A 112,656-nucleotide genomic window follows, 5' to 3' on the forward strand; every position below is an offset into this window, starting at 1 on the left:
GCTCATGAGGGAGAGGATGCTCGAGGCGTCCATGGCCTCCTCCGCGGGTTCGCCGTCCATGGCGATGGTGACCTCGAGGGGCAGCTCACCCGCGGCCTCGGCGAAGATCGACGCGGGCCGAGCGTGCAGCCCTACGCGGCTGGCCACTGTTGCCTTGCGTTCTGCCATGGTGATGCTCCTTCTCTAGGTGGTATCCCGTACAGCCAACCGGACGTGGGGTCAGGCTGCAACCGGTTCCGCGACGGGCGCGTTCGTCTTCTTGGTCGCGAAGCGCTTGAGAGCGATGACGGCGAGGGCGGAGATGACGGTACCGACGATGATCGCGACGATGAACAGCGGTAGGTTGCCGATGGCGAAGAAGACGAAGAACCCGCCGTGCGGAGCCTGCGATGTGACGCCGGTGCCCATGATGATGGCGCCCGTGGCCGCGGAACCGAGGAGCGATGCAGGGATCACGCGGAGCGGGTCCGCGGCGGCGAACGGAATCGCACCCTCGGAGATGAATGCCGCTCCGAGCAGCCATGCGGCCTTACCGTTCTCCCGCTCGGCCAGCGTGAACCTGCGCTTGTCGAGCAGGGTCGCGAGGGCCATCGCGAGGGGCGGCACCATGCCGGCGCCCATGACCGCGGCCATGATCTGCAGGGGAGCGGGGTTGTCCACCACCGATCCGGTGCTCAGCCCGGCGACCGCGAAGGAATAAGCCACCTTGTTGATGGGCCCACCGAGATCGATGGCCATCATGAGGCCCAGGATCACGCCGAGGCCGAGTGCTGCAGTGCCGGTCAGGCCGGAGAGCCAGGAGTTCAGCCCCGTGGTGATCGCGGCGATGGGGCCACCGAGGACGAGGAACATGAGCCCGGAGGCGACGATCGAGGCCACGAGCGGGATGATGACGACCGGCATGAGACTGCGGAGCCACTTCGGAACGGCGATCCGCCCGATCATCAGGGCCACGTAGCCGGCGAGCAGGCCGCCGACGATCCCGCCGAGGAACCCGGCACCCATGAAGCCGGCGACGGCACCCGCGACGAAGCCCGGTGCGATACCGGGCCGGTCCGCCAGCGCGTACGCGATGTAGCCGGCGAGTGCTGGGATCAGGAACCCGAGGGAGAGCTGCCCGATCTTGAAGGCGACCGCCCCGAGGTACGTGGCGAGCCCGCCCTCCGGGAGGTTGGTGAGGCTGTTCTCGAGCGTGATCGCATCGGCGGTCTCGGTGATGAGGTAGCCGCCGAGCAGGAAGCCCAGCGCGATCAGCAGACCGCCGCCGGCGACGAAGGGGATCATGTAGCTGACGCCGGTGAGGAGTGCCCGCTTGAGGGTGCTGCCGATGCTGTCCCTGCCGCCGTCGTCGTCCGACTGCTGCTCACCGGCGGTGCCGGCGACGCGACGCGCATTCGGGTTGTCCGCTGCCGCGAGGGCCTCCTCGACCATCTCGCCCGGCTCGTCGATGCCGCGCTTGACGGGCGAGGAGATCACGGGAAGCCCGGCGAAGCGCTGCTTGTCCCGCACGTCGACGTCCACGGCGAAGATGACGGCGTCCGCTGCGGCGATCACGGCGGGGTCGAGCGGCGTGGCACCGGAGGAGCCCTGCGTCTCGACCTGCAGGTCGATGCCGCGCTCCTTCGCCGCGGCGACGAGGGAGTCGGCCGCCATGTAGGTGTGGGCGATGCCCGTGGGGCACGCGGTGACGGCGACGAGGCGACGGACCTTCGTGCCGGTGCCCGCACTGCCACCAGCGCCATGGTCGACGGCGGGACCGGTGGTGTCCGTGCCCGCCGGAGAGGTGCCCAGGGTCGCTGCGGCTTCCGAGGCGTGGTCGCCGTGCTGCGAGGCGTGCTGTCCGGAGGCCTGCGACGACGCAGCGTGCGCGCCTGCGCCGGCGGTTCCTGCCGCCGTCGTCCCGGTGGCCGCGTCGCCGATGCCGAGGGCACCGTTGACGAGCGCGACGACGTCATCGGGAGTGCGCGCGGCGCGGAGCGAGGCCGTGAAGTCCTTCTTGATCAGCGAGCGGGCGAGCTTGGAGAGCAGCTTCAGGTGCTCCTGGTCGGCGCCGTCCGGGGCCGCGATGAAGAACACGAGGTCGGCGGGGCCGTCCTTGGCACCGAAATCGACGCCGGGGGAGAGGCGGGCCATGGCGAGAGTCGCCTCCGAGACGGCCTTCGAGCGGCAGTGCGGGATGGCGATGCCACCCGGAACGCCGGTGGAGGTCTTCTCCTCACGGGCGAGGGCGTCCGCGTACAGGCCGTCCACCTCGGTGGAGCGGCCCTGCGCCGCGACCTGCTCCGCGAGGAACCGGATCACCGAGGAGCGCTCGGCCCCCAGGTCGACGTCCAGAGCAACGAGCTCCGGGGTGATGAGTTGGGACATCAGCTTTCCTCCTGTGCGGTTGGTCCCGCGACGGACCCGGTTTCGCGTGGTTCGATCACGGGCATCGTGACCTCGAGGGGTGTGACGACGACGGCGGCCGGCGTGGTCTGGTCGAGCGACGGAACGGTGGAGCCCGGAAGCCCTGCGGCTGCCGATCCGTGCGCCACGGCCTGACGCAGGCAGTTCTCCGGCAGTTCGCCGGCACTGTGCGCCAGGAGGTACCCGGCCAGCGCGGAGTCTCCCGCGCCGACCGTGGAGCGTGTGGTGATGGGTGGGTGCACGGCGTGCCAGGCACCCGCGCTCGTGACGAGCAGGGCGCCCTTGGACCCGAGGGTCGCGAGCACGGCACCGACGCCCGCGGTGATCAGCACGGCGCAGGCCCTCGCCGCAGCCTCGTGGTCGTGCTCGAGCTCGTCCCCCGAGCCGATGCCGGTGAGTTCGCTCAGCTCCTCGGCATTTGGTTTGAGCAGATCGGGAGCGGGCACTCCCGCCGCGGCCTCGATCAGCGGCGAACCGCTCGAATCAATGGCGATGAGCGGGGCATCGAGGCCGTAGGCATCCCGGACGGCTGCGGTGACCCTCGTGTAGAAGGTCACCGGTACGCCGGGCGGGAGGGATCCGGCGAGCACCAGCCAGTCGGCGCCGTCCGCCTCGGTGACGACGGCGTCGAGCAGGGCGTCGAGCTGGGCGCCCGTGAGTTCGGGGCCGGGTTCGTTGATCTTCGTGGTGGTGCCGTCCGGCTCGGTGATCGCCGTGTTGATGCGCAGGCCTGCTCCGATGGGCAGGTTCCGGAAGGGCACCGACGTGCTGCGGAGGCCCGCGACGACGGCGTCGTCGTCGGCGCCGGGCAGGATGGCGAGGGTCCGGGTGCCGGAGGCGGTGAGCGCCCGGCTCACATTGACGCCCTTGCCGCCGGCCTCCTGACTGACGTGGGTGGCGCGCTGGACGGCACCACGGGCGAGCGGCGCGGCGATCGCGACGGTGCGGTCCATGCTCGGATTGAGGGTCAGGGTCAGGATCACGCGACGATCACCTCCACATCGGCGTCGGCGAGGGCGTACGCGAGGGGCGGGGCGGGTGCGCGGTCGGTGATGAGCACATCGAGGTCCTCCAGGTGAGCGAAAGCGACGAGCGACTCCTCGTCGAACTTGGACGAGTCGGCGAGCAGGACGACGCGGCGCACGCTGCGGATGATGGCGGTCTTCACGGCGGCCTCGTCGGTGTCCGGCGTGCTCAGGCCGAAGCCCGCCGAGATGCCATTCGTGCCGATGAACGCGAGATCCGCGCGGAGCCGCCCGAGGTGCGCCACGGTGCTGCTGCCGACGGCGGCACTCGTCAGGGCCCGCACGCGGCCTCCCACCAACTCCACGCTGAGCCCGGCGCCGGAGAGGGCGGCGGCGACCGGGACGGAGTGCGTGACGACGGTGAGGCCGGCGCCGGCCTCCTCGACCAGTTCGTCCGCGAGGGCTCCGATGGTGCTGCCGGCGTCCAGCAGGACGGCGCCGGTTGCGGGCACGAGGGCAAGTGCGGCGAGGGCGATGCGTTTCTTCTCGGGCGAGTGCTGCGAGGCACGGCTGGAGAGGCTGGGCTCGTTGGTGGTGGCACCGCTGCCGGAGATCGCGCCGCCGTGGACCCGGCGCAGCACGCCGTCGCTCTCCAGAAGGGCGAGATCGCGGCGCACGGTCTCCTTGGTGATACCGAACCGCGAGGAGAGGCCCGCGACGGTGACGCGGCCTTCCGCGGAGACCAGACCGCTGATCTGGCGGTAGCGCTCTTCGGCGAACATGGGACTCCATCGTTGTGCCGTCATCGTCGTCGTGTACGAGGATCATCGCAGAACGGATGTTTGCTTATCTGCGTTTGAGTGACTCTATCTTCGCTTCAGATGTGACGTCAAGCACTTTCTCTCCCGACCAAAAGCAAGCGGACATGACGAAGGCCGGGGCATGATGCCCCGGCCTTCGTTCGTGGCCCGATGAACCTGCTCGTGTGTTCACATGCTGTCGTTCCGGGGCCGCCTGCTCAGAGGCCGGTGTCGCGGGACTCGCGCCGCGTGATCGTCTCGCCGGTGTTCGGGTCGACGACGGAGCGGGACTCCGAGACGCGCGCCTGCCTCCGGGGCGCGGCCAGGACGAGGGACGCAATGAGACCGACGACGCCCACGGCCATCAGGATGTAGCCCACCAGGGCGAGGTTCACGAAGGAAACCTGGACCTGGACGGCGAACGCGAGAATTGCACCGAGTGCAATAAGAAAGATTGATGATCCGATTCGCATGATGAGAATCCCTTCGGGTTGGCGACACTGACTGTTCTCGAGAAATACCCCAGCGGTTTCACTCACCTTGCCGCGTGCTGCCGACGTGGCCCGCATGCCGTCATCCTACGGCCCGACTGCCTGCTGTATGGCCTCGGCGGGCATCGATCCGGTATCGGCCTCCGCCGGAGGACGTGAACCTCGATTTCAGTGGCCAATTCTTGCTAAGCAGGATTAGCATGATCTCAGGATCACACGCTAAGCAGGCTGATGAAGTACAGTAGGAGCAAGTTGCACTCCGGTGCATCACATTTATTGGAGAGCCGGCCGTGTCACAGCGGCGGCTCACATCACTCAAGGAGCACCTCATGAGTTTCATCGGATTCCTCATCCTCGGCCTTATCGCCGGCGCCCTCGCCAAGCTGATCATGCCCGGCAAGCAGGGCGGCGGCATCTTCATCACGATGCTGCTCGGCGTCATCGGAGCCTTCCTCGGCGGCTTCATCGGCGGAAGCATCCTCGGCGTCGACCTCGGCGGGACGTTCTCGCTGATGTCCATCCTGTTCGCCGTCATCGGCGCGCTGATCGTTCTCTTCATCTACGGCCTCATCACCGGTCGCAAGCGCTCGCGCGTCTAGCCTGACCAGGCACCGACCGGGCCGGGGGGCCGGTCATTCGAAGGGCGTCACCGTAGCGGTGGCGCCCTTCGCGCGTCCCGGCGCGGACGCTCCCCGCGGACGCAGGATGTACCCCCGGCCCCGGGCTCCAGGCGTGCGCCGGAAGCGGAACCCCGTGCGACGCCGAAAACTCCCCACCTACACTCGAATCACGTGGCTTCTGCCCGTGCCCCAGGATCTGCGAGAGGACCACCATGTTCGGCCGTCACAAGGAGAATCCGGCAGTCAAGGCCGCGAACGGAACGTTGTTCGACAGGGACGGCAACCCGAAGCCGGCCATCCTGCGGGGGATCGAGCGCGCCCTTGACGTGCAGCGGCCCTTCATCCTCTCCAACCTCGCCCGCCTGCGGCGCCGCAACCCGAAGGCGTCCCCGGCGGAGCTCGCCCGTCTCCTCGAGCGTGACTACCTGCGGGCGACGACGGCAGCAGGTGCCGCCGTCGGTGCCACCGCGGCCGTGCCGGCGGTCGGGACGGTCGCGTCGCTGGGGCTCTCCGCCGCAGCGACGGTGGGCTTCCTCGAGGCGACCGCACTGTACGCCGAGTCCATCGCGGAACTGCACGGCATCAACACCTCGGAGCCGGAGCGTTCGCGGGCCATGGTGATGGCGATCCTCATGGGTGAGGAGGGCACGGCGCTCATGCGGTCCATCCTCGGTGCGTCCGCAGGCCAGGGAGCCCCGCAGTACTGGGGCCAGCTGGTGAACAAGGCGGCGCCGGCATCCCTCGTGAAGAGCATCTCCGGCTCCATCCAGCGCCGCTTCCTGAAGAGGTTCCTCGCGAAGCAGGGAGGCTTCATGCTCGGGCGTGCGCTGCCGTTCGGCGCGGGCGCCGTGATCGGCGGGACCGGCAACCACCTCATGGGCAAGGCCGTCATCCGGGCCACCCGCGAGGCCTTCGGACCCCTGCCGCAGACCATCCCGGGTCAGCTCGCGGAGGCGCTGCAGCTGCCGGGGAAGACGACCGGGCAGCACGGCTCCTGACTCCGGTAGGGAGCGGCCGGCATGACGCCGGTACTTGCCTACCCGAAGACGGCGTTCGCGACCGTGAAGATCACGAGGCCCGCGAGCGAGCCCACCACGGTGCCGTTGATGCGGATGAACTGCAGGTCCTTGCCCACCTGCAGCTCGATCTTGCGGGAGGTCTCCTCGGCGTCCCACCGCTCCACCGTCTCGGAGATGACCCCGGCGATCTCACTGCGGTAGGTGCGGACGGCGTAGGACGCGGCGTCGGCGATCCAGCGGTTCACCTTCCCGGCCAGTTCGACGTCGGTGGTGAGGCGTGAGCCGATGTCCCGGACGGCGGCCTTGAAGTTCGACGTCAGCTCGCTGTCGGGGTCGTTGACGGCATCGAGCAGGGCCGCCTTGATCGTGGCCCAGGTGCGCGCGGTCAGGTCGATGACCCGCGGATCATCGAGGAGCTGGCCCTTGATCTCCTCCGCCTTCGCGATGGTCTCGGGCTTGTGCTGCAGGTCCTGGGCGAGGTCGCGGAGGTAGGTGTCGATCGCGATGCGGACGTCGTGCCGGGGATCGTCCTGCACGGCCCGGATGAACTTCGAGAGTTCCGCGTGGACGCGGTCGCCCACCACGCCGTCGACCAGCCGCGGCACCCAGGTGGGGGAGCGCTGCGCGACGACCCGCGTCACCACCGAGTAGTTGGCGTCCACCCAGTCGCCGGCCCGGTCCACGAGGAGGTCCACGAGGCGGTGGTGGTGCCCGTCGGCGAACACGCGCTCGGCGATGCTGCCGATCGGTGGTCCCCACGGCGGCTCGAGGAGGTACTTGCGCACCATCGATTCGATGACCCCCTGCACGGCGTCGTCGTCGAGCACCGTGAACAGGCCGCGGATCACCGCCGCGCCCTCGGCTGCCACGCGGTCTGCGCTCTCCGGCTTCTCCAGCCAGGCACCCACCTTCTGGGCTATCCGGGCGGAGTCGAGCTTGGCTCGCACCACGTCCTCGGACAGGAAGTTCTCCTCGACGAACTGGCCGAGGGACTCGCCGATCTGGTCCTTCTTCCGCGGGATGATCGCGGTGTGGGGGATCTTCAGCCCCATGGGGTGCTTGAAGAGGGCCGTGACCGCGAACCAGTCCGCGAGCGCGCCGACCATGCCGCCCTCGGCGGCCGCGCGGACGTACTCGAGCCACGGGTAGGTGTCCTGCAGGGCGAAGGCCACCACGAAGATCACCGCCATGAGCACCAGCAGCCCGGTGGCGAGACCCTTCATGCGGCGGAGGGCGGCCGCCCGTTCCACGTCCGGGTCTGTCATCTGAGCGTCCACCGTCCGAGTCTAGCGAGGCACGCGGGGAGTCCTGCCGCCGTCGTCGGGCTGATGTGGCCGCACCGGACGCTCGCGTACGGTGATAACCGGGCCCTCGCCCCGACCATCCCCCGAAGGCCACTCGTGAAGGGAAACGCCATGACGCCGGTCATCTTCGCCCACCGCGGCAGCAGCGGAACCTACGCGGAGCACACCCGCGCCGCCTACCTGCAGGCGCTCGCCGACGGCGCCGACGGTGTGGAGTGCGACGTCCACCTGACGCGGGACGGCGAGCTCGTGTGCATCCACGACACCACGCTGGACCGCACCACGAGCGGCACGGGCGACGTCGCGGACAGGATGCTCTCCGAGCTACGTGCGCTCGACGTCTGCTCGTGGAAGGGAGCCACCATCCCGGCGGAGTACGGCAGCCCCTCCGAGCAGCTCCTGACACTCGGCGATCTGCTGGTCCTGATCCGCGGTGCCGGACGCCCCGTCAAGCTCGCGATCGAGCTCAAGCACCCCAGCCCGTTCGGCCTCCGGCTCGAGGACGCCCTGATCGCCTTCCTGCTCGACGAGGGGTGGGACCCGGAGTCCTCGATGCTCGGCCGGGTGGAGATCAGCTTCATGAGCTTCAACCCCGACTCGATGCGGCATCTCGGGGAGATCGCGCCGCACCACGTCCTCTGCCAACTCGTGGCCGACGTCGAGCCGCAGGAGGTGCGCGATGCGCTCAGCTTCGGGTCCATCGCCGAGGGCGCGCTGATCAACGTGCTCCGCAGGGCGCTGAGGGAGGGCGAGGAGCTGATCGACCGGCAGCAGGTGGGCATGGCGGGCCCGGGCATCCAGTACGCCCGCGCGCATCCGGACCGGTTACGGCGGTGGCTGCACGACGGCGCCCGGCTCCGTGTCTGGACGGTGAACACGGTCGAGGACGCCCGCTTCCTCGCGGATCTCGGGGTGCAGGAGCTGACCACGGACTACCCAGCGCGCATCCGCCTGGCCTTCGCCGAGGAGGAGCACGCCGGGTAGAGCCGGGCTGAGCCCCGGTGGCGCCCGGATGCACTCGGCGCGCGCGGGGCCGCTGTGGTTGAGTGGAACGATGCAATCCCCCATCGAGGACTACGCGCTCGTCTCCGACCTCCACACCGGCGCCCTGATCTCCCGTGAGGGCAGCGTGGACTGGCTCTGCTTCCCGCGGTTCGACTCCGAATCGGTGTTCGCCGCGCTGCTCGGCACGGAGGAGCACGGGCGCTGGCTCCTGACGCCGTCGTCCGCCGGCGCGGAGGTGGTGGAGCGCAGCTACATCCGCTCCACCTTCGTGCTGCAGACGCGCTGGCGCACGGCCGACGGCGAGGTGCTGGTCACCGACTTCATGCCCGTGACGGACCGCCGGGCGAACGTGGTGCGGCGCATCCAGGGCCTCAGCGGCACCGTGACCATGCGGCAGGAGTTGGAGATCAGGTTCGGGTACGGGGAGATCGTCCCGTGGGTCAGCCAGGACACGTCCGACGGCGTCCCGGCCCTCCTGGCCATCGCGGGTCCCAACGCGCTGGTGCTCCGCGGGCCACGCCTGCGGCCCACCGACCACCGCCACGAGGGAGTGTTCACGGTGTCCGCCGGGGACGTCGTCGACCTCGAGATGGTGTGGTTCCCCTCGCACAGGGAGGCCCCGGAGCCCCTCGACATCGACGAGGCCCTGGATACGACCATCAGTTACTGGCGCGCCTGGGCCGCGAGCTGCCTGAACGACGGCGAGTACGCGGAGGCCGTGGAGCGCTCGCTGCTGGTCCTGAGGGCGCTGACGCACGAGGACACAGGCGGGATCGTCGCGGCGCCCACCACCTCGCTCCCCGAGCAGTTCGGCGGAGGACGGAACTGGGACTACCGCTTCGTGTGGCTGCGCGACGCCGCGCTGACGCTCGAGGCCATGATGACCCACGGCTTCGCGGACGAGGCCCTGAACTGGCGTAGCTGGCTCCTGCGCGCGGTGGCCGGCGACCCCGAGGACCTGCAGATCATGTACGGGCTGGCGGGCGAGCGCCAGCTGCCCGAACGCGAGCTGCCGCACCTGCCCGGCTATGCGGACTCCGTACCCGTCCGCGTGGGCAACGGTGCGGTGGACCAGTACCAGGCCGACGTGGTGGGCGAGGTGATGGTGGCGCTCGAGAAACTGCGCGGGCACGGCGTCACCGAGGACAACTTCTCCTGGCCGCTCCAGCGCGCACTGCTCGGGTTCGCGGAGAACCACCTGGACGACCGCGACCACGGGATCTGGGAGATGCGCGGCGAGCAGCAGTACTTCACCCACTCGCGCGTCATGATGTGGGCGGCCTTCGACTGCGCCGTGCGTGCCGTACGGGACCACGGCCTGAGCGGACCGCTCGAGCACTGGACCGCCATCCGCGACCGCCTGCGGGAGGAGATCCTGGAGCGTGGCTACAACCACGAGTTGCGGGCCTTCACCCAGACCTACGGCGGCACTGAGATGGACGCCTCCCTCCTGCAACTCCCGCAGGTCGGTTTCCTGGCCTTCGACGACCCCATGATGCTCGGCACCGTGGCGCGGATCGAGCACGACCTCCTGGACCCTCAGGGGCTGCTGCTGCGCTACCGGACCGGGAACTCCGACGACGGCCTCGAGCCGGGCGAGCACCCGTTCCTCGCCTGCTCCTTCTGGCTCGTGGGACAGTACGCCGAGACCGGCCGGGTGGAGGACGCGAGGCGCCTCATGGACCAGCTGGTGGGCTACAGCAACGAGCTGGGCCTGCTCTCGGAGGAGTACGACGCCGCCGAGGGCAGGATGGCAGGCAACTACCCGCAGGCGTTCTCCCACCTCTCACTCGTCCGCGCGGCGGACGCCCTGCAGATGGCGCAGGGCAGAACCGACGCCCACGCATCGATCGGGCGCGACTGACCGCAGCCGTCCGCGACCCGCGCCGACGACGACGGGAGCCCGACCGGCGTGGCCGGGCTCCCGCCGTCGTTCCGCGGTGTCCGGGGGCCTGCCGGGCTCCCGTGCTGTCCGCAGGCGTCCTAGGCGGTGACGCCCTGGGGCTTCAGGACCACCTTGATGGTGCCGTCCGTCTTCTTCTGGAAGTTCTTGTACGCGGCCGGCGCCTCGTCGATCGAGACCTCGTGGGTCATGAGGTCCGTGACGCCCAGCGGATCCGAGGGCTCCTCGACGATCGGGAGGAGCTCGTCCGTCCAGCGCCGCACGTTGCACTGGCCCATGCGGAACTGGAGCTGCTTGTCGAACATGTTCAGCAGCGGCATGGGGCTGGCGGTGCCGCCGTAGACACCGCTCAGCGAGACCGTGCCGCCGCGGCGGACGGCGTCGATCGCGGAGTGCAGCGCCGAGAGGCGGTCCGTGCCACCGGTCTCCATGACCTTCTGGGCCAGCTTGTCCGGCAGGATCCCCACGGCGTGCTGCGCGAACGCGCCGACGGGGGAGCCGTGCGCCTCCATGCCGGCGGCGTCCACGATCGAGTCCGGGCCGCGCCCGTTGGTCATGCTCCTGAGCTCCTCGGCGGTGTCCTTCGTGAAGTCGACGGTCTCGATGCCGTGGCGCTTGGCCATGTCACGGCGCTCGGCGACCGGTTCGACGCCGATGACGCGGTGGCCGAGGTACTTCCCGATGCGGGCGGCGAACTGGCCGACCGGCCCGAGACCGTAGACCGCGAGCACGCCGTCCTTCGGCACGTCCGCGTACTGCACGCCCTGCCAGGCCGTCGGGAGGATGTCGGAGAGGTAGAGGTACCGCTCGTCCGGCAGGTCGGAGCCGACCTTCACCGGACCGTAGTCGGCGAAGGGCACGCGCAGGAACTCGGCCTGGCCGCCCGGCACCGAGCCGTACAGCTCCGAGTACCCGTAGATGGCGCAGCCGGAGCCCGCCGAGTGGACCTGCGTCGTCTCGCACTGGGACTGCAGGCCGCGCTTGCACATGTAGCAGTGGCCGCAGGAGATGTTGAAGGGGACGACGACGCGGTCGCCGACCTTGAGGTTCGTCACTCCCGCCCCGACCTCCTCGACGATCCCCATGGGCTCGTGCCCGAGGATGTCGCCCTTGTGCATGTAGGGGCCGAGGACCTCGTAGAGATGGAGGTCGGAGCCGCAGATGGCCGTCGAGGTGATGCGGACGATCGCATCGGTGGGCTCCTGGATGGTGGGATCAGGGACGGTCTCGACGCTGACGTTGCGCTTGCCTTGCCATGTCACTGCCTTCATGGGTGCTCCTCGCGGTAGTAAGTAGGCTTTCCTTTCCTACTCTGCACCTCCGGCGCAGGAATAGGAAGCCGGTGCGCCGGGGTCGCCTAGCCTTGTCGGGTGCGCTTGCTCCAGTCCCCGGCCGTCCGCGTGGCCCTCTCGGTCGCCGTCGCCACCGGTCTCTACGGGCTGTCCTTCGGCGCTCTGTCGGTGGCCGCGGGCCTCGACCTCCTCCAGACCATGGCGCTCAGCCTCCTGCTCTTCAGCGGTGGTTCCCAGTTCGCGTTCATCGGGGTTGTGGCCGGTGGCGGGAGTGGTTTCTCGGCGATATCGGCCGCTGCCCTGCTCGGCATCCGCAACGGTGTCTACGGGATGCAGATCAACGTGCTGCTCCGGCCGTCGCGGCGGTTGACGCTGCCCATGGCGCACCTCACCATCGACGAGTCCGTGGCGACGGCGACCGGCCAGGCCGACCCTGACGAGCAACGCCGTGGGTTCTGGGCCGCCGGCATCGGCGTCTTCGTCCTGTGGAACCTCTTCACGCTCGTGGGAGCGCTCGCGGGCAACGCGCTGGGCGATCCGGCCCGGTTCGGGCTGGACGGCGCCGCCGTCGCGGCCTTCCTCGGCCTGCTGTGGCCACGCATCCGCGCACGGGAGCCGGCGGCGATCGCCGTCGTCTGCGCGGTGGTCACGCTCATCGCCGTTCCGTTCGTGCCACCCGGCGTCCCGATCCTCGTGGCCGCGGTGGTCGCCGCCGGTCTCGGGCTGTCCGGCCTGGGGCCGGCGACCGAAGGGCTCGAGCCCGACGTCGAGCCGTACCCGCCGGGGTCCTCCTACGGTGCTGGACGTGGCTCCGAGGAGTCCGGGCCCGGCGGCGGTGCTCGTCCGGTGAATTCGTACGACCGTCCCGACGACGGTCACGGGCGTGGCCCTGGCGAGAGGGCGGGGAACGCATGAACCTCTGGGGCTGGATCCTGCTGGCGTGCGCCCTCTCGATCGCGACGAAGTTCCTCGGCTTCCTGGTCCCCGCGAAGCTGTTGGACAACCCGCGGATGCTGCGGGTGGCCGGGTCGCTCACCATCGGGCTCCTGGCCGCGCTGACGGCGACGAACACGTTCGCCTCGGGTCAGGCGCTGGTCGTGGACGCGAGGGTCGTGGCCCTGCTGGCGGCCGCCGTCGCGCTCTGGCTGCGGGCGCCGTTCCTCGTGGTGGTCGCGGTCGGGGCGATCGCGGCCGGTGTGGCGAGATTGCTCGGGGCCGCGTAGGGCCGAGCCCTGTTCCCCCACTGCTCCTCCCGTTCGACCGGTCCATCGCATGGGGGGACGGTGCATTTCGGGGGGACGGGCTGATCACGTGGGAGGACGCCTCGGTGGGGACATCAGGACAGGCCGGCAGGAGAATGTCATGGGCACGTGATGCAGTACCCCTCATCATCAGGACGACGAGCGGGCACCGTGCAGACGACCGACGAGAACGCAGCATCGGAGAAGATCCGGATGCTGGCGCTGGCGAGCAACGCTGCATGGGCCGAACAGGTCGCCGAGGCGGAGAACGAGCGCCGCTGTCTGGAGAATCACCCGTCGATTTTGGTGGCGCTGGAGCGAACCCTCGATCTGGTGGTCGCCTGCGCACGTGGCGAGGACGTGCTCCACGCCGTGGTGACCAGCCCCGCACGATCCGAGCTCGGCACCCAGCTCCTCGTCGTGACGCCTGCTCTCGTCCTTCGTGCGCGGCTCGCGGGATACATCGAGGACGATCCGGAGGTCACCGTCCTTCCGCGACGCGCGCTGCACCGGCTGACGGTGACGAGTCACTACGAGGACCGTGATGAGAGGGACCCGGTCTCCTACCCCGAGACCCGGGGTTTCGAAGCGGTCTACGACGGGAACGAGCGGATCCACTGTGATGAGGATTCGTCATGTGACTTCTTCGGGGCGATCCTCAGTGAGTTCACCCGGGATCTGACGCGATAGGCGGTCCGCTGCGACCGCTCAGGCGGCCGGGCGGGGGACGAACATGATCAGCGCGACGCCGACCAGGCAGACCGCCGAGCCGATGACGTCCCAGCGGTCCGGGCGGAAGCCGTCGACGAGCATGCCCCAGGCCAGAGATCCGGCCACGAAGACGCCGCCGTACGCCGCCAGGATGCGGCCGAAGTTGGCGTCCGGCTGCAGCGTCGCCACGAAGCCGTAGGCGCCGAGGGCCATGATGCCGAGCCCGGCCCACCACCACGGCCTGCCCTCACGGACCGCTTGCCATATGAGCCACGCACCGCCGATCTCGGCACCCGCGGCCAGGACGAACAGGAGGGCCATGCGCACGATCGTCATGGAACCAGTGTGCCGGGCGGCGGCTCCGCAGCCGTGTCAGCCGCGGAGCCGCCTACTGTGCGGAGGGATCAGCAGGCGCTGACCAGTGACCAGGTGCCGGGCGCGGTCTCGCGGAGGGACACGACGTTGAAGCGGCTGGTGTAGCCGAGGGAGTCGCGCGAGCCGACGGCGTAGGCGCGGTTGAAGATGTCGCGGGCCCGGCCGGCATCGACGTGGTCTGCGGTGTCGTCACGCACGCAGGTGCCGGTGGGTGTGGTGGGCGGGGTCGTCGGTGGGGTCGTCGGGGGCGTACCGGTGCGGACCAGGTTGGCGGCGAACTGGGCCGCCGTCGCGATGGAGCCGTTGCTCGGGTAGCTGGTGTGGCCACCGCTGACGTTCTTCGGCTGGCTGCCGCACACGGTGTCCGAGGTGCCGCAGTAATCGGCCGAGCGGGCGCCGTAGGTGGTGCTGGACGAGGCGATCGTCGCGCCGCCCTGCAGGCCCAGCGGATTACCGAAGACCGTGATCGCCGAGATGCGGTCCGCGAGGGCGGCGGGGATCACCGATCCGGTGCCGCCGGTGGAGGTGCGGATACCGAGCGCCTTGTCCACGACGGTGGCGCCCTGGGAGTACCCGCCGAGCACGAAGCGGGTGTTGGGGCACGCCGCGGCGACGCTGGTGATGTGGTTGACGAGGTCGGTGGAGCCGGCGCCCGCGCTCGTCTGGGAGAGGTTCGCGCCGTAGACCACGGCGTAGCTGCTGACCGTGTAGCCCGAGAGCTGGCTGGTCAGTTCGCTCACGAGGGGCCGTCCGACGATGCCGAGGCCCTGGGGCTCACCGGATCCGCGCGCGAAGGAGATGTCGATGTCGGTGCAGGCGGCCTGTGCCGGCTGCTCCGTGGCGACCACCGTGCCGGTGGCCAGGGCGGCTGTCAGACCGAGGGCCGCGACGACGCGGCCGAGGAGGGAATTCTTCATGGAGATGTCCTGGGGGTCGAGGGGGAAGGGTCGATGGCCCGGGCGGGCCCTTGGACGTGCTTGTGGCACCAGCACGGGACAACCCTAGGAAGGCGTTCCTCCCGGACGCAAGGTAGGACGAATGAACATTCGTGGACCTCTTGCGGCCCGTCCTTGGTGGTGCTAAACGTCCCGGACGACGGCGGCTGTCGCCTCCGCGATCGCCGCCTCCTCGTTCGTCGGCACCACGAGGACGGGGAAGGCCGAGGCGGACGTGCTGATCACGCGAGCCTGCTTGCTGCGCTCCGCGTTGAAGGTCTCGTCGAGCTCGAGTCCCAGGGCACCGAGCTTCGAGACGACCGCGGTGCGGAAGTCCGGTGCGTTCTCGCCGATGCCCGCGGTGAACACCAGTGCCTGCGCTCCGCCCACCGCCACGTGGTAGCCGCCGACGTACTTCGCCAGCCGGTAGGAGGCCACTTCGAAGGCGAGCGTCGCGCGCTCGTCCCCGGCCTCCGCGGCCTCGGAGACCGACCGCATGTCATTGGTCCCGGTGAGGCCCTTCAGCCCGCTGTTCCGGTTCAGGAGCGTGTCCAGATCCTTCTCCGTGTACCCCTCGCGGAGCAGGAACAGGAGGATCGACGGGTCGATGTCCCCCGAGCGCGTTCCCATGACCAGTCCCTCGAGAGGCGTGAACCCCATGGAGGTGTCGATGCTCGCGCCGTCGCGCACCGCCGTCACGGAGGCACCGTTACCGAGGTGCGCGATGACCCCGGTGAAGCTGTCCGTGCCGAGGAATTCGGCGGCGCCCCGGGCCACGTAGGCGTGGGACGTGCCGTGGAAACCGTAGCGGCGGATGCCGTGCTTCCGGTACAGCTCGTCCGGAACGGCGTAGCGCCAGGCATGCTCGGGCAGGGTGCGGTGGAACGCGGTGTCGAAGACGGCGACCTGCGGCATCCGGGGCCACTTCGCGGAGATGGCCCGGATCCCCGTGACCGCCGCGGGGTTGTGCAGGGGCGCGAGCGGGTTGAGCCCCTCGATGGCGCCCGTGATCTCGTCGTCGATCAGCACGGGTTCGCTGAAGCGCTCCCCGCCGTGCACCACGCGGTGCCCGACGGCGTCGATGCCGCGGTCGCCGAGCGCGGCGGCGACGTCGCGGTCCACGCGGTCCAGGGCGGCGGTGTGGTCGGGGACCTCGGCCTCGCCGATGCGTTCCACGAGGCCGTCCGCCAGGACGTCGTGGCCCTCGCGCACCTGGTACTTGAGCGAGGACGAGCCGGAGTTGATGACGAGGATGATCATGGGGTCCTGTCCGGTAGAGGGATGGGAGGTGGGGCGTCAGGAGGCGGCGGGCTGCTGCGCCTGCACGGCGGTGATGGCCACCGTGTTCACGATGTCCTCCACGGTGCAGCCGCGCGAGAGGTCGTTGACGGGCTTACGGAGGCCCTGGAGGACGGGCCCGACGGCGACCGCCCCGGCCGATTGCTGGACCGCTTTGTACGTGTTGTTGCCGGTGTTGAGGTCGGGGAAGATGAAGACCGTCGCCTGGCCCGCCACGGTAGACCCGGGCAGCTTGGAGGCCGCGACCGAGGCGTCGACGGCGGCGTCGTACTGGATGGGCCCCTCGACCGCGAGGTCCGGCCGCTGCTGCCGCACGAGCTCCGTGGCCCGCCGCACCTCGTCCACCGCTCCGCCGTAGCCGGATTCGCCGGTGGAGTAGGAGAGCATGGCGACGCGGGGCTGCACGCCGAACTGCGCCGCGGTCTCCGCGGACGCCACCGCGATGTCCGCGAGCTGCTCCTCGTTGGGCTCGGGATTCACCGCGCAGTCGCCGTACACCAGTACGCGGTCCTGCAGCAGCATGAGGAACACCGAGGAGACGATCTTCACGCCGTCCTTGGTCTTCACGAACTCCAGCGCCGGCCGGATGGTGTTCGCCGTGGTGTGGGCGGCCCCGGACACCATGCCGTCGACCTTCCCGAGCTGCACCATCATGGTGCCGAAGTATGCTCCTTCGAGCATCCTTTCGCGGGCCTGGTCGAGCGAGACGTTCTTGTGGGCGCGCAGCCGCGCGTACTCCTCCGCGAACTCGTCGCGGAGCTCGGACGTAGAGGGGTCCACGAGCGTGATGCCGGTGAGATCGATGCCCTGACCCGACGCCAGTTCACGGACCTTCGACTCGGGACCGAGGATCGTCAGGTCACAGACGTCGCGCCGGCGAAGGATCTCCGCGGCCTTCAGCACGCGGACGTCCTCACCCTCCGGCAGCACGATGTGCTTGCGCTCCGCCCGGGCCCGCTGGATCAGTTCGTGGAGGAAGCGCAGCGGCGTCATGCTCACCGGCCGGGGGAGTTCGAGGCGCTCGAGCAGTTCCTTCTCGTCGACCTGCCGCGACCAGGCGCCGAGTGCGGCGGCGGCCTTGCGACGCAGTCCACTGGCGATCTCCCCGCGCACCTCGCTGACGCGCCGGGCCACGGTGTAGGTGTCGTCGTCGAGCGCGAACACGGGGAAGGGCGCCTGGGCGAGCAGGGCGAGGATGTTCGGGTCGGGTGCGAGACCGCCGGTCAGGACCATGGCGGACGGCACGGGGAACTCGGGCGAGAACGACGACGCCAGCGTGGCCACCAGCACGTCCGCGCGGTCACCGGGTACGATCACCAGCGCGCCGTCCGTGAGCAGGTGCAGGAAATTGCCGACGTTCATCGCGGCGACGCGCACGCTCGTGACGTCCCGCTCCAGGTTCGAGTTGCCGGCGATCTGCCGGGCGCCGAGCTCGGCGGACACCTCGGACACGGTGGGCTGCGAGATCTCGCTGAGCTCGGGGATCACGTACACGGGGCGGCCCGAACGGCCCGGCCGCACGTGCTCGCTGATGGCGGTGACGGCGTCGTCCGCGGCCCGGTTCACCATCATGGCGAGCAGCGAGACCTTCGCGGCGTCCAGTTCCCGGCGGGCCACGTCCACGGCGTCGGCGGCCTCGTCCACGGACATGTCCTTCGCGCTGACGACGGCGAGCACCATGGCGCCCAGGTTGTTGGCGAGGCGGGCGTTGAGATCGAACTCGACGGCGGCGTCGTTCCCGGAGAGGTCCGTACCCTCGACGATCACGACGTCGCACTCGGCCGCGATCTCGCTGTAGATGGCGACGCAACGGGCGTCGATCTCGGCGCGGTCACCCGTGACGAGCAGGGCGCGGGCCTCGGCCCGGGTGAGGCCGCCGCGCGCACGGCTCCCGGGGAGGTCGAAGGCGCGCTGCATGAGGCGCACCATGGGATCCGCCGTGGGGTCGCTGCCCTCGACGATGGGCCGGAAGAACCCCACGCGGTCCGCGTGCCGGTGCAGCATGTCGGCCAGCCCCAGGGAGATCAGGGACTTGCCGGAGCCGTTGGTCATGGCGCTCACATAGATTCCACGGGTCATGGCGCCAGTCTTGCAGGCTCCCCGGATGCGTGCCATAACCGGTGTCACGTCCGCGGGCTGATCGATCCGTGCGTCGACGGCACGGCGGGGAAGGTCTTGACGGACGCCCCGCGAATACGTAACGTACAACCATATGGTTGTAGATCAGCGGAGCGACGACGAGGTGGACCGCCTGTTCCAGGCGCTCGCCGACGCGACGCGGAGGGACATCGTGACCCGCGTGCTGGTGGCCGAGTACTCGGTCTCCCGGCTGGCCGAGCAGTACGAGATGAGTTTCGCCGCGGTGCAGAAACACGTGGCCGTCCTCGAACGGGCGTCGCTCGTCACCAAGGAGAAGCGGGGACGGGAGCAGATCGTGCGGGGACGGGTGGACGGCGTGCAGCGGGCCCGACGCCTGCTCGACGACTACGAGACGATCTGGCGGCAACGGGTCGACCGGATCGGGGACATCCTCGCCGAGGATGCGGAGCAGGACGACTAGGAAGGCATCATCATGGCTGTCATCAGGACGGAGAAGGACGTCGAGTCCCTCCACTTCAGGCTCGTCGCGGAGTTCGACGCCGGCGTGGACCGCGTCTGGCAGATCTGGGCGGACAGGGCGCAACTGCAGCGCTGGTGGGGGCCGCCCACCTGGCCGGCGACCTTCGAGACCTACGAGTTCCAGGAGGGCGGCCGCGCCGCCTATGTCATGACCGGGCCGGACGGCGAGAAGGCACGGGGCTGGTGGCGGATCACCGCCGTCGAGCCTCCCCGGCTGCTGACCTTCGTGGACGGCTTCGCGGACGAGAACGGCGATCCCGTGCCGGACATGGGGGAGACGACGGCGACCGTGACGCTCGAGGACCTCGGAGGCCGCACGCGGATGACCATGACCACGGCGTTCCAGTCCCTGGAGCAACTCGAGCAGATGGGCGCGATGGGCATGGAGGAGGGCGTCCGCGAGGCCCTCGGGCAGGTCGACGCGCTCCTCGCGGAGGACGCCCCCGCCTGAGGGGCGGCCGCCCCCCTTGGGGGTCCGGCGGGAATGGAAGAAGCGCCGCCGCTCCCGGAGAGGGTGCAGCGGCGCTCCGTCCGAAGGCCTAGGCCGTGGCGGTCTTGGCCTTGCGCGGCGGCAGGGCCAGCTTGAAGATCTTCGCCCACGTGGAGCCGACCTGCTTCGGCAGGGGGCCCGTGGTGTAGGGGAGCTTGTAGCGCGTGCAGATCTCGCGAACCTTCACCGCGACCTCGGCGTACCGGTTGGACGGCAGGTCCGGGAAGCAGTGGTGCTCGATCTGGTGGGACAGGTTCCCGGACATCAGGTGCATGAACTTGGAGCCCGAGATGTTCGCCGAACCGATCATCTGGCGCACGTACCAGTCGCCGCGCGTCTCGCCGTCCACCTCCTCCTCGGTGAACGTGTCCGTGCCGTCGGGGAAGTGGCCGCAGAAGATGATGGCGTGCGCCCAGAAGTTACGGATGGCGTTCGCGAGGAGCGTGCCGTAAAGCGCCTGCTTGCCGGAGCCCGTGAGCATCGCGACGGCGGGGGTGGCGGCATAGTCCTTCGAGAACTGCTTGACCACCTTGACGCCCACGGCCTTGAGGTCGCGGTTCATGGCCTCCTTGGACTTGAGGCCCTCCTTGTACTCGGGGATCTCGAGGTCGTACAGGGCGATACCCCACTCGAAGACCGGCGCGAGGATCGCGTTGTACACCGGGTTGCCGAGGTTGAACGGCTTCCACGGCTGGTCCGGGTCCATGCGCAGCAGGTTGTACCCGATGTCGCGGTCCTTGCCGATGACGTTGGTCCAGCGGTGGTGCAGATCGTTGTGCGTGTGCTGCCAGGAGCGCGCCGGGGTCACGAAGTCCCACTCCCAGGTGGTGGAGTGGATGTCCGGATCGCGCATCCAGTCCCACTGCCCGTGCAGGACGTTGTGGCCGATCTCCATGTTCTCGAGGATCTTGGCGACGCTCAGCATGGCCGTACCCGCGAAGAAGGCGGGCTTGTGCTTGGCGAACAGGAGCGTGCCGCGGCCCGCGAACTCGAGCGAGCGCTGGATGCGGATGATGCGGCGGATGTACGCCGCGTCCGTGGCGCCGCGCTTCGCGAGGATCTCGTCGCGGACGGCGTCGAGCTCGCGTCCGAGCTCCTCGACCTGCTCATCGGTGAGGTGCTTGGCGGCGTCGGGCCGGACCAGCGGGTGGCCCGAGGCCGCAAGGGCGCCCGGGCGGGTCAGCGTGGTAGTCATGGGGACTCCTCCGATAGTGGTTAAAGGTCGAGGTTCACGGGCCCGGCGGCTGCCGAGACGCAGGTCTGGATGAGCTGGCCGGGATTGTTGTGCAACTCGCCGCTGCGCAGATCCCGGACTTGTCCGGCGCGGAGCGGCACGAGGCAGCTGTGACAGATACCCATGCGGCACCCGCTCGGCATGAGGACCCCGGCGTCCTCGCCGATGTCGAGGAGCGGGGTGTCGCCGTCAGCCTGGACCTCGCGGTCCGACTGCTCGAAGGTGACGAGTCCGCCGTCGTGCCCCGCGCCGGCCGTGAGGTCGGTGCTGAAGCGCTCGATGGTCAGGGTTCCCGTGCCGCTGGCGTCGGCCCCGGCCGAGACGCTCGGGACGGTCCGGGACTGTTCGAGGGCGGCTTCACGCTGCCACAACTCCTCGGCGTCGTTGAGGAAGCCCTCCGGCCCACAGGCGTAGGCCGCGCGGGAGCGCCAGTCGGGGCAGAGATCCGCGATGGTCTTCGCCGTGAACTCCAGGCGTCCGCGCGCGGCGGTGAACCAGTGGCGCACCTTCAGATTGGGGAACTGGTCCGCGAGCTCGTCGAGCTCCTCGCGGAAGAGGCTGCTCTCTGGGGTGCTGTTCGAGTTGATGAGCACCACGTTGGCATCAGGCCGACGCGGGATCAGCGTGCGGATCATGGACATCACGGGAGTGATGCCGCTGCCGGCGGTGAGCATGAGCAGGGAGCGCGGGTGCTCGGGAAGCACGAAGTCGCCCTGCGGGGGCGCGAGGAACAGGACGTCGCCGGGCTTGGTGTCGCGGACCAGGACGTGGGACACCGACCCGGCATCCTTCACGGTGATCGCAGGATCGTGCCCGGCGGCGTTGCTCAGCGAGTAGGAGCGCCACTGGCGCACGCCGTTCAGCTCGACGCCGATGCGGGCCCACTGGCCGGCCTTGTGGGCGTGCCAGCCGTTGCCGGGGCGGAAGTAGATGGTGGCGGAGTCCTCGGTCTCGCGCACCACGCGGGTCACGACGCCGCGGAGCTGGCGTGAGGAGTACACCGGGTTGAACAGGGCGAGGAAGTCCTCGGGCGTCAGCGGGGTGGTCAGCGCGGATGCCGCGCGAGCCAACTGTCGAAACCGGATCATTACATTAACGATATAGTCCTCGCCGCTAAAATTCTTCGCGTCGGACATACAGTTGACGCGAGCGAATTATCTTGACGGCACAGACAGGGTGAGCGATATGAGCGCAGACGCGATGGCCGTGGCTCCCCCGGATCCGCCGTGGCTGGCCCTGCCCCCGTCCGTGAGCGACAAGCTGAGGCCGCTCACCGGCGATCTCGTGGAGGCCATCATCCAGGCCGTGCCGCAGCTCGTCCCCGCGTACGCCCGGCCCATCGAGGGAAGTTTCGGGCGTGGCCTGCGCATGGGTGTGGCCGCGGCGTTGGAACGGTTCTTCGAGCTCCCGGGCACCCGCCTCCCGGCACTCTCCGACGAGAGCCGCCAGCTCGTGGCGGGCCTCGGACGCGGCGAGTTCCGGCAGGGGCGCAGCATGGACGCGCTGCTGGGTGCGTACCGGATGGGCGCCCGCGTGACGTTCCGGGAGGTCTCGCGGCGGTCCATGGGCGAGGGGTACGGGCCCACCGTCGTGGTGGATCTCGGGGAATCGATCATGGCGTACATCGACGAGCTCTCCGCCGTCAGCGCCGAGGCGTACGCGTTCGAGCAGTCGGAGCGCGCAGGCGCCGTGGACCGGCGCCGGGCGGAGCTCCTCGAGCTCCTGCTGCTGGGCCGAGCCGACGAGACGGCGCTCCGCCAGGCGGCGTCGCTCGCGGACTGGGCCGTACCCGCCCAGCTCGCCGTGGTCACCCTGCCGCTGGAGCGGGCCCAGGGCGTACGGCAGCGGCTGGGTCAGGGCGCCATCGTGATCGAACGCGAGACCGACGCCGTGGGGCTGGTCCCGGACCGCCCGAGCCTCCGCGCGGACCTCGAACGGGCGCTCGCCGGCCGGAGCGCGTCGATCGGCCCGACGGGCGCCCTGGAGCAGGTGGCGCAGTCGCTGCGCCTCGCCGTGCTCGCCGCCACGATGCTGCCGCCGCGGGAGGGTGCAGACCAGCCGCCCGTATGGGCGGACGAGCACCTCACCGAGGTGGTCCTCGCGGCGGAACCCACGGCGGTGGAGGAGCTGGCGCGACGCCGGCTGGCCCCGCTCGCGGACCTCGCCGACGGCCAGCGGGAGAAACTCGAGGAGACGCTCCTCGCGTGGCTGCGGCACTGGGGTCAGCGGGCACCGATCGCGGAGGAGCTCGGCATCCACGCGCAGACGGTCGGCTACCGGATGCTGCAGCTCCGGGAGGTCTTCGGCGAGGACCTGAAGAATCCCCAGGTGCGGTTCGAGCTGGAGATCGCCCTCCGCGCCGCCCGGCGGAACGACGGCTACCCGGAGTAGGTCGCGGACGTCCAGAGGTGGAACAGCGCGTAGGCACGGAACGGGCGCCACGCCTCCGAGAGCCGCTCGGCGTCCCGGATGCTCGGGTTGCCCATGGCCCGGCGCGCCACGAGGTCGCCCGGCGTGAACGCGTCGGGGTCCCGCAGCACGCGCACGGCGAGGTAGTCGGCGGACCACGGGCCGATCCCCGGGATGGCCAGCAGGTCCTTACGCAGCATCGCGTGGTCACCGGCGGCGTCGAGTGACAGGCCGCCGGCGACGGCGCGGGCCACGTTCTGCACCGTCGCGGCGCGTGAGCGGGTCACGCCGATGGCGGCGCGCAACTCCTCGTGCGGCGCGTCGGCGATGACCGACGGCGCCGGGAAGACCGTCAGCCCGCCCGGCCCGGGTGTGCCGTACGCCGCGGCGAGACGTCCGCCGAACGTGCCTCCCGCCGCGACGGACACCTGCTGCCCGAGGACGGTCATGATCGCTGCCTCGAAGGGTTCGGGGTAGCCGACGGCGCGCAGGCCCGGGCGGGCGCGCACCAGCGGTCCCAGCAGGGGGTCGGCGTCGAACGCGCGGGCGACGGCGGCGACGTCCGTGTCGAGGTCCAGCCAGCTCCGGACGGTCCGGGTAAGGTGCGCCCACTCGCCGTCGTCGTCCGTGTCCGCGGTGAGTTCGACGTCGCCCGCGTGCACCGTCAGGGTGACGCGCCGCGGTCCGCCGTCCGTGGTGAGCAGCCGCGTGTGCGAGCGCCCGGACCTGTCGCTGATCTCGCACCCGGCGATCGCGTGGTTGGCGAGGATCGCGGCCATGGGACCGGCCTCGAGGGCGCCGTTCGGTGGGAGCCGCGCGGAGCGGCTCACGGGAGGATGGAGTCCACGTATCCGCCGTCCACCCGCACCGCGGCGCCGGTCGTCGCCGAGGCGAGCGGGGAGGCCAGGTAGGTGACCATGGTCGCGATCTCCTCCGGTTCGATCAGGCGTTCGAGCAGCGACTGCGGCCGGTGCTCGCGCATGAACTGCCGCTGCGCGTCCTCCCACTCGAGGTCCTTGTCCACCAGCTGGTACACGAAGTCCTCCACGCCACCGGTGTGGGTGGGGCCCGCGATCACCGAGTTCACGGTGACGCCCGAGCCCTTCGCCTCCTTGGCGAAGCCGCGTGAGACGCCGAGCAGTGCCGTCTTGGACACGCCGTAGTGGATCATCTCGGCGGGGATCACCACGGCGGAGTCACTCGCGATGTACTGGATGCGGCCCCAGCCCCGAGCCATCATGCCGGGTAGGTACGCGCGCGTCAGCCGCACGGCGGTGAGGACGTTGACCTCGAAGTAGCGCCGCCACTCGGCGTCGTCGATCTCGAGGGCGGGCTGCGCGTCGAAGATGCCCAGGTTGTTGATCAGGACGTCGACGGCGGGTAACGCGCCGAGCGCCCGGGCCACGCCCTCGTCCGTGGTGACGTCCGCAGGGATGGCGACGAGCTCGGCGTCGGGCACGTCCGCACGGATGGCCTCCATGGCCCGGGCCACACCGCGGTTGCTGCGGCCGTTGACGCCCACGCGCGCACCCGCCCTCGCGAGGCCCGCAGCGATCGCCCGGCCGATCCCCTGGGTGGAACCGGTCACGAGAGCGGTCCTGCCGCTGAGGTCGAGTGCAACTGCCATGGGGAGCTCCTGGGACACGTGTGCGGTGGGGTTTCCCGACAACCCTACGACGGCGGGACCCGCCCTTCGGGAGGCCCCGTTCCCTCTAGCACGGACGGGCTGCGACGTCACATTGTGGGGCGGATCACGGTCGGTGTGATCGATGGAGAAAAGTACCAGCCCCAGCGGGTATATTGCAGCCGGTATACGGAATACTTCCCCCTCTCCCGAGGTTGAGGATGGCATCTGGGCGTCATTCCCGCCCATAAGAAGGAGATACACCCCCATGGCAACCGACTACGACGAGCCACGCGTTCGGCCGGAGGATCAGCCGGCCAACGAATCGCTCGAGGCGATCCAGGCACAGCGCAGCGCGACAACGCAGACGGCGCTCATCGATGTCGAGGACGGCGAGACCGCCGAAGGCATCGACCTCCCCGGGGCTGACCTCTCCCACGAGGAACTCCTCATCCAGGTCATCCCGCAGCAGGAGGACGAGTTCACCTGCATGTCCTGCTTCCTGGTCCACCACCGCAGCCAGCTCGCGCGTGAGAAGAACGGCGAGAAGTACTGCACGGAGTGCGAGGGCTGACACCAGCCCTGCAGCATGAGAGCTCCTGACCGGACGGTCGGGGGCTCTTGTCGTCTGGCCCCGCCGCGTCAGCGGCGGGGCCCGGGCATCTCAGTCGCGTCAGCGGCGGGGTCCGGGTTCTGCCGCAACCACCGTCAGCGGCAGGCCGGCGGCCGCGCAGGACGCCCGCACCATGGCGTTCTGCTCATCCGCCCGCGTCAGCCTGTTGTTCACGCCCGTGTCGTCGCACCAGTCCACGGCGTAGGGGAAGGCCGAGACGAGATACTCGCCGGGTTCCGCATCCAGTGGCACCACGACGTCGGCTGCGAAGGCGCCGGCATCGCCCATCGGTTCCAGGGCGCGGAGAAGGACGGTCCCGTCGGCGGTGGTCAGGAGTACCTCCACCCGCGCGTCATCTCCGTAGCTGGGATCGCAGTCGGCGTCGGCAGCGGACACCCGCACCGATCCGCCGGCCTCGATCCGCTCCGGTGTCAACGCGGAGGGTGGGGGCATGCATGCGGGCGGGAGGAGGGACCCGCCGACGCCGTTGCCGCAGCCGGAGAGTACGAGCGCCACCACTCCGGCGGCTGCAAGCGCGCCACGACTCCCGACCATGGCCTGATCCTGCCCCGCGCTTCACCCTCGGTACACCTCCCGGCGGCAACAGCAACCGCATCGTGACGCACGGCCGGCCCCCAGTACGGTGAAGGCATGACTTCATCCCAGGTGATCGTGCTCCCCGGCGGCGGCTACGGCATGCTGTCCGACAACGAGAGCGAGGTCGTCGCTGAGCGGCTGCGCTCGCTCGGCCTCTCGGCGAGCGTGTTCGAGTATCCCGTGCAGACCCGCCATCCCGGCCCGCTCGACGCCGTCCGCGCCGAGATCCGGCGGGTCCGCGCCGAGGGGGCGGAGAAGGTGGCCCTCCTCGGGTTCTCCGCGGGCGGTCACCTGGCCGGCCATGCCGCCCTCGCGGCAGGCGCCGCAGAGGACGAACGTGTGGACGCCGCCGTGCTCGCCTACCCCGTGGTGTCCATGGAGCTCGCGACGCACCGCGGCTCGCAGGACGAACTGATCGGGCCCGACGCCGGTGCGCGGCTCCGCGCCGAGACCTCGCTGGACCGCCTGGTCACACCCGACGCGCCGCCCTTCTTCATCTGGCACACGGCGGAGGACGAAGCCGTACCCGTCACGCACGCCTATCTGCTCGCGCAGGCGCTGACGGCCCACGCCGTTCCCCACGCGCTGCACGTCTTCACCGAGGGCGAGCACGGGCTGGGCCTGGCCGAGGGGCAGGGCGCCGCCGGCCAGTGGATGCGGCTCGCGGCGGAGTGGCTGCAGGCTCGGGGCTGGTGAGGGCGGCGGTCCCGCCCGCCGTGTCGTCGAGGAGCCCGGTGCGCGCTCGGACCGCCCGATGATCCTCCAGACCGTGGTGGCGCTGGGACCCGTGATCGGCCTGATCGCCCTCGGGTACGGCATCAGGGCGCGGGGGTTCCTCGCGCCGTCGTTCTGGCCGCCTGCCGAGCGCCTCTGCTATTTCGTGCTGCTACCGGCCCTGTTCGTCAACGGCACGGCGACGGCGGACCTGGCGGGCCTGCCGATCGCCCTGATGGCCCCGGTGCTCGCCGGCCCCGTGATCCTCACGGCGGTGGGGCTCGTGGTCGCCCAACGCTGGCTGGACCTCGACGGTCCGGCGTTCACTTCGGTGATGCAGGGCAGTATCCGCTTCAACAACTACCTCGGACTCTCCATCGCCCTCGCTCTCTTCGGGGCCGACGGCGTGGCTCTCGCGGCGATCGCCAACACCATCCTCGTACCCCTCGTGAACGTGCTGTGCACGCTCGCGTTCGCCCGGTACGGCTCGGAGAGACTGACGCTCGGCGGTACGGTGCGGAGCATCGCCACCAATCCGCTGATCCTCGGCTGCGTGATCGGCATACTCCTCAACGTGACGGGCATCGGCCTGCCGCCGGGCATCGCGGAGTTCGTGCGGACCCTCGGGGCGGCATCCCTGCCACTCGGGCTGCTCTGCGTCGGGGCTGCGCTCGAACTGCGGAGCATGGGCCGCAACCTCGGCGCCGTGGGCCTCGCCACCGTGGTGAAGTTCGTGGTGCTGCCGGGGCTCGGGATCGCGGGGTGCCTGCTCGTCGGCCTGACCGGGCAGCCGGCCGCGACCGTGATCCTGTTCCTCTCCCTGCCCACGGCATCTTCCGCGTACGTCATGGCACGGGCCCTGGGTGGCGACTCCCGGCTCATGGCCTCGACCATCACGCTGCAGACGGTTGCCGGCGTCCTCTACCTGCCGCTGGTCTTCGTCGTCATCCGCGCGCTCACGGGCTGACCTCGCGCCGGCGGGACGGCCTCCGCGCTCACGTGCAGGGCCCCACCCCAACGGAGATCCGGGTACTAAGCATGCTTGCTATCAGCGGTGGCGCGACCTACGGTGAGGAGGAGTCAACCTCTTCGAAAGGGTCATCATGATCACGCTCGACCAGATGAAGGAATCCATGAACGCCGGCGCCAACGTGCTGAGCGAGGACGGCGCGGTGCTCGGTCCCATGGGTCAGCTCTACGTGGACGACGCGACCGGCGAGCCGAGCTGGGTCACCGTCTCGACCCACACGGTGGGGAACCCCGAATCCTTCGCGCCGCTGCAGGGTGCCACGCTGCAGGGCAAGGACGTCCGCCTGCCCTACACGCATGCGAAGGTCTACGACTCCCCGAAGATGTCCCAGGACGGCCACCTCAGCCCGGAGGAGGAGCAGCACCTGCTCAGGTACTACGGGCTGATGGCGGGGAAGGACGACGCCGTCGACGCCCTTGATACCTCGGCTACCGCGGGCACCGGCACGCCTGCCCGCCCGCGTACCTCCCGTCCCGAAGGCGACGACTACGCGATGACGCGCTCCGAGGAGCAGCTCCGCGTCGGTACTGAACTCCGCGAGACCGAGCGCGTGCGCCTGGTCAAGCGCGTGGTCACCGAGGACGTCACCATGACGGTGCAGATCCGGCGTGAGGAGCTCGTGGTGGAGCGCGTGCCGGTGAAGGACGGCGCACCCCTGTACGACGACGGTGCAGGCACCTTCAGCAGGGCCGAGCGCGACCGCCTCTACTCGGCGGTGGAGACCGCCTTCAGCGGCGACGTCGTGGAGATGGTGCTGTACGAGGAGAAGCCCCGCGTGGAGATCGACGTGGTGCCGATCGAGCGCGTGCGACTCTCCCGCGAGGCCCACACGCAGGACGAGGTGGTCCGCGGGCAGGTGCGCAAGGAAGTCATCGAGACGGAGCGCTTCGACGCCTAGGAGGCCCGCGGTCAGGCGTCGCGGGAGGACAGCACGCAGAACTCGTTGCCGTCGGGATCGGCGAACACGTCCCAGCTGACCTCCCGGCCCTGACCGACGTCCGCCCGCGTGGCGCCGAGCTCCAGGAGCCGCTCGATCTCCGCCTCGCGGTCCTGGCTCGTGTGGGGCGCGAAATCGAGATGGATCCGGTTCTTCGACTGCTTCTCGTGCTCCACCCGCACGAAGACGAGGCCAGGCGGTGTCTGCTCGAACGTCAGCGTGGCGCCCACCTCGCGAGCCCAGGTGGGGATCACCACGGCCTCGTCGTCGTCCTCGAAGATCACCTCCCACCCGAGCGCCTCACGCCACCAGTGGGCGAGGGCCCGGTGGTCGGTGGATTCGATGACGGCGGAGTACCAGCGGAGTGTCATGCCCACGATTGTGCCTCCGGCCCGCCACCTGCGGAAGGTGGTGTCGGACAGGATCTGTCCGCGATGTCGGCGCACCTTGCGGTGCATCTCCCCGCGGGGCAGGTTCGCCTCATGATGTTTCTCGTCTCGGGCGCCAGCGGCGTCGGCAAGTCCACCGTCGGCGCCCACCTCGCGGAGGTTCTGCCCCTGGCGACCTTCCGGTGCATCACGCTCGACGACGTCCTGCCGGCCCCGCCCCATCCCGACACGGCGTACCGGCAGCGCGCCGCTCGCGCCGCCGTCGTCCGCGCCCTCGACGAGCAGGCGCACGGGCGGCACACCATGCTCGCGAGTGATCCGGTTGCGGCAGGCGAGCTCCTGGCTGTTCCCGAGGCGGAGGGGCTCGACGGCGTGGCGGTGTGCTTGCTCCATGCCTCGCCGGAGGCGCAACGGGAGCGCCTCGCGGAGCGGGGCGAGAGCGAGGAGGCGCTCGGTCACCACGCGGCGTTCGCGCGGTGGATGCACAGCCATGCGACCGACGCGCAGCACATGCAACACGTTCTACTCAACGGCGGTGCGGATGCGATGCAGTGGGACCGGTGGACGGCGCTTCCCAGCGGCGATCCTGGCTGGGCCATGCACGTCATCGACACCTCCGCCCTGGACAGGGCGGCCGTCGGGGCTGCCGTACGGCACTGGATCGACGACGCACTGGCGGGCCGCGCCCCGGTGTTCGCCGGCGAGTGGTTCACCGCCTGAGTATTCCGCCCGGCGCCGTGGGCATCAGTTCGTTTTGGACCGGACCGAGGCCGTTCGTGGCCACAGTCCCGCGGAGCGTCCCGTCAGGTCACGAGCGATTGGACCATCGAGAGCCCGCGCGGGCCGAAGGTCGGGAGAGGCGGCAGCACAAGCGTGGTGATGCCGCACTCCGCCGCGGCGCCGTCGTGCGTGGATCTGTCGCCGACCATCAGGGTGCGCGCTCTGGCGCACCCCGAGAGCTGCAGGGCGAGCTCGAACATGCGCGGGTCGGGCTTCTGGACGCCGTGCTCGAAGGAGAGCACGTAGTCGTCGATGAATCGGCCCGCGCCCTGACGGGTGAGCATCGGACGGATGTCGACGTGGATGTCGCTCAGCACGATCACACGGCAACCCTGCGCCTGGAGGTCCTCGAGCACGGCGAGAACGTCGGGGAACAGCGGGCGGAAGTGCTCGTCCTCATCGACGTGTAGGAGTGCGTGAGCGAGGTCGAGGTCGAGGCCGGCACGCTCGAACAGCAATCCTTCGGCTGCCAGGTACGAGGCAAGGCTGGTGTCCGCCGTCCGGAGCGCCGCCTCCACCTCCGGGTCGGTTTCGGCGCGTAGAACCCTGGCACAGATCTCGTCCACGGCTGCATCGTCGACGGTACCCAGCGAGCGCATCGCCGCACGTACGCGCTCTCGGAGTGGCGGGTCGTGAACGAGAGTTCCACTCCAGTCGAAGATCACGGCGTCGAATCGGGGCATGGCTGCACCGTACCGTCGGTCAGGGCCGCGTGCGTCACACGGCGCATCGGCGCCCGGCCTCAGCGCGCCAGTCTGCTCCTGAACAGCAGGTACACGAAGTACGGCGTGCCGAGCAGAGCCGTCAGGAGCCCTGCCGGGAGTTGGGCCGGGGCGATCGCCGTGCGGCCGATGACGTCACCGAGGCACACGAGCACCGCGCCGAGCAGCATGGCGGTCGGCAGGGCCAGGCGGTGCTGCGGACCGACCAATGCTCGCGCAGCATGCGGCGCCACCAGCCCCACGAAGGCGATCACGCCGATCCCGGCGACCGAGGACGCGGTGAGCAGGACCGCGAGGCAGAGCAGCAGGAGTCGCGCTCGCGGGACGCGCACACCGAGCAGGCGGGGTGTGTCCTCGTCGAGGGCGAGGAGGTCCTGGGTGCGGTGCAGGGCCGAGATGATCGGCGCCGCGAGGATCAGGGCCGCGGTCATGGGCACGAGGTGCTGCAGCGACCGCCCGTAGGTGGAGCCTGACAGCCACGTCAGTGCCTTCGCCTCGTTCCACGGATCGGTCAGCACGATCAGGAGCGTGATGACGGCGGTTGCCGCGGCCGAGACCCCGATGCCGACCAGCACCAGACGGTCCGTCTGCATGCCGCCGCGGAAGGACAGGCCGAAGACGACGACGGACACGACGGCGGCGCCGATCCCCGCCGCCCCGCTGATGAGCCAGAAGCCGGCCAGGGGCACGAATGTGATGACGATGATCGCTCCCACGCCCGCTCCGCCGGAGACGCCGATGATCGCGGGTTCCGCGAGCGGATTGCGGGTCACGGCCTGGATCGCGGTGCCGGCGAGGGCCAGGGAGGCGCCCGCGAGCAGGGATGCCCCGATGCGTGGCGCGCGCGTGTCCATGATGCTCGAGACCACGGGACCGGCCTGGCCGGTGGCCCAGTTGGCGATATCGCCGAGCAGCAGTTTGGCGTCGCCGAGGAGCGCCCCGGCCACCGCGACGGCGATCAGCAGCACCCCGAGGACCACGATCACGGCCGTACTGCGCGCCGCGGTGATGGGCCGCAGGGCCACGTTCTTCGGCTCGCGGGAGGGTCCGTCGGATCTCATGCGGTGCGCGAGCGCCACGAGGAAGACGGCGCCGAAGAGGGTGGTGACCACGCCGGTGGGAACCTCGACGGCGCTCTCGGCGCCGATGGCCGCGCGGAGCGCCACGTCCGCGGCGAGAACGAGGAAGACGCCGAGGAGTGCCGATGCCGGGATGAGCGCGAGGTGACGGTGGAGCCCGGGGATGCGGGGGGCGGCGAGGCGCACGACGGCGGGCGCGGCGAGCCCCACGAACCCGATGGGGCCGGCGACCGTGACGGCAGCGGCGGAGAGCAGCACCGCCAGGACGATCGCGAGCACCTGCGTGCCACGGACGTTGATGCCGAGCACGCGCGCCTGGTCCTCACCGAGGGTGAGGAGGTCGAGGGAGCGGGAGCGCAGCAGCAGCACGAGGAGGGCGGCGCCCGCGAGAGGCGCGAGCAGCGTGACGCGCTCCAGGCCGCTCTGCCCGAGCGACCCCGACCCCCAGGCGAAGAGGCCTTGGGTCTCCTCGGTGAACAGCAGCAGGAACATGTTCGTGAGCGCGCTGAAGGCCAGTGCGAGGGCGGACCCCGCGAGCACGAGGCGGACGCTCGAGGACTGCCCGGCCCCGGCCAGTGCGAGGACCAGGGCCGCCGCCGCGAGGCCGCCGAGGAAGGCGACGCCCACCGCCCCGAGCAGGGGCACCTGCAGGCCGAGTGCTGCGACGGCGACGACGGCGAGGTGCGCGCCCGCGTTCACCGCGAGGGTGTCCGGGGAGGCCAGGGAGTTCCGCGAGACGGACTGCATGACGGCCCCTGCGGCTCCGAGCGCGACGCCCACGAGGACACCCGCGGCGAGGCGCGGCACCCGGCTGTCGAGGACGACGGCGGCCGACAGGGCGTCGTCGTTCCCCGTCAGGAGCGAGAGGATGTCCGCGGCACCGACGCTCGCGGTGCCCTGGGTGAGGTGGACGAGCGCGAGGAACGCGGTGGCGACCGCGAGCAGTGCGCCGGCAACGACCAGCCGCACCCCGACCCGGTCCGGCGGGGTGCCGGTCGGGGCGGGAGGGGCTTCGGCGAGCGTTGCCGGCGGCATCGGGAGCTACTGCGCGGACTGCGCGGCATCCACCGCGGCGTCGATGATCTGGTTCATGGAGCTCGGCCCGCCGAAGACCCACAGCGAATCCGGGAACCGCGTGACGTCGCCGGACTCGACGAAGGGCAGGGCGGTCCAGACCGCGTTGTCGGCGAGCTCGTTCTGGTACGGATCCCCGTAGGAGTCGTTCGCGATGTACCAGAAGCGGGTGTCCGTGGGCAGAGCCGTGAGGCCTTCGACGTCGGTCTGCGCGAGACCGTAGGCGGCGTCGCCCTCGAGGTCCCACGCGTTGGCGAGACCGAGTTGCTCGAAGACGTTGCCCACCAGCGACCCCTCGGTGAACGGCCGGATGGACACGCTGCCGGCGTCGGCGTAGGCATCGGAGAACGCGACGCTCGCCCCGGCCGCACCGGCTTCCTCGATGGCGGCCTTGCCGTCGGCGAGCTTCGCCTCGAACTCGGTCCGCAACTCGGCGGCGGCGTCCTCGGTGCCGGTGATCGTCGCGATCAGGTCGATGTTCTCGAACATCTGACCGAGGTTGTCCGTCGCGTCACCGCCGGGGATGACGACGACGGGCACGGTCTCCTCGATCTGCTCGATGGCCCCCTCGGTGAGCTGATCGGTGACGATCACGACGTCGGGGGTGAGGGACACGAGGGTGTCGATGCTCGGCTCGCCGCGCAGCCCGACGTCCGTCACGGAATCGTCCAGCGGCTCGGCGCTGACCCAGGTGGCATAGCCTTCGACGTCGGCGGCGCCCACCGGCATGACGCCGAGCGAGACCAGATTCTCGATGGCGTTCCACTCGGTGGCGACCACGCGCTCCGCAGGGCCGTCCAGCGTGACCTCCTGGCCGCGGGCATCGGTGACGGTGATGGATTCACCTGCCGCCGCGGTCTCGGCCGGGGCGTCCCCTGCGGCCTCCTCGGTGGTCCCGCACGCGGTGAGGGCGAGCAGTGCCGTTGCTGCGAGGGCAGCGAGCATCTTCTGGTGGGTCATCGATGTCATTCCTGTTCGGTGCGCCCGCAGTCGGTGCGCGGTGGGTGGAGCCGTCCGTCGGGTGCGCGGACGGCCGGGGGGTCGGTGCCGGGATCGGTTCGGTGGCTCTCGAGCGTGAGCGGGTCAGGAGGCCGTGAGGACCGCCGCGGGGTGCGCCGGGCTGTTGTGGCGCCCGACGGCGCGGGTACGGACGGTGCCGCCCGAGACCGTGACGTCCACGCGCACGCCGTACGCGCGGGAGAGGTTCTCGGCCGTGAGCACGTGCTCCGGTGTACCCTGCGCCGCCACCACGCCGTCCTCGAGGAGCACCACGTGGTCCGCGATGGCGGCGGCCTGGTCGAGATCGTGCAGCACCACCCCGACGGTCACCCCGTGCTCGGTGGCGAGGTCCCGGACGACGTCGAGGATCTCTACTTGGTACCGGAGGTCGAGGTGATTGGTGGGCTCGTCGAGGAGCAGCACGCCGGTGTCCTGGGCGAGGCAGCTCGCCAGCCACACTCGCTGGGTCTGGCCGCCGGAGAGGGCTGCGACGGGACGGTCGGCGAGGTCCGCGGTGCGCGTGAGGCTGAGGGCGCGGTCGATCGCGGCGCTGCCGCGCGGGTCCGCTCCAGTCCACCGGCTGCGGTGCGGGTGCCGACCGAAGGTGACCACCTCGCGCACGGTGAGTCCTCCCGGCACGGGCCTGCTCTGGGCGAGCAGCGTGATGGTCCGGGCGAAATCCCGGGCCGAGAGGGCGCGCACATCCGCGCCGTCCTCGAGCCGCACTGCACCGGAATCCGGTGCGTGCAGCCGGGCGATGGTCCTGAGCACTGTCGATTTCCCGCTGCCGTTCGGGCCGATCAGGGCGGTCACGCTCCCCGGCCGGAGATCGAAGGAGACGGGCCCGACGACGCGCCGGCTGCCGTAGGAGATGTCGAGCTCCGCGACGGACAGCGACGGGTCTGCGGAAGCGTGATGGGTGGACACAGTCCAAAGGTTAGGCTGTCCTAACCCTGAGCGCAAGAAATTAGGGCACGATCGCGTGACTTAATCGTGGCGCCACAGAATCAGGAGATCAGGCGGGCGAGGCGGTGACGACGACGTTCTTGCCCCAGGGATCTTCCGTGAAGCAGCTGATGATCACCAGGCGGCTCGGGGTGATGTTCCAGATGTCGCTGTTCTTCAGCGAGTCCTTGTCGTAGGTCGTCACGGCGTCCACCACGTAGTTCATCGGGCCGGCCATCGTGTCGAGCACGATCGCGTCGCCGGCCTCTACGTCCGTGCTGAACAGGTCGAAGGGCGCGTCCCGTCCTTCCCAGCTGTGTCCGGCGATGTAGGTGGTGTCGGTGGAGCCTCGGCCCGGGGCCCCGTAGGCGGTGAGCCAGTATCCGTCGTCGCTGATCGGCGGCACGATCGATTGCGCGGCGAGCTCCTCGGCCGTGGGGATGAGTGGAAGGACTGCCACGTCAATGCCCGCGGCCGGCACCGTGATGCGGGTGGGGGCGACACCGTTCGGAGAGGCCGGCGGTGCGGGCGCGGGTGCACCTGCCGCCTCCCCGGGTCCGCTTGGAGTCGGCGTGGGGGAGACGACAGGGGCTGGAGGGGTGGGGCTCGGTGCGGCAGGCGGGACCTGCGCGGCGGGTGACGTCGGGCCCGGGTCCGCAGGAGCGGGCGGCGCCGTCAGAATGGGTGCGTCGAGGGCCAGGTCCTGAGCCTGGGTGTCCTGTGCGGCTTGGGACGAGTCACCAAGCGTCGGGATGAAGACGATCATCGCGGCCACGAGGGCCGCGGCGGCAAGGGGGAGCAGCGCCAGACGCGACACCGTCATGATGCGCTCGGCCGTGGTGGGAGCGCTCTGCTCGACCAACCCGTCAGTCTCCGTTGTGGCGTCGTCGGGTGCGGGGTCTTTCATCGCGTCCTCAGTGTGTTCGGTGTACCTGACCTGCTGGGTGTTCTCGATGAACCGGAATGCTCTGCGATTCCGGTTCTGTAGTGGAACTGGCCGGGGGTGCCGGCCTGATGGACCGGCACCCCCGACATTCCTACCTTCCGGGGTCACCCCCGGTCAGTGTCAGTTGCTGCGCTGTGCCTTCTTGCGGAGGCCGAAGGCAGCTGCCGTGACGCCGAGACCGGCGGTCATGAGGCCGAGGAGGCCCAGGCCCGCTGCCGGGGACTCTTCGGTAGCCGCTGCGGTCTGGACGTTCACGCCGCGGTTGTTGCCCGTGGTGCCGGCGCCGCCGGTGCCCGTGCCGCCACCCGAGCCGCCACCGACGACGACGCCGGTCCCGGTACCCGTGCCGCCGCCGACGACGACTCCGGTGCTGCCGTCATCGTCACCGTCGCCACTACCGCCGTTGTTCACGTCGACGACGATGTCGATGTCCACGATGACCTGGACAACGCCCGGGCCGCCGACGGTGCCATCGACGCCACAGGCTGCGATGGAGGCATCGAACAGGGCCTGGAGGGCCAGGATATCGAGCGCCTCTCCATTGAGCTGGAGCTGGAGGGCTGCCAGGATGTCCAGCGCGGCCTGCAGCTCGAGGGCGGCGGCGTTGATCGCTTCCAGGTCGCCGGCGAGGATCAGATCTGCTTCGAGGCCCGCCACGATGGCTGCCTGTGCCTCGACCGCGGCTTCGGCCACAGCGGCGGCTTCAACGAGGGCGTCGACGTCGAGCTCGGCGAGGAGCGTGGTCCGAGCGTCGAGGGCCGCCGTGACAGCAGCCGTCGCCTCCGTGACGGCTTCCAGCTGAGCATCCTGGGCAATGCCGAGGTTGGTAGTGGCCTCAAGGAAGTCCGCATCAGCGTCGAGGCCAGCCTGCACTGCGGCGTTGAACAGCACCAACGCTGCAGCGTCGTCGGCTGGGTCGAGCGGAGTCAGGAGAGCGTCCGCGACCGCTTGATTCGCTATGACGAGGTCGGCGGCGGCATCGACCTGAGCCTGGATGGCGAGATTGACAATGCCTTCTGCGTCGGCGACCAGAAGGGCCTGCGCGTCGACGACGGCGGCCAGATCGCCTTCGGCGATGCCGACAAGGGCATCAGCTTCGGCGACGAGGCCCAGGGCCACCTCGAGCTCGTCAACAGCGAAACCGAGCTCGAGGATCAGTTCATCGAGGATGTCGGTCTGCGCGTCAAGCTCGAGCTGGAGCGCGACCTGTGCGTCCGTCGACCCGTCGATCAGCAAGTCGAGTGCTGCCTGCGCATCGACGACGTCGTCGAGGGCGACATCCAGGTCGATGAGCAGGTCGGCGTCCAGGCCTGCATTGCCGAGGGCCGTGAGGAAGGCGGCCTGCGCGGAGAGGCACTCGGGGGAGTCGAGGTCCGCTGATGCGGGAGCTGCGGAAAAGAAGAGGCCTCCTGCGGCCAGAGCGACGGTGGAGCCGGTCGCCAGCATGCGATTGCGAGTGAGCATTTCGTGATCTCCAAGTACTTCGAAGGTGACTCCCGAGAGAGCAGGGGAGGGAACCGCGAGGCTCCCTTTCCGCCCCGATTCGTTCTGCTTCTCATGCCACACCAGGGGCCCGGCCCGCGCTACGGCCGCTCGGCCACTTTTTCTTTGGCCGGGAGGTTTGTAAGTACCCTGAGAAATATCTGCGAATTCGCCGGATGGTTATGGAACTAGCCACATGGCCAGACCGTATGGACGGCGGGAGACGAGGAGTTGCGGGCAGCGGCGCGGAGAACAACCGGTCGCTGCTGTGCCGACCTTCGCCGTCAGCTCCCGCGCAGCGCCACCACGGGCTCGATGCGCGTGGCCTTTCGAGCCGGGAAGCTGCCGGCCACGAGTCCCACGACCGCTCCCAGTACGGCCCCTCCGACGGCGACGAGCGGGCTCGTGACGGGCGTCCACTGCTGGGACACGGAGATGGCGATGACGGCGAAGACCCCGAGCGTGGCGCCGAGGAGGCCGCCGAGCAAACCGATGATCACCGATTCGAGGATGAACTGCCGGGCGATCTGCCGCCGGGTGGCGCCGATGGCGCGGCGGAGGCCGATCTCCCCGGTGCGTTCCATGACCGAGAGCATGGTGACGTTGGCGATCCCCACGCCGCCGGCGAGGAGCACGACGACGGACAGCACCACGAACACGAGGTTGATGTCCGCCTGGACGTCCACCGCGAGATCGGAACGGCCCTCCGGGGCCACCACGTCCACGGTGTCCGGGGTGTCAGGTGCGAGGGCCAGGGCGGCCTGCTCGGCGACCTGCGGCCCGGCGCCGAGCATGATGCGCGCCTGCACGTCACCCGGCGCGGCCAGCCCGAAGTCGGAGCGCGCCGCACCGGTGGTGATGACCACGCTCTCGAGGAGTTCGGGGCGCTGCTGCACATCGCCGAACACCCCGACGACGGCGTAGGGGAGGCCGTCGATGAAGATGGAGGGCTGCGAGTCCACCCGGGTGATCCCGAACCGCTCGGCCAGCCGCTCGCCGAGGACGGCCACGCGGTCCTGGCGTTCGTCGTGACCGGCGTCGAAGATCCGGCCGAAGCGGATGGACCCCTCGAGGGCGTCGACCAGCCCCGGTGAGGTGGCGAAGACGCGGGGCGGGGAGGTGATCGGGGCGGAGGGGTCGTTGACGGGTACGGCCGTCACGGTGCCCTCGCCGAGCTGCACCTCGGTGATGAGGGCGGCCTGCTCCACCCCCGCGATGCGTTCCAGGCGCTGCACGGAGTCCCAGGGAAGGGTGCTCGTGGCGACGCTGTCCCCGCCGGCGGTCTGCGCCTGCACGGGGGAGGCGATGACCTGCGTGGCCGCGAAGGCGTCGAACCGCTTGGCGAGCTGGCCCGCCGTCGTCTGTGCGAAGCCGATGGTCGCGACGAGCGCGCCGATCCCGAGGATGGTGCCGGCGAGGGTCATGAGGAGCCGGCCGGGCCGGGTCCCGAGGTCCGAGGTCGCCTCGATGAGCAGATCGATGAACCCGAACCTGTCACCCGGGGGCACGGCCTGGACGAGGTCCAGGTACTCGGGGACGTCCTCGAACGGCACGGTGTCCCCCGAACCGTCACCGAGGCCGTCGTCGGACCGCGCGGGGATGTCCGCTTCAGGACGACGTCGTCTCATGCGCTGGTGCTTACTCGTCCGTCGGAGATCCGCACGCAGTGTGGCGCACGACGGGCCACGGCCTGGTCGTGCGTGATGATCACGAGCGCCAGCCCGTCGGTGACGAGTTCCTCGAACAGTTCCATGACGTCCGTGGTAGTCACGCCGTCGAGGTTGCCGGTGGGTTCGTCCGCGAGGAGCAGGCTGGGCCGCGTGACGACGGCGCGTGCCACGGCCACGCGCTGGCGCTCGCCACCGGAGAGGGTGCCGGGCAGGAAGTCCACGCGGTGGCTGAGGCCTACGCGCTCCAGAGCCTCCCGGGCGCGGTCCTCACGCTCGGCGCGCGGGGTGCCGCTGTAGAGCATGGGCAGCATGACGTTCTCGAGCACGGAGCGCCGCGGCATGAGGTGGAACGCCTGGAACACGAAGCCGATGCGCTGGGCCCGCACGGCCGCCCGGGTGTTCTCGTCCAGCGCGCCGGTCAGATGCCCGGCGAGGCGGTACTCGCCGACGCTCGGCCGGTCGAGGAGGCCCAGGATGTTGAGCATCGTCGACTTCCCGGAGCCGCTCGGGCCCACGATCGAGACGTAGTCGCCGTCGTGCACCGTGAGGTTGATGCCCTTCAGGGCCTGCACCTCCGGCGGGCCGGGGAAGGAACGCGTGACGTCGCGGAGATCGACGAGCGGGGTGCTCACCGCCCCACCACCACGAGATCGCCCTCGGCGAGGTCGCCCTCGATCGGCGTGATCTCAACAGCCCCGGGGGTTGCGAGGCCGCTCCGGACGACGACGAGGCGCGTGCGCGCTTCCTCCCCCTCCCGGGGGTCGCCCTCGGCGACCTCCACGCGGGTCTCGCCGCCCGGCCCGGCGCTCAGGGCCGCGTAGGGCACCGAGAGCACCTCGCCGTCGGTGGCCCCGACGGCGATGGAGACGCGCACGTTGGAACCCTGGAGTTCGAGGATCTGTTCGGGTGTCAGGGGATCGGGCAGCAGATCGATGGTCCACCGCTGGGAATCGCCCTCGCCGGGTGCCAGCGCCTTGATGGTCGCCTGGTGCTGTGTGCCGTCGGGCAGTTCGAAGGAGGCACGGTCCTCGACCTTCAGCAACCGGGCGTCGGCCTCGGCCGCGGAGCCGGTCAACCCGAGGGTGGCCCCGGAGACGGTCATGGCCGCGCCCTCGAGCACGGACCCGCGCTGGGCAGCGACCGCGTCCACGCGCCGGGGGAGTTCGGAGAGGTACAGCACCTCTCCCGCGGGGAGCGCCGGCAGGGCGGCCTGTTCGGCGCGCACCAACTCCTCCTGGGCCTGGGTGAGCTGCGTGAACGCGGCGTCGACGGCGGCTCGCTGGGGTGCGTTGGTGCGGTCGGCACCGATCTCCTGGCGGCGCAGCTGCGCGAGCTCGAGGGCGTCCACGAGGTTGCCGATCAGCAGCTGGTCCTGTGGGTCGGCGTCCTGTGCGGCAGCGAGTTCGCGCCCCGCGCTCGCCACCGCGTTGTCCGCCTCGCGTACTTCGACGGCCGTGGCACCCACGGGAGTGGTCGCCAGCTCGTTCTGCGCGGTGAGCAGTGACTGCTCGGCGGCCCGGAGCTGCTCCTGGGCTCCGCGCAGGGCTTCCGCCCCGCCCTCCTCCGGCTCGGGAGCGGAGTATCCGGCGTTGGCGTAGAGCGTGGTGAGTGCGGCGGCCGAGTCCACGCCGAAGGTCGCGTCCGCGGGATCCCCGGCGTCGATGCCCACGGCCCTCATGGCCGTCTTGAACTGCACCACGTCCGGGCCCGTCACGCCGACCTGCAGCGTCCGGTAGGCGGGCAGCTCGCCGGGCAGCACGATCACGGGGCGGCCGGCCACCTCGAGGGCGACCGACATCGCGTCGAGGTCCGTTCCGACCTCGGGGACCTGGCCCGTGACGACGGCGGGGCCGTCCACGGTCGCGGTGTCGATTCGCACCTCCACCGGGTTGGCGAAGGCCACCTCACCGCGGATGGTGACGTCGTTGCTCAGCTGCCCGAACTCCACCGGTGCGGTGACCAGGCCGGGAGCGGGAGGGTCGGCGTCGCCCGCGGCATCAGCCGGTGACACCAGGAACCGACCCAGGAGCAGGCCCGCCACGAGGCTCAGCACGGCGGCGACGGCCACGAGCCACAGCGTGCGGTTGCGCCGGAACACCGCGGCCATCCCGCCCGACGACGGCGCGGTGGCCGGTTCCTCCCCCGGGTACTCGTCCTCGAGAAGATCCAGGCCTTCCGTCGGTGCCGTTCCGTCGGGGTCGTTCATCGGTTCGTCGCGTCGAACGTGGTCCACTCAGGAATCCTGCTCGAGATCGGCCTTCAGGGCGTCGATCTCCGCCTGATGGTCCTCGATGAACTGCTGCTCCTGCGCGAAGCGCACCTCGTTGGACTTCTGCTTGTAGTCGGTCTTCTCGCGGCAGTCGAAATCGATGAGGGCGAGTTCTATCTCCTTTTCCCCCAATTCCTCCATTCCTGCTTCGTCGGGCATGGGAGGCGCCGTCATGTCCTCGGCGCCTTCTTCGATGGTCGGCATCGGCATGTTCTCGTAAAACTCGTTCATTTCCTCATTGATGCTGTTCTGGGCATCCATCTGCTTGTTGAATCCGGGCCGGCCGGCATCTGTCATGCAGGACGCCCATTCGGCGTCGATGTCCGCGAGGTCGGGGGAATTCATGCTTCCCTCGTAGAACTCGTTCATCGCGTCCATGAGGGGCTTGTGCTCGTCCGTCGCCATGGGATCCGTCACGCCGCGCTCGTTCTCGGCCCAGCCGTAGCACCCGGCGGTCGTCCAGTCGTACTCCATGGCCTCGCCCTCCTCAGGCATGTCCTCGGGGTCGGGTGCGGGGCCGTACAGGGCTTCGTTGAAGGCCTGTGCCTCCGACTCGGAGAGGCTCGCGACGTAGTCGGCGTTCGCATCGACGTATTCGCCCACGTCCCCGCTCTGCATCTCCTCCTTGCCGGGGTAGTTGACCATCCCGTAGCCGTACTGGGCCACCCACTCGCGGGAGTCGAAGTCGTACTCCTCGCCGGAGGAGAAGCTCATGGTGGCGCTCTGGGTGTTCGGCGTGTACTCGAAACCCTCCTCGGTCATGCACTGCGCCACGAGGTCCTCGCGTTCCCGCTCGTCCTCCGCGTACTTGGCCTGCTGCTCCTCGGGGCTGAGGTCCGCTCCGTAGGCCGAGGCGAAGATCTCCGAGATCGGGGATTGCTCCTCCTCCTCGGCAGCGGGAGTCTCGGACGAGGACGCACAGCCCGCCAGAAAGGCGGAAGCACAAAGTGTCAGGGACAGGGCGGTCATTGTTCTGCGTGAAGGGCGCACGGCTTCTCTTCCTCGAGAGGGGTGTTTCTGTGGATGCTATTCCCGATGTGCCCGTGACCGATTCATACTCAGGGAGGATATTGCGCCGAAGATGGTAACGATTCCGAACTCTTCCCTTTTCGGGTCGGTAATGGTAAGGCGCTGTGAATACTCGATCGTGGAAGAGTGGCACGGTGATCAACCAGCAGCCGGGAAATTCAGCAGCGCCTTTTCACGCGCGGCAGCCGCTCACGCTGAAGCAGGCGGTGAGGGCGCTCGTCTTCGTCGTCCTGTACGTGGCGGCGGTGGTGGGCCTCTTCCTCCTGGTGGCCTTCGCGGATCCGTTCGAGCTCACGTTGGCGGGTTTCCTCCCGGCGTTCCTCGGTCTCGTCACCGCCGCGGCGATGCTCTCGCTGTACGTCCATCTCGTTCGACGCAATGGGCTGTCCTTCGCCGACCTCGGCTTCCGGCGACCGGGACCTCGCATGGCCCATCTGCTGTGGCAGGTGCCGACGACGATTCTCACAGCCGCCGTCATCCAGGGTTTGTTCTTCGCCGTCCTGCTCGCCTTCGGTCTCGACCCGGCCGCCGCGCAATCGACCAACGATCCGCTGCAGGACCTCCGCGGGCTCCCCTGGCCAACGGTGGCCGTCGTCGTGATTGCGGTCGCCGTGGCCACACCCCTCTGGGAGGAGGTCCTGTTCAGGGGCGCTTTTCTCGACGGCTTCTCGCGGCGGTTTCGACCGTGGGCGGCCATCACACTGTCAGCGGCCCTGTTCGCCGCCGTCCACCTGGTCCTCGTCGGCTTCGTGTACCTCTTCTCGCTCGGCGTCGCACTGGCGCTCCTGCGCCGCTTTCACGACAACCTGTGGGCTCCGGTCATCCTCCACGCAGTGAACAACGGTCTCGTGGTGCTGTTCATTCTGACCGCTGCATGATGCGCGGACCCGTTAACCGCGGGGCGCGTCCCCACGAATAGCAAGCCAGCTTAGGATCGGCGTAGGGTGGCAGGACGACGTCGGGCGCATTGCGCGACGTCCGACCGATCCGGCTTGCATTGGAAGGACCATCCATGAGCACCCAGAACGAGCAGCCCACGCACGACGCCTCCGCCGACCAGGCGCTGTCCGAATCACTCTCGGCTCACGCCGACCTTCCCGAGGCCAGCGACCCGGTGGACGAGAACCTGTCGGAATCTCTCTCCGGCCACGCCGACCTTCCCGAGGGTGACGTCCCCGAGGGCGGTGTCCCCGAAGCCGACGAGCCGCTCGAGGAGATCGACGGCAGCCCGGTCCGCACCGAGAACAGCTGACCGCCGAAGCACCAACGGCGCCAACGACGACGGGACCTCCGCACCAGCGGGGGTCCCGTCGTCGTTCTGCGAGCGGAGGGTCTACTTCATGGGGCCGAAGGTGGCGTCGATGTCGGCCATCTCCATGTCGGCCGTGGCCTGGATCAGCTGGAGCAGCTCGGGGTCCAGCCCCGGCGCGAACTCCTCCAGACGCTCCGGTGCGATCTCCGACGGCACGCCTGCGGGTGCCTGCTCACTGGCGTCGAGGGTGGTGCCGTCGTTCGAGGGTGACATCCCCTGGTAGATCTTCCCGGCCTCCGACTGCCCTTTGAGGTCGAAGGTGTACTGCTTGCTCTGCAGCCCGAGGTCGAGGAGCTTCTTGACCTCGGGGAACTGCTCGGCGTTGGTCTTCGGGATCGGCAGCAGCGACTTCCAGTTCACGCCGAGCGTCTCGAGGGCCTTCGCGTACCCGTTCTCGTGCGCCTGGTCGCGGACGATCAGGTAGGAGATGGTGGAGCGCGCCGTCTTGTTGTCCGTCATCTCGTACATGCGGCACTTCTGCAGACGCCCGGTGGCCTCGAGCATCAAGTTGTACAGCAGGTCCAGGGGCAGGTTGCCCGAGTTGTAGACGTAGCTGCCGCTCCACGGGTTGCCCGCGGAGTCGACGGGCAGGGCTCCCTGCGCACCCACGAGGTAGTGGTGGATGTTGCCCTGGGACAGGGCGAGGTTCAAGGGGATTGCCCCGCCGGCGCCGGGGGTGTCCAGCGGGTCGTCGAGCTTGCCCTGATAGCGGGGTGAACCGTCCAGGAGGCGGGAGATGGTGGTGCCGATCAGCTCCACGTGGCTGATCTCCTCGGTGCCGATGCCCTGGATCAGGTCGCGGTAGGGCTTCGCCGCCGCGCCGCGGAAGTTCATGCTCTGGAACAGGTACTGCATCATGGTGCGCATCTCGCCGAACTGCCCGCCGAGACCCTCTTGCAGGGCGTTGGCTGCGGCGGGATCCGGCTCGTCGGGGATGATCTCGTTGATGAGCTGCTGGACGTGGAAGAACATGGAGCCTCCTTGAGGGAGCGGCGGTATGCCGCTCCTGACCACACTCGTCCGGCGAAGTCGACCCCACAACCGACCTTGATTGTCCGCGCCGGGGGTTGCCAGAACCGCGTTGATCGGCGGTGCGCTGCCCACCTGCGAACACGAGAACGACGACGGGACGCCCGCTGCGCGCGGATGTCCCGTCGTCGTTCTGTGTCAGGCAGGCGTTACTGCCGGTTGAGGTTCAGCCGGTACGTGGTGGTGGCCGTGCCGTCCTCGCTCGTGACCTCGATGACCGCGGTGCGGCTCTCCTGCGTGGGCTGCGTGACCGTCACCGTGGCGTAGGGGTCGGTCGCGGTGGCCGCGATGGTGGGCAGCTTGCCCCGCCACCGCTCGGAGTACGTGGTGACGTCCGAGGCGAAGCCGGCGATCGGCGTGCCGTTGATGCTGATGCCCGAGAGCGAGGAGTCGAAGGACGTCGACGGGACCGAGCCGAGCACCTCGATCTCGCTGACCACCATGTGCGTGTTCGGCCGGGCGGTCATGACCACGCGGACGGACTGCGCGCTCACGCTGCTCATCGGCAGGGTCACGACGGGCGCCGGGGCACCTGCGGGGACGCTGACGGGTGCGCCGGAGTCGGCCCACTGGCCGTCAGCGCCCTGCACCTGCAGTTGCACGGTTTGCGCGTAGCTGTCCGTGGTGCCGTCGCGGAAGAAGTGCACCTTCACGCCGCTCAGCGGCTGTGTCTGGCGGAGGTTCACCGTGAGGGTGTCGGCAAGGTTCTTGTTGCTCGAGCGCCAGTTGGACCAGGCCTTGTCACGGAGGTTCCCGTTGAAGAGGCCCGCCGTTCCGTAGCCCGGTTCGGTGAACGTCGCGGTGGCCGTCGTGCCGCCGTCGTCCGCGATGTTGTCCGGCGTGCCCGCGGTGACCTGGATCAGGACGCTGGCGGGGATGGTGGCGCCGTTCCCGGCGTCGGCCCTGCCCTGCAGGGTGTAGACGCCCGTCGCCGGGTAGCTGACGGGAGTGTTCCAGGTGACCGAGCGCTCGAACGTTCCACCGAGGCTGCCGACGGCGGTGACCGTGGCGGGCAGCGACGGCAGGCCGTTGACCACGGCCTTGGCGCGTGCGGGCTGCGTGGAGACGAGGGTGTCCACCGTGACCACGGCTTCCACCGGGAACGCGTTCCCGAAGAGGTCCGTCGCGGTGCCCTTGACCGTCACGGTCCCGGGCTTCTTCCAGCGGTTCTCGTTGGGGAGCTTCCACGTCACGGGCAGCGAGCCGCGCGCGCCGTCGCGGTGCACGGGGGTGACCGTCGTGGGGAGCGTCGGGGCCATGCCCGGGCTCGTCAGCGCGGTGACGTCCTGCACCGACTGCACGGTCTCGTCCAAGAGGGTCCAGCGCTGGTTGGCGCCGGAGTTCGCGAGGTAGAGCGTCACGGGGGCGCCCTCGGCCGTGGAGCCGCCGCCCACCTCGAGCAGCAGATCGGTCTCGGCGTTCACGAAGGTGTAGGTGCCGTCGCCGGTGGTGGAGGCGATCCACTCGGCGCGCGGGTTGGTCCCCACGGGAACGACGGCGGCAGCGCCGCCCTGGTCCGCGAGCTGGAACGCACCGTTCAGCGTGGTGATGGAGTAGCGCTCCTGGTTGGTGTTGTCCTCACCCAGGCTCGTGAAGCGGAACAGCTGCTTCGTGTCAGCGTTGTCGCCGGTGCTGATGACCGCGCTGCTGCCGGCGGTCTCGATCGACTTCCCGGACTGCACGCCCTCGATCCGGTACACGTGGTCCGTATCGATGGCCGCGGCGTCCTCCGCGATCCCGGCGACGCCGTCCACCACGAAGGTGGTCACGGATTCGGCGGGCGCGGTGACGACGGCGGAGGTGCCCTCGATCGCGACCGGCGTGCCCTCGACGAGCGCACCGTTCACGTCACTGACCACGGGGGTCACGGTGGCGCCCTGGGCAATGGCACCGAACTTCGAGAAGTCGAGGACCACGGGCTTGTCCTCGGTGTCCTCGTTGATGTGCACGAGCGCCGCGCCGTCGGCCGTGAGGGCCGCCGTCGTGTTCTCGTCGTTCGTGCCGACCAGGCGGTCGCCGGGCTGGATGTAGTGCGTGTAGTTCCGCACGGTGTTGTACTTCGTGTTCGTGTAGATGGGGCACGTCTCGAGGGTGTCCGCGCTGGTGCAGTCGAACGGCATCTGGATGCTGCCCCAGTTGGCTCCGGCTGCGCTCTCGCCGCCGGGCGCCATGTTGTCGTAGTCCTCGACGGGCTGCCAGAACACCCACGCGGTGGGCTCGAGCTCGCGGAGATCGTCGGTGATGCGCTTGGCCATCCCGAGGCCCGGCTCCATGCTGGTGAAGCTCTGGCCGTCACCCCAGGAACCCTCCACCTCGCTCATCCACAGCGGCTTCTCCTCCGCCTTCGCGATGTCCCTCACCGTGGTGCGCTGGTTGGTGCCGTACGTGTGGACGTTGAGCTGGTCCACGAGGGCGCGGACGTCCTCGGGGTAGGTGTTCCAGTTGGTGGCGAAGAGGCCGGGGTTGGTCTCGTCCATCGCGGAGATGGTGGCGTCGGAGCTGGAGGTCTCGAGCTTCGTGGCGAGGTCGCGGAGCACCGTCTGCTGCAGCTGCGGACCGATGTGCGCGCCCTCCTGGCGGCCGCCGGTCGGGTTGCCATCGGCTCCGAGGCGCGTGCCCCAGTAGTTGGTGTTCGGCTCGTTGAACGGGTCGAGCGTGTCCACCTCGATGCCGTGTGCCTTCTCGAGCTCCTCGGTCACCCGTACCAGGTAGGCGTTGAAGTCGGAGATGCTCTCGGTGCGCAGCTGGTCCTGGTTGGAGTCGAAGCCACCGGAGACGTAGCCGCTCACGGTCTGGAAGTAGGGAGGCGAGTTGCTGAAGGTCTCCCAGTGCGTGACGTCGTTCTTCACGCGGTCGATCCACCAGCGCTGCGTGGCGTCGGCCTGGAGGTTCCAGTCGTTCTCGTCCTCGGGGTCCCACCAGTCCTTGTCGGCACGCGTGGTGCCCTCGGGGGCGTTCCACCAGCCTTCGACGGCACCGCCCGGGCGCAGGTAGTCCGGCACGTCCGGGGCGTTGCCGCCGCCGATGTTGTAGCGGGCGATGTTGAGGTTCAGGCCCTCGGGCCCGAACACCATGTCGGCCAGCTGGTTGCGGATCTCGTCCGGGTAGCCGCCGGTGGCGTTGGCGAACCAGACGAGGCTGGTGCCCCAGCCCTCGAACTCGTCGCCCTGGTAGGAGGGATCCGGTGTAAGGGTCAGGGCGTTCGCGGGGAGCTCCGGGGCGGCCGGGGGAGCGGCCTGCGCCGAGGCCGCTCCTCCGATCAGGGACGCGGCTGCCAGGACGGCGGCCACTCCTGTGGCGGCGGCTTTCTGGGCGCGCCGGGGTCGATTCATCATTGAATATGTGCTCCTTGATCAGTGGTGCTGGTTCCGTGAGGGGGCGTTACTGAGTGGTGCATTACTAGGTGGTGCGGAGGACCTTCCGGACGGCGACCGAACGGGGAGCCAGTTTGGACTCCTCGCCCGAGAGCGTGGTGCCGTCCACCCCGGTGATGTCCACCGGCGCATCGGTGCGGTTGATGAGGAAGGCGTAGTCGGCGTCGTCGCCGGTGCGCAGGACGTGCTCGACGGCGCCGCGGAGTTCCGCGGGTAGCGCGCTGACCACGCCGGCGCGGGCGGCGAGGTCCGTGAGGACGGTCTCGAGGCCTTGCGCGCCGAGGCGCGCTCCCACGTAGGAGGCACTGCCGGAGCCGACGACGCGGCGTGTCACGGCGGCGTCGCCCGCGTGGTCGTGGGTGGTGTAGCGGGAGAGCACTTCCACGCCGTCGACGCGCGGGTGCACGCGGTCCGCCCAGAGGGTGGCGGTGCTGCCGTTGTCCAAGGAGACGCACTCGCCGTCGAGCAGCGGGCCGAACTCGTCGATCCGCACGCCGAGCAGGTCCGCGAGGGCGCCGGGGTAGCCGCCGAGCCAGATGTGGTCGTTCTCGTCGGTGATGCCGCTGAAGTAGCTCGCCACGAGGTGGCCGCCGCCGTGCACGTAGGCCTCGAGGCGCTCCTTCAGTGCGGCGGGGACGGTGTGGAGGACGGGCGCGACGACGAGCCCGTAGCCCGTGAGGTCAGCGGCGGAGGGGACGACGTCGGCGCGGATCCCGAGGGCGAGGAACGCCGAGTACCAGTCCAGGGCCTCCTGCTTGTAGCGCAGGCGGTCGGTCGGGTGGGAATCCTGCTCGGAGGCCCACCAGGAGTCCCAGTCGAACACGATCGCGGCCGGCGCAGCCGAGCGGCGGGTACCGACGACGTCGGACAGGGCGGCGAGTTCGTGGCCGAGGTCCACGACGCCCCGGAAGATGGGGCTGTCCTCACCGGCGTGGGGCACCATCGCGGAGTGGAACTTCTCGGCGCCGGCCTTGGACTGCCGCCACTGGAAGAAGCAGACGGCGTCCGCGCCGTGAGCCACGTGCGTGAGGGAGTCCCGGCGCAACGCACCGGGCTTCTTCGGGGTGTTGATGGGCTGCCAGTTCACGGCGCTCGTGGAGTGCTCCATGAGGAACCAGGGCTTGCCGCCGGCGATGTTGCCGGTCAGGTTCGCGGAGAAGGAGAGCTCGTCCTGGGCCTGCGGTCCGGGCACGAAGTAGTGGTCGTTCGCGACGAAGTCCACCTCGGTGGCCCAGTCGGCGTAGTCCATGCCCTTGGTCTCACCCATGACCATGAAGTTGGTGGTGATGGGGATGTCCGGCGTGATGCGCTGCAGGATGTCCCGTTCCTCGCGGAGGTAGCCCTTGAGGGCGTCCGAGGAGAAGCGCTTGAAGTCGAGCTGCTGTGTGGGGTTCGGGTGCGAGGCGGCCTGGCGCGGGGGCAGGATCTGCTCGAATCGCGTGTAGCGCTGGGACCAGAAGTCGGTGCCCCAGGCCTCGTTCAGGGCGTCGATGCTGCCGTAGCGGTCGGTGAGCCACACGCGGAAGGCGCGGGCGGCGTCGTCGGAGTAGTCGTAGATGTTGTGGCAGCCGAGCTCGTTGGAGATGTGCCAGGCGCAGACGGCCGGGTGGTCCTTGTACCGCTCGGCCATGGCCGTCACGAGGTTCAGGGCGTGCTCGCGGAACACGGGGCTGGTGGGGCGCCAGTGCTGGCGCGCGCCGGGGGAGAGGATGCTGCCGTCGGCGGTGACGGGGAGGATCTCCGGGTGCTCGGTGGCCAGCCACGGCGGCGGGGAGGCGGTGGCGGTCGCGAGATCCACGGCGATGCCGTTGGCGTGGAGGAGGTCGATGACCTCGTCGAGCCACGCGAAGTTCCACTGGTCGCGCTCGGGCTGCAGGCGGGCCCAGGAGAAGATCGCGAGGGAGACCACGTTGACGCCGGCCTCACGCATGAGCCGGACGTCCTCGTCCCAGGTCTCGCGGGGCCACTGCTCCGGGTTGTAGTCGGCGCCGTATCCCATGCGCTTGCGGTTCGGTTCGGTGGGCCAGCGGAGCCAGCGGTGAGTGGTGGGGGTAGGCACGGTACAGCTCCTCGAGGCGGGTTCATACAGGTGGTACAGACAGATGATCGAGCTGCTGCCGCCGTCGTTCCCCGGCTCGTAAACGCGGGGTACGACGGCGGTGCAGCGGGTGGTGCGTTTACTGCGGGTGGTACGGACCGGGCGGGTGCGCGCGAGCTCCCGCCCGGCCCGGGCTTGCGGGTGCTACTCGGAGACGGTGAAGCCCTGCTCCGAGCCGTACTGGATGCTGGCGTCCTGCCAGGCCTTCAGGCCCTCGGTGAGCGGGGCATCCGAGACGTAGGACTGCCCCACGGTGTCGTTGAAGATGCTGTTCGCGTACACCTGGAAGGGCAGGTAGGACCAGCCCTCGGGCACGTTCCGCGCGGACTCCGCGAAGATCTCGTTGGCCTTCTGGCCGCCGAAGTACTCGAACTCGGTGGCGAGGAACTCCTCGGACTCCAGCTGCGCCGCCGTCGCCGGGAAGGCGCCGCCGTCGATCCTGGTCTCCACGCCCTCGCCCACGTTGGCGTAGTCGAGGAAGGCGTACGCGAGTGCGCCCTGCTCGCTGGCCGCGGGGATGGTCAGCGAGCTGCCGCCGTTCTCGGCGCTCGCGGTGCCGCCCTCTTCCCACTGGGGAAGGGGAGCTGCGCGCCACTTGCCCGAGGCCTGCGGCACGCCCGAGGTGAAGTTGCCGGGCATCCAGGCGCCGGTGGCGAGGGTGGCGATGGTGCCGCTGCCGAGGCCCTGGTACCACTCGTCGCTCCAGGAGCTGACGGGTGCCAGGAGGTCCTCGTCGAGCAGCTGCTGCCAGGTCTCCGCGAACTTGGTGGAGCCCTCGTCGGAGAAGTTCACGGTGACGTCCGTGCCGTCGACCTGGTAGGGCTGGCCGCCGGCCTGCCAGATGAGGCTGGTGGTGAAGCCGGCGTCGCCCGTGTCATTGGCGATGTAGACGTCCGGGTTCGCGGCCTGCAGCGCACGCGCCGCCTCGACGTACTCGTCCCAGGTGGTGGGCACCTCGACGCCGTACTGGTCGAACACCTCGGTGTTGTAGAACAGGGCCATGGGTCCGGAGTCCATCGGGAGGCCGTAGATGCCCTCGTTGGCCTGGACGGAGCTCCACGGGCCGGGGCTGAAGGTCTCCTCGAGGTCACCGGCGCCGTAGCCGGTGAGGTCCTTGACGGAGTCCGCCAGCGCGAACTGCGGCAGCGCGAAGTACTCGATCTGTGCCACGTCGGGGACGCCGTCGCCCGCTGCGATGGCGTTCTGCAGCGCTGTGTACTGGTCATTGCCGGTACCGGCGTTGACGAGCTCGATGTTGACGTTCGGGTACTCGGCCTCGAAGTCCTCGACCACGGCTTCGAGGGTGGGCTCCCAGGCCCAGACCAGGAGGTCGCCGCCCTCCTCGAGGGCTGCCTGGACGTCGTCGGCGCTGACCTCTTCGGGGGCCGCACCGGCGTCATTGCCGCCGCCTCCGCCGCCGCAGGCGGTGAGCGCGAGGGCCGCGGCGAGGGCGAGTGCCGAACCGCGCAGCACTGCCGGGGAGATTCTGCTCTTCATGGATTTCCTTTTCACTTCATCGTTTCGGAAGGGGTATGGAACGGGGAACTACTCTTTGACCGCGCCTGCACTCAGGCCGGACTGCCAGTACCGCTGCAGCAGCAGGAAGGCCGCGATCAACGGGATGATGGTCAGGAGGGAGCCGGTGATCACGAGGTTGAAGATGGCGTCGCCACCGGCCGTGGCGGCCTGGTTGTTCCAGGCGTTCAGGCCCACGGTCAGCGGGTACCAGTCGGGGTTCCGCAGCATGATCAGGGGCAGGAAGTAGTTGTTCCAGGTGGCCACCATGGTGAACAGCAGCACCGTGACGATTCCCGGGCCCAAGAGCGGCAGGCAGATCTGGAAGAAGGTGCGGAACTCGCCGGCGCCGTCCATGCGGGCGGATTCGAGGAGCTCGGTGGGGATGGCCTCGGTGGCGAACGTCCACATCAGGTACAGGCCGAACGGCGAGATCAGCGACGGGATGATCACCGACCACGGGGTGTTGGTGATGCCCATCTGGCTGAACATGAGGAACGTGGGCACCGCCAGGGCGGTGCCGGGAACGGCCACCGCGCCGATGACGACGGCGAACACGGCCTTCTTACCCGGGAAGCTGAACTTCGCCAGCGCGTACCCGCCGAGGACGGCGAGGAACGTCGCCCCGCCCGCGCCGAGGGCCACGTAGAGCACCGTGTTGAGGAACCAGCGGCCGAAGATGCCGTCGTCGTACGTGAGGGTGTCGCTGATGTTGGTGAACAGGGAGAACTCCCCGCTGAACCAGAGGCCGAAGGAGCTGAACAGGTTCTCCTGCGTCTTCGAGGAGTTGATGACCAGCCACACCAGCGGAATGAGGCTGTAGACCAGCACGATCCCCGTGAGGAGCGTCAGCAGGACGCTGCGCTTCGGCTTGTCCACGCTGTGGCGGTTGCTGCGCATGCGGATGTTCGCGGGCTTGGGCCTCGCGCCCTGGGCGCGTGCGGGTTCGACGGCGACAGCCATGTCAGGCCTCCTTCCGCATGCCGCGCAGCTGCACGGCGTAGGCGATGATCATGGTCAGGATCCCCATGACGATCGCCACGGTTGCGGAGTAGTTGTACTGCTGGCCGGAGAAGCTCAGCGAGTAGGCGTAGTAGTTGGGCGTGAAGAACGTGGAAATGGCGTTCGGCGCGAGGCTCTGGAGGATCGCGGGCTCGTTGAACAGCTGGAAGCTCCCGATGATCGAGAAGATGGTCGCCACGACGATCGCCCCGCGGATGGCGGGCAGCTTGATGGCCGTGATGAGGCGGAACTGGTTGGCGCCGTCGATCTCCGCGGCCTCGTACAGCGACTTCGGGATCACGCTGAGTGCCGAGTAGAAGATCAGCATGTTGTAGCCGATGAACTCCCACGTGACGATGTTGCCGATCGAGGCGAGGATCAGCTCCGGATTCAGCGGGTTGGGGATGTTGGTGCCGAGCGCATCGTTGATGTTGCCCACCAGGCCGAAGCGCGTGCCGTACATGAAGCCCCACATGAGGCTCGCCACCACGGCGGGCACGGCGTAGGGCAGGAAGATCGAGATCCGGAAGAAGGACTTCCCGTAGAGCCGGCCGCTGTCTATGGCGAGGGCCACGAGCATGGCGATCAGGAGCATTACCGGCACCTGCACGGCGAGGAACAGCACCACGCGGATCAGGGAGGACCAGAACTGGTTGTCCTGCAGCACCTGCGCGTAGTTGGCGAGGCCCACGAAGCCGTTGCCGCCCACGAGCTGGTTGCGGAAGAAGCTGAGGTAGATCGAGTAGGCGATCGGCGCCAGGAACACGAGCGCGAACACCGCCATGAAGGGGCCGATGAACAACCAGCCGGACCACGAACGCTTCTGGGCGCGAGCCTGGGACCGCTTCGCGGGCTTCGGCCGGGTGCCGAGCGTGGCCGGAGGGGGTGACGCCGTCGTCATGAGTGATCCTTCTGGGTCTTCGGCAATGTTTGCGCAAACACCTTGCGGCTCGCGCATCCGATGTTTACGTAAACATCGTTGTTACGATGGTCACATGGAGCCCCCCGCGCGTCAACACCTCGTTCGTGAGGAACGCCGGGTCTCCATGACGGACGTCGCCCGGCTGGCCGGCGTCTCGGCCCAGACCGTCTCCCGTGTGACCAACGGCAGCCCCGGGGTGGTGGAGGCGACGCGGCAGCAGGTCATCCGCGCCATGAACGAGCTGGGGTACCGGCCCAACAGTGCGGCGCGTGCACTGAAGCGGGGGAGCTTCAGGACCATCGGCGTCATCCTGTTCACGCTCTCCACCACCGGGAACGTCCGCACCCTCGAGGCCATCGCAGCCCGGGCCGCGGAGGAGGACTACGCCATCACGCTGATCCCCGTGGCCGCGCCCACCCAAGCCGGCGTGCGCGGAGCGTTCTCACGGCTGAACGAACTGGCGGTGGACGCCATCATCGTGATCATGGAGGTTCACCTGCTCGACGCCGCCACGGTGTCCCTGCCGCCGGGCGTGCACGCGGTGGTCGTGGACTCCAACGCGAGTGACGGCTACAGCGTGATCGACACGGACCAGGCCGACGGCGCCAAGAAGGCCGTGGAGCACCTGCTGGATCTGGGGCATCAGACGGTGTGGCACGTGGCGGGTCCGGAAGAGAGCTTCGCGTCGGAGCGGCGAGTGAACGCGTGGCGGTCAACTCTTGCTGCGCGCGGGTGCCCGGAGCCTCGGCTGCTACGGGGGGATTGGTCGGCCGACTCGGGCCACCTCGCCGGGCTCTCGCTCGCATCGACCGACTGCACCGCGGTGTTCGTTGCGAATGACCAGATGGCGCTGGGGGTGCAGCGGGCCTTTCACGAGAAGGGCATCCGGGTGCCGCAGGACGTTTCGATGGTGGGCTTCGACGACATCCCGGACAGCACCTCGTTCAGCCCACCCCTCACCACGGTGCACCAGGACTTCGCGGAGGTGGGCCGGCGCTGCGTGGACAAGGTGCTGAAGCAGATGAGAGAGAACTCGACGGAACCGGGGCTGGACCTCGTGCCGACGCGGCTAGTGGTGCGGGAGAGCACTGCCATGCATGTCTGATGTGTGAGGGGACTTGTTGGTTGGATGAGCGGTTGGCTGCCCCAGGCTGGACTACCGCAACCAGCTACCCATAACAGTGCTTATGACACTTTTCGGCCATACTGCAAACTCTTTCGCGTGAGTAAGTAGTGAAGCTGAGCGGCAAGCAGAGGCACCACAATACCTGTCAGCGATTTTCGGCGTTTGAAGCGCGACGGTCTTCGTTCTCGATGAGACCGTAGGGTGGGTCGTCAGGTCTTTGTGAGATGAACAAGAACCATTGGCGTTTGAACCCCGCGCCCTTGGGTCTGAGGAGAAAGTCTTTCATCGAAAGGTTGGCAAATTGAGCGCGTCCGACAACTTCGACGAAGGGTCGGATGATCCGCGCACCGATGGAAGCGACAACTTCCTGCCTTCGCATAGCATTGGTGAGGCTGTCAAATAAACCGCCCTCGGACTCGCCTGAAATCTACAGGACCGTCCCAGGGCTATTCAAAGGGGTTCCTAGGCAGTACACCAGTCTCGAGAGTTCGTGCAGGTTTCATTTATCCAAGCTTCCAAAGTCCAATAGGAACGCCGTTTTCAATCCTTTGCAAGGATTGCGGCTGTTAGGCGAAGGCTCGGAAGCGTCCTCAGCCTGGGTTTTCGTATCGAGCATGTCCACTACCCCGTTCTGGACTATGGGAGGCGATCTTCTCGGCGTAACAACCCGCACCGGGCCGCGGGGTCAACCGTTGACGTGCTTGCGCTAGTCGTGCAAGTTTGCAGGCCCACGACCGCACTGCGTGCGGGGCGTTCCGAAGTCGCCTCCGGTCTACCCTAGCAACGGCAGAAGCGCATCGTTTTTGGTGTCGGCTCGGCGCTCGTGGTGAGGCCGGGGCTGTGTTGGAGTGGTGATTCTGTCCACTGCATCGCACCATGGTGCAATGGACTATGACGACTTTGGATTCAGCATCGATCAGTGAGAACCCTCTGATGCCGCATCAGTCTGTAGGACGCGTGCATGGTACGAGCAAGAACCAAGCCTTCGACCGATGGTTTCGATACCCAGCCGGTTTTGCGTCCGATTACGTCGCCTATCTTCTTGAGACCTTGTCGATCACTGAAGGCGCTGTGATCGACTGCTTCGCCGGTTCCGGCGTTACGGGAACGTCAGCGCGCGAGGCCGGGCTCAGTTTCTACGGCATCGAAGCGCACCCCATGATCGCCGAGCTAGCTGACCTCAAGCTCAATATAAGTGTTACACCTGAGAGCCTGCGACGACGAACGGCCGAAATTGTTTCCGCTGCTTCTGAGGCAGCTTCTCGCAGGATCAGTGCCGACGCTTTCAGTGACGAGACAGATCTCGTGCAGAGAAGCTTCGACAAAGATACCCTTGCTCATTTGCGAGTACTTCGAGCAGCCATCGTTGACGATCCTTTGGATGACTCCTCCCAGTACCTAAAGTGGGCATTGCTGGCAACCCTTCGGGATGTGGCGGGAGTCAAAGTTGGGTGGCCCTATCAACTTCCAGGAGTACCGCGCCGAGCCGTGCACTCAGACGTTTTTAAACGGTTTGAAAGGCGTGCGGAGTGGATGGCGGACGACATCTCAAACGCCGAGACTCCCGCAGCCCAGGCGAAGTTCATCGTCCGATTGGGGGATTCATGTAACCCCACCTCATGGCCCGAGGAGAGGGCCCAAGCCAACATCTGTTCGCCTCCTTACTTGAACAACTTTGATTATGCAGATGCGACGCGTTTGGAGGCCTATTTTTGGGGCGACGCACGGTCCTGGAAAGAATTGACGACCAATGTTCGTCAGGACATGTTAGTTGCGACGACGCAGCAGTCCACAAAGCGGGGGAAGCAGGCGGCTCTCGAGCAAGTGGTCAAGCTCAGCGGCGTCGGACAGGAGGTGGAGCAACTCACTGAAGCTCTGTCTGCTCGGCGTGTGGATCGCGGCCCGCGTGGCAAGCAGTACGACCAAGTGCTGCCCGCTTACTTTCAAGCGATGAGTAGCATCCTGTCCAACCTTCACTCTCACCTCGATTCAGGGGCGCAGGCGCTATGGCTCGTTGGAGACAGCGCTCCCTATGGAATCTATGTCGACACTCCTGCACTGATTGGACGGATTGCGCAGCATCACGGTTTCGAGGTGCAGGGCGACGTGCAGTTGCGGGAACGGGGCCAGCGTTGGCGGCGGCCGACTGGGAACCATAAACTGTCGGAAAGATTGATCACCTTGGTTGCTCAGTAGTCCTCCGACGGGTCGCCTGACAGTTGTCTTGCGCGTTCAAGAAGCTCCACAAGGAACACGTCTGAAGTCTCCGTGATCTGGCGATGCTGCAATTCGATGCCTTGCGCCGCCCATTGTTTTCTGCGTGGTCCGTCGGCATACGAGCGGACGCTTTCGGGCGGGAGTGGATCAACCCACCACTCCTGAAGCTGATTTACCCCATCAAGTCTTCCGAGCCAGTGACTTAGATCTTTATCGCGCATCGAACATCCGATCCACACCCACGTAGTAGGGGTGGATTGTGAGACCAGCGAATCCAAAGTCCGTTCAACCTGCTGAGGAAGACCTACTTCAGTGCTTTCGATATCCGCGACTAGCGTGTCCGCGCGTTCAATTGTTCCGTGAACCTTCAAAATTGGAAGGTCCGTGTTGTTTCCGGCGAGACGTGAGCGGACGAGGTCTCGCGCCTGTTCGAACTCCTGCGCATCGGCGAAAACTTGGTGCTGTGCCAGCATCCCGTTTTCGATCAACTGGTCAAAATTAATCGTTGCAATGAATAGCTTCGGCAGAATCGCTGCCAACGCCCAGATTGCTTCCCGGCCGGGAGGGAAATGCTCCAACGCTCTACCGGCGTCCGCCGTAATCTTGTGCACCGTTACCGATTCACTGCGAGGGTGCCCGCCAAGGCGGTGAAACTCCTCCCGCATGACACGTTCGAGCGTAAGTTGGTTAACAAAATCGTTCGTTGGCATGGTGCTTTCCCGGGGGAGCCATCGATTATGCCGGCGCAGATATCCCCGAAAGAGCTCGATTGCCCTTTCAGGGTCCGACGGCTCGTCGACGAACTTCCCCAGCGCAAAATCCCTCAGCTTATTCCCGTCGGGCATTCGACAGCTCGCAGAGGCGCCTGCACCGAGGAAGAGTACGAGCGGTTGGTCTCGACGGCGCAGGATGTCGCTCACGAGATCCTGAGTTCTCGCTCGCTCACCCCGCTCAAAGAAGCTCCGTCCCCGTATGACAAGTCGCGCTGCACCGGATACAGGGTTGCAATGACTCGTCATGTCGAGCTGGCCTGCTGCGATCGGCACGAACGTTCGAAGGCGTGCGGGGCCGAGCGCAGCAAGAAGGTTACACGCGGTCCAAAGGAGCTGCCTCAGGCCGTCATCCAGGGGAGCTGTCTCATAGGATAGGAAAACTAGGCCAACGTTGACATCCTGAGACGTCAGGGCGGTAAGGACATTGAAGAGGACACTCGAAGCACCGGTCTGTACATGGAACTTAGAAGACGATAACCGAAATGAATCGCCCTGCATTTCGTGGATCAGGTCGATGTTATTGCCCGCACATAGTCGCCGCAGTGCGGTAAGCACCCCCTCATTAGCGGGGCCCTGCCGGAATAGGACCTCCGCGTTCTCTGAACAGTCGAGGTAAGCCCCTTCGTACCGTGAGGCTACCGCGCCGATTGTTTCCTTGTCGGGCTCCAGAGCCTCATGCACCGCAGGAAGAATAACAGGCCGTTCATCGGCGTCGGCTCTGCTGTACTCGCGCAGAGCAGCACTGAGGAATTGAAGGAGGGAGGTATCGGTCACGAGCGGCTTTCGAGGGTGATGAATCTATGCAACAAGGTGTCCTTGATCCAAGTGGTCTGTGCCCTGCGCTCGTGGGTGAGACGCCAGTAGCTAAGCAGAGGACGAGCAGCGTTGAAGGCCGCTATCGCTGCATCGATCGCTGCTTCGAGCGAGCGCATGTCGATGTCTCCACGTGCGCGAAGGCGCTCTGCGATTCTTTCAAGGAGAACCTCCTCCCGGCCCTTGTCGACCCAGATTGCGGGCATCATTCCGCCATGTCCTCCAGGCCCCTTCACCTTGCCGCGGCTCATGAACATGCCCAGTTTCCTGTTGGCCTCCCCGAGTACCCAACTAGTACGGAGCTGTCTCATCTCCTTCGCGCCCAGGGGGGCTTCACCAAGCCCTTCCCGGAAAGCGCTGGCGACCCCAAGCACCGCAGGGGCGAGCTGCTGCTCATCAGAGCCGTCCTCCGGCAACCGCAGCGCGGACTCACGTCCCACCGAACCATTGATTAGCAGGAATAGAGCGAAACCCATGGAGATTGCCGGAACGGGCCCCGCATTGAGCGCGCTCCTGATCCACTGATGCAGGTCTTCACTGTAGTAACGGGCAAGCAGCGCCGACGCGGGGTCACCACTGCTCGCTAAGACTCGATGGGAATCAGCTTCCCCAGTACTCTCGATGAAGAGTCGCCCCTCGGGAGTGACGAACCCCCGTTTCTCGTCGACGGGGATATACAGGCTGGTCGGTATGACCGGACGGGCCCGCTCAAGGGGCGTCAGCTTCTTCGCCTCAAGCCGTACCTTCGCACCCGTGACATGCGACTGAAATAGCGGTCGCAGCAGCGCGAGGTCTTGCGCAAGATCACCAGGTACGGAATCGAAAGCCGCTGTCCAAACATCAGTCAAGTAGCTGCGTATGGCAGATTCATCAAGGTCGTCAAAGTAGGACGCTTGAACAAAGCTACCGGTGCGTCTAAAGGGACCGTCAGTCAAAGCGTCACCGCCGAATAACCTCGCTGATTCAACTGTTCGATTTTCTCTTGGTAACGCTCTCGGAGGCCGCCACGGGTTTCTCGTACCTCCTTTTTGTAATCCACCTGTAATGGTAGGATGATGATCACCTGATCGGCTATGTCGTTGATGGTTGAAAGAAACTCCCGCAGGTCTTGCATTCTGTCTGCCGAGATGAATGCGCCGAACTCGTCGAGGATCAGCAGACGGTTGGGTTTGTTGGTTGGTTCGAGATCCTTTATACGCGCTTGCGTGAAGGCAAAAGCTCTCTCGCCGGTCGAAAAGGCGCTCATTGAACGCTCGCTCTCGACCTCAGAATTTGGATCTCGTAATACCAAGACTTGCCGTTGAAGATTGATCCGAACAATGCTTTGTCCGCTGAAAATGTTCTTCCTAATACTTGGCGTGTTGAGAGATTCTCTCAGAGGCTCTCCGAGCGCGTTCTCAAGGTGCGGTAGCCTCAATTGACTAAAGGGAGTATTTTTTGTTTCAGTAAGCTTTTTTGTGTTTGAGATGGCGCCAGTCTGCTGCGCGATATCGATCAGCTTGGTTTGCACACCATATGCTCGCGCACCGGCTTCGATAAGCGACTTGCGGACCCGCGCAAAGCGATCCAGCGCTTCGTCCTCAAGAGCCTCTACGCCCACTCCGGCGTATGCCGGCCTGAGCCAGACGTAGCGGTCCTGGTGCTGAACTTTCTCTATTACCTCCAAGATCGCGCTCTGAATCTCTTGCTGTTTGTCGGTAACTCTCTGCTCGTCTTCTCGTAAAACAGTTAAGATCTCTTTCGCCTCGATCAGCTTCTGCTCCGCTCGTGGCTCGGCTTGCGGTAGGTCGGATCGAGAAAGACCAAGGTGTGCAAGCATCTCTATAAGCTGATTTTCCGCTTCTTTTTCTGATGTGACATTACTAACGCCAATCTTCCCTTGCAAATCAGCATAAAGTATGTATAACTCGGACAGCTTTTGGCGCTGCGCGCCGATCTGCTCGCTATATTGCGACAACAGCTTCGTTGCCTCGGTGGCAGTATTGGCTTTCCTCTTAGTCTCTTCAACAACCAAAGATGCATCTTCAACACGGCGGGCGTGGGTAGGCAAGTCTCGCAGGTAGGTCTCCAACTTGCGGAGGCTCGCGATTCGTATCGATAGGTCATCGCGCTCTTGAGCCAAGACGGCGATTGTTTCGAGCCGCGGGCTATTGCCAATGCGCTCGAGTTGAGCCTTCATTCCGTCTAGCACCTGGTGTCCGTGATAAATCTGGTGAGACAGGCTGATGAACGGTTCGTACGCGATGTCGTGTCGGTGAGATTCCAGAATTGGTATGACCTTCTGCAGCACGCTCGCAACTTGGCGTGTACGGTCGATAGTGCTGATTTCTTTCTGGCACTCCTGATGGCGAGCCTGGGAGGCCCTTATCTCTGCCCGAACGGTCTCGAGATTGCCACGAGTGCCGAGTGACCGTACTTCCTTCTCGATTTTTCGCTGGATATCGAAGAGACGTCCGTTTTCCAATCGCGACGTGTTTAGGGCGGCAGAGAGCGCAGCGTTGGCTCCGCCCTCTCGGCGAAGGGTGGCAGCGACTTCTTTTGACGCCGCATCGAGCCGATCCACGTCGGCCTCGCTGGCTTTTATGGAATTATGGGTTTCACCGAGGTTTACTAAGAGCGCCTTCGTGTCTGCGTCTGCGGCTTGCAACTTGCTCTCGAGCGCGATTGCGGAGCGCAATCTGTTCAGCGACTCGTCCGCCGACTGGACATCCTTCGCCGCAGAGGTGACTTTCGCTGTCGTATGAGCGGCGACCGATTGTGTCTGACGCAGAACGTCAGGGTCCGCTGGCAGCCAATCGGGAATGAACTGCTGCACAAATTCATCTATATCGTTCGCGTGGTCCAGTACCCGCGCCGCAACGTCCTCCACCTCTGCCTTTGTGCGACTGACGTGTCTTTGCACTGTTTCCTGCAGGCTTTCATCGCCTCGAATAGTATTAACGGCCAGCAGCCCACTTGCTTGGCGATAGGTTGCCTCCTTGCCGTCGATGGTGAAATCGGCGAGGGCCAAATCAACCAATCCACCTGATGATGGAGCCGCCACGGGCCAATTTTCCGGGGTGAAGCGCGCGGTCAACGTCACGCCGCCTTGGAGACCCTGTACCTGTATCTCGGTGTTGCCGATGTTGTCGCGGAAGGAGGACCACATCTCGTCCGTTTCGAGCGCACGCGGCAGCATCCCGGCGGTCAGCTCGATCAGCTGCACGGCTACCGACTTGCCGATGCCGTTGGTTCCCTCGATCAAGCAGGGAGAAAGATCTGGTATCTCTTCGATCGCTCGAAGACCACCAGACATTTTACCTCGGATTTTCCAATGCATCTTTGATCTCCAACAGCAGGTGAGCGATGACGTTGAACTCCGATTGCAGCGCCCCTAGGCGCTCGACTTGAACCACGCTAGGCAACCTTATGTCCTTCTCGCTAACGTCAGCGGCAGACATAGAGCTCACTAATTCGATTGTGTGCATAAGTGGAAGATCGTCGGTCTCGGACATGCGTTCACCTTAGTGCACTCCTATTGTTCGACCTGCAAGCACGACTCGTCGGCTACTTGGTGGCGTCGGAACGCATCTAGGGGACCGTGCGGAAGGAGAGTCTGCGGAGAGGTAGGTCATCGGTTCAAAGCTCTGGTAAGGGCGCATGTAATCGAGCACCAGCGGTGGTGAGTGCCCCGATGAGGTCAGGGTGGGGAACTGGTTGGTTACCGTGCTGTAAGTCACAGTGGTGAATCGCGAGATCATCGCAGCGCTTTGTGACGGCTTGCCCACTTCCGCAGGCTCCAGCGGCGGCACGATCCGCGGCTGACTCAGAGCACACGGTCCTCGGGCCTTTAGCTGGACTCAACGGCTCGAAAAGAGCGCCCGCGTCAGGTCGTATCAAAGGATCCCTTGATGGGACTGACGGGTGGGAGCCTCACTGACTGGCGTAGACGAGTCAGCGAGGTCTTGTCCATGCCCCCACGAGTCTCAGCAATCTGTCTCATGGCAGTCGTTCTCATCAATCGGTCCTTCGGTTTTCGATGAACGCAAGGCGATGTCGGAGTGACGTCGTACCGTCCTCAGTCAGGGCGTCGAGCATTGTGAACAATTGAGCCGCGCTCATCGTGACAAAGCAAGACCAGGACGCTGATCGGCGGTACCCATCGAGCCGGAAGAACATCGGCCGGATGATCGAGATTTGGGGCTCGGACGAGTGGAACATCGAGTGCCCTACATGCAACAGGGGGTGGTCCGGGGGTAGCACAGTGCTCGATGGGCACGAACGCTCTTAGCGAACGTACTTGCACGTGTTGCGACGACGCTGCGGAGCGCTCACGCATTCGCTTCGTGTAGCGATAAGCGTTCGCGAACTACGGTCCGTCTGTAGTCGCCGCTGACAGATTCCACTACTTTGCAGAGGCAGCGGCGCCCTCGGAGCCACGTGTCGAAACTTGTGCCGCTCACGTCCGTCAGAAGAGGGGCCAGGGCACTGCCGACGAGTGACCCTGAGGTCCCGGCGCGCGCTTGGTTGCGCGCAATGCAGAGCAGCGACCCGTCAGCGCGGAGATCTCCTCTGCGGTGAGCAGACCTGCCAAGTCTCCGCCGAGCGTGTCCCTCAGGCCGCTGCGCACGCGGTCGATGCCCTCAAGTTCCTCTGCGGTCAGTTCTTCACCGACCCACCCCCACAACACCGTCCGCAGCTTGTGCTCGCTGTGGAAAGTCAGCCCGTGGTCCACGCCGTAGCGGTGGCCGTCCTTCATGGCGAGGATGTGGTCGCCCTTGCGGTCCGCGTTGTTGACGATCACGTCGAAGACGGCCATGCGGCGCAGCGCCGCGGTGTCCTCGTGGACCAGCGCGACGATCTGACCGGCGTCGTCCTGCCCCTCGAGCACGTGCTTCCAGCCGGTTTCCGGCACCTCGTCCGCAGGCATGAGGTCCACGGCGTCCTGCTCGGGGTCCGGCTCCTGCCAGAGCTGCACCATGCCCTCGCCCAGCGGTCCGTCGCGGAGCCAGGTCTTCGGCACGATGTTCCAGCCCATGGCCTCGGACACCAGGTAGGCCGCCACCTCGCGGTGCGCGAGGCAGCCGTCGGGGAAGTCCCACAGCGGCTTCTCGCCGCGGATCGGCTTGTACACGACCGTCTGGTCGCCGATGCTGCCGACGAACGTGGCGTTGGACGCCGTCCTGATGCGTCCGGTGAGCGTGAGCTCGTCGGTCATCAGGTCGGTGCCGGCCATCAGGCCTCGGGGAGGGTGCAGGTGTGGCCGTCGGCGTCGATCGGCTGGCCGCAGATCACGCAGATGGGGCGGCCTGCGCCGACCACCTCGCGGGTGCGCTTCGAGAACGCGCGGGCGGTGCCCACGGGCATCCGCACCACGAGCATCTCGGCGGCCTCGGCGTCGTCGTCATCCGCGGCGAGCAGGGCGTTGATGTCGTCGGTGTCCACCTCGGTGATGGGGTAGGCCTCCACCACGATCTGCGCCGTCGTCGGATCCCAGCCCAGGCTCATCGCACCGGTGCGGAACTGTTCCTCCACAGGGTCCAGTTGGTCGTTGTCGACGAGCTCGATCGGCGTGCTGCTCGGAACGTGGAACGGGTTGCCGTCGAGGGCGATGAGCTGGTCGAGGATCTCGTCGATCTTCTCGGCGAGCTGCGCCGACTGCTGCTTCTCGAGGGCGATGCTCACGATCTGCTTCCCCGTGCGCACCTGCAGGTAGAAGGTCCGCTCTCCCGGGACGCCGATGGTGCCGATGATTACCCGATCCGGCCAGGCGAACTCGTGAACAGTTGTAGGCATGCTTCTATTTTAGGCTCATGCGGGCGGCGCTGCTTCATGCCCTGCGCCACCACCCACGGCGGCATCACCGGTGGGTGCGCTCTTCACCAGCCAGGACAGGTCACCGGCGTCCGTGTTGGTCGCGAAGACCGTGGGCCGCGCGCTGCCGTAGTTGATGATCGAGACCGACGCGGGGCCCACGTTGATGCGCTGGAACAGGTCCAGGTGCGTGCCGAGGGCGTCCGCGAGGATCGACTTGATGATGTCGCCGTGGCTCACCGCAGCCCACACGGCGCCCGGCCCGTACTCGGCCTCGAAGAAGGCGTCGCGGCTGCGGATCGCCGCCACGGCGCGCGCCTGCATCGCCGCCATCGACTCGCCACCGGGGAAGGTGACGGCGGACGGCTGCGACTGCACCGTGGACCACAGGGGCTCGGTGGCCAGCTCGGTGAGGGTGCGGTTCTGCCACTGGCCGTAGTCGCACTCGGTGATGCCGTCGTCGACCGGGATCTCAGGCTTGCCCGCCTGGCGGTCGAGGATGAACTGCGAGGTCTGCCGGCACCGCTCCAGCGGGCTGGACACCACACCGACGAGCGGCACGACGGCGAGACGCTCGCCGGTCGCCGTCGCCTGGGCCCGCCCGACGTCGTCGAGGCTGACGCCGGGGGTCCGCCCGGCCAGCAGGCCGGAGGCATTCGCTGTGGTGCGGCCGTGCCGCACGAGGATCACTGTGGCCATGCGCCCAGCCTAGCCACCAGCACGACGGCGCCAGTCACCCGTGGGTGCGGGGGAGGGGCGGCGGGCGCGCGGGGCGGCCGCCGTCGTCGTTCGTGTGACGCGTAGGGAACAGACACGCCGATCCATGCGTTAGCATCGATGTATCAAGGGGAGTACTCCCATCAGCGATCGGCTCGTCACTACGGATGCAGTGAAGCATCCCGGGCCATCGGCACCGGACCCATCCGGGCGGAAGAGACCTTGGCGCCAGTATCCGACGCCTACCCCTGGAGTACCCCTTGGACGTTTCGCCCACCATCTGGCTCGTCACCATCGCGGTGACCATCGCCTTCTTCGTCTACGAATTCTTCGCGCACGTGCGCACCCCCCACGAGCCGTCCATCGGTGAATCTGCCCGATGGTCCGCGTTCTACATCGGCCTGGCCCTGCTCTTCGGCGTGGTGATCGGCCAGGTGTGGGGCTGGGACTTCGGCGGTGAGTACTACGCCGGGTACCTGACCGAGAAGGCCCTCTCGGTCGACAACCTGTTCGTGTTCCTGATCGTCATCACGGGCTTCGCGGTTCCGAAGAAGTACCAGCAGAAGGTGCTGATGGTCGGCATCATCATCGCGCTGATCCTCCGTGGCGGGTTCATCGCCATCGGCGCCGGACTGATCTCCAACTTCTCCTGGATCTTCTACATCTTCGGCGCGCTGCTCCTCTTCCTCGCCTACAAGCAGGCATTCGGCAGCCATGACTCCAACCCGGCCGACGGCAAGTTCATGCAGCTGGTCCGCCGCGTGCTCCCCGTCACGGACGAGTACCACGAGGACAAGCTCACCGTGAAGAAGGGCGGCAAGCGCTTCGTCACGCCGATGCTGCTCACCATCATCGCGATCGGCTTCGTTGACCTGATCTTCGCCGTCGACTCCATCCCCGCGATTTACGGCCTCACCGAGCAGGCGTACATCGTGTTCACGGCCAACGCCTTCGCCCTGATGGGCCTCCGCCAGCTGTACTTCCTCATCGGCGGCCTGCTCGAGCGCCTCGTCTACCTGGCGCAGGGCCTCGCGGTGATCCTCGCGTTCATCGGCGTGAAGCTCGTGTTCCACGCCCTGCACGTCAACGAGCTGCCCTTCATCAACGGCGGCGAACCGCTCCTCTGGGTACCCGAGATCCCCATCTCCGTCTCGCTGCTCTTCATCCTGGCGACCATCACCGTAGCCACCATCGCGAGCCTCATCAAGACCCGGGGCGACGCAGCGAAGAAGGACCGCGACGAGGTGGAGGGCCAGCCGGTCATCGCAGCGGATCCGGACGGCGAGGGCGCGGACGTCGAGTCCGGGCTCGACGACGACAAGAGCACCGCGACCAGCCGGAAGTAACCCGCTGCACCACGAGCGTCCCGGTCACCTGCTGCAGGTGGCCGGGACGTTCTGCGTGCGTCGGACGGAATTCCTGATGCCAGCCCTTGGTTCTGGAGGGAGTGCACCGTCACCGGCAGCACCCCCAACGAGATCCTGGAGTTGATGCGCCATCAAAGCAATCGGAGTCACCGAATTCGGCGGACCGGACGCCCTGACCGTCCACGACCTTCCCGACCCGCACCCGGGCGAGAAGGAAGTCCGCATCCGCGTCAAGGCTGCAGCGGTCAGCCCGACGGACACCAACGTGCGGACGGGCGCGTACGACATGAGCCAGTCCACGCCGCCCTACCTGCCCGGCATGGACGCCGCCGGCGTCATCGACGAAGTAGGACCCGGCAGCGCGTGGACGGTGGGTGACGAGGTCATGGCCATCGCTCTGCCGCTCGGAGAGCATGGTGGTGCGTACGCCGAGTACCTCGTGGCCTCCGACGATTCTGTTGCGCGCATCCCCGCCAGGACCACCCTCGAGGAGGCATCCACCCTCCCCATGAACGGGCTCACCGCGGTGCAGATCCTCGAGTTCGCCGCTCTGGAACCCGGGCAGGTCATCGCCGTCACCGGTGGCGCCGGAACACTCGGCAACTACATGATCCAGCTCGCCAAGCAGCAGGGGCTGACGGTCATTGCGGACGCAGCACCGAAGGATCGCGAGCTCGTGCAGAACCTCGGCGCCGATCACGTGATCGATCGCGGCGAGGGCCTCGCCGGCCGCATCCTTGAGGTCTTCCCGGACGGCGTCGACGCGATCGCGGACACCGCGCTGCTGCACGAGGACGTGGTCCCGGCCCTGCGTGACGGTGGAGTTTTCATCTCCGTGCGCGGCTGGAAAGGTGAGCCGACCCGCGACATCCGCTTCGAGGCTGCCTGGGTGTTCGACGAGTACCACTCGCAGGCCAAGCTCGACTCCCTGCGGCAGGCCGTCGAGGACGGCGTGCTCACCCCGAGCATGGCCGGCGCTCTTCCTGCGGAGGAGGCACCCGAGGCGCACCGCCGGCTGGAGGCAGGCGGCCTTCGTGGCCGGCTGGTGCTGACGTTCTAGCGTGAGTGCCGCGCATCAGGTGCGTCAGCTTCCTGATGCGCTGAGACGCAGGGAGGGCCCCGGAACACATGGTTCCGGGGCCCTCCTTCATGCGTGTGCGGAGTGCGTCAGGCGACGCAGCCGCCGAGCGCGATCTGCCCGTCGATGGCCTTGATCTGGCCCTGGACGGCGCCGAGCTTGTCCTCGAGAACGTTGACCGCCGCCTTCTGGGTGGTGATGGCTGCCTTGTTCGCCTTCTTCTGTGCCTCGAGGTTGCGGAGCACGGTCTGGGCGTCCGTCACCTGATTGTCGAGAGTGGTGAGCTGGCCCTGGAGGGACGTCAGCTTGGCCTCGGTCGCGCTGATCTCACCGTTGAGCTTGTCCAGCTGCGCGAGGAGCGGTGCCACGCGGCCCTGCAGTGCGAGGACGTCCGCTTCCTTGCCCGCGATACCCGTGTTCAGCGCGGTCAAAGCGCTGACCAGGCGGTCCATCTCGGCATTGAGGGTGACGATCTCCGTCTGCTTGTCCGTCACTGCCTTCGCGGTGCTCTCGGCTGCGGCCTGCAGGGTGGGCAGGCGGTCCTCGAGTGCGGTGAGTTCAGCCGACTTGGCGGCGACGGCGCCCGTTGCCGAGGCCAGACGGGCGTCCGCGTCGGAGAGCTCCGTGCGCAGGGCGCTCAGGGCGTCCTTTTGCGTGGCGACGGCAGCCTCGGCTGCCGCGACGCCCTCGCTCAGCGTGGGCAGTTCGGCGTCGAGGTCCGCGACGACCTTCTCCTGGGTCGCCACAGCGCTGCGGGCGGTGTCAGCAGCCGTGACGAGGGCCGGCAGCTGACCCTGCAAGGCCGTCACGGTACCCTGCTGGGTGGCGACGGCGGCCTTGGCATCGGCCAGCGCTGTCTGCAGGGCGGGCAGCTGGGAATTCAGGGACGCGACATCCGCTTCCTTCGTCACGACTGCGGTGTTCGCGGCGGTGAGCGTGGCCTGCAGGGGTGCGGCCTCCCGCTGCAGGGCGCTGCTCTCGCCCTGCTTCGCCAGGAGCTGCGCGTTCAGGGTGTCCACCTGGGTCCTAAGGGTGGTGAGGTCGCCCTGCAGACCCGAGATCTGAGCGTTCGCGTCGGCGATCGACGTTTCAACGCGATTGAGCTCTGTCTGCTTGGCGCTGCGCTGTTCCACCAGGGGCTTCCTGAGGTCCTGGTTGTTCCCCTTGACCTCGCTGATCTTGACCGTCAGGTTCGCGATCTCCGCTTCGATTGTCGACTTCCGCACTTCCAGCGCCGGCAGTTGATTCTGCGCCGTCGTCAGCGCGGCCTGCTTTGCCGTGACCTCAGCGTTCTTTGCCGTGATGTTGTTCTCCAGCACCATGATCTGTGCGGCAACGGTGCTCTGGAATGCCGTGTTCGAGGCGACTGCATCGGCAGCCTTCGTCGCGGCGGCGCGCAGCGGCACGAGTGCGGCCTCGGCGGCCGTGACAGCGGTGGTCTGCGCGGTGACTGCGTCCGCAGCGCGGGTGGCGGTCGTCTGCCGTGCAGACAGTTCGGTCTGCGCGGCCGTGATGGCGGCGTTCTTCGCCGCGACGGCCGCAGTAGCGGTCGTGGCGTCGACCTCGCGTGCAGTCAGTGTCTCCCCGGCCGCGACGATGTCGCTCCGGAGGGCGTCGAGCTCGCCCTGGGCCGTGGTGCCGGCGGCGACGAGCTCTTCGAGGAGGTCCTCGCCGTCGGTGAGGGCCCGCGTGGCAATGGTGACGGCGTCGGCTGCTTCCTGCGCCTTCGTGGTGAGCCCTGCCAGTTCACCCTTCGCCGTCGTGACGGCGTCATTCTGGCGAGTGACATCGCCGGCAGCCTGCGCCGCGGCGGCTTCGAAGCCCACCAGGGCGCCGTTCGCGACACGCACGACCTCGCGCTGATCGTCGACCAGCGTGGTCGCTGCGGCAGCCTGCTTCCGGAGGTCGGCTTCAGTGGCTTCGGCCTCGGCCAGCTGCGCCTGCACCGGCGCGAGGGCTGCGACGACGGCGGTCTGCTGCGACTGGAGGGCGGTCAGCTGACCGTTGGTCGTGGCGATGGTCTGAGTCAGGGAGGCCTGTTCCGCGGTCACGGCTGCTGCGCTGGCCTGGGCTGCGGTGAGCGTCGCGTCGAGGCGCGCCTCCTCGGCTACGAGAGCCGCAAGCGCCTTGTTCGCGTCGGCGATCTGTGTCGTCAGGGTGGTGGCGCTCGCCTGCAGTGCCGTGCGGTCAGCCTGCAGCTTGGTGATGATGTCGGCGTTCTTCTTCGCTGCGGCCTTGAGGAGGTTCTCCTGCACCGTGCCACGGTGCGCCAGCTGGTTCACCACACCGTTGCAGATGCCCGACGTCGGCCCGGTGGTGGCCGATGCCTGCGGGGCGAGGAACAGCGCACCGCCGAGGAGCCCCGGCAGCAGGACTGCGGTGGCGAGGCGGCGGGTGAGGGGGCTGGCGGTGAGACGAGTGCGCACGGTGCTCCTGAGTGAGAGAGGGCAGCTGCGTCGCCGCCTCCCCAAAGGTAGGGAGCCTTCCCGGATCGGGACACAGTGCTGTGTACGCGACTGGCGGATACCACCACTCGCTTCTGCGCTCCCAGCTACCTGCCAGGAATCACCAAGCTGACTTACAGGAAGGAATCGGGGTGCTTCGCGTTGGCGAAGTGAAGCTCCGACCTCGCAGCAGGCCCGATCATGCCGACATCAGTTCTGCACGCGGGCGCTGATTCGAGCAACCGATTCTGCTGACAGATGCCGCCCCTAGGCGCCGTCCCGGTGAGCAGCCGTGGTGCTCCGCTCCGTCAGGGAGGTCGCCAGCTCGACGTGCGGTGACGATGGGCCGCGGCCCTCGGACATGGTCAGGATGGTCTGGACGGCCATGGCACCCATGCCGTCCAGATTCTGGTGGACGGTCGTCAGCGGGGGTGTGGTCCAGGCGGCCTGGGGCGTGTCGTCGAAGCCGGTCACGCTCAGTGCCTGCGGCACATGGATGCCGAGTTCGTGCGCGACGGTGAGCACCCCGACGGCGATCTCGTCGTTCGCGGCCATGATGGCCGTCGGCGGGTGCAGGGAGGTGAGGAGGGCGCGTGCGTTCTCGATGCCGTTCACGACCGCGAAGGGGCCTGAACGGATCAGGGAGGGATCAGGAGCGACGCCGGCGGAATCGAGCGCAGCCTGGTATCCGAGCCGCCGGTCGCGGGCGGCGTCCGACGCCTCGGGGCCACCGATCCAGGCGATGCGCCGATGGCCCAGGCCGATGAGGTGCTCGGCTGCGGTCCGGGCGCCCGTCCAGTTGCTGGACCCGACGCTCACCATGCGGTCATGCCGCGTGTCGACAGGGTCGACCATGATGAACGGCAGGTTCGCGTCGCTCGCCGCCTCGATGAGTCCGTCGGGCGCCGACAGCGTGAGCCCGATTATGCCGACAACGCCCGATGCCCGCTGCGCGGCGACCCAGTCCCGCGCGACCGACCGGTGCATGCGCGAGGTGCGTTCAGGAGCGAGGCGGGTCAGAAGGTCGACCTGTGAGTCGGTGGCTTCCGTCAGGGCGCCCTGCAGAACACCCATGATGTATGGCGAGGCCGGGAGGTCGAACACGACGGCGACGACCCGGCGGGACGGAACCGGCGGCGGAAGCGTCGTCGCACGGTAGTCGAGCTCCGACACGGCAGCGAGGACCCGCTCACGGGTCAGGGGCGAGATGTCGTTGCGGCCGTTGAGGGCCTTGGACACCGTCGCCTTGGAGACACCCACGGCAGTCGCTACGTCGTCCAGAGTGGCGCGTCGCCCCGAAATCTCTGAAGCCATAACACCCTCTCTTCGAAACTGTTTCGATCCGATCCTGACGAGAGACGCACGTCAGGTCGCTTCAAACATGACCATTGACACAGCTGGGGACGAAACTTACGATGAACCAACGATACACACTGCGAAACAGTTTCGCCAACGATTCGGCCCCGCCGTTCGTGACCAAAGGAGGTCCCATGTCCGTCGAGCCCCCGGCAAGCCTATCGGTCGACGGACTCCCTCCCGCTGGTGATGTGCTTCCCCACATCTGGAGCCATTGCGTCGGCGCGGGCCGTGCGAATGAGGCCCTACGCGCCGACTGGCAGCGCCACTTCACCGAAGCCGTGGACGTCCTTGGCGTGCGCTACGTACGGTTCCACGGCGTCTTCCACGACGACATGTTCGTGTACCGCGCCTCGAACGGCGGCGGGTTCGGTCCGCCGTCGCCCCTGGCCGAGCCCACCTACACCTTCGCCTACGTGGACAAGGTGTTCGACGCCATCCTCGACACGGGAGCCCGCCCGTTCGTGGAGCTCGGCTTCATGCCGCGGGAGCTCGCGACCGAGACCGAGACCCTTTTCTGGTGGAAGGCGCACTGCAGCCCCCCGAAGGACATGCATGCCTGGGTAGCGCTCGTCACCGCGACGATCGAGCACTGGATCGGCCGGTACGGCATCGACGAGGTGCGCACCTGGCCGTTCGAGGTCTGGAACGAACCGAACCTCGTGCCGCACTTCTGGACCGGCACACGCACGGAGTACTTCCAACTCTACGAGGCGACCGCGAAGGCCATCAAGGTGATCGACGCGGGGCTGCGGGTCGGCGGGCCGTCGTCATCGGTGTTCGTACCGGATGCCCGCTACGACGGCGAGTACCACGACAGGTCGGTGGAGGCAGCCACGGCGGAGGCCCCCGATCCCGAGCTGCTCACCTGGAAGCCGGTGTGGATCCACGAGTTCATCGCCTACTGCGCCGAGCGGGACGTACCCATCGACTTCCTCTCCACCCACCTGTACCCGACCGATTTCGCGTTCGACACGCAGGGTATCGGCCGGCCCATCAGCCGTGACCGTGACGCGACGTGGAACGACCTCAAGGTGATGCGCCAGGTCATCGCCGCGTCCCCCTACCCCGACGCCGAACTGCACATCACCGAATGGAGCACGTCGCCGTCGAGCCGGGACCGCATGCATGACACCGTCTTCGCCGCCACGTACATCGCGCGCGTCTTCCTCCAGTGCCACGATCTCGCCGACTCCATCTCCTACTGGACGTTCACGGACGTCTTCGAGGAGGGCGGCGGCGGGATTGGCCCCTTCCACGGCGGGTTCGGGTTCGTCAACGAACAGGGCATCCACAAGCCGACCTTCCACGCCATGGCCATGCTCAACCGGCTGGGCCACCGGGTGGCGCTGCAGACCGAGCACGGCGTCATCACCCGCACCGCGGAGGACGCCGTGGCCGCCCTGTTCTTCAACTACCCCGACAGCATGGGCACCAGGTCGGTGGGTGCCGCCGATTCCTACACCCAGACACGCCGGCTCGCCCAGGAGGGGCCCGCGCGGCGGATCCACCACACCGTCACGGGGCTTCACCCGGGCCATGAGTACCGGATGGAGATCCTCGACCAGGACCACGGCGACGTGGTCAGCGCCTGGCACCGCATGGGGGAGCCCCTGAACCTCTCCCGCAAGGATGTCGCCGACCTCACGAGGATCGCCGATGGCCTGGACCGCAGGACGCTCACCGTCGACACGGACGGTGTGCTCACGATCGACGTCGAGCTCCCACCCTGGGCCGTGATGTCGCTCTTCCCAGCAACACCCTGACGCTGCTGCACCCGCATACGACGAAGTATCGAAAGGACACGCACCATGAGATTCACGAGACGTTCCCTACGGGCCGGTGCCATCTCGGCGCTGGCGGCCCTCGCCCTCACCGCCTGCTCCGGAGGAGGGGGAGGAGGTGCAGGAGGCGGCGCCGAGGAAGCCACCGAGGACAACAAGCCCGAACAGCTGACCGTGGCCGCCTGGATGGACTTCCCGCCCGAGCTGCTCGCCTCCTTCGAGGAGGAACACGGCATCGAGGTAGCCGTGGAATCCTTCCCCGACGGCGCCTCGGCGCAGACCGTGCTCCGCAACGGGCTCTCCTCCGACGGCGCAGGCCTGTCGGACGTCCACCTGATCGAGCTGGACTGGTGGAGCGAGATGATGGCCGTCCCGGAGGACTGGGTGGAACTCCCCGAGATCCCCGATCGCTGGGTCGACTGGAAGGTGGAGCAGGGGAGCGTCGACGGCGCCCTCACCGGGTACGGCACGGACATCGGGCCGCTCGGCGTCGCCTTCAACCAGGACATGACCTCCGCGGCGGGCGTGGCCTCGGACCCCGAGGCCTTCGGTGAGTACATCGGAGGTGACTCCGCCTCCTGGGAGTCCTTCCTCGACGCTGGCCGCGAGTACGTCGCCGTCTCCGACAACTACTTCATCGACTCGCTCTCGAGCGCGTTCCAGGCGGCTATCAACCTGCTGCCCTCCGCCTTCGAGGACCCGGAGTCCGGCAACCCCTACAACCTCGCGGACAACACCGAGGTGAAGGACCTCTTCATGACGTTCGCCACCGCCGCCGAGGACGGCGTCTCGGCCGGCATCCCGATCGGCAACGCGGACTGGGGCGCGGGCTTCCAGAACCAGGAGTGGGCCACCGTGGTCACCCCGGCCTGGATGACCGGGATCATCGCGGAGAACGCCGACGGCATCGAGGGGTGGCGGGCATCGAGCACCTTCCCCGAAGGCGGCGGCAACTGGGGCGGCTCCTTCTTCTCGGTCCCGGCAGCGGGAGAGAACACCGCATGGGCGGTCAAGCTCGCCGACCACCTCACCTCACCCGAGGCCGCGGTGCAGTGGTTCGAGACCACCGGGCAGTTCCCCTCGCAGCTCGAGGCCATCGAGAACCCGGACATCGCCGAGACCGAGAACGCCTTCTTCGGCGACCAGCGCCTGGGCCAGATCTACGGAGAGCTCGCGGCGTCCGCTGGTGACGGGGCTGCCGGTGGCTACCGCGGCGAGAACTTCGCAGGCATCCAGACGCTCGTCACGAACGGCATCTCCCTGGTGGAGTCCGGCAGCGCCACACCCGAGGAGGCCTGGGAATCGACCGTCAGCGAGTTCGAGGCCCTCGGCTTCGAGACCGCCGACTAGAGCCCTCTCCTGCGATCCGGTCCGCCCAGGGCCGGATCGCAGGACGGCAGGTCACCACACCGCATCCAGGAAAGGCTCGAGCCATGGCTACAGACACATCGGTTGCAGCGGCGCCACCGCGTCCTGCACGCCGCGTCGGGTGGGGGCAGCGGCTCTCGCGCTGGGACATCAAGGTCTCGCCCTACCTCTACATATCGCCGTTCTTCATCATCTTCGCGATCTTCGGCGCCTTCCCGCTCGCCTTCAACGTGGTGGTCGCGCTGCACGACTGGCACCGCCGCAGCGGCATGGGCGACTTCGTGGGGGTCGACAACTTCACCTGGGTCCTGAGCCAGCCGCTGTTCTGGCGCGCTCTCCAGAACACGTTCTCGATCTTCCTCTGGGGCGGGATCCCTCAGATCGTCCTGGCGCTGCTGATCGCGGCCATCCTCGACCAGAACATCCGGGCGCGAACCTTCTGGCGCATGAGTGTGCTCCTGCCGTTCGTGGTGATGCCGGTGGCCACCGCGATGATCTTCGGGCAGGTCTTCGGGCAGTTCGGTCTCCTCGTCCCGAACCTGCAGGAACTCGGCATCTGGACCGAGTACAGCTCCCCCTTCTTCCAGGATCGAGTGCTCTCCCACATGGCCATCGGCTCCATGGTGGTGTTCCGCTGGACCGGCTACAACGCGCTGATCTTCCTCGCCGCGATGCAGGCCGTGCCGCGTGAGTACTACGAGGCCGCGACCGTGGACGGTGCGGGGCGTCTCCGGCAATTCTTCTCGGTGACCATCCCCAGCATTCGGCCCACTCTCGTCTTCGTGGTCCTCACCATGACCATCGGAGGACTCGAGATCTTTGACGAGGCCCGCATGTTCGACGGCGGCGGCACCGGTGGTGGCGTCGGCGGGTCCGACAGCCAGTGGACCACCGTGGTGCTGTACCTCTACAACCTCGGCTTCGGCCAGTGGCAGGACCGCCTGGGCCAGGCAGCCGCCGTCGGCTGGATCTTCGCCCTGATCATCCTGGTGCTCTCGCTGCTGAACATCGCCCTGACCGGCAGGGTGGCATCGTCGAACGCGAAGGCGAGCCGCCTGCCCAGGTTCATGCGTCCGTCCACCGCACGCCGGGCGCGCACGACCGAGCAGAACCGACCAGTCGAAGGAGACCCACGGTGAACACGGCACTCGTCGAGAACACAGCCGGCCGAGGGGCCGCGCGCTACGCGAGCAAGAGGAAGGCCAGGGGGCGGTCCGAGCCGACGCGGTCGTCGACGCGGAGACCGGGGTGGGTGACCTACGCCCTCCTCACAGTGGCCTTCGTCCTGTCGGCCTTCCCCCTCTATGCGGCGGCGATGTACGGATCGTCGAGCACCACGGACATCGCGAGGTCGGTCGGCACGCTCCCGACGTGGCTGCCGACGCTGACGCTCTTCGAGAACTTCGCGCAGGTCTTCTCGACCGAGCAGTTCAACATCTGGGTAGCCTTCGGCAACTCCCTGCTCGTGTCCGTCTCCGTGAGCGCCTCCACGGTGTTCTTCGCGACCCTCGCAGGGTTCACCTTCTCCAAGCTCCGGTTCCGCGGACGGCGCGCGCTCTACCTCGCCGTGATCGGCACCATGGTGATCCCGGCACAGATCGGCACCATCCCCATGTTCGTCATGATGAACGAGTTCGGCTGGGTGGACTCGCTCCTCGCGCTCACCGTGCCCGGCCTGATCGGCGCCTTCGGCGTCTTCTGGATGACGCAGTACCTCCAGGAAGCCCTGCCCTTCGAGCTGATCGAGGCGGCGAGGGTGGACGGGGCGTCGATGTTCCGGATCTTCTGGTCCATCGCCCTCCCCGCAGCGCGTCCCGGCGCGGCGACGCTGGCCCTCTTCACCTTCATCGGCTCGTGGAACAGCTTCTTCTGGCCGTCGGTCGTCATGCGGTCCCAGTTGACCATGCCCCTCGTGGTGCCCCAGCTGCGGGGTGCCTTTACCTCGGACACGGGACTGGTGATGGCAGGCGTCTTCCTCGTCGCCATCCCGCTCCTTCTCGTGCTGATCCTCGCGGGCAAGCAACTGGTCTCGGGCGTCATGGAGGGTGCGGTCAAGGGCTGAGCGCACACGATGTGGCGGAGGGGCAAGGGTGCTGGGCTCCGACGTCAGGCAGCGGGCGGCGCGGTCGACGAACGGACAATGAGGTGCGTGGCGAGCTCGACGCGCGTCGAATCCGGCTTACCGCCCTCCATCTCCCGCAGCACTGCTCGGACTGCGGTACGCCCCATCTCCCGCAAGGGCTGCGCCACAGTGGTGAGCTCCGGGGAGGACTGCTCGCTGCTCAGGGTGCCGTCGAAACCGACCACGCTGAGGTCCTTCGGGACAGACACGCCCTGCGCGTGGGCCTCCGCAAGGACGCCGAGGGCGATGCTGTCCGATGCGGCGAAGATGGCCGTCGGTGGGTTCTCGAGTCCCAGGAGGTGCAGGAGACTACTCCGGCCTGTGGCGGGAGCGAAGTCGCCGGCGGACACGTATTCCTCAGGAATGGGGATGCCGCGTTCCAGCAGGGCCGCCGTGTAGCCATGCTCACGGTCCTGGCTGCATTCCGCGCTCGGGGGGCCACCGATGAACGCGACCCTCGTATGGCCGAGCTCCAGGAGGTGCTCGGTCGCGGCCTTGCCGCCTGCCCAATTGGTGGCTCCCACGCTCGCCACACCAGGGCCTGGCGGGTTGATGGGATCGATCACGACGACGGCGATGCCTCGCTTCTTGACCTCCCGGATCTCGCGGGGAGACCAGCGGGATGTCACGAGCAGCAACCCGCGGCGGCCCTGCGCCTGCATCTTTTCGGCACGTTCGCCGGCCGGTAGTTGGGTGTGGCCGGTCTTGGACAGGACGACCTCCGCGCCGGTGTCCGCAGCACTCTCGAGGATCCCGTCCATCACTTCTGCGTAGTACGCCGTCGTCACGCTGTCCACCGCGACGTCGATCAGCATCGTTGCCGGAGGGGCCAGCGCGTGGCGCTGACCCGGCGGCTGGTATTCGGACTCACGCAGTGCTTCGAGGACGCGCTTTCGCGTGGCGGGGGCGACGTCCTCCCTCCCGTTGATGACCTTCGAGACCGTGGGGATGGAGACTCCGGCCAAGGTTGCGACTGATCCGAGCGTTGCCCTCGATCGTGTCCGAATGTCCGACAATGTTTCGAAACCCCTTCTCCCCGCAGATTTCCGAGGCTGGTGTGCTGTGGCTTCTTCCCCTGTGAGGATCAGTGGAGGACCGCGACTATCAGGCATTGACCACACGATGTGATGCAGGTTACCTTGCTCTTATAAGTTTGTTCTTATCGAAAACCTTTCGGTTTCCCTTCCGCAGCGTGGCGGTCAACGGCCGCACCCGCCGCGGAGATGACCTGTCCATCACCGCCAGCCATCTCGCCCCGGCCGAGGCGACGCAACGGAAGAACTGAAGATCATGTGGAACGCACCACGCCTGATCCCCGCCGCTTCTGCCGACACCTTGGCGCCCAGCCTAGCCGCCTGCGGTCGTAGTGGACCGGCCGATCATGCAGTGGGCCCCTCGCGGGTCATCACGGGGCGGACGACCAGGAGCGTGAGCATCCTGTGCTCGTCCGCCGAACCTCGGAACGAGCGGAGCGGCATCCCGTCTCCGCTGATCCTGACGTAGGTTCCGGTGCATCCGCCGACCCGTTGGCCGACCCACTGTGAACTGCGCCAAACAGACCGAAAGGAAGACCCAGCCTCATGACCTCTCCGTCACAACCGGCCCTGCGCATCGGGATGGTGGGCTACGCCTTCATGGGTGCCATGCACTCCCATGCCTGGCGCACCGCTCCGCGCTTCTTCGACCTGCCGCTCCGGCCGGACCTCGCCGTCCTCGCCGGACGCGACGGGACCGCCGTCCGGGCGGCGGCCGACACCATGGGATGGCGGGACACCGAGACCGACTGGCGGGCCCTCGTGGAGCGCGACGACGTCGACCTGATCGACATCTGCACCCCCGGTGACACGCACGCGGACATCGCGATCGCCGCCCTCGAGGCGGGGAAGCACGTGCTCTGCGAGAAGCCCCTCGCCAACTCCGTGGAGGAGGCCGAGCGCATGACCGCCGCGGCGCAGGCCGCCGAGGAGAAGGGGGTGTTCGCGATGTGCGGCTTCTCCTACCGCCGCACCCCGGCCATCACCCTGGCACGGCGCCTCGTGGAGCAGGGGCGCCTGGGGACCATCCGGCACGTGCGCGCCCAGTACCTCCAGGACTGGCTCTCCGACGAGACCTCGCCGATGACGTGGCGGCTCGACCGGCAGAAGTCGGGCTCCGGTGCACTGGGCGACATCGGTGCGCACAGCATCGACGCCGCCCAGTACGTGACCGGGCTGGGGATCACGGGGGTGTCCGGCTCGCTCACCACGTTCGTCCACGAGCGCCCGCTCAGCGGGGAGCGGGCGGGCCTCGGCGGTTCCGGCTCCACGGACGGCGGGATGGGGACGGTGACGGTGGACGACGCCGCGATCTTCAGCGCGCGGTTCGACGGCGGCGCGATCGGCGTCTTCGAGGCCACGCGCTTCGCCCTCGGCCGGAAGAACTCCATGCGCCTGGAGGTCAACGGCACGCTCGGCTCCCTCGCCTTCGACTTCGAGCACATGAACTCGCTCGAGTTCTACGACGGCACGCAGCCGCAGGAGATCGCGGGCTTCAGCACCATCAACGTGACCGAACCGGTGCATCCCTACACCGGGAACTGGTGGCCCGCGGGGCACGGCCTCGGCTACGAGCACGGGTTCACGCACCAGGTGGTGGACCTCGTCCAGGCGATCGCCGACGCGCGGACGCCGTCGCCCTCCTTCGCCGACGCGCTGCAGGTGCAGAGGGTCCTGCGCGCCGTGGAGCAGAGCGACGCGCAGGACGCGGGGTGGCAGCATGTCTGAGCACGCACCCCGGTCCGTCACGCTCTTCACCGAGCTCGCCACCATCGCTCCTCCCGCCGCATCCTTCGACGCGGCCTTCTCCTCCGCAGTCACCACCGACGACTCCCTCAGGAAAGAGACACCATGACCACCAACGAAGCACTCGTCGTCCGGGGCGGGTGGGACGGACACCAGCCGATCGAGGCGACGGACCGTTTCATCCCATTCCTCCGCGACCACGGCTACACCGTGCGGATCGAGGAGTCCCCGAAGATCTACGCGGACGCCGACTACATGCGCACGGTGGACCTGATCCTCCAGTGCAACACCATGAACACCATCGAGAAGGACGAGTTCGCGGGCCTCCGCTCGGCTGTCGAGGCCGGGACCGGACTGGCCGGGTGGCACGGCGGGATCGCGGACTCCTACCGCAACGAGTCCGACTACCTCCACCTGATCGGCGGGCAGTTCGCCTGCCACCCGGGCAAGCACCCGGACGAGAGGATCGGCGAGCAGTCCGACAACTACGTGCCGTACCGCGTGACCATGCTGCCCGCCGCCGCGGAGCACCCGATCACGCAGGGCATCGGCGACTTCGATCTCGTGACCGAGCAGTACTGGGTACTCGCGGACGACTACATCGACGTGCTCGCGACCACCACCCAGGCCGTCCGTGAGTGGGATCCGTGGAACCGCCCGGTGACCTCACCTGCGATCTGGACGCGGCAGTGGGGTGAGGGGCGGATCTTCGTCTCGACCCCCGGCCACCGCGTCGAGATCCTCGACGACCCGAACGTACGCACCATCATCGAGAGGGGTTTGCTGTGGGCGAGCCGCTGAACGTCGGCATCATCGGCTGCGGAGCGATCGTGGCCCAGTACCTGAAGACCCTGCCGCACCTGCCATCCGTGACCCTCCGCGCTGTGGCGGATCTCGACGTCGGCCGCGCGCAGTCCGTCGCCGCCTCCCAGGAGGGCGTGCGGGCGCTCACCGTGAACGAGCTGCTGGCCGATCCGGAGGTGGACACGGTCCTGAACCTGACCATCCCGGCGGCCCACGCGGAGATCGCCCTGCGGGCCATCGCGGCGGGGAAGCACGTGTACGGGGAGAAGCCCCTGGCCCTGACCACCGCTGAGGCCCGTGCGGTCCTCGACGCGGCGGAGAAGGCGGGCGTGCGGGTGGGTTGCGCGCCGGACACGGTCCTCGGCACGGGTATCCAGACGGCGCGTCAGGCGATCGACGACGGACTGATCGGACGGCCCATCTCGGCGAGTGCCACCATGGTGACGCCCGGGCACGAGCGGTGGCACCCCAACCCCGACTTCTACTACGTGCCGGGCGGGGGGCCGCTCCTGGACATGGGCCCGTACTACGTCACCGCGCTCGTCACGCTGCTCGGTCCGGTGGCCTCCGTCATCGGCGCCGCCAGCCATACGCGCACCGAGCGGACGATCGGCAGCGGCCCGCGCGAGGGCGAGCAGATCCCCGTCTCGATCGACTCCCACGTCACGGGAGTGCTGGTGCACGAGTCCGGTGCGCTGTCCACGCTCGTCATGAGCTTCGACGCCGTGCAGACGAGGTCCTCCAACATCGAGATCCACGGCGAGCAGGCCAGCCTGACCGTCCCCGACCCGAACTACTTCGACGGCGAGGTGTCCATCTGCACACTCGGCGCTCGCGAGGAGGGCTGGGACACGCTCCCCACCAGCGCCGGCTACATCGACGCGGGCAGGGGATTCGGGCTGGCGGACATGGCCATGACCGCGCCGGGCGAGGAGCACCGGGCCAACGGGCAGCTCGCGTTCCACGTGCTCGACGTCATGGAGTCCCTGCTGGCCTCCGCTGCCCAGGGTGCCTCGGTGCCGGTGCGGAGCAGGGCCGAGCGGCCGGCCGCCGTGCCGCTGCGTTCCCTGGTGGAGTCCGTCGCCGGCGTGCAGGGCTAGTCCTCTGCTATCCCAGGGCTCCCGGCCTGCGCGCGCGGCCGGGAGTCCAGGGCGGCAGGGGTTCCGGCGGGTCGGGCCGCGGCAGGCCGGCTGTAGGAGGCGGCCTCCTCGAAGGACGCCCGTGGTGTCTCCAGCCCGCGCAGGCCGGCGGTGTCGCGCCCGAGCCAGACGTTGTTCCACCACCCCCACAGCACCCGCCACTTCCGCTCCCAGGTGGGGATGGCGAGAACGTGGTAGCCGCGGTGCATGACCCACGCCGGAAAGCCCTTGACGACGATCGGCCCGGACTGGAAGACACCCGATCCGAGGCCCAGGGTGGCGACCGCCCCGAGGTTCCGGTGGAAGTACTCGTGCGGCTCGCCACCGCGCAGAGTGTCGCGGATGTTCCGGGCCAGGAGCTTCGCCTGCCGGATGGCGTGCTGGGCATTGGGGACGGTGTAGCCGCCCACGCCGCCACCGGTCAGATCAGGGACGGCCGCGCTGTCCCCGGCCGTCCAGGCGTCGGCCACCGGCTCGTCGGGGAAGCCGACGCGCAGGTCGGCGCGGGCGATGATGCGCCCCCGCTCGTCGACCGGCAGGTCCGTGTTCCTGGTGATCCGCGGATTGGCGATGACACCCGCGGTCCAGACCAGCAGTCCGGCGTCGAGCACCTCGCCCGTGGACAGCGTGATCCGCCGGCCGGTCGCGGAGGTGACCTGCGTGGAGAGGTGCACGAAGGCCTGGCGTCCGGCGAGGTGCCGCAGCACCCAGCGGCTGGTCTTCTCGGAGACTTCCGGCAGGATCCGGCTGGTGGCCTCGATGAGATGGAAGTGCGTCTCGGCGAGCGTCAGTTCCGGGTACTGCTTCAGGGCCGCCGTGGCGAGGGCCCGAAGTTCCCCGAAGGCCTCGATGCCCGCGTACCCGCCGCCCACGAAGACCACGGTGAGCAGCCTCTCCCGCGCGGGGCCGGGCGGAAGGGCGGCCGCGGCGTCGATGCTGCGCAGCAGGGTGTCCCTGATGAGGACCGCCTCCTCGATGTTCTTCACGCCGATCGCCTGGTCGGCGATGCCGGGGATGGGGAAGGTGCGCGTGACGGCGCCGGCGGTGACGACGACGACGTCGTAGGTCTCGTCGCGGCTGTGCCCATCGGGGAAGCGCAGCGTGGCCGTCCGGCGGGCGTGGTCGAGGTGGTCGACCCGCGCCGTGACCATGCGGGTCTTCTTCAGATGCCGCCGATGGACGATGACGCCGTGGCGGGCCTCGATGGAGCCTGCGAGGACTTCGGGGAGGAACGGCTGGTAGGTCATGTAGGGCAGGGGGTCCACGAGGGTGACCTGCGCTTCGCCGGGGTGCAGGTACTTCTCGAGCCTCCATGCGGTGTAGAAGCCCGCATAGCCGCCGCCGATGATGAGGATCTTGCGCATGATGCGCCTCCGAATTCTTTCTGGATGTGCCGGCGTCGAACGCGACGGCGCGGGTCAGGGGATGACGCGGTAACCGCTGCCGATGGCGATCCGGTTGTACGCGTTGATGGCCAGGACGATCCACGCCACCGCGGACATCTGTCCCGTGGTGAGATGCGCGGCCGCCGAGGCGTACAGCCCCGCGTTGTGGTGCGCGTCCTGGATCCGGGTGAGGTACTCGGTCAGGGCCAGTGCGGAGCGCTCTTGTTCGGTGAAGTGGCCGCTCTCGCGCCAGGCCGGGAGTACGCCCAGGCGGGTCGGCGTCTCCCCCTTGGTGAGGGCATCGGCGGTGTGGATGCCCAGGCAGAAGGCGCACCCGTTGATCTGCGAGGCCCGCAGCTTCACGAGTTCGACGAGCAGGGGTGAGAGGCCCTCCTCGACGGCGGTCCTGTCGGCACGCTTGGCGAGTGGTGCCAGAGCGCGGTACAGCTCGGGGTGCCGGCTGCCGAGGTCGGTGCGGGCGACGGCGGTGTTGGTGGTCATGGCGTCCTGTCCTTCGGGTGGTGGTTCACCAGCGGGTGCTGGTGGAACCACCATCACGCCGGACGTGTGCGGTGCACGAAGGAATGGGACGAAGTGGCCTGGATCGTTCCACGCGCGCGATCGGGCCGGAGTGGAGGAAGCGCGGGGTGGCTCCCGGGGGCGTCCGGTTCGGCGCCGAGCGCCCGGGTCAAGTCCTCGCGCGGACCGCCGCCGCATACGTGGCCGTGGCCGTGCCGTCGATGGCGAAGCGGGTCAGGTTCCGCAGGAATGCGCCGTCGATGTCCTGGCCCGTTGCGACGAGGCGGTGGTGGATGGCTCCGTACAGGGCATCGACGACGGTCACGAGATCGACGTCGCGGCGGATCTGGTCCCGGTGCTGGCCGCGCCGGAGGACCGCGAGGAATCCTTGCCGGCGTTCCCGGATCAGCGTCTCGCGGAACTGCACGGCGAAATCCTCGCTGCGGATTGCCTCGGCGAGCAGATTCGCGACCGTGGATGCCGCACCGCCGACCTTCAGGCAGTAGGTGAGCGCAAGCAGGTAGGCATGGAGGTCGCGCTCGACGTCCCCGGTGTCCTCGACGCCGGTGAGGAGGTTGGTCCTGTACGTGAAGGCCTCCAGCACGAGCTGTTGCCGGCTGGGCCAGTACCGGTACAGGGTCGATTTGCTGACGCCCGAGGCGCGGGCGACGGCGTCGATCGTCACGGCGTCGTAGGTCAGGCGGTCCACGAGGGTGCCGGCCGCCTTCAGCACCCGCGACCTCACCTCGGCCTCGTGGTACGCGATCAGGGGATGAGCCGGATCAGCGCCACTGCGCGGAGCGGGCCGTGCGCCACGCCGTCCGGGATCGGAGGGCGTCGCCCTGCCGGATGTCTCCTCGATCGCCGTCACGGCCCCTCCCGACCCTCGCCCGTGGATCTCTGCAGTGGGGAGATTACACCCCGTACGTGAACCGGGAGGAAGCAGGCGCAGCAGGACCTACCCCAGGCTTCCTGTCACCGACGTCCGGTGGCAAGGAGCGTTCCGTGGGTCAGGGTGCGGGGGTGATGTCTTCCGTCCACTCCGGCCGCCGGACATCCAGGACGGTCCGCATCACAAAGACGAGCCCACCGGCGGCCAGGGCGCACGCGCTGACAGTCGTGAGCGTCGTCGTGGAGGTCGAGAAGAGAAAGACGGCCCAGGCGCCGAGTATGACGGCGCCCAGAGCGTCGGTCAGGATGTCCAGCTTCGTTCTCCGCGTCCTGCGCCCCATGATCATGGCCACCACCCTCACGGCGCCGGCCGATTGCGGCGCCGGTCGGGGATTGGTGACGGGCGTTGTTCCTCCGCAGGGTTGTGCCATCCGGTGCCGCTGCATACCGTGAAAGCTCACCTAAGCCCGAAACCTGACGGCACGACCACAGGAGTGATCATGAGCGAAAAAGTGAACCGTACCTTCCTCACGATGTTCATCGGATTGATCGTCTCCGGGGCCGCGCTCGTTCTCGCACTTCCGGCGATCTTCGGTCCGCACGAACCGAGCCAGGCCGTGCTCACCATGGTTCTCGGCGGCGTGACCGCGATCTTCGCCGTCGGCGTCGTCCTGATGCGGCCACCGCGGCGCACGCCGGCTGACTGACTGACTGACGCCCAGCAGGCGTAAACGACGAGGGCTCCGCGCTGACAGCGCGGAGCCCTCGTGCGTGCGTGCTTGTAGTCAGCCCTTGACGGCGCCCTGCGTCACGCCTTCCATGACCCACCGCTGCGTGAAGACGAACACGAGGATGGCGGGGGCCATGGCCATGAGGTAGGACGCGAAGGACACGTTGTAGTTGTTGCTGAACTGGGTCTGGAAGATGTTCTGCAGCACGGGCAGCGTCTGGAGCGACGGGTCCGAGATGATCAGGGATGGCATCATGAAGTCGTTCCAGGAGGCGAGGAAGGCGAAGATGCCGACCGTCGCGCTCATGGGGGCCAACAGCGGGAAGATCAGCTGCCAGAAGGTCTGCCAGGTGCTGGCGCCGTCGATCCTCGCGCTCTCCTCCAGTTCCGCCGGGATGGAGCGCAGGAACGCCGTGAACAGCAGGATGCTGAAGCTCAGCTGGAACATGATGTGCAGGATCGTGACGCCGAGCGGGCTGTCGAGGCCGAGGAGACCGGTGAGCTGGATCTGGGGGAGCGCGACGACGGGGAACGGGATGAACATGGCGCCCAGCAGGTAGTAGAAGGACCAGCGGAACAGCTTGCGGTCCCAGTTCCTCGAGATGGCGAAGGAGGCCAGCGCGCCGAGGAGGATGGTGCCCACCACGGTGCCCGCCGTGATGAGGATGGAGACCGTGAAGGCCCGTGGGTAGTCGGTGAGGGTCCACGCGGTGGTGAACCCCTCCACGCTGAACGGTGCGGGCAGGGAGAACGCGTTGCCGTCCACCGCCTGCGACTGGGTCTTGAAGGCCATCGAGACGGTGACGTACAGCGGCACGATCACCGTGATCGCGGACAGGAGCAGCAGGATGGTCAGTGACCAGCTGGAGCGTCCGCTCCGCCCCGAGGGCTCGCGCTTCGACCGGCGTCGACCGCTCTTCTCCTCGAGGGTGACGGCGGCGTCGACATCTCTGGCGATGAGTGTGGGTTGAACGGACATCAGCGGGCGTTCCTTCCACGCGTGAGGCGGAGCTGGATGAGGGAGATGACGACCACGATGATGAAGAACATGGTGGCGTTGGCCATCTGGTAGGCGTAGTCGCCGCCCGTGAATCCGGTGACGATGGTCATCGGGATGCTGCGGGTGGCCGTGCCGGGCCCGCCGTCGGTGAGGCCCACGATCACGTCGTAGGCGTTGAGGAAGTTCTTGAAGCCGAGGATCACGTTGATGACGATGTACCCGGCGACGAGCGGCACCGTGATGCGCAGCAACTGCTGCAGCTTGCCGGCGCCGTCGAGGTCCGCCGCCTCGTACACATCGCCCGGGATGGCGAGCAGCCCGGCGATGTAGATGAGGAGCGTGCCGGGGATGGCCTGCCAGGCGGTCACGATCACGATGCTCACCCAGGCGAGATCCGGATTGGCGAGGATGCTCTCACTCAGCACGTCGATGCCGAGGGCCTGACCCACCGCGGGGAGCGAGTTGGAGAACAGGAAGTTGAAGACGAACGCGATGATGATGCCGGACACCACCATGGGGATCACGAACACCGTCCGAAGCCCCGTCTTCAGCTTGATCCGCGCCGTCAGCCCGACGGCCAGCAGGAACGCGATGACGTTCACGACGATCACCGTGCAGATCGCGAATCCGAGGGTGAACAGGTAGCTCTGCAGGATCGCGGGGTCGGAGAACAGGGCGATGTAGTTGGTGAAGCCGATGAAGTCCCAGTCCCCGAAGCCGATGGAGTTCGTGAGGCTGAAGAAGATACCGACGACGGCGGGCAGGGTGATCGCGAGCGTGAAGATCACGAGGCTCGGGAGGAGGAAGGCGTAGTAGATGCCCTCGACGCCCCGCCGCTTCCTCGCGGGGGCCGCGGGTGCTGCGGTAGCCCCCGCAGCCGGAGTGGCCTGCGGCGGAGGTGCCGCCGTCGTCTTCGTCATGCTCGGCTCCTTGAATCGGACTGCTGCAGGTCGGAATGCTGCTGGGAGGGGAGGTGCGGGTGGCGCGTCACTGGCGGAACGCCAATCGCGCCCAGTCGCCGTCGAGCGTGGTCAGGGTTCCCTCGACGTCGCTGCCGAGTGCGAGGCCCTGCGCGTAGTTGTCGATCGGGATGGTGATCGGGATGGCCTTGGAGGGGCCCTGGTAGAAGTCCGCGGCGTCGTAGTACTCCTTCATGCCGAGGATCCGGGGATCGGTGACCGGGGCGGCATCCACCGTGGTGCCGTAGCCGAGTTGCGCGGCGTTGTACTCGTCCATGACGTCCTGGCGGAAGAGGTAGCTGAGGAAGGCACGTGCGCCCTCCTTGTTCTCCGATGCCTCGGGGATCCAGGCGGCGAGGTCGATGTTCACGCGGACCTCGAGATCCTCGGGGTCGTCCGTCATGGGCAGGGGGAAGGTGCCGAGATTGAGATCGGGATTCGTCTTCGCGATCTCGCCGAACGCCCAGGGCCCCTGCAGGTACATGGCCGCCTGCCCCTGCGCGAAGGCGAGGTTGCCGTCGCCGTACGTACGGGATGCGGCGTCCTGGTTCGTGTAGTTCTCGATCAGATCCTTCATGGAGCCGAGCGGCTCGGCGAAGTCCTTCTCGAAGGAGACCGGGCTCTCGGGGCCCACCTCGGTGCCGAGGGAGTTCATCTCGTCGTAGAAGCCTGCGACGTCGACGTCCCCGCCCACGGTGTAGTCGAACCAGCCCTGCGCCACGGTCCAGGGATCCGCGAAGGTGCCGTAGATCGGTGTGACCCCCGCAGCCTTCAACTGCTCGCAGACGGCGATGAGCTCCTCGTAGGTCTCCGGGACCTCGAGCCCCTGCGCCGCGAAGATGTCCTTGTTGTAGATGACGGAGGCCGCCATCACGGAGTACGGCAGCACGCTGGTGCGCCCGGGGTAGGTGGCGTACTGGTCCACGAGGTCCTGGACATCGGGGAGGATCCGCTCGGCCTCCGGCATGTCGGAGAGGTCGCTCAGGGCGCCGCGCTCCATGAAGCGCGCCATCTCCATGTTGTAGTTCAGCAGACCGAGATCCGGCGGGTTGCCGCGGAGGAAGCCGGCCTGGAGGTTCGACGACGAGTCGAGCACCACCTCGACGTCGTCCTGGCTCGCGTTGTACTCGCCGATCAGCTCGTTGAAGTAGGGGATGGCCTCCGGCTTGCTGAGGTGGAAGCGGACCGTCTCGGGGCCTCCGGTGCCGGCGCACCCGGCGAGGGCCGAGGTGGTCAGGGCGAGGCCGAGGGATGCGGCCAGCAGGCGGGGTGTGCGGCGGGAGGGTGTGGGCACGTCGTTGTCCTTTGCCGTTCTCTTCGTCGAGGGGAAATACTCTGGCCATTTGATCTAGCGACTAGATCAAGTCTCCTGCGATCATGGTCCAACACGATCACGAGAGGGTCAAGTACTTGTCGATGACGCCCCACCTGACCAGCGCGCCTCCACGGGCGAGCCTCGACGCCCTCCTGGCCTTCGCCTGGGACGCCGGTGTCTTCGTCAGCGCGGACGCCATGGCGGCCACCGGACTGACCCGGACGACGGCGATCGACGGGCTCGACGAGCTCATCGCCCTGGGCCTCCTGCGGGAACTTCCCAATGCGCGAGCCGTGGGGGAGTACAGCAAGGGACGGCCCTCGCGCCGCTTCGAGTTGCGGTCCGACGCCGCCGTGGTGGTCGGGATGGACGCCGGACGCTCCCACCTGACCACCACCGTGGCGGATCTCCGTGGGCGGACGATCGCCACCGAGACGCGCGAGCTCGACGCGACCGACGCGGACCCGACCGCGCGGCGTCGGGCGGTGCTCGACGCCATCGACTCCGCGCTGGATGCGGCCGGACACGCACGGGACGACGTCCTCGCGGTGTGCGTCGGCGTGCCCGCGCCGGTGGACGCCGACGGCAGGTCACCGAGCCACCGTGAGCACTTCTGGCAGCTCATGAACCCGGACCTGCAGGCGATGCTGGAGGAGTGGGTGCGGATCGTCCGCCTCGAGAACGACGCCTCCTTGGCGGCCATCGCCGAGGGAACGGTGGGCGCAGCGCGCGGGTGCCGCAACTACGTGGTGCTCCTTGCCGGGGACCGCTTCGGCGCCGGCGTGGTGCTCGACGGCCGTCTGCTGCGCGGTGCGCACGGCGGGGCCGGCGAGATGGTGGCGCTCGACCACGTGCTCGGCGTGGGGAGCGCCCTCGGCATGGGCCTCAGGCTCACCGAGTGGGTGCGGGACGCCGCGGCCGCCGGAGAGCTCCCTGCGGATCATCCCCTGGCGGACCTGCCACCCGACCAGCTCACCGGACGCGCCGCGCTCGACCTGGCGCGGGCGGGTGACGCGTGGTCGCAGCGCATCGTGGAGCGCGGCGGGGAACTGCTGGCCCGCATCACCGCGGTGTTCGGCAGTCTCTACGACCCCTCACGCGTGATCGTGGCCGGGGCGGTGGCGGAGAATCTCGACCAGGTGGCCGAGGTGTCACGCCGCCTGTTGCCGGGCGAGGTGGACCTCGCGGTGCCGGAGCTGGTGCTCTCCTCGCTCGGGGCGGGCTCCGTGGCCACCGGGGCCGTGTGCGCGGCGGTCGAGGCGGCGAAGGCCGGCGTGCTGCACCTCGGTGGAGCGGGGCCGAGGATGCACGGGGTCGACGGCGTTCGCTGATGGCTGATGAGCGCGAGAAGGGCGGGGTGCTGTCGCACTCCCGCCCTTGCCGCGACCTCCAGCCGCTACGGCCGGTACACCTGTAGCACGTCGAGTTCGGCGAAGGACGTGCCTTTCGTGAACGAGACGCTGTTGCTGCCGGCGTTGAGGTAGGCGGTCATCTGCGCCCACTGGTAGCGGCCCCAGTTGACCGTCGCCGGGTACGAGAGGGCGGTTGAGGTGCCGTTGTTCACCCGGACGTTGTGCGTGCTCGATCCCCCGGTGCCGTTGGCGTACCGCACGTTGAACGTGTAGGTGCCCGCTGTTGGCGCGTTGACGGTGAAGGTCACGGAGCTGCCGGGGTTGTTGATGTTGCCGACCTTCGAACCGTTGGAGGTGTCCGGGTCGGGCACCACGATCGCGTCCTGGCGGACGGCGGACTCCGCCTCGTAGGAGGTGGCGTTGAGCGGGATGGAGCCCACGCGGACGTCGTTGTACGTGGTGCGAAGGTTCTCGACGTTCGTAGCCTGGTACAGGGTGCGGCCGTCGGGGCTGACGTCGAAGCCCTGGGCGAATCCTGTGAACGTTCCGCCCTCGGTGTCCGGTCCGTCGTAGGTGACCGCGTAGGGCATGCGCTGCCACGGGCCCTCGCCGAGGTTGTAGTTGACGTAGAAGTTCTGTCCGCCGTCGATAGTCCCGCTCGGATCGAGCGACCACTTGGAGGCGACGATGACCGTGCCCTTCGGCCCGCCGGTCGGCACCCATTTCACGAAGGGTGAGGAACCGATGCCGCGGCCGTCGGCGAGCCGGATCGGTGTCCCGATGCTCGTCTCGGGGGACCAGTTCAGGCCGTCCGGCGAGATCTTGTAGTAGGCCGGCGCGGTGTTCTTGCTCTGACTCGGCCGGTTCACCACTTCGAAGGTCGCCATGTAGCGGCCGTCCTGCATCTTCGTCACGGTGATCATGCCCGGGCGGTCACTGCGATTGGTGGGCGCGGAGACGTTCACGAGCGGACCCCAGGTGAGGCCGCCGTCCAGCGAGCGACGGTAGGAGATGGCTTGCAGGACTCCTCGGGTCTTCTGGCGTTCGTCCGAGAAGTAGGCGACGAGGCCGCCACCGCCGTCGACGGCGAGGGACGGTTCCCACACGGTGGTGGTGGTCGATGTGGGGCTCGGATCGTACGTGGCCGGCCCGCCCTGATCGATGGTGCTGTGGAAGGACCAGGTGACGCCCTTGTCGAGGCTCTTGTAGACCACGAGCCTGCTGCTGGAGCGGTCCTGGGGCATGATCATGCCCGTCAGCAGGACCGTGCCTGCGGGCAGGTTGCCGACCTGCTGCGGAAGTTCGTACAGATACGGCTGCGAGGTGCGGGTCAGATTCGGGAAGTTGGCCGAAGGTCGGATCTCGGACACCTTCGACCACGAGGTGCCGTTGTTGGTGCTCCGGTAGATGGGGTAGACCTGCACCCCGTTGACGAGGACCAGCTGATCGAACGTCACGAGCTGGGTGCCATTGGACGTGCCGCTGTTCTTGAGCGAGACGATCTTCGCGTAGGTGGTGCCGGCGGCCCGGCCCCCTTCGGGGTTGAACGATGAGCCGGCGGGTGGCGAGTAGACGAGGGCCCCGTTGCCGGTGGTGACCGCCTCCGTGGGCGGGGCCGCGGGCACCTGGGTGGCGAGCAGGGCGGTGCCGAGTATCAGGGCCGCTATCGAGCGCAGCAGCCGTTGGCGTCGTGTGTGGGGTCGGGCATGAGTGGGCAGAGCGTCTTGAGGGTGCACGTTTTCTCCGTTGAAGGTGTGACAGAAGAGGGCGCTCGGAAACGAGCGCGAAGACGCTGGAGTGGCAGCAGGACGTGAGACGGGTCGATGAAGTACAACGTTGAACTGCAACGATGTACATACCGTAGGGTCGGCACAGGAGCGGGTCAAGAGCTCCTGTGAAAGCGGCATCGACGGACGCAGGGGAGTCGCCATGACAGGCGGGGCGGATCGCCGGGCCGCCTAGACTCGTGAGCGACCGGCCCGACGTCGAGTCCGGCGTCGGTGCCCGTGGCAGAGAGAGGACTCCCATGACCGTGACGATCCGCGACGTCGCGAAGGTCAGCGGGGTCTCCATCAAGACCGTCTCCAACGTGGTGCACGGTCAGGCCCGCATGCGGCCCGAGACGCGTGCGCGCGTGCTGCAGGTCATCGAGGAGCTCGGCTATCGGCCCAACCTCTCCGCCCGCCAGTTGCGCTCCGGCCGCTCCGGCATGATCGGCCTGATCGTCCCCGATCTCCGCAACGCCTACTTCGCCGAACTCGCCGACTCCGTGATGCGCGCCGCGGCAGCGAAGGGCCTCGCCGTGGTGATCCAGCCCGTGGGCGGCGGCCGCGAACAGGAACTCGCCACGCTGCGCAGCCCCCACAAGCACATGGTGGACGGCATCATCTACAGCGCGCTCAACGTCGGCGAGGGCGACGTCGAGGTTCTGCGCGAGGCGGACACGCCCGTCGTCGTGCTCGGGGACACGCCTTTCGCGGGGAGGGTGGACCGCATCACCATCGCCAACGTGGAGGGCGGCCAGGCCGCCACGGCACACCTCCTCGCCGGCGACCGACGCCGGATCCTCGCCCTCGGCGCGAACGACGGCGACAGCGTGGCCACCGCGGACCTCCGCCTCGAGGGGTACCGGGCTGCGCTCGCGGCCCACGGCGTGGCGTACGACGACGGCCTGGTGCGCTTCGCCGCCACCTGGACGCGCGCCGGGGGAGCGGAGGAGATGGCCGCGTGCCTCACCGACGGCGTCGCGTTCGACGCCGTGTTCGCCCTGAACGACGCCCTGGCACTCGGCGCGATGCGCGTGCTGCAGCAGGCCGGCCGGTCCATCCCCGAGGACGTCGCGATCATCGGCTTCGACGACATCGAGGAGGCCCGCTTCTCCCTGCCGAGCCTCACCTCGGTGAACCCGGGCCGGGACCAGGTGGCCGAGGCCGCCGTGGAGCGGCTGATGCTCCGGATCGACGGGTCCCACGAGGACCTCGCTGCCGAGGAGATCCGCGCGGGGCTGACGCTCGTGGAGCGGGAATCGACGCGCCGGAGAAGCTGACCGCCTCGCTCCCTTGCGTGATCCGAACGCGCGGTGCATGCTTTGGTACAACGTTTACCTACAACGTTTACCGCGCACAGTATCCCGCCGTCGGGCACTGCGCGATCAGCGCCTAACCCACGACGACGTGGGAGAAGAAAGGACCGACATGAAGAAGTCGATCACCCTCCTGGCCGTGCTCTCCCTCGCAACGCTCTCCCTGACCTCGTGCTCGCAGGGCGGGGACCAGGCCGCGAGCGAAGGCCCCACCGAACTGACCTTCTGGCACGGCTACACCGAAGCGGACGGCGACGTGATGAACGCGATCGTCGAGGACTTCAACGCCTCTCAGGAGGACGTCACGATCACCGTGCAGACCAACCCGTGGTCCGTCATCGACGACACCCTGCTGCCTGCGCTCTCCTCGGGCGAGGGCCCCGACATCGTGGCGATGCCCGCCGAGCGCCTCCCGGTCTACGCCGACCGCGGCGCCTTCGTGGCCCTCGACGACTTCTACACGCAGGAGGGCTCGAACACCGATCAGCTCATCCCGGCCACCGTGGACATGGAGACCGTGGACGGCGTGAAGTACGGCGTCCCCACGGGCTTCGTGCCGCTGGCCATGTTCTACAACAAGGCGCTCTTCGCCGAGGCTGGCATCACCGAGCCGCCCACCACGTGGGACGAGTGGCTCGAGGCCGCGAAGACGCTCACCAAGGACACCAACGGTGACGGCGAGCCGGAGCAGTTCGGCGTCGCGATGCCGGACCACGCCACGGTGGCCAACGGCGTGTGGCCCACCCTGTTCTACGGCAACGGGGGAGGGGTGGTGGAGGACGGCCAGGCCGTCATCGACTCCGAGGAGAACGCCGAGACCCTGCGGACGTGGGTGGACGCCATCGCGACCGGCAAGATCTCCCCCACGGGCCTCGACGGGATCGCCGGCGACGGCCTCTTCACGAGCGGCAAGGCCGCCATGTACCTCGGCGGGCCGTGGATGGCAGGGCTCTCCACCGAGAACAACATCGACTACGGCATAGCGCCCGTCCCCGCGGGGCCCGAAGAGCAGGCGGCATCGGCCATCGGCATCTCGATGGGCATCACTGACCAGGGCGACGACGCAACCACCGAGGCGGCGCAGCAGTTCTTCAGCTACTTCCTCCAGAAGGAGCAGGCCACCGCATGGTCCCTCGGCTCCGGCTGGCCGCCCCTGCGCTCGGACATCCCGGTGAGCGACGTCGCCGAGAACGCGGTGGTCGCCGCGCTCACCGAGCAGGCCGCGTTCGGCCGCCCACTACTGCCGGGTGTGGTCAACAGCACCGACGTGCTCACCGCCGTGGACGAGCTGACGCAGCGCGCCGTGGCCGGCGAGGACATCGACGCCCTGCTCAGCGAGGCGCAGACCACCATCCAGGGCGTCCTCGACGCGCAGTAGCGCGCCGACCCGGCACCTGCCCGAAAGGCACCCAGCATGAGCACCACCCTCGACCGGGAGTCCACGGCGCGTCCGCGCTACCGTGCTCCCGCACAGCTCGGCGGACGCCCCGGAGGCGCACGACGACGACGCCGCAGCACCGTCCAGGCGGCGGGGTTCCTCCTCCCCGCCGCCGTGATCCTCGGGGCGTTCACGTTCTGGCCCATGATCTCCGCGCTCCGGCTCTCCTTCACCGACGCCAGCGGCTTCGGTCGCGAACGCTTCGTGGGGCTCGAGAACTACGCGCGGATCTTCACGGACCCGGAGATCCTCAACGCCGTGCTCAACACCGGCCTCTACGCGGTGCTCTTCACGCCGGTGGCCGTGGGGTTCGCCCTCGCGCTGGCCCTGCTGCTGAACGATCCGCGGCTGCCGTTCCGGGGCTTCTTCCGCACGGCCCTGTTCCTGCCGTTCATCGTGAGCCTCGCCGTCGCGGCGCTCGCCTGGACATATTTGATCGACCCGCAGGTGGGGCTGCTCAACCACTGGCTGGCGTCCTCGGGCATCCGCCTCGGCAACGTGCTGCAGGATCCGGTGCTGGCGATGCCCGCCGTCGCGCTCGTGGCGGTGTGGAAGAGCTTCGGCTTCTACATGGTGATCTTCCTGGCCGGGCTGCAGGAGATTCCCGGATCACTGTACGAGGCCGCGCGCATGGACGGCGCGGGGGCGTGGGCGCGGTTCCGCCTCATCACGCTGCCCATGCTCTCCAACACCACGGCCTTCGTGCTGATCTTCGCGCTCATCGCGGCGCTCCAGGCCTTCGACCAGATCTACGTGATGACCGGCGGCGGCCCCTACGGCAACACCGAGACGGTGGTCATGCAGATCTACACGGCGGGCTTCCGGAACCTCGAGCTCGGGTTCGCGTCCGCGCTCTCCTACGTGCTGCTCGCGGCCACGCTGATCCTGAGCCTCGTGCAGTTCATCTTCTTCGGCAAGCGCGAGCAGGAGGGGGAGGGATGAGCGCCGTCGCGCCCCAGCGGGGCACAGCAGGAACGACGACGACACCCGCGCCCGTGCCCGCGTCGCACCCACCGACGACCCCGCCGTCGTCGTCCGCCGCACGCACGCGCCGTGCGCGGAACGCGGCGATCAAGCGGTGGTCCGCCGCAGCGGTGCTGGCGCTCGCGAGCGCGGTGATCCTGCTGCCCATCGCGATCATCGTGCTCACGGCGTTCAAGCCCGCGGCCGAGGTGAACGCCTTTCCGCCCACGCTCTTCCCGAGCCAGTGGACGCTGGAGAACTTCACGCGGATCTTCCAGGACCTGCCGTTCACGCGGCTGATCCTCAACAGCTTCGTGTTCGCCGGAGGGGTGACGCTCTGCGCGCTGGTGTTCGACTCGCTGGCCGCCTACGCGCTGGCGCGGATCGACTTCACGGGCCGGAAGCCGCTGCTCATCCTCATCATCGCGAGCCTCATGATCCCGTTCCAGGCCACGCTGATCCCGGTGTACCAACTGGCCAGCGACCTCGGCTGGATCAATAGCTTCGCAGCGCTGATCGTGCCGCGCGCGGCGGACGCCTTCGGCATCTTCTTCCTGCGCCAGTTCTTCCTGGCGCTGCCGAAGGACCTGGACAACGCCGCGCGGATCGACGGCGCCTCCGAGTTCCGCGTCTACCTGAGCGTGGTGCTGCCCAACGCGGTGCCGGCACTCATGACGCTCGGGGTGTTCGTGTTCGTCAACAACTGGAACGACCTCCTGTGGCCGCTGATCTTCACCACGCAGCAGGAGATGGGCACGCTCACGTCCGGGCTCACGCTGTTGACCGGTCCGGGCGGGATAGTTCCCTACGGCGTCATGATGGCGGGCTCGCTGGTTGCGCTCCTGCCGCTCGTCGTCGTCTTCATGTTTGTCCAGCGCCGCTTCATCGAGAGCGTCGCCACCACCGGATTGAAGTGAGGTACACATGCAGTGGTTCGAGGACGGGAAGCTCCACTTCGCCCTGGGCATCGAGGACACCTTCGTGCCGCAGGAGCGGCCGGGGGAGCGTGCACTCGACGAGTACGAGCTGACGCAGCACTACCGCTTCTGGCGCGAGGACTTCGGGCTGGCGAAGAGCGCGGGCGCCGAGTTCCTGCGCTGGGGGATTCCCTGGTACCGGATCAATCCCGAGCCGGGCGTGTGGAAGTGGAGCTGGCTGGACGAGGTGATGGACCACTTCGACCAGCTCGGGCTCACGCCCATCGTGGACCTCATGCACTACGGGACCCCCACGTGGCTGGACAACCAGTTCCTCAACGCGAGCTACCCGGACCTCGTGGCGGACTACTCCGTGCGCGTGGCCGAGCGCTACGCCTCCACGGTGGTGGACTACACCCCCGTCAACGAGCCCATGATCCACACGCTGTTCTCGGGTAAGTTCGGCCACTGGCCGCCCTACCTCACGGGCGACGACGGCCTGGTGGCCCTGGTGCGGAACATGGCGCGCGGCTTCACGCTGGCGCAGCAGGGCATGACGGCGGTGCTCGGCGATCGCGGTGTCTTCACCCATGTGGACGCCGGCTTCCGCTTCGTCAGCGACTCCGCCACCGGCGCGCACGACCGCGAGTTGCGGCACCTCCGCGACCGCGCGCTGATCGTCGAGGACCTCGTGACCGGGCTCGTCAGCCCAGACCACCGCCTCGCCGGCTGGCTCGCGCAGCACGGCATGAGCGACGCCGACCTCGGCTGGCACCTCGACAACCCGGTGCAGCCGGACGTCATGGGCGTCAACTACTATCCGCTGCACTCCACCGAGCTGCTCGAGGTGGGCAAGCCACGCCGCGGGGACATCGCTGACCCCCGTGCGCTCCGCAACGACTGGACCGACGGGCTGGAGGACGTGATCCGCCTCTACGGTTCGCGGTACGGCGCGCCGGTCATGGTCACCGAGACCTGCCTCACCGGATCGGTGGAGGACAGGATCCGCTGGATGGACGCCTCGGTGGGCCTGGTGCGGCGTCTCCACGCCGAGGGGCTCGACGTCGTCGGGTACACCTGGTGGCCCGTGACGGACATGTACGAGTGGACGTACCGCTACGGGCAGGAGCCGCTGGAGCACTATCGGCTGACCATGGGGCTGTGGGATCTGGTGCCGGACGAGATCGGCACGCTCAACCGGGTGGAGAACCCCGTGGCGGACCGGTTCCGGCACCACGCGCTGGCGCCGTCGACGACGTCGTCGCACTCGTCGTCTTCGTCTTCGTCTTCGTTGTCATCCTCGGAGGCGACGGAGGCAGCCGACACGCGTGCAGCCGACCGTGCGGGCCGCCTCGATCCGGGGATGGACCGCGTGCTGGATCCGGCCGCGCTGCGCTGACGGGTCACACGCGGTCGGGTGCCCGGCCGGCCCGCGTGGCCGCGTCCTGTGCTGCATCCCCCGTCCGACGGGCGGTCAGGGGCCGGATGACCGCCATCACCGCGTAGACGCCGATGCCGAGGACGGTGATGGTGGCTCCGGGTGAGAGCGCGTGGAAGTACGTGATCGAGAGCCCAACCACGCAGACGACGGCGCCGAAGGCCATGGCCACGTGCATGGTGCCCCGGAAGGACGCCGTCACGAGCTGCGCGACGGCGACCGGGACGATCATGAGCGCGGACACCAGCAGCACGCCGACCACCCGCATGGACACCGCGACCGTCAGAGCCGCGGTGACCGCCACCAGGAGGTTGAGGGCCCTCGCAGGAATACCGCTCGCCCGCGCGAACTCCTCGTCGTGGCACAGGGCGAAGAGGGCCGGCCGGAGACCGATCCCCACGACGACGATCAGCACGGCGAGCCCGACCGTGAGCCAGACGTCCAGGACGTCGACGGTGGAGATGGATCCGAACAAGTATCCGGTGAGGTTCGCCGCGGTGCCTCCGGCCAGGCCGATCAGCAGGACGCCGCCCGCGATGCCGCCGTAGAACAGGAGGGCGAGGGCGGTGTCCGCGCTCGTCCGCCCGCGCTCGCGGACCGCCTCGATCAGGAGGGCGCCCGCGATCGAGGCAACGACGGCGCCCGGCACGGCGAGGGCATCCGCCTCGAGGCTCCCGGCGGCCGAGGCCGCCAGCCACCCCATCGCGACGCCGGTGAGGGCCACGTGCCCGATCCCGTCGCCCAGGAGGGCCAGCCGCCGCTGGACGAGGTAGGTACCCATCACCGGGGCCGTCGCACCCACGAGTGCGGCGATGATGAGCGCGCGTTGCATGAGTGGGCTGGCGATCATGGCGGAGAGGGTCTCCAGGAGGCTGGGCGTCATGACCGCCATCCCTGCATCAGCGCGGACGCGGAGCGCCGGTGCGCGTCCACGGACGCGCACTCCTCACCGTCACGCACCCGGAATGCGGGGACGTCCCTCCCGCCGCCCGCATCCGGCACCGACGGGGCGCCGTCGAACACCACCGAACCGTGGTCGAGGACCACGGCGCGTTCGAGGAGCGGCGCGAGGACGCCGAGGTCGTGGAGGACCACCACGATCGTGGTGCCCTTCAGCTGCAGGGTGCGCAGCGTGACGGCGAGCGCCTCCTGTGACCGGAGGTCGATACCCGACAGGGGCTCGTCGACGACGAGGAGATCCGGCGCGCGGACGAGCGCGCGTGCCAGGAGGACCCGCTGGTGCTGGCCTCCCGAGAGGGCTCCCACGCTTTCCTGCGCGCGATCGGCGAGACCGACCTCCTCCAGGGCGTCGAGGACGAGGTTGCGATGACGGTGGGCCGGGATGAGCCGGCGCTCGGTGAGCAGCCCGGACGCGACCACCTCCGCTGCCGTCACCGCCAGGGGAGCAGCTGCGCCGACCCGCTGCGGCACGTACCCGATGCGCGACCACGGGACTCGTCGCCGGTGCGCGACGTCCGCCCCGTACACGGTGATGCGGCCGGTCTCGAGGGGGATGAGACCCAGCAGGGCCTTGACCAGCGTTGTCTTCCCCGAACCATTGGCGCCGAGGAGGGCGAGGGTCTGTCCGTCCGCGACGTCGAGGTCGATCCCCGCGAGGATCCGGTGTGCCCCGAGGCGAACCCGTGCGCCCTCGACGCGCACAGCAGGCGTGCGGCCGGAGACGTCAGGCACAGCCGAGCGCTTCCCGCAGCGCTCCGAGGTTCCGGCGCATGACCTCGACGTAGTCGCCGCCCGTCGCAGGGTGGGCCTCGAGGGGATCGAGGAGTGCGGTGGTCACCCCGAGATCGCCCGCCAGGGTCTCGGCGACCTTCGGATTGACGAGCGACTCGGTGAAGATGGTGGTGATGTCCTGGCCTTCGATGACCCGGCGGATCTTCGCGATCCGGGCCGGTGCCGGTTCCGCCTCGGGGTCGATCCCCGAGACGCCGGACTGCACGAGGTCGTAGCGGTTCGCCAGGTAGCCGTACGCCTCGTGGGAGACGACGATCGTGCGGCGCTCGCACGTCGCGAGGCCCGCGGTGAAGTCGCCGTCGAGCGTGGCCAACTCCTCGTTCAGCTGCTCGGCGTTCGCCCGGTAGGCCTCCGCGTTCTTCGGGTCCGCGACGCCGAAGCGCTCCGCCACGAGCGTGGCGACGTCGGCGAGGCGTTCGGGGTCGAGCCAGAAGTGCGGGTCCGCCGCGCCGTCGGTGGACGAGATGGCCGCAGCGCCCGCCACGTCGACGGCGTGCTCGGGTGCCGTCTGCTCGACGGCCTCGTCCACCGATGGCTGGAACCCGGAGGCGTAAACGACCGCTGAGGCGTCGGCGAGCTCGGCGACTTTCGCGGGAGACAGTTCGAGGTTGTGAGGCTCCGCGCCGGGCGGCGTGATGGACCCGACCTCCACCAGGTCACCGCCGACCCGCTCCGCCACGAACTCGAGCGGGTAGAAGGAGGCCAGCACGCGGAGGGAGCCGCTCTCGTCCGAGGCGTCGGAGGCCGGCGCACAGGCGGACAGTGCGACGGCGGCGGCCAGGGACAGGACGAGTGCTGGGGGCGCAGCGGCGTGCATGGGCTTTCCTTCGGAAACGATGGGGTGCTGAGGGGGCAGAGCGAGGGAGCCGCGGCGGCGGCAGGAGGGCCGCCGCGGCTCGATGGACGGTGCGGGCCTAGCCCTCCCCGTCCGTGTGCTCCTCGCCCTCCGCGTGCTCGTGGCCCGGCGTCTCGCCCTCACCGGTGACGATCGCGAGTTCGGTCGGCGTCTCCGGCAGGTCGAAGCTGTCCAGCAGCGTGCCCTCCGCGACGTCGATGACGTGCAGCTTCTTGGCCGCGGGCTCCGTGACGTAGGCGAAGCCGTCCGCCCCGACCTTCACCGCAGGCGCGGGGGACTGCCACTCGGCGGGCTCCTCCCACGGTGCAACCACCGGCACCTCGTGGATCACGGCGCCGGTCCCCTCGTCCAGGATCGCGAGATCGCCGTCGTAGGTCAGCACCAGAGCTTCGCCGTCGGCGCCCCGTGCGAGCGAGCGGAACCAGTACGCGGATCCGACGTCGACAGTCGTCATGGTGGCGTCCCGCGTGTCGATCAGCCCGACACGCGTGGGACGCTCCTGCTCGGCATCCGGGTCGGTCTTGTAGTCGGCGAGCACGATCGGCGACACGTGGCTGCCGAACTGGTTGCCGGACCTCTGGTAGGACTCCTCGACAGGCACTTTGTGGAACGCGCCGTCGCGGTACACCACGGGCCCGTTCTCGCAGCCCAGCGAGACGACGTCCCCGGCCGGGGTGGGCATGGCCGCTGCTTCTCCGTGCACGCCCGGGCAGTCCGTCGTCTCGGCGAGGACCTGGCCCGTGGGCGAGACCACCTGGACCGTGCTGCGGGAATCCTCCGTGCCCTGCGTGAGGACCAGGTCGCCGCCGGTCAGGGGGACGGCCACGCCGTGGTGGGGAGCGTCGGTCGCGTACTCCTCGACCTCGCTCTCGCTCACCTCGCCGTCGGTGAAGGCGGCGGTGTCCATCACGGTGATCGCTCCGCTGCCGTCGGCGAACAGCGCGGTCTTCCCTTCGTGCGCGACGACGTGCCCGGCCTCAGGGGCCTCGATGGACGAACCTGTGAGGCCCGGCGCCTGCTCGTAGTAGTGGTCGTGGTCGCCGTGGCCTTCCACGATCAGACCGGAGTCGAACACGCGGAACTCCTTCCCGGCGCTGACGAGGACGTGCCTTCCGTCACCGGCGTTGTTGAGGCGGAGGAAGTCTTCGGACTCGGTGGTGGCGATGACCTCACCGGTCTCGGTGTCGACGGTCATGAGGCCGCCGTCGTAGGTGAGGACGGCGCGCGGGGCGAGGGCGTCGACCTCGAGACGCTCGGAGGGCTCATCCGTTCCGGTGGACGCGGTGGTGGGAGCGGAACCGTCGGACGAGGGCGCGGCGTCCGGCGTCTGGGAGCCGGCGGTGGAGCACGAGGTCAGGAGGAGGGCGGCGAGAACCGCCGAGGACAGGGTCAGGTGGCGTGGGGACATCATCATGATTGGAGACTAATTGAGAACGCTTCTCATTCTCAAGTTGCAGCGTCCGCTCGCCGACCGTGCGATCCCGGACGGAAGGTGCACTGTGCTCACCCCGCAGGCGTCCGCGCACGGCGCTGATGGAGGCCGGCTACCGAAACCTTGGTTGATCCTGCGCAATAACGACATCCGAAGCAGGATGACCACGAGGTTGTATAGGGGGTGGGTCCCGATCGGTCGTCGTGGAGGACCCAACCACCAGCGGACCGAGGGACAGGAAGGCACGCTCATGACAGCGATCATGCTGGAGAAACCGCAGCTCGAGGTCCCGGCGCTCCCCACCCGCGCTGCGCGCGAGTTCGAGCGGCTCCGGGCCCGTGCGGTCGAGCGGAGCGGGCTGCTGGGTACCGCGAGCGAGGAACGCTTCGACCGCCTGACGCGCGAGGCCTGTGGACGCCTCGGTATGCCGCTCGCAACGCTGACACTCATCGCCGGCGATCGTCAGTTCGTCAAGTCGATGGTGGGCCCGTTCCCCCGTGAGGGCCTCCGGAGTGCAGCCTTCTGCAACGTCACCATCCAGTCCGAGGACGGGCTGGTCATCCCCGACACCCTCGGGCACCCGATCTTCAGCACGAGCACCTACGTGACCGGCGCGCCCCACCTGCGGTTCTACGCCGGCGCCCCGCTGCGCGGCCCGGGCGGCTGGTTCGTGGGTAGTTTGTGCGTCCTGGACACTCGGCCGCACGCGTTCCCGGCGTCGGACCGCGCGGTGCTGCGCCGCCTGGCCGAAGCTGCGGAACTGGAACTCAACCGCGCTGCCTGACGCCGTCGCCCGCACGAGCGCTCGGTGACGAGCTTCACGCCGCCGCCGGCGGGTATCTCCAGCCAACGGTGGTGTACTGGTCGGGAGTCCGTGCAGTTCCCGCCGCGCCGCGTGTGCCGCCGTCCCGACGCCGACGTCGGAACGGAAGACGCGGGGGTCCGCCCGGCACCGACGACTGCGCGCTGACGCGCGGATCGAGGAGGCAACGTGGCTGCTGCTGGACCAGGCTTGGAGTACGACACGATCGTCCTCGGGGCGGGCTGCGCCGGGCTGAGCCTCTGCCACTACCTCCTCGACCTCGGCTACTCGGGGAGCATCCTCGTCCTCGACCGGCGGGCCACCCACGAGGACGACCGCACGTGGTCCTTCTGGGAGGTGGAGCCCACCGACTTCTCCCACCTGGCCACCGCGCGCTGGGACCGCTGGAGGATCACTGCCGGTAGCCGGACGAGCGTGGGCGAGGACGCCTCCCGCCCCTACATCAGCCTGCGGGCCGCCGACTTCTACGCGGACTGCCTCACCCGCCTGCACGCCGCACCGCGGGTGGAGATGGGACTCGGCGAAGCCGTGGTGCGGTACGCCGACGTCGGGACCGCCGTGGAGGTGGTCACGGACAAGGCCACGTACACCGCCGACCGGGTCTTCGACGCGCGGGGGCTCCGTGCGGATTCGCCCGAGTTCGAGCTGCTCCGCACCACGTCCGTGTGGGTGCCCCAGCACTTCCTCGGCCAACGGATCACGGCGTCACGGCCCGTGTTCGACTCCGCGGCCTGCACCCTCATGGACTTCGGCGTGGACCAGGGCCGCGGGACGCACTTCATGTACGTGCTGCCCACCACCGACCGCGAGGCGCTCGTGGAGAACGTCTACTTCTCCTTCGCCCGCGTGGACCCCGCGGAGCACCGCGATGAGATCGCCGAGTACCTCGGCCGGCAGTACGGGCTGCGCGCCGACGAGTTCGAGGTGGTGCACGAGGAGCGGGGCGTCATCCCGATGTCGGACTTCTCCTTCCCGCGCGCGGACCTGGGGCGGATCACGCCCGTCGGGACCCTCGCGGGGGCCACGCGCGCCAGCACGGGTTACGCGTTCCTGCGCATCCAGCGCGAGTGCAGGGAGGTCGCCGCCGCCGTCGTGCTGCACGAGCGGCCTGCGCGGCAGGCAGGACGACGACGGCGGGAACTGCTCGACTCCGTGTTCCTCCGCTTCATGATCAGCCGGCCCCTGGACCTGCCGGCGGTCTACCTCAGGATGTTCGAGCGGGTCCCCTCGGCCCCCCTCATCCGTTTCATGACGGAGCGCAACTCGCTCGCCGACGATCTCCGGCTCATCCTCGCGTTGCCGAAACCGCCGTTCATCAGGATCGTGCTGCAGATGATGGTGCAGGAGGTGGCCGACCGTGTGCGCTCCGCACGCGACCACCACGCCTCCCCGCCTCCACGGACCGTCGACCCGGTGCCCCGAGCAGATGCCGCGACCCCCGCAGACGCTGCGCTTGGAGAGGATGCCGCGCGACCTGCCGACGCCGCCTCCCGCACCGCGCGACGCCTCCGACCCGTTCGCGCCGCGCGACCGGCCCGACCCGCCCGTGCATCCCGCCGTGGATGAAGCCACCCGATCAGGGGTGCAGCGACGCCTCCTGACCCCGGTCAGCCTGGCCCTCGCAGCGATCACCGCTGCCCTCGCCTTTGCCCCGGAGCTCCCACCGTGGGCGCAATACGCCCCCTTCCTCGTGAGCCTCGTGGTCCTCGGACTCCCGCACGGGGCGCTGGACCACCTCGTCCCCGCGAGGGTGACCCCCGGGCGGACCGTCGCCGGTTCCGTCACGCGCGTTGGTGTGCTCTACCTGGCCCTCGGCCTGGTGGTCCTCGCGTCGTGGATCCTCTTCCCGCTCGGTGCCTTCCTGTTCTTCATCGGCCTCACCTGGTACCACTGGGGGCAGGGCGACCTCTGGGCCCTGGTGCACCTGACCGGTGCCACGCACCTGCGCACCGTGCTCACCCGGGCGCTCACCGTCGTCGTGCGCGGAGCGCTGCCCATGCTCGTGCCGCTGCTCGCCTTCCCCGGGGTCTATGTCGGCGTCGTGGCAGCGACGGCCTCCCTCTTCGGCGACGGCGTTCCCGTGGCTCCTGCCACGCTGGACGGCATCCGGCTGGCCGTCCTGCTCGGACTGGGTGCCACGGTGCTCCTGCAGTTCACGCTCACGGCCTGGACCGGCACCGGCTTCCGGCCCACGCGCAGCTGGGCTGTCGACGCCGGTGAGGTGCTGCTGCTCGCCGTCTACTTCTCGGTGGTCCCGCCGATCTTCGCCCTGGGGATGTACTTCTGCTTCTGGCACTCCCTCCGGCACATCGTCCGCCTGCAGCTCATTGACCCGCGGGCCGCTGCAGCCCTGCGCGCGGGGGCGGTGGCCCGCTCGCTGAGGATCTTCGCGCGGGACGCCGCACCCACCACGGCCATCGCGCTCCTGGTGCTCGTCGTCGCGTCCCTCGTGTCGGGCTCCACCGGCGACCTCGAGCCGGCCCGCCTGCTCGGCGTGTACCTGGTGCTGCTGTCCGCGCTGACCCTGCCGCACGTGGTCGTGGTGACCTTCATGGACCGGCGCGAGCGGCTCTGGCGTCCCTGACCGGGGCCTTGCTGACGGGCGCAGGCGATGCCCCGACTCCTCCGTGCGGAGAAGGGTCAGGTGCCGCAGTACGTGGTGTAGGCGCCGAAGTCGTCCGGCGCACCCGCGGCGTACCGCTCGAGGCCGGGACGGTCGTCGAAGGGGGACCGGACGGCATCCACCAGGGCCTCGAACGGACCGAGGTCACCGTTCGTCGCGGCCGTCAGCGCCTCCTCCACGAGATGATTCCGCGGGATGTACACGGGGTTCACGCGGTCCATCGTGTCGGCGTCCGGGCCGAGGGCCAGCCAGCGCTCCGCCCAGGCATCGAACGCGGCGACGTCGAGCACCTTGTCCCGCGCGGGCCGCGCGTCGCCGCGCACCACGGACGCTAGGTCGCGGAAGAAGGACGTGTAGTCCACGTGGTTGTCCTGCAGGAGCGCCAACACGTCGGTGGCGAGCGGGGAGAGATCCTCGTCCGCGACGTCGTCGGGCAGTCCGAGCTTGGCCCTCATGCCGGCGAGCCAGGCCGCGCTGTACCGGGGGCGGAAGGTGTCGAGGGCGCCGACGGCGAGGGCGATCGCCTTCTCCTGGTCCTCGTCGAGGAGCGGGAGCAGCGCCTCGGCGAGGCGGGCGAGGTTCCACTCGCCGATCAGCGGCTGGTTGGCGTACGCGTAGCGGCCGTCGCGGTCGATCGAGCTGAACAGCGCCGAGAAGTCGAAGACGTCCATGAACGCGCACGGCCCGTAGTCGATGGTCTCGCCGGAGATGGTCATGTTGTCGGTGTTCATCACGCCGTGCACGAACCCGGCGAGCATCCACCGGGCGATCAGCCCGGCCTGCGCGTCGACGACGGCGTCGAACAGGGCGAGGTACGGGTTCTCGGCGTCCGCCGCGGACGGGTGATGACGGCTGATCGCGTGGTCGGCGAGGCGCCTGAGGAGGTCGCGGTCACCCGACGCGCTCGCGAACTGGAAGCTGCCCACGCGGAGGTGGCTGCTCGCCACGCGCGCCAGGACGGCGCCGGGCAGCATGGTCTCGCGCCGCACGTCGCGGCCGGTGGCGATGACGGCGAGCGAGCGCGTGGTCGGTATGCCGAGGGCATGCATCGCCTCGCTGATGACGTACTCGCGCAGCATCGGCCCGACGACGGCGAGGCCGTCGCCCCCGCGGGCGAAGGGCGTACGTCCGGAACCCTTAAGGTGCAGGTCCACGAGCTCGCCGTCGGTGCCGGTGAGTTCGCCGAGCAGCAGGGCGCGGCCGTCACCGAGGCGCGGGTTGAAGCCGCCGAACTGGTGGCCGGAGTAGGCCTGGGCCACCGGCGTCGCGCCCTCGGGGACGGCCGTGCCCGTCAGGAACCGGAGGCCCTCGGGGGAGCGGAGCTGCGCGGGATCCATGCCGAGGGTCTCCGCGAGCGCGGTGTTCAGGGCGAGCAGCCGGGGCTCCGGGGCGTCGTCGGCCTGCCAGGTGACAGCCATCTCGGGCAGTTCACGGGCGAAGCGGCCCCGGAGGGCCAGGGCGTGGGTCGAGGCGCTCATTCCTCCACGGTACGCCCGGCGTGTGCGTGTCCATGGGCGGACAACCTGCCTTGACGGGCGCCCGGGATCCGACGGCGGACCAACCCGCGCGGCATCGTAGGCTCGAACCATGATGCTCTTCCGCCGTTCCGTGCTGCTTGTGTGCCCCGAGGCGTGCCGCCCTTCCGCGCGCCGCCCCGTCGTCGTACGCCTGCCGTGACCCCACCCGAAGCACATGCCAACGGGGCCGACTGGTGGCGGGACGCCGTCGTCTACCAGGTGTACCCGCGGTCCTTCGCGGACGCGGACGGTGACGGCGTGGGGGACCTCCCCGGCATCACCGCCCGGTTGCCCTACATCGCCGAACTCAGCGTGGATGCCCTGTGGATCACGCCCTTCCAGCCCAGCCCGCACGTGGACCAGGGCTACGACGTCAGCGACTACTGCGGCGTGGACCCTCTCTTCGGCACGCTGTCCGACGTCGAGGAGCTCCTGAAGGCAGCGCACGGTCTGGGGCTGCGGGTCCTGATGGACGTCGCGCCCAACCACTGCTCCTCGGAGCACCCCCGCTTCCGGGAGGCGCTCGCCGCGGCGCCCGGCTCACCCGAGCGCGCGTTCTTCCACTTCGCGGACGGGCCCGACGCCGACACACCCCCGAACAACTGGGTGTCCTCCTTCGGTGACCGGTCCTGGACGCGCGCACACCCGGGATCGGGCACGGACCACCAGTGGTACCTGCACATCTTCTCCTCGGCGCAACCCGACTGGAACTGGCGCAATCCCGCCGTGGGCGACTTCTTCGAGGACGTGCTCCGCTTCTGGTTCGACCTCGGCATCGACGGACTCCGCGTGGACGTGGCGCACGGGCTCTACAAGACGCCCGGGTTGCCGGACGCCGAGGATCCCGCGGCCGTGGCACGCGGCCTCCGCTTCAACCCGCATCTCACGGACCAGGACGAGATCCACGACGTGTGGCGGCGCTGGCGGCGCGTGGCCGACGAGTACGCGCCCGGCCGGGTGCTGGTGGGCGAGGTCAACCTCGATCCGGACCGCGCCGCGCGGCTGGTCCGCCCCGACGAGCTCCACCAGGCGTTCGCCTACCCCTTCGTCAAGCTGCCCTGGGACGCCACGACCTGGGCCGCGAAGGCGGGCGAGCTGATCGAGGCACACGGCGCGTACGGGACGGCGCCTGCGTGGTGCATCGAGAACCACGACGTGGTCCGCTCGGTCACGCGCTACGGCGGCGGCGACGTGGGAGCCGCGAGGGCACGGGCCGCACTGCTGACGATGCTCGCGTTCCCCGGCGGCGCCTACCTGTACCAGGGCCAGGAACTGGGCCTGCCCGAGGTGGACGTACCGCTCGAGGCGCGCGTGGACCCCATGTGGGCCCGCGGGGGAGTGTCCCGCGACGGCGCGCGCATTCCGCTGCCCTGGACGGCGACGGCGGCGGGTACCTTCGGTTTCTCACCCGCGGGGGCGGCAGCACCCTGGCTGCCCGCGCCGTCGTCCTGGGGTGTGCACTCCGTCGAGGGGCAGCGCACCGAGCCGGGGTCGATGCTGCAGTACGTCACGCGGGCGCTCGCGCTGCGCAGGCAGCTCACCTCGGCGGGCACGCTTGCGGCCGACGTCCCCACGCGGTGCAGCGTGGTGGAGGGCGACGCGCTCGTGTGTCAGCGGGGCGACACTTTCGCCGTCCTGATGGCGATGGGGCGCGAGCCCGCGCGGCTTCCGCCGGGCGAGGTCCTGGTGTCCTCGGCGCCGTTGACGCCGGACGGCCTGCTGCCGCCGGACGCCGCAGCATGGGTGCGGCTGACCACCCGCGCCGCCGCCTGACGCCCTACAGCACGAAGCGGAATCCGGGCAAGCGGAGCGCGGGTGTCCGAGCCGCCGCCTACACTCGCCACTAGATGGCGATTCGCCTCACAGGCTGGGACAGCAGTGCACGTCGGGATGCGGCGATGCGCGTGAGACGAGGATCCATGCCGCCTGGTCGGCTCGTCGCGGTCGCGGTGGGGCTCGCCCGGCATTCCGCCCATGGCGGCACGCACCTCCGGACACAGGGAGTGCGTGCTTCCTTCCAGCAGCAGAACAGGACTCTCGATGCGACTTCGCACACACCTCCGCACCGGCGTCACCGCCCTGGTCATCGCAAGCACCCTCGCCGGTGTGACCGCATGCGGCGCCGGTTCCCGTACCGGAGCCGCCGACGCCACCGCCGTCGAATGCGACTACACGATGCCCGAGGGTGAGACGACGGTCAACGTCCTCGCCTACAACTCCTCGGCGATCGATCCCTTCACGAACACGATGGTGAAGAGCTGCACGCGTGAGAACGTCACCCTCAAGCACGATCCCATCGACTTCAGCGGACAGGTCACGAAGACCACCGCGACCCTCTCCGGCGAGACCGGCAGCTACGACATCCTCGAGACCTACGGTTTCGCGGTCCCGGAGATCGCATCGGCCGGCAGCATTGTTCCGCTCGACGACTTCGTGGCCGAGTACGGGGAGAAGTACGAGCTGGACGCACTGAACGAGGGAATGCGCTCCGCGCTGTCCTACGACGGGAAGCTCTACGCGCTCCCCATGCAGGCGCAGATGTACGTCATGGCGTACCGCCAGGACATCTTCGACGAGCTGGGCCTCGCCGCCCCCGAGACCTTCGAGGACATGATCGCGGCGGCTGAGGCCATCCGCGAGCAGGGCGACATCGAGTACCCGATCGCCCTGCCCATGAGCGCCACCGCGGACATCTCCACGATCTACCAGGCCGCCATGAACTCCACCGGGACGGATTTCCTCGACGCCGGGGAGCCCCAGTTCACCTCGGACGGCTCGCGCGAGGCGCTGGAGGGCCTGAAGTCCCTCCTGCCGTACATGGACCCTGAGGTCACCACCTTCGACCAGCCGTCGGTCCAGCAGCAGATGTTCAACGGGAACGCGGCCATGGCCATCATGTTCTCCGGCCGCATGAACGACCTCACGCTGGAGGCGAACTCGCCGAACTTCGACAAGATCGGCTTCGCCGCTCCGCCATCGCTCGACGCCGACGCGCCGTACCTCTTCAGCCGCCTGTCCGTGGACGGCTGGGCGATCCCCGAGAACACGCAGCTCGACAAGGACATGCTGTTCCAGATGATCGCCTCCTCCGTCAGCGAGGACGCCTCGAACGCGTCCGTCCCGGCCGCCTACCCGGCGCGTGAGGGGATCGTCACCGAGGAGAGCTCGCCGTACGCGGTGGCCGCCAATGACACGATCGCGGCGACCATGCCCGCCCCGAACGATCCCTTCAGCGCACCCGTGACGAACGCGATCCGCCCGGTGCTGGTCCAGATCCTCCTGGGTCAGATCGAGGTGGAGGAGGGCATGCAGGAGATGCAGCGCCTCGCCGAGGAGACCGTCTCGGGAAGCTGACACCTGCAGGGAGCGGGCGCCACTGAGGCGCCCGTTCCTTTCCCTCGTCCGTCCCACGTCGTCCGTCCCACGTCAGGAGCGCCCCGTGCGTCGTCGTGAATTCGCCAGCTTCATCGGCCCCAGCCTGCTCGTCATGGTGGCCCTGCTCGTCCTCCCGCTCATCCGGACCATCCAGTGGAGTTTCCAGGAGGTCAGCTACGGGCAGGCGGGAACTTTCATCGGCCTGTCCAACTACAGCCAGGCCCTCACCGATCCGCGCTTCGGCCGGGCCGTGTTCTTCACCCTGCTGCTCACCGCCATCGTCACCGCGCTCATCCTCTCCGTCGGCTACCTCGTGGCCATCGGCGTGAACGGCCTCGGGAAGCTCCGCCCCTACATCCTCGGCTCGATGCTCGTGGCGTACGTGCTGCCCGGTGTGGTGGGGGCGGTGTCCTTCTCCTGGCTCTTCAACTCGAACTTCGGCGGGGTGCTGAACCTTCTGATCGAGCGGCTGACCGGCCAGGAGTTCCTGTGGTTCACCGACACCTGGCCGAACCGCGTGATGATCATCGCGCACACCGTCTGGCACCTGCTGCCCTTCTCGGTGCTCATGATCCTCGCCGGGCTGCAGGGCGTACCCAAGGAGTTGAGGGAGGCCGCGAGGATCGACGGCGCCAACTCCCTGAAGATGCATCTCTGGGTCATCATCCCGACCATGCGCGGCATCATCGGCTTCGTCTGCCTCATCACGATCATGGACGTGCTCCGCACCTTCGACAGCCTGATCCCGCTCTCACCCCAGGCCGACGCGATCGGCAACGAGTCCGTCATGTACTACGTCTTCGACAACGCGTTCCGGGACGGCTCGCAGCAGCTGGGGCTCGGCAGCGCCGTCAACGTGCTCTCGATCCTCCTCATCCTGATCTGCCTCTTCCCCTTCATCCGGGACCTCCTCAAGGAAGCGAAGGCCAAAGCATGATGCCCAGTACCGCGACCAGTCCCGCGGCGACGCCGGCCCCCAAGGTCCTCGCGCCGCTCCCCGCGCGCCGCCGCCGTCGGGCGAACCCGACCGCCGCCATCCTGCTGATCCTCCTGGCCCTCCTGATGCTGGCGCCCTTCATCTGGACGGCGCTGTCGGTCACCAAGCCCACCGACGTCGCCTTCGCGAACCCTCCGGTGCTCTCGGGCTACACGCCCACGCTCGAGGCGTTCAAGAACCTGTGGGAGACCACCTACTTCGCGGAGTACCTCGTCAACACGGCCGTGGTGGCGCTCATCTCCACCGTCGTCGCCCTCGTGCTCGGGATTCCCGCGGCCTACGCGCTGTCCCGCTTCCCCGGGTACGTCTCGGCGATCCTGCTGCTCCTCGCGCTGGTGTTCCGTTCGCTGCCGAGGTTCTCGGTGGTGCTGCCCATGTACGACATCAGCCGGGCACTCGGCATCTACGACACCAACTTCGCCCTGGCCGCCGCGCTCGTGGCGATCAACCAGCCGTTCAGCATCTGGCTGCTCCGCAACTTCTTCGCCGAGATCCCGAAGGAACTCGACGAGGCGGCCATGATCGACGGCTGCACCCGGTGGGGGATGCTGCGCCGGATCATGATCCCGCTGATGCGGCCGGGGATCCTCACCGCAGGTGTGTTCGTGTTCCTCTTCGCGTTCCAGGAGTACCTGACCGCCCTGGTGCTGACCGACACGGCCTCCAAGACGGTGCCGGTCTTCATCACCACGCAGCTCGGCCAGACCCTGCCCATGCTCCAGCAGGCGGGAGCCGCCGCCATGCTGCTGACGCTTCCCGTCATCGCCATCTCCTTCATCGCCCAGAAGTACCTCGTGGCGGGGCTGAGTGACGGCTCGGTCAAGGGCTAGGGGCGTGGCCGCCGAGCAGGACGCCCTTCTGTCCGGGGCCGGCTCGTCGCCCGCGCCGGAGCTCATGGTGGCGGCGCCCACTGCGGAGGGGGCGCGCCGGGCCGGTCTCGTCGCCGCGGCAGCGCCGGTGCACGCGATGCTGCGGGGGTTCGACGAGGTGGATCTCGGCGAGACCCCGCCGGCGTCCTTCTTCGACCCCTCCTGGGACGGACCGGCATGACCGAACTGTGCGACCTCTCCCTGAGTGAGGCATCGGCGCTGATCGCGGCGCGCAGCATCACGCCGCTCGAGCTGACGGAGTCCGCCCTCGCGCGCATCGACTCGGCCGAGGGCCGCATCGGAGCCTTCGTCACCGTCACGGCCGACGCCGCGCTGGCGGCAGCGGTCACGGCGACGGCGGAGATCGCGGGTGGTTCCCTGCGCGGGCCGCTGCACGGCATCCCGGTGGCCCTCAAGGACCTCATCGACACCGCGGGCGTGGCCACCACCGCGAGCTCCGCGGTGCGGGAGCATCACGTCCCGACCGCCGACGCCGCTGTGGTCGAGGCGCTGCGCAGCGCCGGCGCCGTCATGGTGGGCAAGACGCACACGCACGAGTTCGCGTACGGCGGTGTCACCCCCACCACGCGCAACCCCTGGGACACCACGCGGATGGTCGGGGGCTCCAGCGGAGGGTCAGCGGCCGTGGTCGGCTACGGCGGTGTGGCGGCGGCGCTCGGCACCGACACGGCAGGCTCCATCAGGATCCCGGCCTCTCTCTGCGGGGTCGTGGGGCTCAAGCCCACCTTCGGGCGCGTCTCGCGGGTGGGGGTGGCGTCGCTCGCCTGGTCCCTCGACCACGTGGGTCCGCTGACGCGCACGGTCAGGGACGCGGCGCTCGTCCTCACGGCGATCGCCGGTCACGACCCGCGGGACCCGGGGTCCTCGCGAACACCCGTCCCCGACTTCACCCAGGGGCTCGACGACGGCGTCGAGGGCCTCCGCGTCGGCGTGCCCGAGAACTACCTCACGGAGCGGATCGACCCGGAGACCGAGCACGCCGTGCAGGCGGCGGTGCGGCGCCTCGAGGGGCTCGGGGCGGTCGTCGTGCCGGTCCCGGTGCCGCACGCCGAGCGGTTCGGCGCGGTGATCACAGGCATCATGATGCCCGAGGCGAGCTCCTACCACCGCCGGATGCTGCGCGAGACGCCCGAGCTCTACACCGAGGAGGTGCGGAGCCTGCTCGAGGTGGGCGGGACCATCCTGGCCACCGACTACATCGACTCCCTGCGGTTCCGGCAGCTCATGACGGCTGCGTGGAGGGATGCGATGCAGGCGGTGGACGTCGTCGTCGCGCCGACGGTCTTCACCACTGCGCTCCCCGCCGACGACCCCGTGTACCGGTGGCCGGACGGTCGCGTGGAGACGGCCTCGGTGGGCTACGGGCGGCTGGCGATCCCGGCCAACCTGTTCGGCCTGCCGACCGTCCAGGTGCCCTGCGGGTTCTCGGAGAGCGGCCTGCCGATCGGGCTG

101 protein-coding genes (2 of these 101 cut by a window edge) are annotated in these 112,656 nt (G+C 68.4%); 46 read left to right on the forward strand and 55 right to left on the reverse strand.

Going from position 1 to position 112,656, the window contains the following annotated elements:
* The 5 genes from AC4D16_RS13290 to AC4D16_RS13310 form a co-directional block, all read right to left on the reverse strand.
* A protein-coding gene (locus tag AC4D16_RS13290; protein WP_490949759.1) for an HPr family phosphocarrier protein crosses the window boundary here: on the reverse strand, positions 1-168 show its 5' portion. The gene continues 111 nt to the left of window position 1, outside the view; 168 of the gene's 279 nt are visible here — the first part of the coding sequence; it begins with the start codon at positions 166-168; its stop codon lies beyond the left edge, outside the window.
* A 51-nt stretch (positions 169-219) separates the two neighbouring features.
* Complete coding sequence (locus tag AC4D16_RS13295; protein WP_490955319.1) at positions 220-2,367, reverse strand: PTS fructose transporter subunit IIABC; 2,148 nt, start codon at positions 2,365-2,367, stop codon at positions 220-222.
* Positions 2,367-3,389, reverse strand: a complete 1,023-nt coding sequence (locus tag AC4D16_RS13300) for a 1-phosphofructokinase family hexose kinase (RefSeq protein WP_490955320.1) — start codon at positions 3,387-3,389, stop codon at positions 2,367-2,369. The genes AC4D16_RS13295 and AC4D16_RS13300 overlap by 1 nt, the downstream gene beginning before the upstream one ends.
* Positions 3,386-4,153 carry a DeoR/GlpR family DNA-binding transcription regulator gene (locus tag AC4D16_RS13305; RefSeq protein WP_490955321.1) on the reverse strand — a complete coding sequence of 256 codons (768 nt, stop codon included), beginning with the start codon at positions 4,151-4,153 and terminating at the stop codon, positions 3,386-3,388. The genes AC4D16_RS13300 and AC4D16_RS13305 overlap by 4 nt, the downstream gene beginning before the upstream one ends.
* A gap of 236 nt (positions 4,154-4,389) precedes the next feature.
* On the reverse strand, positions 4,390-4,644 hold the full coding sequence (locus tag AC4D16_RS13310; protein WP_490955322.1) for a DUF6458 family protein: 255 nt from the start codon (positions 4,642-4,644) through the stop codon (positions 4,390-4,392).
* 347 nt (positions 4,645-4,991) lie between these two features.
* On the opposite strand from AC4D16_RS13310, the gene AC4D16_RS13315 reads away from it, so the two are divergent.
* Positions 4,992-5,261 carry a GlsB/YeaQ/YmgE family stress response membrane protein gene (locus AC4D16_RS13315; protein ID WP_490949754.1) on the forward strand — a complete coding sequence of 90 codons (270 nt, stop codon included), beginning with the start codon at positions 4,992-4,994 and terminating at the stop codon, positions 5,259-5,261.
* Positions 5,262-5,494: 233 nt separating this feature from the next.
* Positions 5,495-6,280, forward strand: a complete 786-nt coding sequence (locus AC4D16_RS13320; protein ID WP_490949753.1) for a hypothetical protein — start codon at positions 5,495-5,497, stop codon at positions 6,278-6,280.
* A gap of 38 nt (positions 6,281-6,318) precedes the next feature.
* On the opposite strand, the gene AC4D16_RS13325 is transcribed toward AC4D16_RS13320, so the two are convergent.
* On the reverse strand, positions 6,319-7,566 hold the full coding sequence (locus AC4D16_RS13325) for a DUF445 domain-containing protein (protein ID WP_490950120.1): 1,248 nt from the start codon (positions 7,564-7,566) through the stop codon (positions 6,319-6,321).
* A 150-nt stretch (positions 7,567-7,716) separates the two neighbouring features.
* On the opposite strand from AC4D16_RS13325, the gene AC4D16_RS13330 reads away from it, so the two are divergent.
* Together AC4D16_RS13330 and AC4D16_RS13335 are read left to right on the forward strand one after the other, a co-directional pair.
* On the forward strand, positions 7,717-8,589 hold the full coding sequence (locus tag AC4D16_RS13330) for a glycerophosphodiester phosphodiesterase (protein WP_490949752.1): 873 nt from the start codon (positions 7,717-7,719) through the stop codon (positions 8,587-8,589).
* A 28-nt stretch (positions 8,590-8,617) separates the two neighbouring features.
* Complete coding sequence (locus AC4D16_RS13335) at positions 8,618-10,474, forward strand: glycoside hydrolase family 15 protein (RefSeq protein ID WP_490955323.1); 1,857 nt, start codon at positions 8,618-8,620, stop codon at positions 10,472-10,474.
* Between the two features lie 119 nt (positions 10,475-10,593).
* Here AC4D16_RS13335 and AC4D16_RS13340 read toward each other — a convergent pair whose 3' ends face one another.
* Complete coding sequence (locus tag AC4D16_RS13340; RefSeq protein ID WP_490949750.1) at positions 10,594-11,784, reverse strand: zinc-dependent alcohol dehydrogenase; 1,191 nt, start codon at positions 11,782-11,784, stop codon at positions 10,594-10,596.
* Positions 11,785-11,883: 99 nt separating this feature from the next.
* Here AC4D16_RS13340 and AC4D16_RS13345 point away from each other — a divergent pair, with 99 nt between their 5' ends.
* From AC4D16_RS13345 to AC4D16_RS13355, 3 genes are all read left to right on the forward strand, one after another.
* Positions 11,884-12,720, forward strand: coding sequence for an AzlC family ABC transporter permease (locus AC4D16_RS13345; RefSeq protein WP_490949749.1), 837 nt, complete (start codon positions 11,884-11,886; stop codon positions 12,718-12,720).
* A complete protein-coding gene (locus tag AC4D16_RS13350) occupies positions 12,717-13,028 on the forward strand; it encodes an AzlD domain-containing protein (protein ID WP_490949748.1) in 312 nt (103 codons plus the stop codon). Before AC4D16_RS13345 ends, AC4D16_RS13350 begins: the two co-directional genes overlap by 4 nt.
* A 189-nt stretch (positions 13,029-13,217) precedes the next feature.
* Positions 13,218-13,736, forward strand: a complete 519-nt coding sequence (locus AC4D16_RS13355; protein ID WP_490949747.1) for a hypothetical protein — start codon at positions 13,218-13,220, stop codon at positions 13,734-13,736.
* Positions 13,737-13,754: 18 nt separating this feature from the next.
* Here AC4D16_RS13355 and AC4D16_RS13360 read toward each other — a convergent pair whose 3' ends face one another.
* The 4 genes from AC4D16_RS13360 to pta all read right to left on the reverse strand — a co-directional run bounded on the left by AC4D16_RS13360 (position 13,755) and on the right by pta (position 18,445).
* Positions 13,755-14,093 carry a YnfA family protein gene (locus AC4D16_RS13360; RefSeq protein ID WP_490955324.1) on the reverse strand — a complete coding sequence of 113 codons (339 nt, stop codon included), beginning with the start codon at positions 14,091-14,093 and terminating at the stop codon, positions 13,755-13,757.
* A gap of 68 nt (positions 14,094-14,161) precedes the next feature.
* Positions 14,162-15,049: a cutinase family protein gene (locus AC4D16_RS13365; RefSeq protein WP_490955325.1), complete on the reverse strand. Its 888-nt coding sequence runs from the start codon at positions 15,047-15,049 to the stop codon at positions 14,162-14,164.
* A gap of 162 nt (positions 15,050-15,211) precedes the next feature.
* Positions 15,212-16,327 carry an acetate/propionate family kinase gene (locus tag AC4D16_RS13370; protein WP_490955326.1) on the reverse strand — a complete coding sequence of 372 codons (1,116 nt, stop codon included), beginning with the start codon at positions 16,325-16,327 and terminating at the stop codon, positions 15,212-15,214.
* A gap of 36 nt (positions 16,328-16,363) precedes the next feature.
* The gene (gene pta, locus AC4D16_RS13375; protein WP_490955327.1) at positions 16,364-18,445 is read right to left on the reverse strand and encodes a phosphate acetyltransferase; all 2,082 of its coding nucleotides are present in this window, start codon (positions 18,443-18,445) and stop codon (positions 16,364-16,366) included.
* 133 nt (positions 18,446-18,578) lie between these two features.
* Between pta and AC4D16_RS13380 the strand changes: the two genes are divergently transcribed.
* On the forward strand, positions 18,579-18,926 hold the full coding sequence (locus tag AC4D16_RS13380; protein WP_490955328.1) for an ArsR/SmtB family transcription factor: 348 nt from the start codon (positions 18,579-18,581) through the stop codon (positions 18,924-18,926).
* 12 nt (positions 18,927-18,938) lie between these two features.
* Positions 18,939-19,436 carry an SRPBCC family protein gene (locus tag AC4D16_RS13385; RefSeq protein ID WP_490955329.1) on the forward strand — a complete coding sequence of 166 codons (498 nt, stop codon included), beginning with the start codon at positions 18,939-18,941 and terminating at the stop codon, positions 19,434-19,436.
* Between the two features lie 88 nt (positions 19,437-19,524).
* Here AC4D16_RS13385 and AC4D16_RS13390 read toward each other — a convergent pair whose 3' ends face one another.
* Positions 19,525-20,670, reverse strand: coding sequence for a fatty acid desaturase family protein (locus AC4D16_RS13390; protein ID WP_490949740.1), 1,146 nt, complete (start codon positions 20,668-20,670; stop codon positions 19,525-19,527).
* Positions 20,671-20,690: 20 nt separating this feature from the next.
* Complete coding sequence (locus tag AC4D16_RS13395; protein ID WP_490955330.1) at positions 20,691-21,797, reverse strand: ferredoxin reductase; 1,107 nt, start codon at positions 21,795-21,797, stop codon at positions 20,691-20,693.
* A 97-nt stretch (positions 21,798-21,894) separates the two neighbouring features.
* Between AC4D16_RS13395 and AC4D16_RS13400 the strand changes: the two genes are divergently transcribed.
* Positions 21,895-23,100 carry a PucR family transcriptional regulator gene (locus AC4D16_RS13400; RefSeq protein WP_490949738.1) on the forward strand — a complete coding sequence of 402 codons (1,206 nt, stop codon included), beginning with the start codon at positions 21,895-21,897 and terminating at the stop codon, positions 23,098-23,100.
* Here AC4D16_RS13400 and AC4D16_RS13405 read toward each other — a convergent pair.
* Entirely contained in the window at positions 23,088-23,948 is an 861-nt protein-coding gene (locus AC4D16_RS13405) for a DNA-3-methyladenine glycosylase family protein (protein WP_490955331.1), read from the reverse strand. The genes AC4D16_RS13400 and AC4D16_RS13405 overlap by 13 nt on opposite strands.
* A complete protein-coding gene (locus tag AC4D16_RS13410) occupies positions 23,945-24,745 on the reverse strand; it encodes an SDR family NAD(P)-dependent oxidoreductase (protein ID WP_490955332.1) in 801 nt (266 codons plus the stop codon). Before AC4D16_RS13410 ends, AC4D16_RS13405 begins: the two co-directional genes overlap by 4 nt.
* 265 nt (positions 24,746-25,010) lie before the next feature.
* Between AC4D16_RS13410 and AC4D16_RS13415 the strand changes: the two genes are divergently transcribed.
* Positions 25,011-25,316, forward strand: a complete 306-nt coding sequence (locus AC4D16_RS13415) for a DUF4193 domain-containing protein (RefSeq protein WP_055765785.1) — start codon at positions 25,011-25,013, stop codon at positions 25,314-25,316.
* A gap of 99 nt (positions 25,317-25,415) precedes the next feature.
* Here AC4D16_RS13415 and AC4D16_RS13420 read toward each other — a convergent pair whose 3' ends face one another.
* Complete coding sequence (locus tag AC4D16_RS13420; RefSeq protein WP_490949735.1) at positions 25,416-25,910, reverse strand: hypothetical protein; 495 nt, start codon at positions 25,908-25,910, stop codon at positions 25,416-25,418.
* Between the two features lie 96 nt (positions 25,911-26,006).
* On the opposite strand from AC4D16_RS13420, the gene AC4D16_RS13425 reads away from it, so the two are divergent.
* The 3 genes from AC4D16_RS13425 (at position 26,007) to AC4D16_RS13435 (ending at position 28,594) form a co-directional block, all read left to right on the forward strand.
* Entirely contained in the window at positions 26,007-26,648 is a 642-nt protein-coding gene (locus tag AC4D16_RS13425) for an alpha/beta hydrolase (protein ID WP_490949734.1), read from the forward strand.
* A gap of 58 nt (positions 26,649-26,706) precedes the next feature.
* Positions 26,707-27,633 (forward strand): AEC family transporter, encoded by a 927-nt coding sequence (locus AC4D16_RS13430; protein ID WP_490955333.1) that lies wholly within the window; start codon positions 26,707-26,709, stop codon positions 27,631-27,633.
* Positions 27,634-27,769: 136 nt separating this feature from the next.
* The gene (locus AC4D16_RS13435) at positions 27,770-28,594 is read left to right on the forward strand and encodes a YsnF/AvaK domain-containing protein (RefSeq protein WP_490949732.1); all 825 of its coding nucleotides are present in this window, start codon (positions 27,770-27,772) and stop codon (positions 28,592-28,594) included.
* 11 nt (positions 28,595-28,605) lie between these two features.
* On the opposite strand, the gene AC4D16_RS13440 is transcribed toward AC4D16_RS13435, so the two are convergent.
* Positions 28,606-29,004, reverse strand: a complete 399-nt coding sequence (locus AC4D16_RS13440) for a VOC family protein (RefSeq protein ID WP_490949731.1) — start codon at positions 29,002-29,004, stop codon at positions 28,606-28,608.
* Between the two features lie 111 nt (positions 29,005-29,115).
* Between AC4D16_RS13440 and AC4D16_RS13445 the strand changes: the two genes are divergently transcribed.
* Positions 29,116-29,742 carry a DEAD/DEAH box helicase family protein gene (locus AC4D16_RS13445; protein WP_490955334.1) on the forward strand — a complete coding sequence of 209 codons (627 nt, stop codon included), beginning with the start codon at positions 29,116-29,118 and terminating at the stop codon, positions 29,740-29,742.
* An 83-nt stretch (positions 29,743-29,825) separates the two neighbouring features.
* On the opposite strand, the gene AC4D16_RS13450 is transcribed toward AC4D16_RS13445, so the two are convergent.
* The 10 genes from AC4D16_RS13450 to AC4D16_RS13495 form a co-directional block, all read right to left on the reverse strand.
* Positions 29,826-30,485: an HAD family hydrolase gene (locus AC4D16_RS13450; RefSeq protein WP_490955335.1), complete on the reverse strand. Its 660-nt coding sequence runs from the start codon at positions 30,483-30,485 to the stop codon at positions 29,826-29,828.
* 59 nt (positions 30,486-30,544) lie between these two features.
* Positions 30,545-32,638 (reverse strand): iron ABC transporter permease, encoded by a 2,094-nt coding sequence (locus AC4D16_RS13455; RefSeq protein ID WP_490949729.1) that lies wholly within the window; start codon positions 32,636-32,638, stop codon positions 30,545-30,547.
* A gap of 6 nt (positions 32,639-32,644) precedes the next feature.
* On the reverse strand, positions 32,645-33,637 hold the full coding sequence (locus AC4D16_RS13460; RefSeq protein ID WP_490955336.1) for an ABC transporter substrate-binding protein: 993 nt from the start codon (positions 33,635-33,637) through the stop codon (positions 32,645-32,647).
* Between the two features lie 123 nt (positions 33,638-33,760).
* Positions 33,761-34,603 (reverse strand): ABC transporter ATP-binding protein, encoded by an 843-nt coding sequence (locus tag AC4D16_RS13465; protein ID WP_490955337.1) that lies wholly within the window; start codon positions 34,601-34,603, stop codon positions 33,761-33,763.
* An 88-nt stretch (positions 34,604-34,691) separates the two neighbouring features.
* The gene (locus tag AC4D16_RS13470; protein WP_490955338.1) at positions 34,692-35,528 is read right to left on the reverse strand and encodes a class F sortase; all 837 of its coding nucleotides are present in this window, start codon (positions 35,526-35,528) and stop codon (positions 34,692-34,694) included.
* Between the two features lie 159 nt (positions 35,529-35,687).
* On the reverse strand, positions 35,688-37,031 hold the full coding sequence (locus AC4D16_RS13475; protein WP_490955339.1) for a hypothetical protein: 1,344 nt from the start codon (positions 37,029-37,031) through the stop codon (positions 35,688-35,690).
* A gap of 302 nt (positions 37,032-37,333) precedes the next feature.
* A complete protein-coding gene (locus AC4D16_RS13480; protein WP_490955340.1) occupies positions 37,334-38,677 on the reverse strand; it encodes an ABC transporter permease in 1,344 nt (447 codons plus the stop codon).
* Positions 38,674-39,351: an ABC transporter ATP-binding protein gene (locus tag AC4D16_RS13485; protein WP_490949723.1), complete on the reverse strand. Its 678-nt coding sequence runs from the start codon at positions 39,349-39,351 to the stop codon at positions 38,674-38,676. The genes AC4D16_RS13480 and AC4D16_RS13485 overlap by 4 nt, the downstream gene beginning before the upstream one ends.
* Complete coding sequence (locus tag AC4D16_RS13490; protein ID WP_490955341.1) at positions 39,348-40,952, reverse strand: efflux RND transporter periplasmic adaptor subunit; 1,605 nt, start codon at positions 40,950-40,952, stop codon at positions 39,348-39,350. The genes AC4D16_RS13485 and AC4D16_RS13490 overlap by 4 nt, the downstream gene beginning before the upstream one ends.
* On the reverse strand, positions 40,953-41,957 hold the full coding sequence (locus AC4D16_RS13495) for a hypothetical protein (RefSeq protein ID WP_490955342.1): 1,005 nt from the start codon (positions 41,955-41,957) through the stop codon (positions 40,953-40,955).
* A gap of 194 nt (positions 41,958-42,151) precedes the next feature.
* Here AC4D16_RS13495 and AC4D16_RS13500 point away from each other — a divergent pair, with 194 nt between their 5' ends.
* Complete coding sequence (locus AC4D16_RS13500; RefSeq protein ID WP_490955343.1) at positions 42,152-42,895, forward strand: CPBP family intramembrane glutamic endopeptidase; 744 nt, start codon at positions 42,152-42,154, stop codon at positions 42,893-42,895.
* Positions 42,896-43,029: 134 nt separating this feature from the next.
* A complete protein-coding gene (locus tag AC4D16_RS13505; protein WP_490955344.1) occupies positions 43,030-43,269 on the forward strand; it encodes a hypothetical protein in 240 nt (79 codons plus the stop codon).
* A gap of 81 nt (positions 43,270-43,350) precedes the next feature.
* Here AC4D16_RS13505 and AC4D16_RS13510 read toward each other — a convergent pair whose 3' ends face one another.
* From AC4D16_RS13510 to AC4D16_RS13535, 6 genes are all read right to left on the reverse strand, one after another.
* Positions 43,351-44,301 carry a manganese catalase family protein gene (locus tag AC4D16_RS13510; protein ID WP_490955345.1) on the reverse strand — a complete coding sequence of 317 codons (951 nt, stop codon included), beginning with the start codon at positions 44,299-44,301 and terminating at the stop codon, positions 43,351-43,353.
* 206 nt (positions 44,302-44,507) lie between these two features.
* The gene (locus AC4D16_RS13515; RefSeq protein ID WP_490955346.1) at positions 44,508-47,693 is read right to left on the reverse strand and encodes an Ig-like domain-containing protein; all 3,186 of its coding nucleotides are present in this window, start codon (positions 47,691-47,693) and stop codon (positions 44,508-44,510) included.
* A gap of 64 nt (positions 47,694-47,757) precedes the next feature.
* Entirely contained in the window at positions 47,758-49,791 is a 2,034-nt protein-coding gene (locus AC4D16_RS13520; protein ID WP_490955347.1) for a beta-galactosidase, read from the reverse strand.
* A 183-nt stretch (positions 49,792-49,974) separates the two neighbouring features.
* Positions 49,975-51,327, reverse strand: a complete 1,353-nt coding sequence (locus AC4D16_RS13525; protein WP_490955348.1) for an ABC transporter substrate-binding protein — start codon at positions 51,325-51,327, stop codon at positions 49,975-49,977.
* A gap of 48 nt (positions 51,328-51,375) precedes the next feature.
* The gene (locus tag AC4D16_RS13530) at positions 51,376-52,245 is read right to left on the reverse strand and encodes a carbohydrate ABC transporter permease (protein ID WP_490955495.1); all 870 of its coding nucleotides are present in this window, start codon (positions 52,243-52,245) and stop codon (positions 51,376-51,378) included.
* A gap of 64 nt (positions 52,246-52,309) precedes the next feature.
* Positions 52,310-53,248: a carbohydrate ABC transporter permease gene (locus AC4D16_RS13535; RefSeq protein WP_490955349.1), complete on the reverse strand. Its 939-nt coding sequence runs from the start codon at positions 53,246-53,248 to the stop codon at positions 52,310-52,312.
* A 94-nt stretch (positions 53,249-53,342) separates the two neighbouring features.
* Between AC4D16_RS13535 and AC4D16_RS13540 the strand changes: the two genes are divergently transcribed.
* On the forward strand, positions 53,343-54,374 hold the full coding sequence (locus tag AC4D16_RS13540) for a LacI family DNA-binding transcriptional regulator (protein ID WP_490955350.1): 1,032 nt from the start codon (positions 53,343-53,345) through the stop codon (positions 54,372-54,374).
* A 912-nt stretch (positions 54,375-55,286) separates the two neighbouring features.
* Complete coding sequence (locus AC4D16_RS13545) at positions 55,287-56,591, forward strand: DNA methyltransferase (protein ID WP_490955351.1); 1,305 nt, start codon at positions 55,287-55,289, stop codon at positions 56,589-56,591.
* On the opposite strand, the gene AC4D16_RS13550 is transcribed toward AC4D16_RS13545, so the two are convergent.
* The 6 genes from AC4D16_RS13550 to AC4D16_RS13575 form a co-directional block, all read right to left on the reverse strand.
* The gene (locus AC4D16_RS13550; RefSeq protein ID WP_490955352.1) at positions 56,585-58,159 is read right to left on the reverse strand and encodes an SIR2 family protein; all 1,575 of its coding nucleotides are present in this window, start codon (positions 58,157-58,159) and stop codon (positions 56,585-56,587) included. The genes AC4D16_RS13545 and AC4D16_RS13550 overlap by 7 nt on opposite strands.
* Positions 58,156-59,133 (reverse strand): hypothetical protein, encoded by a 978-nt coding sequence (locus AC4D16_RS13555; protein WP_490955353.1) that lies wholly within the window; start codon positions 59,131-59,133, stop codon positions 58,156-58,158. Before AC4D16_RS13555 ends, AC4D16_RS13550 begins: the two co-directional genes overlap by 4 nt.
* Positions 59,130-61,517 (reverse strand): hypothetical protein, encoded by a 2,388-nt coding sequence (locus AC4D16_RS13560; protein ID WP_490955354.1) that lies wholly within the window; start codon positions 61,515-61,517, stop codon positions 59,130-59,132. The genes AC4D16_RS13555 and AC4D16_RS13560 overlap by 4 nt, the downstream gene beginning before the upstream one ends.
* Before the next feature lie 1,128 nt (positions 61,518-62,645).
* Positions 62,646-63,413 (reverse strand): SCO1664 family protein, encoded by a 768-nt coding sequence (locus AC4D16_RS13565; RefSeq protein WP_490955355.1) that lies wholly within the window; start codon positions 63,411-63,413, stop codon positions 62,646-62,648.
* Entirely contained in the window at positions 63,413-63,973 is a 561-nt protein-coding gene (locus AC4D16_RS13570) for a DUF3090 domain-containing protein (RefSeq protein WP_490949710.1), read from the reverse strand. The genes AC4D16_RS13565 and AC4D16_RS13570 overlap by 1 nt, the downstream gene beginning before the upstream one ends.
* A gap of 15 nt (positions 63,974-63,988) precedes the next feature.
* Positions 63,989-64,690, reverse strand: a complete 702-nt coding sequence (locus tag AC4D16_RS13575; RefSeq protein WP_490955356.1) for an MSMEG_4193 family putative phosphomutase — start codon at positions 64,688-64,690, stop codon at positions 63,989-63,991.
* A gap of 278 nt (positions 64,691-64,968) precedes the next feature.
* Here AC4D16_RS13575 and AC4D16_RS13580 point away from each other — a divergent pair, with 278 nt between their 5' ends.
* Both AC4D16_RS13580 and AC4D16_RS13585 read left to right on the forward strand, forming a co-directional pair.
* Positions 64,969-66,054, forward strand: coding sequence for a TerC family protein (locus AC4D16_RS13580; protein WP_490955357.1), 1,086 nt, complete (start codon positions 64,969-64,971; stop codon positions 66,052-66,054).
* A gap of 193 nt (positions 66,055-66,247) precedes the next feature.
* The gene (locus tag AC4D16_RS13585) at positions 66,248-67,135 is read left to right on the forward strand and encodes an NADP-dependent oxidoreductase (RefSeq protein ID WP_490955496.1); all 888 of its coding nucleotides are present in this window, start codon (positions 66,248-66,250) and stop codon (positions 67,133-67,135) included.
* A 107-nt stretch (positions 67,136-67,242) separates the two neighbouring features.
* On the opposite strand, the gene AC4D16_RS13590 is transcribed toward AC4D16_RS13585, so the two are convergent.
* A complete protein-coding gene (locus tag AC4D16_RS13590) occupies positions 67,243-69,579 on the reverse strand; it encodes a coiled-coil domain-containing protein (RefSeq protein WP_490955358.1) in 2,337 nt (778 codons plus the stop codon).
* Positions 69,580-69,864: 285 nt separating this feature from the next.
* A complete protein-coding gene (locus AC4D16_RS13595) occupies positions 69,865-70,911 on the reverse strand; it encodes a LacI family DNA-binding transcriptional regulator (RefSeq protein ID WP_490949705.1) in 1,047 nt (348 codons plus the stop codon).
* 176 nt (positions 70,912-71,087) lie between these two features.
* On the opposite strand from AC4D16_RS13595, the gene AC4D16_RS13600 reads away from it, so the two are divergent.
* The 4 genes from AC4D16_RS13600 to AC4D16_RS13615 all read left to right on the forward strand — a co-directional run bounded on the left by AC4D16_RS13600 (position 71,088) and on the right by AC4D16_RS13615 (position 76,167).
* Positions 71,088-72,719, forward strand: a complete 1,632-nt coding sequence (locus tag AC4D16_RS13600) for a GH39 family glycosyl hydrolase (RefSeq protein ID WP_490949704.1) — start codon at positions 71,088-71,090, stop codon at positions 72,717-72,719.
* 45 nt (positions 72,720-72,764) lie between these two features.
* The gene (locus AC4D16_RS13605) at positions 72,765-74,087 is read left to right on the forward strand and encodes an extracellular solute-binding protein (protein WP_490955359.1); all 1,323 of its coding nucleotides are present in this window, start codon (positions 72,765-72,767) and stop codon (positions 74,085-74,087) included.
* Positions 74,088-74,170: 83 nt separating this feature from the next.
* Positions 74,171-75,244 carry a carbohydrate ABC transporter permease gene (locus AC4D16_RS13610; protein ID WP_490949702.1) on the forward strand — a complete coding sequence of 358 codons (1,074 nt, stop codon included), beginning with the start codon at positions 74,171-74,173 and terminating at the stop codon, positions 75,242-75,244.
* Complete coding sequence (locus tag AC4D16_RS13615) at positions 75,241-76,167, forward strand: carbohydrate ABC transporter permease (RefSeq protein ID WP_490949701.1); 927 nt, start codon at positions 75,241-75,243, stop codon at positions 76,165-76,167. Before AC4D16_RS13610 ends, AC4D16_RS13615 begins: the two co-directional genes overlap by 4 nt.
* Before the next feature lie 44 nt (positions 76,168-76,211).
* On the opposite strand, the gene AC4D16_RS13620 is transcribed toward AC4D16_RS13615, so the two are convergent.
* The gene (locus AC4D16_RS13620) at positions 76,212-77,243 is read right to left on the reverse strand and encodes a LacI family DNA-binding transcriptional regulator (protein ID WP_490955360.1); all 1,032 of its coding nucleotides are present in this window, start codon (positions 77,241-77,243) and stop codon (positions 76,212-76,214) included.
* Positions 77,244-77,314: 71 nt separating this feature from the next.
* Here AC4D16_RS13620 and AC4D16_RS13625 point away from each other — a divergent pair, with 71 nt between their 5' ends.
* The 5 genes from AC4D16_RS13625 (at position 77,315) to AC4D16_RS13645 (ending at position 80,911) form a co-directional block, all read left to right on the forward strand.
* Positions 77,315-77,512, forward strand: a complete 198-nt coding sequence (locus AC4D16_RS13625; RefSeq protein ID WP_490955361.1) for a hypothetical protein — start codon at positions 77,315-77,317, stop codon at positions 77,510-77,512.
* Between the two features lie 295 nt (positions 77,513-77,807).
* The gene (locus AC4D16_RS13630) at positions 77,808-78,989 is read left to right on the forward strand and encodes a Gfo/Idh/MocA family protein (protein ID WP_490955362.1); all 1,182 of its coding nucleotides are present in this window, start codon (positions 77,808-77,810) and stop codon (positions 78,987-78,989) included.
* Entirely contained in the window at positions 78,982-79,116 is a 135-nt protein-coding gene (locus AC4D16_RS13635) for a hypothetical protein (protein ID WP_490949697.1), read from the forward strand. Before AC4D16_RS13630 ends, AC4D16_RS13635 begins: the two co-directional genes overlap by 8 nt.
* Positions 79,113-79,808, forward strand: a complete 696-nt coding sequence (locus tag AC4D16_RS13640) for a ThuA domain-containing protein (protein ID WP_490955363.1) — start codon at positions 79,113-79,115, stop codon at positions 79,806-79,808. The genes AC4D16_RS13635 and AC4D16_RS13640 overlap by 4 nt, the downstream gene beginning before the upstream one ends.
* Positions 79,793-80,911, forward strand: coding sequence for a Gfo/Idh/MocA family protein (locus AC4D16_RS13645; protein WP_490955364.1), 1,119 nt, complete (start codon positions 79,793-79,795; stop codon positions 80,909-80,911). The genes AC4D16_RS13640 and AC4D16_RS13645 overlap by 16 nt, the downstream gene beginning before the upstream one ends.
* On the opposite strand, the gene AC4D16_RS13650 is transcribed toward AC4D16_RS13645, so the two are convergent.
* The 4 genes from AC4D16_RS13650 to AC4D16_RS13665 form a co-directional block, all read right to left on the reverse strand.
* Positions 80,908-82,314 (reverse strand): NAD(P)/FAD-dependent oxidoreductase, encoded by a 1,407-nt coding sequence (locus tag AC4D16_RS13650; RefSeq protein ID WP_490955365.1) that lies wholly within the window; start codon positions 82,312-82,314, stop codon positions 80,908-80,910. The genes AC4D16_RS13645 and AC4D16_RS13650 overlap by 4 nt on opposite strands.
* A 54-nt stretch (positions 82,315-82,368) precedes the next feature.
* On the reverse strand, positions 82,369-82,836 hold the full coding sequence (locus AC4D16_RS13655) for a carboxymuconolactone decarboxylase family protein (RefSeq protein WP_490955366.1): 468 nt from the start codon (positions 82,834-82,836) through the stop codon (positions 82,369-82,371).
* A 187-nt stretch (positions 82,837-83,023) separates the two neighbouring features.
* Positions 83,024-83,725, reverse strand: coding sequence for a TetR/AcrR family transcriptional regulator (locus AC4D16_RS13660; protein WP_490955367.1), 702 nt, complete (start codon positions 83,723-83,725; stop codon positions 83,024-83,026).
* Between the two features lie 139 nt (positions 83,726-83,864).
* Positions 83,865-84,092, reverse strand: a complete 228-nt coding sequence (locus AC4D16_RS13665) for a hypothetical protein (protein WP_490955368.1) — start codon at positions 84,090-84,092, stop codon at positions 83,865-83,867.
* A 153-nt stretch (positions 84,093-84,245) separates the two neighbouring features.
* Here AC4D16_RS13665 and AC4D16_RS13670 point away from each other — a divergent pair, with 153 nt between their 5' ends.
* Complete coding sequence (locus tag AC4D16_RS13670; RefSeq protein ID WP_490955369.1) at positions 84,246-84,452, forward strand: hypothetical protein; 207 nt, start codon at positions 84,246-84,248, stop codon at positions 84,450-84,452.
* Positions 84,453-84,530: 78 nt separating this feature from the next.
* Here AC4D16_RS13670 and AC4D16_RS13675 read toward each other — a convergent pair whose 3' ends face one another.
* From AC4D16_RS13675 to AC4D16_RS13685, 3 genes are all read right to left on the reverse strand, one after another.
* Positions 84,531-85,454: a carbohydrate ABC transporter permease gene (locus AC4D16_RS13675; RefSeq protein ID WP_490949693.1), complete on the reverse strand. Its 924-nt coding sequence runs from the start codon at positions 85,452-85,454 to the stop codon at positions 84,531-84,533.
* Positions 85,454-86,395, reverse strand: a complete 942-nt coding sequence (locus tag AC4D16_RS13680) for a carbohydrate ABC transporter permease (RefSeq protein WP_490949692.1) — start codon at positions 86,393-86,395, stop codon at positions 85,454-85,456. The genes AC4D16_RS13675 and AC4D16_RS13680 overlap by 1 nt, the downstream gene beginning before the upstream one ends.
* 67 nt (positions 86,396-86,462) lie before the next feature.
* On the reverse strand, positions 86,463-87,728 hold the full coding sequence (locus AC4D16_RS13685; RefSeq protein ID WP_490955370.1) for an ABC transporter substrate-binding protein: 1,266 nt from the start codon (positions 87,726-87,728) through the stop codon (positions 86,463-86,465).
* A gap of 83 nt (positions 87,729-87,811) precedes the next feature.
* Here AC4D16_RS13685 and AC4D16_RS13690 point away from each other — a divergent pair, with 83 nt between their 5' ends.
* Positions 87,812-89,080: an ROK family protein gene (locus AC4D16_RS13690; protein ID WP_490955371.1), complete on the forward strand. Its 1,269-nt coding sequence runs from the start codon at positions 87,812-87,814 to the stop codon at positions 89,078-89,080.
* 65 nt (positions 89,081-89,145) lie between these two features.
* Here the strand turns inward: AC4D16_RS13690 and AC4D16_RS13695 are convergent, their stop codons facing one another.
* Positions 89,146-90,837, reverse strand: a complete 1,692-nt coding sequence (locus tag AC4D16_RS13695) for an exo-alpha-sialidase (RefSeq protein ID WP_490955372.1) — start codon at positions 90,835-90,837, stop codon at positions 89,146-89,148.
* Positions 90,838-91,127: 290 nt separating this feature from the next.
* Between AC4D16_RS13695 and AC4D16_RS13700 the strand changes: the two genes are divergently transcribed.
* The 5 genes from AC4D16_RS13700 to AC4D16_RS13720 all read left to right on the forward strand — a co-directional run bounded on the left by AC4D16_RS13700 (position 91,128) and on the right by AC4D16_RS13720 (position 96,900).
* Positions 91,128-92,147: a LacI family DNA-binding transcriptional regulator gene (locus AC4D16_RS13700; protein WP_490949688.1), complete on the forward strand. Its 1,020-nt coding sequence runs from the start codon at positions 91,128-91,130 to the stop codon at positions 92,145-92,147.
* Between the two features lie 148 nt (positions 92,148-92,295).
* On the forward strand, positions 92,296-93,561 hold the full coding sequence (locus AC4D16_RS13705) for an ABC transporter substrate-binding protein (RefSeq protein WP_490949687.1): 1,266 nt from the start codon (positions 92,296-92,298) through the stop codon (positions 93,559-93,561).
* A gap of 36 nt (positions 93,562-93,597) precedes the next feature.
* Positions 93,598-94,563: a carbohydrate ABC transporter permease gene (locus AC4D16_RS13710; protein WP_490949686.1), complete on the forward strand. Its 966-nt coding sequence runs from the start codon at positions 93,598-93,600 to the stop codon at positions 94,561-94,563.
* Positions 94,560-95,501 carry a carbohydrate ABC transporter permease gene (locus AC4D16_RS13715; protein ID WP_490949685.1) on the forward strand — a complete coding sequence of 314 codons (942 nt, stop codon included), beginning with the start codon at positions 94,560-94,562 and terminating at the stop codon, positions 95,499-95,501. Before AC4D16_RS13710 ends, AC4D16_RS13715 begins: the two co-directional genes overlap by 4 nt.
* A gap of 7 nt (positions 95,502-95,508) precedes the next feature.
* Positions 95,509-96,900, forward strand: coding sequence for a family 1 glycosylhydrolase (locus tag AC4D16_RS13720; protein ID WP_490949684.1), 1,392 nt, complete (start codon positions 95,509-95,511; stop codon positions 96,898-96,900).
* Between the two features lie 4 nt (positions 96,901-96,904).
* On the opposite strand, the gene AC4D16_RS13725 is transcribed toward AC4D16_RS13720, so the two are convergent.
* From AC4D16_RS13725 to AC4D16_RS13740, 4 genes are all read right to left on the reverse strand, one after another.
* Positions 96,905-97,822: a metal ABC transporter permease gene (locus AC4D16_RS13725; RefSeq protein ID WP_490949683.1), complete on the reverse strand. Its 918-nt coding sequence runs from the start codon at positions 97,820-97,822 to the stop codon at positions 96,905-96,907.
* Positions 97,819-98,631, reverse strand: coding sequence for a metal ABC transporter ATP-binding protein (locus AC4D16_RS13730; protein ID WP_490955373.1), 813 nt, complete (start codon positions 98,629-98,631; stop codon positions 97,819-97,821). The genes AC4D16_RS13725 and AC4D16_RS13730 overlap by 4 nt, the downstream gene beginning before the upstream one ends.
* Entirely contained in the window at positions 98,624-99,508 is an 885-nt protein-coding gene (locus AC4D16_RS13735; RefSeq protein ID WP_490955374.1) for a metal ABC transporter substrate-binding protein, read from the reverse strand. Before AC4D16_RS13735 ends, AC4D16_RS13730 begins: the two co-directional genes overlap by 8 nt.
* Positions 99,509-99,605: 97 nt before the next feature.
* A complete protein-coding gene (locus AC4D16_RS13740) occupies positions 99,606-100,961 on the reverse strand; it encodes a hypothetical protein (RefSeq protein ID WP_490955375.1) in 1,356 nt (451 codons plus the stop codon).
* Positions 100,962-101,229: 268 nt separating this feature from the next.
* Between AC4D16_RS13740 and AC4D16_RS13745 the strand changes: the two genes are divergently transcribed.
* The 3 genes from AC4D16_RS13745 (at position 101,230) to AC4D16_RS13755 (ending at position 104,386) form a co-directional block, all read left to right on the forward strand.
* A complete protein-coding gene (locus AC4D16_RS13745; RefSeq protein WP_490949679.1) occupies positions 101,230-101,763 on the forward strand; it encodes a GAF domain-containing protein in 534 nt (177 codons plus the stop codon).
* 228 nt (positions 101,764-101,991) lie between these two features.
* Positions 101,992-103,368, forward strand: coding sequence for a lycopene cyclase family protein (locus tag AC4D16_RS13750; RefSeq protein ID WP_490955376.1), 1,377 nt, complete (start codon positions 101,992-101,994; stop codon positions 103,366-103,368).
* On the forward strand, positions 103,361-104,386 hold the full coding sequence (locus AC4D16_RS13755; RefSeq protein WP_490955377.1) for a Brp/Blh family beta-carotene 15,15'-dioxygenase: 1,026 nt from the start codon (positions 103,361-103,363) through the stop codon (positions 104,384-104,386). The genes AC4D16_RS13750 and AC4D16_RS13755 overlap by 8 nt, the downstream gene beginning before the upstream one ends.
* A gap of 56 nt (positions 104,387-104,442) precedes the next feature.
* Here AC4D16_RS13755 and AC4D16_RS13760 read toward each other — a convergent pair whose 3' ends face one another.
* Positions 104,443-105,903, reverse strand: coding sequence for a protein adenylyltransferase SelO (locus AC4D16_RS13760; protein WP_490955378.1), 1,461 nt, complete (start codon positions 105,901-105,903; stop codon positions 104,443-104,445).
* A gap of 195 nt (positions 105,904-106,098) precedes the next feature.
* Here AC4D16_RS13760 and AC4D16_RS13765 point away from each other — a divergent pair, with 195 nt between their 5' ends.
* The 6 genes from AC4D16_RS13765 to AC4D16_RS13790 form a co-directional block, all read left to right on the forward strand.
* Positions 106,099-107,715 (forward strand): alpha-amylase family glycosyl hydrolase, encoded by a 1,617-nt coding sequence (locus AC4D16_RS13765; RefSeq protein ID WP_490955379.1) that lies wholly within the window; start codon positions 106,099-106,101, stop codon positions 107,713-107,715.
* Positions 107,716-107,982: 267 nt separating this feature from the next.
* Positions 107,983-109,296 carry an ABC transporter substrate-binding protein gene (locus AC4D16_RS13770; RefSeq protein WP_490949674.1) on the forward strand — a complete coding sequence of 438 codons (1,314 nt, stop codon included), beginning with the start codon at positions 107,983-107,985 and terminating at the stop codon, positions 109,294-109,296.
* A gap of 85 nt (positions 109,297-109,381) precedes the next feature.
* Positions 109,382-110,254, forward strand: a complete 873-nt coding sequence (locus AC4D16_RS13775; RefSeq protein WP_490949673.1) for a carbohydrate ABC transporter permease — start codon at positions 109,382-109,384, stop codon at positions 110,252-110,254.
* The gene (locus AC4D16_RS13780) at positions 110,251-111,144 is read left to right on the forward strand and encodes a carbohydrate ABC transporter permease (RefSeq protein ID WP_490955380.1); all 894 of its coding nucleotides are present in this window, start codon (positions 110,251-110,253) and stop codon (positions 111,142-111,144) included. The genes AC4D16_RS13775 and AC4D16_RS13780 overlap by 4 nt, the downstream gene beginning before the upstream one ends.
* A gap of 4 nt (positions 111,145-111,148) precedes the next feature.
* The gene (locus AC4D16_RS13785; RefSeq protein WP_490955381.1) at positions 111,149-111,364 is read left to right on the forward strand and encodes a hypothetical protein; all 216 of its coding nucleotides are present in this window, start codon (positions 111,149-111,151) and stop codon (positions 111,362-111,364) included.
* Positions 111,361-112,656, forward strand: partial view of an amidase gene (locus tag AC4D16_RS13790; RefSeq protein ID WP_490955382.1) — the 5' portion only. 99 nt of this gene lie beyond the right edge of the window; 1,296 of the gene's 1,395 nt are visible here — the first part of the coding sequence; the start codon lies at positions 111,361-111,363; its stop codon lies beyond the right edge, outside the window. The genes AC4D16_RS13785 and AC4D16_RS13790 overlap by 4 nt, the downstream gene beginning before the upstream one ends.

The sequence above is a fragment of the Arthrobacter sp. TJ-236 genome (assembly GCF_058269235.1).

What these genes read in the sequence shown, in the direction of transcription:
- AC4D16_RS13295 (WP_490955319.1), bottom strand. Translation starts at nt 2,367, where the DNA reads ATGTCCCAACTCATCACCCCGGAGCTCGTTGCTCTGGACGTCGACCTG.
- AC4D16_RS13305 (WP_490955321.1), bottom strand. Translation starts at nt 4,153, where the DNA reads ATGTTCGCCGAAGAGCGCTACCGCCAGATCAGCGGTCTGGTCTCCGCG.
- AC4D16_RS13310 (WP_490955322.1), bottom strand. Translation starts at nt 4,644, where the DNA reads ATGCGAATCGGATCATCAATCTTTCTTATTGCACTCGGTGCAATTCTC.
- AC4D16_RS13315 (WP_490949754.1), top strand. Translation starts at nt 4,992, where the DNA reads ATGAGTTTCATCGGATTCCTCATCCTCGGCCTTATCGCCGGCGCCCTC.
- AC4D16_RS13320 (WP_490949753.1), top strand. Translation starts at nt 5,495, where the DNA reads ATGTTCGGCCGTCACAAGGAGAATCCGGCAGTCAAGGCCGCGAACGGA.
- AC4D16_RS13325 (WP_490950120.1), bottom strand. Translation starts at nt 7,566, where the DNA reads ATGACAGACCCGGACGTGGAACGGGCGGCCGCCCTCCGCCGCATGAAG.
- AC4D16_RS13330 (WP_490949752.1), top strand. Translation starts at nt 7,717, where the DNA reads ATGACGCCGGTCATCTTCGCCCACCGCGGCAGCAGCGGAACCTACGCG.
- AC4D16_RS13335 (WP_490955323.1), top strand. Translation starts at nt 8,618, where the DNA reads ATGCACTCGGCGCGCGCGGGGCCGCTGTGGTTGAGTGGAACGATGCAA.
- AC4D16_RS13340 (WP_490949750.1), bottom strand. Translation starts at nt 11,784, where the DNA reads ATGAAGGCAGTGACATGGCAAGGCAAGCGCAACGTCAGCGTCGAGACC.
- AC4D16_RS13350 (WP_490949748.1), top strand. Translation starts at nt 12,717, where the DNA reads ATGAACCTCTGGGGCTGGATCCTGCTGGCGTGCGCCCTCTCGATCGCG.
- AC4D16_RS13360 (WP_490955324.1), bottom strand. Translation starts at nt 14,093, where the DNA reads ATGACGATCGTGCGCATGGCCCTCCTGTTCGTCCTGGCCGCGGGTGCC.
- AC4D16_RS13365 (WP_490955325.1), bottom strand. Translation starts at nt 15,049, where the DNA reads ATGAAGAATTCCCTCCTCGGCCGCGTCGTCGCGGCCCTCGGTCTGACA.
- AC4D16_RS13370 (WP_490955326.1), bottom strand. Translation starts at nt 16,327, where the DNA reads ATGATCATCCTCGTCATCAACTCCGGCTCGTCCTCGCTCAAGTACCAG.
- pta (WP_490955327.1), bottom strand. Translation starts at nt 18,445, where the DNA reads ATGACCCGTGGAATCTATGTGAGCGCCATGACCAACGGCTCCGGCAAG.
- AC4D16_RS13380 (WP_490955328.1), top strand. Translation starts at nt 18,579, where the DNA reads ATGGTTGTAGATCAGCGGAGCGACGACGAGGTGGACCGCCTGTTCCAG.
- AC4D16_RS13385 (WP_490955329.1), top strand. Translation starts at nt 18,939, where the DNA reads ATGGCTGTCATCAGGACGGAGAAGGACGTCGAGTCCCTCCACTTCAGG.
- AC4D16_RS13390 (WP_490949740.1), bottom strand. Translation starts at nt 20,670, where the DNA reads ATGACTACCACGCTGACCCGCCCGGGCGCCCTTGCGGCCTCGGGCCAC.
- AC4D16_RS13395 (WP_490955330.1), bottom strand. Translation starts at nt 21,797, where the DNA reads ATGATCCGGTTTCGACAGTTGGCTCGCGCGGCATCCGCGCTGACCACC.
- AC4D16_RS13400 (WP_490949738.1), top strand. Translation starts at nt 21,895, where the DNA reads ATGAGCGCAGACGCGATGGCCGTGGCTCCCCCGGATCCGCCGTGGCTG.
- AC4D16_RS13410 (WP_490955332.1), bottom strand. Translation starts at nt 24,745, where the DNA reads ATGGCAGTTGCACTCGACCTCAGCGGCAGGACCGCTCTCGTGACCGGT.
- AC4D16_RS13415 (WP_055765785.1), top strand. Translation starts at nt 25,011, where the DNA reads ATGGCAACCGACTACGACGAGCCACGCGTTCGGCCGGAGGATCAGCCG.
- AC4D16_RS13420 (WP_490949735.1), bottom strand. Translation starts at nt 25,910, where the DNA reads ATGGTCGGGAGTCGTGGCGCGCTTGCAGCCGCCGGAGTGGTGGCGCTC.
- AC4D16_RS13425 (WP_490949734.1), top strand. Translation starts at nt 26,007, where the DNA reads ATGACTTCATCCCAGGTGATCGTGCTCCCCGGCGGCGGCTACGGCATG.
- AC4D16_RS13430 (WP_490955333.1), top strand. Translation starts at nt 26,707, where the DNA reads ATGATCCTCCAGACCGTGGTGGCGCTGGGACCCGTGATCGGCCTGATC.
- AC4D16_RS13435 (WP_490949732.1), top strand. Translation starts at nt 27,770, where the DNA reads ATGATCACGCTCGACCAGATGAAGGAATCCATGAACGCCGGCGCCAAC.
- AC4D16_RS13440 (WP_490949731.1), bottom strand. Translation starts at nt 29,004, where the DNA reads ATGACACTCCGCTGGTACTCCGCCGTCATCGAATCCACCGACCACCGG.
- AC4D16_RS13445 (WP_490955334.1), top strand. Translation starts at nt 29,116, where the DNA reads ATGATGTTTCTCGTCTCGGGCGCCAGCGGCGTCGGCAAGTCCACCGTC.
- AC4D16_RS13450 (WP_490955335.1), bottom strand. Translation starts at nt 30,485, where the DNA reads ATGCCCCGATTCGACGCCGTGATCTTCGACTGGAGTGGAACTCTCGTT.
- AC4D16_RS13455 (WP_490949729.1), bottom strand. Translation starts at nt 32,638, where the DNA reads ATGCCGCCGGCAACGCTCGCCGAAGCCCCTCCCGCCCCGACCGGCACC.
- AC4D16_RS13460 (WP_490955336.1), bottom strand. Translation starts at nt 33,637, where the DNA reads ATGACCCACCAGAAGATGCTCGCTGCCCTCGCAGCAACGGCACTGCTC.
- AC4D16_RS13470 (WP_490955338.1), bottom strand. Translation starts at nt 35,528, where the DNA reads ATGAAAGACCCCGCACCCGACGACGCCACAACGGAGACTGACGGGTTG.
- AC4D16_RS13475 (WP_490955339.1), bottom strand. Translation starts at nt 37,031, where the DNA reads ATGCTCACTCGCAATCGCATGCTGGCGACCGGCTCCACCGTCGCTCTG.
- AC4D16_RS13480 (WP_490955340.1), bottom strand. Translation starts at nt 38,677, where the DNA reads ATGAGACGACGTCGTCCTGAAGCGGACATCCCCGCGCGGTCCGACGAC.
- AC4D16_RS13495 (WP_490955342.1), bottom strand. Translation starts at nt 41,957, where the DNA reads ATGACCGCCCTGTCCCTGACACTTTGTGCTTCCGCCTTTCTGGCGGGC.
- AC4D16_RS13505 (WP_490955344.1), top strand. Translation starts at nt 43,030, where the DNA reads ATGAGCACCCAGAACGAGCAGCCCACGCACGACGCCTCCGCCGACCAG.
- AC4D16_RS13510 (WP_490955345.1), bottom strand. Translation starts at nt 44,301, where the DNA reads ATGTTCTTCCACGTCCAGCAGCTCATCAACGAGATCATCCCCGACGAG.
- AC4D16_RS13515 (WP_490955346.1), bottom strand. Translation starts at nt 47,693, where the DNA reads ATGATGAATCGACCCCGGCGCGCCCAGAAAGCCGCCGCCACAGGAGTG.
- AC4D16_RS13525 (WP_490955348.1), bottom strand. Translation starts at nt 51,327, where the DNA reads ATGAAGAGCAGAATCTCCCCGGCAGTGCTGCGCGGTTCGGCACTCGCC.
- AC4D16_RS13530 (WP_490955495.1), bottom strand. Translation starts at nt 52,245, where the DNA reads ATGCGCAGCAACCGCCACAGCGTGGACAAGCCGAAGCGCAGCGTCCTG.
- AC4D16_RS13535 (WP_490955349.1), bottom strand. Translation starts at nt 53,248, where the DNA reads ATGACGACGGCGTCACCCCCTCCGGCCACGCTCGGCACCCGGCCGAAG.
- AC4D16_RS13540 (WP_490955350.1), top strand. Translation starts at nt 53,343, where the DNA reads ATGGAGCCCCCCGCGCGTCAACACCTCGTTCGTGAGGAACGCCGGGTC.
- AC4D16_RS13545 (WP_490955351.1), top strand. Translation starts at nt 55,287, where the DNA reads ATGACGACTTTGGATTCAGCATCGATCAGTGAGAACCCTCTGATGCCG.
- AC4D16_RS13560 (WP_490955354.1), bottom strand. Translation starts at nt 61,517, where the DNA reads ATGCATTGGAAAATCCGAGGTAAAATGTCTGGTGGTCTTCGAGCGATC.
- AC4D16_RS13565 (WP_490955355.1), bottom strand. Translation starts at nt 63,413, where the DNA reads ATGGCCGGCACCGACCTGATGACCGACGAGCTCACGCTCACCGGACGC.
- AC4D16_RS13570 (WP_490949710.1), bottom strand. Translation starts at nt 63,973, where the DNA reads ATGCCTACAACTGTTCACGAGTTCGCCTGGCCGGATCGGGTAATCATC.
- AC4D16_RS13575 (WP_490955356.1), bottom strand. Translation starts at nt 64,690, where the DNA reads ATGGCCACAGTGATCCTCGTGCGGCACGGCCGCACCACAGCGAATGCC.
- AC4D16_RS13595 (WP_490949705.1), bottom strand. Translation starts at nt 70,911, where the DNA reads ATGGCTTCAGAGATTTCGGGGCGACGCGCCACTCTGGACGACGTAGCG.
- AC4D16_RS13600 (WP_490949704.1), top strand. Translation starts at nt 71,088, where the DNA reads ATGTCCGTCGAGCCCCCGGCAAGCCTATCGGTCGACGGACTCCCTCCC.
- AC4D16_RS13605 (WP_490955359.1), top strand. Translation starts at nt 72,765, where the DNA reads ATGAGATTCACGAGACGTTCCCTACGGGCCGGTGCCATCTCGGCGCTG.
- AC4D16_RS13610 (WP_490949702.1), top strand. Translation starts at nt 74,171, where the DNA reads ATGGCTACAGACACATCGGTTGCAGCGGCGCCACCGCGTCCTGCACGC.
- AC4D16_RS13630 (WP_490955362.1), top strand. Translation starts at nt 77,808, where the DNA reads ATGACCTCTCCGTCACAACCGGCCCTGCGCATCGGGATGGTGGGCTAC.
- AC4D16_RS13635 (WP_490949697.1), top strand. Translation starts at nt 78,982, where the DNA reads ATGTCTGAGCACGCACCCCGGTCCGTCACGCTCTTCACCGAGCTCGCC.
- AC4D16_RS13640 (WP_490955363.1), top strand. Translation starts at nt 79,113, where the DNA reads ATGACCACCAACGAAGCACTCGTCGTCCGGGGCGGGTGGGACGGACAC.
- AC4D16_RS13650 (WP_490955365.1), bottom strand. Translation starts at nt 82,314, where the DNA reads ATGCGCAAGATCCTCATCATCGGCGGCGGCTATGCGGGCTTCTACACC.
- AC4D16_RS13655 (WP_490955366.1), bottom strand. Translation starts at nt 82,836, where the DNA reads ATGACCACCAACACCGCCGTCGCCCGCACCGACCTCGGCAGCCGGCAC.
- AC4D16_RS13665 (WP_490955368.1), bottom strand. Translation starts at nt 84,092, where the DNA reads ATGATCATGGGGCGCAGGACGCGGAGAACGAAGCTGGACATCCTGACC.
- AC4D16_RS13670 (WP_490955369.1), top strand. Translation starts at nt 84,246, where the DNA reads ATGAGCGAAAAAGTGAACCGTACCTTCCTCACGATGTTCATCGGATTG.
- AC4D16_RS13675 (WP_490949693.1), bottom strand. Translation starts at nt 85,454, where the DNA reads ATGTCCGTTCAACCCACACTCATCGCCAGAGATGTCGACGCCGCCGTC.
- AC4D16_RS13680 (WP_490949692.1), bottom strand. Translation starts at nt 86,395, where the DNA reads ATGACGAAGACGACGGCGGCACCTCCGCCGCAGGCCACTCCGGCTGCG.
- AC4D16_RS13690 (WP_490955371.1), top strand. Translation starts at nt 87,812, where the DNA reads ATGGTCCAACACGATCACGAGAGGGTCAAGTACTTGTCGATGACGCCC.
- AC4D16_RS13700 (WP_490949688.1), top strand. Translation starts at nt 91,128, where the DNA reads ATGACCGTGACGATCCGCGACGTCGCGAAGGTCAGCGGGGTCTCCATC.
- AC4D16_RS13705 (WP_490949687.1), top strand. Translation starts at nt 92,296, where the DNA reads ATGAAGAAGTCGATCACCCTCCTGGCCGTGCTCTCCCTCGCAACGCTC.
- AC4D16_RS13710 (WP_490949686.1), top strand. Translation starts at nt 93,598, where the DNA reads ATGAGCACCACCCTCGACCGGGAGTCCACGGCGCGTCCGCGCTACCGT.
- AC4D16_RS13715 (WP_490949685.1), top strand. Translation starts at nt 94,560, where the DNA reads ATGAGCGCCGTCGCGCCCCAGCGGGGCACAGCAGGAACGACGACGACA.
- AC4D16_RS13720 (WP_490949684.1), top strand. Translation starts at nt 95,509, where the DNA reads ATGCAGTGGTTCGAGGACGGGAAGCTCCACTTCGCCCTGGGCATCGAG.
- AC4D16_RS13725 (WP_490949683.1), bottom strand. Translation starts at nt 97,822, where the DNA reads ATGACGCCCAGCCTCCTGGAGACCCTCTCCGCCATGATCGCCAGCCCA.
- AC4D16_RS13735 (WP_490955374.1), bottom strand. Translation starts at nt 99,508, where the DNA reads ATGCACGCCGCTGCGCCCCCAGCACTCGTCCTGTCCCTGGCCGCCGCC.
- AC4D16_RS13740 (WP_490955375.1), bottom strand. Translation starts at nt 100,961, where the DNA reads ATGATGATGTCCCCACGCCACCTGACCCTGTCCTCGGCGGTTCTCGCC.
- AC4D16_RS13745 (WP_490949679.1), top strand. Translation starts at nt 101,230, where the DNA reads ATGACAGCGATCATGCTGGAGAAACCGCAGCTCGAGGTCCCGGCGCTC.
- AC4D16_RS13760 (WP_490955378.1), bottom strand. Translation starts at nt 105,903, where the DNA reads ATGAGCGCCTCGACCCACGCCCTGGCCCTCCGGGGCCGCTTCGCCCGT.
- AC4D16_RS13770 (WP_490949674.1), top strand. Translation starts at nt 107,983, where the DNA reads ATGCGACTTCGCACACACCTCCGCACCGGCGTCACCGCCCTGGTCATC.
- AC4D16_RS13780 (WP_490955380.1), top strand. Translation starts at nt 110,251, where the DNA reads ATGATGCCCAGTACCGCGACCAGTCCCGCGGCGACGCCGGCCCCCAAG.